Raw genomic sequence first — 115,343 nt, forward strand, 5'->3', positions numbered from 1 at the left:
GAATCTTCCATTTCGACCGAAGCTTTGTTTTCTTCGTCCTCACGGACGTTGCGATATTTGACCGAATTCTGTGATTCCGTGAACAGCGTTTCGCGGGTCACGATGTCATCGACCGTGACGTTTTGGGCCTTTGCCTCCTGCTCTGCCATCTTCAGCGATTCCTGCGACAGAAGCATTTTCATCTGGGTCGTGTCTTTCTTTTTGATCGCGCGTGTGTAAGCCTGCAGAGTTTCGAGCGGCGTGAGTTTTTTCGGCGGCGCGGCGCATCCGGCAGCGAGCGAAACGGCAATGAACAAGATAATAAAACGCATTGTTTGAATATAGATTTCTTAAATCGTTATACTGAAAAAACTGAATTATAACTCAAAAGGGCAGGGAGCGAAAAAACGAATGGAACGCAGGAAACTCGAGACGCAAGAAATCGCCAAAAGACTCGGTAAGGTCGCCGGATGGACGTCGGAGGACGATTTTTTGAAAAAGCGTTTTGAGTTCGGGAATTTCGCCGAAAGTCTCGCGTTCGTGAACGCCGTCGGCGAGATCGCCGAGCGTCACGACCATCATCCAGACATCACGTTTGGCTGGGGCTATGCCGAGATCAGCCTGACGACTCACGATCGCGGCGGCATCACGAATTTCGACTTCGCCGTCGCGACGGAGATCGAACAGATCTGAGATTTCGATCATTGTTGAGCCCGAATTACGCAATAGCGTGCCTTTACCCCGCAGCTGGCGCTGCGGTCTTGTCTCCTATCGCTAATTTTCCGACGCAATGAAATCAATGTCCCGAACATCATCGACAACTTCCCTCACCACCGTCTGTTGCACAAACGTGAAGCGCTTTGACATAACGGTGATCACATAGGTCGCGCCGACCGGAATTTCGGAAATTCCGTAATAGCCAAAAGATCCGGAAACAGCCGTTCGCGTTGTGCCGTTCGGAAACGTCACCGTTACCCGCGCGTTGCGGATGCCGCGGCCATCGGCGGTCAGGACACGTCCGCCAACGACTGCCAATGAGGCTGTCGGCGCGAAGTCTTCCGGCGTCCAGAATCCGGAATACAGATAAAACGTTCCGCCGCTCGAACGAACGCCGGCGATCGTTTGTCCGCCGGTTCCCGTCTGGTCGAGGGCCGACTGCGACATCGCGTTTCCGCCGCCGGCGACGACCTGTTTCTCGACCGAAAACTGTCCGCCGCTCGCGACGATCTCGCTCGTCTGCCCGCGAGTGATCGCAACGAATACAAGAAAGAGGATCAGCGCCAGCAAAAGAACCGATACGAGCGGTTCAATTTTCCTTTTCATTCTCAACTCCTTTTTGCCCGCAAACCGGGGTCGAATTGTTCTGCGAACAGACCAAAGCCTTGAGCAGTTCAATCTGCTCACTTAGTTTTCGAATCGTATCGTCGAGCCGTTCGATCTGCAGCTGTTGCTCTTTGACCGCGTTTACCAGGACCGTCGTCACTTGCGCATATTTGACGCCTTCGATCTCGCCTCGTTGGTTGTAAACATTGAGAAGCGGTTCGACCTCGTTGACCTCTTCGGCGACGAAGCCAATATCCTGCGCGCCGCCTTGTTTCCAGTTGAACGTCACCGGTCGAAGCCGTTTGACCATCTCGATGCCGCCCTTGAAGTCCTGGATATTGTCCTTGTATCGCCGGCTCGACGAACATTGTCCGAGAAATCGTTCGGGAAAGTTCGGATTCGGGGCTTGCAGGCAAACGGCCTCGCTGCCGCTGACCAGCGCTCGCAGGCCGACGTATTGTCCCGTCAGATTGCCGCTGAAATCGCCGGCGGCGGCGTTCACGTCACCGCTGGCGAAGACCGTTCCAACGTTCAACCCGCCGCTGACCGATGCGCCGCCGGTGACGGTCAATGAGCTCGATTTCAATATCCCGGCGTTGACCGTGCTCGGGGTCGTGATGCTGCCGAACGACCAAAGTCCGATACCGGGAATCTTCACTTTCGCGTTCGAACTGCCGAGAACGATCGCGTTCGATTCGTCCGCGACTGCATCGGCACCGATCGCCGTCGCGTTCGAAATTCCGTTGTTGATCGACGTGTTGTAGCCGAACGCGGAGTTGTTGTTTCCGTTACCGCCGTTGATCGAAAAACCGGCGAGAGTGTTGTTGTTTCCGAGGCCGCTCGTCGAACTTCCGAGAAACGTATTGTTCGATCCGGCCTGATTTCCAGCTCCGGTCTCGTACCCGATGTAAACGTTGTAATTGCCCGAAAAGGCGTCCTTTCCGGAGCGAAGCCCGAAATACGAATTGAACGTCCCGGTCGTGTTCTTCTCGCCGGAAAACGCGCCGACGAACGAGTTTCCGCCGCCGGTGTTGACCTTGCCGGCACTGAAGCCGAACATCGCGTTGTTGGCCGCGATTTGATTTCCCTGACCCGCCGAAACCCCGAAATATGAATTGTTCGCGCCCGACGTATTCGAAAACCCGGATGCTCCGCCGAAAAATGCGTTCGAGCCGCCGTCCAGATTGCTCGCGCCGGAGTTTATGCCGAAAAAGGAGTTCGAATTTCCGATCGTGTTCGACGAACCGGCGTACGAACCGAAGAACGAGTTCGACGAGCCGGTTGTGTTGACCTTTCCCGTCTGCGTCCCGAAGAAGGCGTTGAATCCGCCGGTGTTGACCGGACCCGAATTGAACCCCGCAAATATGTTCTCATTTCCGGAGGCGCTCAAGATCCGGCCGCCGTTCAGGTTGAACTGCGCTGCGGCGTCGAAGATGTTAGATCTTCCGGTACCGCTGATGTTGAAGTTCGAACTCGCCTGCTGATTCTGAGAGTTTTGAATGTAGTTCGGACTGTTCGGCAGCGGATTCCGGTCGTCGGACATCCGCGGGTCCGTCGTGATGACGTACTGCGCCGCCGGAATTCCGCCGAGGTTCGCGGCGTCGATGGCGATATTCGCCTGATTCGCGTTCAGCGACCGGACGGCATAAGGCGTCGAAGTCACGGATTGCCTCGGTGTCAGAAGCGTGTACGGCTGACCGCTCCCGTTGAGCCGCACGCCGATCTCGAGAAACCTCGCCGCACCGCTGAACGAGTTTGCGCCGAAATCGAGATTAACGGCGAAGATGCCATTCGTCACGGTCGCCGTCAGATTCGTGATCGTCTGTCCGATCTGACTTCCGCCGGAAATTCCGTCATACAGCTTGAATTCGAATTGATAGGTCCCGTTGGCGGCGATCCCGCCATCCTGGAGTTTTCCCTGATAAACGAATCCGGACGTCTGGGCCTGCGACCGGATTGAAAAAACGAAAAAAATTGCTATGCTGACCAAAAATACTGCTCTCATAAACTTCTCCTTGCCGGACATTGATCGTCGGCGAAAACAAGATTAATTGCTTGGTTGGCGGGATTCACCACATATTCAGGTAGGCATTTCGCCGACGTCTCAAACGAGTGCGAAATCAACCGTTTTTATGGTATGTTCGGAACATAACGTTTTTTAGATTCCGGGCCGCAGCGGCTGGAGTACGAGTTCAAAGCCTGAACGTTCGTTTCAGGCCCGAACAAATTCGGATGTCCAAGAACCCAGGAGGAAAGAGATGCAAAGATTTTTGAGAGTTTCGATGATATGTCTGATGGTGGTATTCGTCAGCGCGCTTGCCGCGAACGCCGCGACCTTCGTCGTCAACACGACGAATGATACGGTCGACGCGACGCCTGGCGACGGAACCTGCGCCGACGGTTCGGCGCAATGCTCACTGCGCGCCGCGATCGGCGAAGCCAACGCGCTCGCGGGCGATGATACGATCACGATTCCGGCGGGAACTTACACGCAGTCCCTGGTCGCGGCGAACGAGGATCTTAATGCCGGCGGCGATTGGGACATCACGAGCAACATCACGATCAACGGCGCGGGCGCGGCGACGACGATCCTGCAGGCCGCGGCGACGCCCGGAACGGCAACCGAGCGCGTGATGGAAATTACCTCAACCACTGCGGTAGTCACGATCGCCGGCGTTACCTTGAGGCACGGCAACAAGACCGGCGCGGCGGCGGCGACGACCCGAGGCGGCGGAATCCGGAGCCAGGGCACGCTGACGATCAACGACAGCATCGTGACGCTGAACAATTCTTCGGGTGGCGGCGGAATCCGCAACGAGCGGACGATCACGCTCAACAACGTCACCGTTTCGAACAACGCCTGCAACAACGGCGGCGCGACGTGTTTCGGCGGCGGTATGTACAACAACCTGGCGGCGTTGACAACGGTCACGATCAACAACAGCACGTTCTCGGGCAATTCGTCGGTCTCGCCCGGCACTAACGGATTCGGCTTCGCCGCTGGCCTCGGAATCGAAGGCACACTCGGGTTTAATATCGTAATTTCCGGAAGTGCGTTTACCGGGAACATCGGAACCGGCACCGGCACCGGCGGAAGCAACGGCAACGGGATTCGGATCCTTCCGACCGCCGCCGGGACCGCGAACATCACGAATTCGGTTTTCAGCAACAACTCGGGCACCGGCGGTGCTTCGATCCAGGGCGTCGGAATTACGGCCTTCACTTCCGGAGCCGGCACGCTGACCGGAACGTGGGACAGAGTGTCAATCACCGGCAACACGGGAACAACTGCGCCGGGCCTGGTCATCAACCCGACCGGCGGCGCTGCGAATCTGACGATCACCAACAGCACGATCTCCGGAAACGTCGGATCGGCATCAGTCGGCGGCGTTCTCGCATCCAATGCGGGCGCCACATCGGGCGCGGCCTCGGTCATCAACTTTGTCAACAGCACGATCAGCGGCAACTCGACAGCGGGCGCCGGCGGCGGTGTTTTCCTCGAACAACCGGCGGCAACCGGATCGATGACGATGAACTTCAACTTCTGCACGATCGCAAACAACGGAGCGAATACTGACAATACCGGTACGGACTCAGGCGGCGGCATTTTCCGTTCGACGGCCGGAGCTTTGAATTTGAAGAACACGATCGTCGGCGACAACTTCGTCGGAACCGGCGGCCTCGGACCCGACATTTTCGGCGCGATCAATTCGCAGGATTACAATCACATTGAAAACACCGCGGGAGCGACGATCGGCGGCACGACGACGAACAACACTACCGGCGACGCGATTCTCGGGGCTTTGGCGAACAACGGCGGTTCAACGCAGACGCATCTTCCGGGGGCCGGCAGCGCTGCATTGAACGCGATCCCGAACGCGACGAACGATTGCGGCACGGTCGTTACGACGGACCAACGCGGAGTTACCCGTCCGGATTCAGGCGCGTGCGAAAAAGGCTCGGTCGAAGTGTCGAGCGTGATCGTCAAGTCGCGTGCCGATTTCGACGGCGACGGCAGGACCGACGTTTCCGTATTCCGCCCGAGCGAAGGAAACTGGTATCTGAACCGATCGACCGCGGGACTCGTGGTCAGTCAGTTCGGATTGTCCACGGACACGCTTGTTCCGGGCGACTACGACGGCGATCAGAAGGCCGACCTCGCCATCTTCCGACCCGACGCCAACCCGGCTAATCCGGATTTCTACGTCCTGAACAGCAACGGCAACATTCTGACCGGCGCGTCTTGGGGCATTCCGGGCGATACACCGATTTCAGGAGACTACGATGGCGACGGAAAGAACGACCGTGCGGTTTTCCGTTCGTCGAACGCCGTCTGGTACGTGATTTTGAGCGGCGGCGGATCGATCGTCGAACCGTTCGGATTGACGACCGATATCCCGCTCGCAATCGATAACGACGGCGACGGAAAGACCAATCTGGCCGTTTACCGTCCGGGCACCAACACCTGGTACATCGCCAGGCCGACCGGTGTTCCGGCTCAGAACTTCGATGCGTCGCCATACGGACTCGCCGGCGATCTGCTTGTTCCCGCCGACTATGACGGCGATAACAAGGACGACATTGCGGTCTTCCGTCCGAGCGCAGGAACCTGGTTTATCCGTCGATCGACAAACGGCAATACGGATATTGTTACGTTTGGAACAAGCGGCGATGTTCCGGTTCCGGGCGATTACGACGGTGACGGCAAGGACGACGTCGCTGTTTATCGAAACGGCCAATGGTGGCTGAACCGTTCGACCTCGGGTCTGGCGATCACCAACTTCGGCAATGCGACCGATACGCCGATCCCGAAACGCTACATTCCGTAGTCGGATTGCCCTGATCCCAAACGATCAGGCAGTTTTGTTGAGTCCGCGATCGAGATTCGGCCGCGGACTCTTTTTTCGGTTCACTTTACCAGGTGATTTTTGAGTGCCTTCGCGACCGCTTCAGATTTTGAATGGACCTGAAGCTTTTCATAGATGCTCTTGAGGTGAAACGAGACGGTGTTGACCGAAACGCCGAGTTCCAGCGCCGCCGTCTTGTAACTGTGGCCTTCGACGAGGAGTTTCAGCAAGCGCGTCTCGTGCGGGGTCAGGTTGTAATCGACTTTCTCCGGCGGCCGGTAATCCTTGAAGATCGTGATGACCTTGCGCGCGACTTCGGGAGACATCGGCGAGCCGCCCGCAACTGCTTCGCGAAGCGATTCGAGGATCTTCGCCGGCGGCGTTTTCTTGAGCAGATAACCGACCGCTCCAGCGCATAACGCCTCGAAAATGCGGTCGTTGTCTTCATAGACCGAAAGCATCAGGATCGTGATTGCGGGAAACTGTTCTTTCAGGATCCGAACTCCCTCGATGCCGTCCATTCCGGGCAAACCGATATCCGACAACACTATCTCGGGCGTTCGGTGCCGGATCGACGGGATCGCTTCTTCCATCGAGCCGTATTTCCCGACACATTCAAAACCGTCCGTGAATCCGATGAGCGTTGCCAACCCTTCGCGGATCTCGCGGCGGTCTTCGATGATCGCGACGGTGATCGGATTTTGAATTGCGCTTTCCATTCTCGACCTCTATGTTGCATCAATCCCTTCGAATTGCAACTACCTGTTCAAGTAGTCAGGATGTTCTCCAACGCGCAACAATTATCTCGTCTCTTTCCGCTATCCCTCAACGAAACGTCGAAGTCCTCCAAACATAACATTGGCCCTGATCGGGACGCGGACCGTGACAACGGTTCCTTTGCCGATCTCCGATTCGACCTCAAAACTGCCTCCGAGGCTCTCCGCGCGGCGGCGCAGATTGTTCAGACCATTGCCCCCGAGACCCTCCTGCGGCGAATGGTTCTCCTCGCTCCGCATTTGAAAGCCGCGGCCATTGTCCGAAATCCGAATCGTCAAGCGGTCATCCTCGACGGCGATCATCAAATCGGCTTCTGTCGCCTGCGCGTGTTTTGCGAGATTGTTGACGCACTCCTTGAACATCAAATAGATCTCGCGCCGAACGTCGGCACCGAGCGCGAAATCGCCCGTCGGCGGCAAATGAAACCGATATGCAATGTCTTTTGCTTCCAATATGTCGCTTGCAAAGCGACGCATTCGATTCACGAGATCGTGCAAACTGTCCTTGTTCGGATCGATCGCCCAAACGATATCGCTCATCGAATCGATCATCTCTCGCGACGACTCGGCGATCATATTGAGCGGTTCATTCGCATCTTTGTCGCCGACCTTCTGCCTGACAACCTCAGACAAGATCGCGATCTGCGAAAGCGACGAACCGATGTCGTCGTGAAGATCGGTCGCGATCCGCGTTCGGACGCGTTCGAGTTCGATTAGCCGTCTCAAACGATTGCGATACGCCGCATACACGACGCCCCCGACGATCAACGCTGTCAGCAACAAAAACCACCAACGCTGCCAGACCGGCCGCGCAATCGAGAAGGTGATCGTCGCAGGTGCTTCGCTGACCACTCCATCGGACGAAATCGCGCGAACCTGGAAATCATAGCTGCCCGCAGTGAGGTTGAGATTCACGTTTCGTTGGGCCAGCGGCTCACTCCAATCGGAATTTCCGAACCGATGTTGATACTTGAGCGATTCGCCGGCTGCGAACGCGAGTGAGAAGAAATCAATCTGAAGTTGACGTTGGTCGGTATCGAGATAGAGATCTTTGATGACGGTTTCGCCGAGTTCCGAGAGGTGCCGCACGGTTTCGCCGTTGACCCGAAGACCGGCGATGAAAATCGGAGGCGGCGGCGATGCTTTCGCGTCCCGTGGGTTCAAACGCGCGATCGTGAACTTCTGGGCGAACCAGACACTGCCGTTCGTGTCGCGGGCACAACGATTTATATTCCCGCCAGGCAGTCCGTCCGCCTGAGTGAAGAGCCTGATCCGACCTGATTCCGGATCGAAGCGGTTGATCCCGCGTGCGGTGCCGACATAGACCCGGCCCGAATCGTCTTCGGTGATGCAGTTCGCCTGATTGCTTGAAAGGCCTTCACTGACCGAGATCCTCGTAAAAACCGGCGTTTCGTCTGCCGGGTTGTCGATCCGAACGATGCCGCTGTTGCTGATCGCGACCCACAAGCGGCCGCGCGAATCCCTGTAAACCGCGTTGACCAACCCCGGCGGAAAACGCTCCGGCGAATTGAAAAATTCGAACGTGCCGTTCCGGTAACGCGCCACGCCGCCGGTGTAGAATCCCAGCCAGATGTTCCCTGCCGAATCTTCGCCAAAAGCCGTCGGGGCGCTGTGGTCCGGAGTATTTTCGGCAGCCGAGAACTGCCGGACAGTATCCGTCTTGCGATCCCAACGCATCACGCCGGCGCGTGAGATGTTCGAGAACCAAAGGTCGCCGCGCGAGTCTTCGAAGAGCCGAAAGATGTCATCGGCGGAGAGGCCGTCAACTTTCCGATAGACTCGTTTAGGCGAGGCCGCGGCAAGTTTCGGGATTTCCGTTTCGGCCGGATATCGAAACAGTCCGGTCGATGTCGGGATCCACCATTCACCGTCGATCTGCGATCGGACGTCCAGTTGATTCCAGCCCCAACTCCTCACCCAACGGCCCGCCGGTCCGATCTCGACGAAGCCTTCGCCGTCAAATCGGAGCAGGTCATCGCTGCTCGAAGTGACAAACACCTCGGCACCGGAACTGAAGATCGACGTCACGCTCCCATACGGCGGTTTTTCGGGAATGTCGAAAAGAACGAAACTGTTGCGGGTCAGTTTGAATGCGCCGCGGGTGCCCGTTCCGATCCATATGTTCCCGCCGGCATCTTCTCCGAGCGAGACGACGTCGGTCGAAAACAGAACACGGAACTGTTTCGCGCCCGGCTTCGAATCAGGGACAAATTCGCACAACCCGTTTCGGATCCCGACAAGGACTCTGCCATCGGTGGTCTCAAGGATCGAATGAATCCACGTATTGTCCGTCAACCCGTCCGCCGTCGTAAACCGTCTGGTCAAAACCGGCCTGCCGGCCTGATACTCGAAGACGCTCAAACCCTCGCTCCGGTCTCCGCCGGTGACCCAAATCCGCCCGGCACGGTCCTCGTGGACAACTCTCGCCGAGGTGTCGAGAATTCGCCTTCCATTTTCCAGGCGCTCGTCGAAGGTCCAGACGCCGGTGCTGGTCGCGACCCAGAACGTGCCGCGCGTGTCTTGAAACGTCGAAAGAACCTCGATCCGTTTGCCGCGCCATTCTTCGATCCCGATCGCCTCGAGACCGTTTTGAACGGAGAATCGAAAGATCCCGCTGACGGTGGAGACAAAGATGCCTTTGTCGGGCGACTGATAAAGGTCCAACGCGGAAAACGGATTGCTGTCGAAAGGCGGTTCGGACGATCGAAAAGTCCGAAACATAGGTTGCGCAACGGTTTGCGAGTCGGACGGGCGAAACATCGGACCGGTTCCGGTTGGATCAAAAACCGCGACTCCGTCGGCGGTCGCGGCCACGTATTTTCCGCCATCGATCTCGAGAAGATCGTTCACCTCACGATGCGGCAATCCATCCGCCTGTGTGTAATTTCTGAATTCGATTCCATCGAATCGCGACAGGCCCTCGCCGGTGCAAAACCACAGAAAACCGCGCGAATCGCGGACGATCCGGTTCACGAAGTCGTGTCCGAGCCCATCGGCGGTCGTAAAGTTCTTGAACGGAAGCGTTTGCGATGTCGATAACGGCGCGGCGAGAAAGATGCAGGCAAAGACCGCGGCCACTGACAAAAAGAGTTTTTGAAGCGTGAACAGCATCGGGCTAGTGCAGCTATTCTGCACGTCAAACGAAGAGTTTTCAATCCGGCCACGCCCGCTTTAGTCCGGTAAATTTTCGCCGAGAATCCGCGCCACGTTCCCGCCCATTATCAAGGCGATCTCATCATCGCTGAAGTTTTCAACGAGAAGCGCTTCGGTGATCATCGAGATTCCCGTGACGTCGAACGGAACCCGGACGGCACCGTCAAAATCCGAGCCGAGCGCAACGTGGTGCGCGCCGACGACGTTCACCGCGTGCCGGATCGCTTTGGCGATCGACCCCGCGTCTTCGCCGCAAACGGCGGTGTCCCAGAATCCGATCCCGATAATTCCGCCCGTTTTCGCGATCGCGCGGAGTTGATCGTCCGACAGATTTCGCTGATTGTTGCAAGTTCCGCGAACGCCGGTATGCGAAACGACCACCGGACGCGTTGCGATCGCAAGAACTTCGTCGATGGTTTTGGAGGAAGCGTGCGCAAGATCGACGATCATCTCCTTCGACTCCATACGCTTGATCATTTCGCGGCCCGCATCGGTCAGACCGCCCTTTTCGAGTCCGTGCGCCGATCCGCCCATTTCGGTGTCGAAGAAATGCGACGGCGACATCATCCGAAAGCCGGCGTCGAAGAGAACATCGACGTTTTCGACGCGTCCGTCGAGCGCCTGCGCGCCTTCGATCCCGAGCCAGCCGCCGACGATCCGTTCGGTCTTGCGTCGTTCGAGAAAAGCGCTCAGATCCGTTTTCGTTTTGATGACGACCAATTTGCCGCCGGAATCGTTCGCATACTGGTGAAGCCTCGCGGCCTGCCAAAGCGCGCGTTTCGTCAGACTCGAAAGATTCTCAAGCGGTTGCCGCTGCGCAAGCGCGAGCCAGAAGATATTGTCGGACTTGTCCGCATTCGATTCGATGTTCATCGCGCGCGGTGTTTTGGTGACGACAGTAAACGCCTGCAACGCGACGTTACCCTCGATCAGACGCGGCAGATCGATGTGATTGGACGTTTGACGCTGGTTGAGATCGTAGTTCCAGAGCAGCGAATCGGCGTGAAGATCGGCGACCAGAAGCTTTTCGTGCAGCATACCGGCGCGTTCCGAAACCGTGTACGGGGGCGGTTTGACGACCTTGTTCGAGGTCCGCGCGATGTATCCGGGCGCAAACCCGAAAAAGCCCGCGAGCAAAACGAAGGCCGCGGCGATCGAGACGATCGAAACTCGAAAGATCCACTTCATATCTTAAGAAGCAACCTCACAAAACCCGATAGACCGACAATCTTCCGCCGTTGCCGCAACAAGATCGGTCCGACCATATCAAAAAATGCTTCCCGCAAAGGCGTCGGCCGTTTTCGAAACCGATCAGTGGTTCTGTTTTCCGGCGATCGGAACGTCGGTCGATATTCCGAACTGCCTGACACTCGGCACGCCCGTCGAGCTGTTGAGAACATACCAGTTTCCTTCATTCGGACGATAAACGGCGAGATCCGTCTTGCCGTCGCCGTCATAATCACCGCGTGAAGGAATGTCGGACGCAATCCCAAACTGCGTGATCACGATTCCGTTCAGACTACGGAGCGCATACCAGGTTCCGTTAGCCGGGCGCCAGACGGCGATGTCGGCCAGCGTGTCACCGTCATAGTCACCGACGACGGGAATGTCGCCCGTGCTGCCGAACGAATATGACAAAACGCCTGCATCGGTCGTCTTGAGAACGTAGAAGTCGGCATCAGCCGGCGAATCCGAAGGACGATGGACCGCGAAATCAGCTTTCGAGTCGCCGTCGAAATCGCTCGGAACGGGCGTATCGCCCGCAAGTCCAAAGGTCTGGATCGTGAAACCGAAATCCGACGTCCGGTGAACGTACCAAACGCCGTCGCGATAGACGGCGAGGTCCATTTTGCCGTCGCCGTCGTAGTCACCGGCAACCGGCCGATCATTCGCGATCCCAAACTGTTCGATCCGCGCGACGGAGTTCGAACTGTTCAAGACGTACCAGATGCCGCCGCGATAAACCGCGATGTCGCTCTTGCTGTCGCCATCGTAATCGCCCGGCGTGACGGTGTCAGACGCGATGCCGAACTGATTGACCCGAACACCGTTATTCGAACTTGTCGTTTGAAACCAACTCCCGGTCGATGGCCGAAAGACCGCCGGATCGGATCTTCCGTCGCCGTCGAAATCGGACTCGGCGCGGCGAATCGGCGCACGCAGATTGTACTGAAAGATCCCGCGGCCGTGGGTCGCGATCTTGAGAACTCGGTATGCGTTCTGAAGCTCCATTCCAAACACCGCGACTCGCGGCAGTCCATTGCTGAACGGTATCCACGTTGCGCCGCCATCCGAGGTGGAGAAGACGCCGATGTCCGTTCCGGCGTAGAGTGTGTTCGGATTCGAAGGATCGATGACGATCGTGTTTGTCGGAACATCCGGAATCCCATTTCCAGCCGCGCTCCACGTCGGCGCGCCGCTCAAAAGATTCGTCGTTTTCCAGACATGCTGGCCGGCGGCCAAACCAAAGCCGTTGAGGGCGACGTAAGCAACGTTGGCATTGGTCGGGTCGATCGCGATGCGCCCGATGTAACGGGCCGGGATCGACCCGCTGATCGCATTCATTGTCGTGGCGCCGGCGGTTGTCGAAAGATAGACTGCGCCATTCGTCAATCCAACGAGTCTGATACTGTCGTCCTGAGGGGCGATGGCGATCGCGCTGATGCGAGCCGGGAGCGTGCCGCTGACGCTCGTCATCGTCGTGCCTTTATCGGTCGAGCGATAGAGGTTCGTCGTTCCAAAATAGAGCGTGTTCGGCGTTCCGGGTCCGCCGACCATCGGCGCATAAAACAGTACCGCATCGGCGCAGTTGATTCCGTTTGCAGTGCCGCCGCATCCAAGAAACCCGCTCCAATTCGGATCGCCGTTCGCGGTCGTTCCGCTAACCGTCGTTGTCGCGCGTGAAAACCCGATCTGACTGTTGGTTTGATTGTAATAGGTATGATACGCGGTTACTTCGTTGGGTGACGTGGAAGTTTGATCGATCACCGCGAATCCGCCGTCGCCGCCGTCCGAACGAACCCAGGTGATGCCGTTTGGAGCGAGAAACTGGGTCCCGTTATCCTGCGTGCCGCCGAGCGTGTAATTCCGGTCGGACGGATGGAGGGCAATTCCCTGAAACTGTGTCGCGCTGAACGTCGAGTTGTTGAGAGTTATCCAACTCGTTCCGCCATTGACCGATTTCCAGATTCCGCCGTCGCTGCCGAAATAGATCGTGTTCGGATCTGAAGGCGCGATCGAGATCGCTTGAGTGTCGACGTGCAAACCGCTGGAACTATTCGTAAATGACGCGCCGCCATTGGTCGACCGGCCGAAAACAAGCGCCGGCGAACCGCCGAGATAGACATTGTCGGCGTTGTTCGGATCGACCGCCACGGCGACGTCATAAAAACACTGCGGATTGCAAAAACTGTTGGCGACCGCGGTGGTCCAGTTCGAACCACCGTCGATCGATTTGTAAAGCGTGCCGTTGGCGACCCCGGTCGCGGCGTAAACCGTGACCGTCGATCCGGTTTTCTGGATCGCGAGTTCCGCGCGCCCGGTGCTGGTCGTCGTCCCGGTCGCTTGTGTGCGGATGAATGTCGGCGCGGCATCGAGCGCGTTCGTTGAAAGATAAACGCCGCCGTCACCGAGCGCTTCCGAATCAACGAGCGTCACGATCAATCGCGCCGGATTGCCGGGTTCGATGACCGCGTCAAGAATTCGACGACTTCCGCCGTTGAGCGCGGAAACCGTAAGCTTTTCGAATTGCGGTGTCGCGCCGAGCGCGTTCGAGGTCCGGAAAAGGCCAGCCGGAGGAAGCGTGGCGCCAGTCGTCGATCCGCCGATGCCGGCTATGCCGGTGACCGAAGTCACGAAGAGTTGGTTCGGGTTTGTTGGATTAACGATTATCTTGCCAATTGAGCGACCCGTGAAAACATCGCCGCCGGCGCTGCCCGCGTTGAAAGGTCCGGAGACGGTCGGCGTTGTATCGGCGTTTGTGATGCGGTAGATTCCGACTCCGAAAAAGCTGTCCGAGGAAAACTGCGGCTCGCCGGTTCCGACGAAGATCGTTGACGGGTCGGACGGCGCGATAGCGATCGATCCGATTGCGAGGCTCTGAGCGCCGTCGAGAATCGGCGTCCAGACAGTGCCGCCGTTGAGCGACCGATAGACCCCGCCCTGAGCGGTTCCGACGTACACTATACTCGGATTTGACGGATGGACCGCAATGGCCGAAACTCGACCGCTGTAAGAAGTCGACGCGTTGACCGGAATCGGTGACGGACCAAGTGGCAGCCAAAAGTTACCGAGCGGTTCATTCAGTTCTTGTCGCCGACGCTCGACCGCCTGTTCGCTGCGCGCCATTTCAATGATCGCCTGTTTGCGCGAGTCCGGCTTTGCGGTGTCGAGACCTCGGAGGAGCCCAATATGCTCTTCACGAAGACGGATGTATTCACCTTTGTCGATGGTCACGCCGGTCGGAAGATCCTGATCTTCCTCGCCACCATTTTCCAAAAACTCTTTTTGTGCGGGATTTTCCGCAAGAGCGGTCAAACCGATCGCCGCCGCGCCGCAGCACAAGATCAAAAACACCAAAACGCCAGTTAACGCCTTCATTGGTCACTCCTATATTTTCTAAATTGAAAACTCGAGGGAAGTTCGACAAAAAAACTGTCTCACTTTAGCACAAATGCGGTGAAACCGAGACCGGAAATTCAATCGCTTTCCAACGATACCAGCCGTCCCGAGCGGTCGGACTCACGGGCGGCGTCGAGGATCTGCTGAACGCGCAGGCCGTCCTCGAATGTCGCGGCTCCTTCGACCGTCGTGGCACCGGATCGTACCGCGTCGAGGATCTTCGGCGCGAAGGCGACGAACGCATTCGGGAAGCCGGAATCGAATAAGCCGGGAACAGACTCGCCGATCGTGACGTCGATCTTCGTCCAGCCGGTATCGCCCGAACGGGTCAACAAGACCTCGCCGAGAAACAGAACCCTGATCGAACCGTCGGTTCCGACGAACTCGATCGAGTGTTCATAATCGGGATACTCGATCATCGAAAGAGACATCGTACCGGTCGTGTCGTCGGTCAGCTCGCTGTCGGCAAAACGAAAGTTCAGGAGCGCCTCGTCGTCGGTGGTAACTTCACGCAGCCGGCCGTTTGAATCGGTTCGGCGCTTGACGTGAGTCTGGAGTTGACACGAAACACTCGCAATTCCTGTGTCAAGAAACCATAGCAGCGAATCGATGGCGTGCGAGCCGATCGCGCCGAGCGTGCCGCCGCCGGCATCTTTGTCGGACCACCAGTTCCACGGCACATTGACGTCGCCGCGCATCGCGTTGCGGAACGAATACTTGACGTGGCGAATTTTGCCGATTGCGCCTTCCCGGAGCATTTCCCTCGCCTTCCGACGCCCGGTCTGAAACCGCAGTTCGTGGTCGATGAGCGCGAGAACATTCGCGTCTCTTGCGGCGCGGCACATCGCCTCGGCTTCGGCGACGTTCATCGCCATCGGCTTTTCGCAAAGTATGTGCTTCCCGCGGGCGGCGGCATAGAGCGCTTGTTCGCAATGGAGATTGGGCGGAGTCGTGATGCAGACGAGATCGACGTCAGGATGATCGATCGTTTCGCGCCAGTCGTCGGTGAAATGCGGCACGCCGAACTGCCCGGCCGTCGCTTCGGCACTTTCCAAACGCGCGCTCGCAAGCGAAACGATCTCGCAACCTCCGGCCATCAGAAATGCCGGGATCTGTACCTTTTTTGCGAAACCGACGCCGAGAAAGCCTAGTTTCGGAACGGTGATTTTGGATTCTGGGTTTGTCATCTCGACACGCCGTTTCCCGTTTCGATCTTATTCTGCATTGTAGCCGAATTCTGCGTATCGCTTCCTTGTTTTGTGAATTCAATGCCGGCGGCAAACAAAGAAACGCGAGAATCAACTCGATCCTCGCGCCTCAAACAAAATCCGCAATCCCAAATCCAAAACCCGAAATCGCCTACCCTTTGTCGATTCCCAACTCCAGGCTTCGCCGCTTGCGCTTGTTTCCGAACTTCAGAAAGTCGTTGTATGATTCGCGGTCGCCGTCGCTCATTTTCGTGATCTCGGCGCCGACCAGATAACGTGCGGTCGAAACATGCTCGCCGACCTGCTCGTAGCGGCGTCCGATGATCTGCATCCGAACTTTTCCGCCCGGAAGATCGAGTTCGGCGTTGAGCGTTCGCCCTTCGCCGACGAGGTAATTCTCGTGGATTCGAATCGATGCCACGATGAACGCGATTCCGGATCGGCTGAGATCACTGGTCTCACCCGTAATCACCAGATTCTCAATCGGCATCAATCGGCCCGTGTTTCTGTCGGGTTCGAACCAGATCTTGACCGGCACCGCAATTCCTTTCCGCGTCGAAACCACACTACCCGCGATAGACTTGTTTAGTTTTGCAACCCACTTTCGAATCATCTTGTTTTAATTGTGTAACTTAGGGGATACAACGTCGGTTGAACAACTTATAAACCTTTTTACACAGAATTTCAACAAGTATTTCTTTTAATTCACACGAATTTTACTTTTTAAGTGATTGACCCTGAACGTCTTTCGACGATATCTTCGGATTCTTCCCTTCGAATTCGAGGAGGTACGAGAGCTTTCCGGTTTTTCCGTAAACGGCCGGAACGGCGGTCGCATAGTATTTTTTCTTGTCGCCTGACAGGATGAGCACGAAATTGTAGCCCGTCGATTCTGACGTTCGAACGTCGTCAGGCAGCAATCCGGCACCTATCAACTGGTCGAGATCGCCGAACAGGCCGCCATTCTGAAGAGCATAAACGGTCTGTGATTTGAAGATCCTTTCGATCATCGCCCTGGCCTCGGATTCGTGGGTTTTGATCTTGAGATTGAAGAAATATCGATTTCCTTCCTTTTTGATCGCCGTCTCGGCCGTTTCGTCGACGGTCAGGATGACCCAGACGTTTCCTTCCTTTCGCAAGCGAATTTCCTGAAGCTTTATCTCGCGCGTCTCATTATCGGGCAACTTCGCAGTGACGGTCGCGTAATCCCCGGAAATGATCTCGCCGTTGATCTCGACCTCGGCCGGGACGCCGACCGCGATCTGTTCGAAATCGACCTTAAGCTCGTCGAGTTCGGCTTCGGTCAGCCCCTCGATCGCCGGGCGGAGATTCGTCAGAAACAGCGCGTCGCGAAACTTCTTCTCGCGCAGGTGTGCATAGAACACGCGGACGGTATCGGCCGGACCGTTCGGGGTGATCTCGATCGTCGCACGCTTTGAGTAATTCGCCGCCGGGTCAGTTTTAGTTTCGGTTTTCATCTCTGCCGAATTCGCCGCCGGCCTGGTCACGGTTTCGGTCCGCGCAACGGCACCGCAGCCGCCCAAGCCGCACACCGCAAGAACAACTAAGAAGACATACTTAGAGAAATTCGCTCGCAACATAAAAACACTCCGGGATTGAAAGAAATGAACTTGAAGTTTGTTTCGGGGAATTGATCGGGGGCGAGAAAATCGCCGCGCCAGAAGATTATAACGCGGCGTGTAAAAAAATGTAAAACAAAAATTGGAAATTTTTGTTGATTGAAACTTGAAGATATGGCCTTTGATCTTGGAACTTTGATCTTTGAGTTTTGATTTGTCACACAAACTACTCAAACTCGAAGATCAAAGTTCCAAGATCAAAGACCCGCTTTCATTTGACCCGTTTCAAATTCAGCGTTTCCGTTTTTCCGCTTTCGAGTTTCACGGTTTGCGCTTTCTTCAGTTCGGCTTCGAGCCAACTGTCCCAGGCTTCGCGTTTTTTCCGAAGATCGTCCTCGGTGACGAAGATCAGCGCGTATTCGCCCGGCGCCAGTTTGACCTCGTATTCGCCGGTGTCACCGGTGCGCGCGTTGCGTTGAAACGTCGAATTGCGACGTTTGGCGTCGGTCGGCACAAGCATCATTTGCGCGCCCGAAACGGGCTCCTTATCATCGCCGGTCACCGTTCCCTTCAGCGTCGCAAGCCCTTTGCCAAGCACGATCTTGACGTTGGCCAGTTTCTCGCCCTCCTTGATCTCGTAGACGCCTGCGAGCAGATCGGTCGAGCCCGCCGTCATACTTTTGACGTAGTAATCGCCATCGCCGAGTACGATGCTGAATTTCGTCTTTCCCTCGGATACGTTCTCGAGATTGAAATCGTGGTTCAGTTTCCCGGGTTTCGAAGGATCCCGTTCGGCGTAGTTCCAAACCCCGCCGCTGGTGTTCAGTTCGGCGACCTCATTTTCAGCCCTGATCGTCACGCCGTCTGGCATCTCGTTGAAAAGATTCTCGACGGCGACCGTTCCCGAAACCGAAGCCCCGAAACCGAGTTCGACATTGATCTCAGCCAGATCCTTGTCCTCGACGGTGATCTCCTGGATCTTCTTGGCGAATTTCGGCGGCTCCGGCACCTTCGGCTTCGGCCCGGTCCCGTCCGAATCATCCGAATAATCCGGGACGGCACGCGCCGGTGAAACGATGACCTTGTAAACTCCCTTCGGCAGTTCTTTGAACAGCCACGCGCCATTATCGTCGGTCGGCACGGCCTGCATACGCCGGGCGATCTCCGTAAACACCGAGAACGTTTTGTCCTCCGCCACGCGTTGAAGCATTATCTCGGCCTTGACGGGCGTCTTGTCTTTGCGCGATGTAACCCGGCCGCTGATCTTGTAGAGATATCGGCCAGGGATCGTGACATTGATCTCGGTCAGTTCCTGGCCGTACTCGACGTTGATCAACTGCGCCGACGCCGGGTCGAAAACGTCCGGGTGGTAGATCGTCAAGAACGAACCGCCGCCGCCGAGCAGTAGAGTCTCGAACGACTGCGAGTTTTTTGCGCCGCTGTGATTGACGTTTTCGGTCGCTTTTACGATGTATTCGCCCGGCGGGAGTCCGGAGAAACGGAAAACGCCGCGGTCGTCCGTCTGGAACGATCCGCTTCCGCCGCCAAACATTCCGACGACCGCCGAAAAATTCGGTATCACGCCGACAAATCTGTCTTCGACCTTGCGGAGGATCTCAACCTTGACGCCGATCGCCGCGTCGCCGTCGTCGTACATCACGCGACCGGCGATCGCTCCGCCGCGTCGCGCCGCGATCTGCACGTCGATGTCGTTGACGCCGTTGACGACGATCCTCTGGAAGTCCTTGAACGCCTCCTCGACCGTCGCGCCGTCCATATCGCGGCCGCGGTCGAGTTTCGAAAAATCGAGGAACGCCAGCGGCGAAACGACGCCCGGGGCGTTGACCATCGCGTAATACGTTCCGGCCGGCACACCCTTGATCTCAAAAACGCCTTCGTTGTCCGTCAGCCCGCTTCCCTCGCCCGGCCCTCCGCGCATATTCGCCGACATCAGCATAATCGACGCGCGCCGCACGGGCCGACTCGTCTCGGCGTAGAAAACCCGGCCGCGAACGGTCGACGTCGGCGTTGGGTCAGGCGTCGCACGCGTCACCCGAACCGATTTGATCTCAGGGTCCTGCGCGAAGCACTGAATTACGGAAGACAAGAATGCAAAAAGTAAAAGAACGCGGAGGGACTTGGTCATAATGCAGTAATACTCCCACTGAAAAACGAGTTGCCCTGTGATATTAGCACAGAACAACTCGTGAAAAGCACAGTTTTGTCGACACGCCCTAGGCGTCCTTCTTCCTGCCCGCGAGGACTATCTCGCGACCGACGAAATAGAGGATCACGGTCAGGATCAGGAACGGGATCATACCGAGAAGATCGGCATTTTCGCCCGCGAAGAACGGATTTCCGGTCTCGGCCCATTTCGCCCAGCTGTCCTTGATCCCTTTCAGCGATTTCAGGAATTCCGGCTTGTCGAGGCTGAACAACGCCACCATAATTCCGGCGATCGCCCCGCCGGCGATGTAGCCGGACGCAAGCAGAACCCCGTTCGATTTGTCGGTCTCGGCGTCGATCTGTTCCTTCGATAGATTCTCACGAGTGAACTTCTTACGAAGATAAAGGTCAACCGCCCAGCGGACCATTCCGCCGAAGAAGATCGGCGTCGAAGTCGAGATCGGCAAATAGAGCCCGACGGCGAACGCAAGGCTTGGAACGCCCGCGAGTTCCAGCATTATCGCGATCATCGCCCCGATCAGAACAAGTCCCCACGGCAGTTGCTGGTTGAGAATTCCCTTGATGATGTAGCTCATCAGCGTCGCCTTCGGGGCGTCATAACGCGTCAGTTCCTTCCCGTCTTCATCGATCTTGATCTGGCCGTTGATGCCCGGATCGACGAGATACGTCGGCTTGCCCTGCATATCGATCAGGTATTTCCCGATCGGTCCGGCCGCCGGATCTGTATTTTGCCAGACGCGGTAAGCACTCTGATCCTGGTCTTTGTACTTGCCGTTGACGATCTTCTCTGACTTGAAAGTTCCGCCTTCGCGGAAGAGCTGTTCTTCCTTGACGCGAAACTCGGTCGCGAATTCCTTTTCGGCAACCTTGTGATAATAAGTTTCGGCGTTGTTAAGCGTCACCAACAGCCAGCCGAGCACGAGCGCCGAGGCCAGCGCGCCGAAAAGGATCGCGATCTGCTGGTTGCGCGGCGTGCCGCCGACCCAGAATCCGGTTTTGAGGTCCTGCGACGTGGTGCCGCCGTTCGACGCGGCGATACAGACGATGCCGCCGACGCTGAGCGCCGTCACGAAATACGGATCGGCAGCGGTCCAGCCGAGCATCAGAAAGACGAGACAGGTGATCAGCAATGTCGCAACCGTCATTCCCGAGATCGGGTTCGATGACGAGCCGATCTCGCCCGTCAGCCGCGACGAAACCGTGACGAACAAAAAGCCGAGCACGAGGATCAGGATCGCGCCGACGATCGACACCTTCCAGTCCGTGAAAATGCTCAGCCCGAGTTGCGGCAGCAGCAGAATTCCGGCGATCAGCCCGATGATCCCGACGATCACCCACTTCATCGAAATGTCCTGGTCGGTTCGCGGGAGCTTCGATCCGTCGGCCGATTTCGAGCCGCCCGTCAGATCCGCGAGGCCGGATTTCAAACCGCTCCAGATCGTCGGCAAACTTCGCGCGAGCGAAATGATCCCGGCCGCCGCGACCGCTCCGGCGCCGATATAAAGAATGTAAGAACCGCGAATTTCACCGGCCGACATCTGACCGATCGTCTTGCTGAGTTCGGGAGCGATCGGCGCCGCCGCCGTTTCGCCGAAGAATTTGATGAGCGGGATCAGTACGAGATATGAGAGAACGCCGCCGCCGAGCATGATCCCCGAAACGTACGGGCCGATGATGTAACCGACACCGAGAAGCGCCGGGTTGTTCTCGAGCGCGACCGAACCGCCCTTGATCGTGCTGTCGCTCAGCTTCTTGCTCGGCTCGGGATTCCAAAGGCTGAAAACCTGCATCAGCACGTTGTAAACGAAACCCATCGCGAAGCCGACGCCGATGATCTTTCCGCCTTGCAGCGCGCTGCTGTCGTCAGCGCTCGTGTCGCCTTCGTGCGAAGCCTCGCGCGATTCCTTCGACGCTCCGGCTTTGAGCACCTCGGCGCAGGCCGTGCCTTCCGGATACTTCAAATAGCCGTGCTGCTCTTTGATCAGAGCGCGGCGCAAAGGGATCATCAGCAGAATGCCGAGAAGCCCTCCGAAGACCGCGACGAGCGTCGACTGCATCAGATTGAGGTCGAACCCGAGGATCATGATCGCCGGCATCGTGACGCCGACGCCGAACGCGATCGACTCGCCCGCCGATCCGGCCGTCTGCATAATGTTGCCTTCGAGGATCGTTGCGTCGCGCATTCCAAGCTTCGACAATATCCGGAACAGTGTGATCGCGATGACCGCCACCGGGATCGATGCCGAAACCGTCAGTCCCGTTTTCAAAACGAGATAAAGCGACGAAGCGCCGAAAAGAATGCCGAGCATCGTGCCGACGAGCAGCGGCAGGACCGACAGCTCGCGCAACGAGGTCTTGTCGGGAATATAAGAACGAAAATTCTCAAGAAAAGGGTTTTTCATCGAACGAAAGCCTCCGGATTTTGTCTTCGGGGAAAGATTGAAATGAACTGCCTTAATGTAGCTTTGAATCGAAGAATACGCAAGGTATTGAAACGATATGTCCGACGGTTGTCTGGAATCATCCGCGGTAACGGAAGGCCCTGCTGCGGCTTGCCGCCCGGATGTGCGGAAAGGCACAGGAGACTGTCTCAAAAGTCCCTAGTGTCGCCGAAGGTGACGGACACCATAGCGTAGCGAGAATCGCTAAGTGAGGATCGGAATTCGACTTCCGTCTCCGAATGAGACGAACATAAATCGATGATTGTTGGTCACTTACAGCGACCAAGACGGGAATGCAACGTCACGTATGTTCTTTGTCTCCTTCGGAGACTCAATTCGGTGAATTTTGAGACAGCCTCCACAGCCTTGCCGCACATCCGGGCGGTAAACCGTATCTCTGATAAACCAAGAAAGCAACGTGAATGCCGTTGCCATTTCTCGATCCCAGCCTCCATCAATTATCCTTAGAACATAATGAACGACCTCAAGGCTTTCTTCGAAGAATGCGCGCGCCTCGTCGATGCTGAACTTGAGCGATTGATCCCGACATCGCCGGAACGGCTTTACGAAGCGGTCCGCTGGAGCGTCTTCGCCGGCGGCAAGCGCTTTCGCCCTGCACTTCTGGTCGCCGTCGGCCGGGCCTTCGGCGCGCCCGATGAGAAGCTTGTGAGATCCGCCGCGGCGATCGAGATGATCCATACCTATTCGCTGATCCACGACGATCTGCCGGCGATGGACGACGACGATCTCCGCCGCGGCCGCGCGACGTGCCACGTCAAATTCGACGAGGCGACCGCGATCCTCGCCGGCGACGTCCTGCAGTCGCTCGCGTTCGGCGCGATCGCGAGCGACGAATCGCTCGACCATTCGACGCGCGTCCGGCTCATCAGCGAACTCGCCACGGCGGCGGCGAAAATGGTCGACGGCCAGCAGCTCGATCTTGACAGTGAAGGCCGGTCGATCACGATCGAGGAACTTGAACGCATCCACCTCAACAAGACCGGCGCGATGATCAGATTTTCGGCCCGCGCCGGAGCGCTGATCGGCGGCGCGACGGAATCGGAACTTGAAGCGGTCACCTCATACGCGTCCAAGATCGGCCTGCTTTTCCAGATCACCGACGATCTTCTTGACGTCACGCAAACGACAGAAATGCTCGGCAAAACCGCCGGCAAGGACGTCACCTCCGAAAAGGCTACTTATCCAGCGCTGCTCGGGCTCGATCAAGCCGGAGACCTTGCGAAGCAGGTTCGCAATGCGGCCGTCGCGGATTTGATGAAACTCGACCGATCAACCAAAATCCTGAGCGACATTGCTGACTTCATTCTTGAACGAAGATCCTGACACGTATGCCCCGTCGAACACTAAAAAAAGTTGTCGAAATGACCGTGGAAGCGAAACGCGAGTACGAAGGCGTCAAAGAAGCGGTGGTTCACGATTCTATCGCGAGCCTGGAAACCAAGACGAACCCATTCGTTTTTGCCGTGTTCGCAATCTTGACAATCGGGGTTTGGCGGGCCGCACTGAACGAGCGTTTTGACCTTGGGATACTTTTCGACAAGGCCGGTTTGGCCGGTTTTTTCTATCCCGCCGTCGTCGTGCTGGCAATCTCGTATTTCACGATCTATCTCGGCTCAAAGCTGATTATCAAACCCGTCGCTCACGTCGAGGAAACCGACATGTTTACTCCGATCCGGACGTACCCCAAAGAATATCTGCGCAGACTGATCGCGATTGGCTTGAGCGTTATTCACACGGGAATCGTTTTCACTGTCGTTATAAGTCGTCAATAAGTCTTCATTGTGCCGAGATCGTCGCTTCCAGTTCCTCGATCCGCGATTGGAAGATGGGTGATTTGACCTTCGAGCCGCGGATCGTCTCGAGCGCTCGTTTGTAGAGCGCGAGCGCTTTGGCGCGTTCAGCGGCAGTCGCGGTTACGGCCGAACCTTCCCGGGCTCCGCCAAGTACATCGTCCTGTCGACGCAGACAATCCGAAACGCGTTGGCTGAACCCGCCGTCACCCGGTGATGCGGCCAGAAACGGCGACAGACGATCCGCACAGTCTTCCCAGATCATTGCCGATCTTCGGCGATCGCCGCGATCCGAAAAAAAGCCAGCGGGAATTTCGAGCATTTCCGGCGCGAATGCCATCGCTTCCGGGTCTTTTCGATTTGCGTTCAGATACGTGAGATATAGCTTTAATCCGGATTCGAGCTCGGTCAATCCTTCGGCGCGTCTTCCGAGTTTGTCGAGGGCGTGTATCTTTGATCCTGAATTTGAGAGATATGCACGGCGTTTTGCCGACGAACTCGGCGGCAGTTCGGTCAAGGCAAGCCCGAAATTCGTCAAAACGCAAAGTTGTTTTTGATAAGAGCATTCAGATCCGCGAATTTCGCTTCGTCAGACCCGTAGAATTGGTTATTCGCCTTCAGATCGGTGTAGATCTTGAGGCTCTCTTCGAGCAATTCGCGGGCTTCGCGTGATTTAACGAGATTCCGTTCTTTCGCGCCGATCAGAGCGAGCGTTTCGCCTTTTCCCTTCAATGAGACCGCAAGTTCGCGGCGCAAATCCAGATTTGTCGAATCGCTGAGGCATAATTCGCGATTGATCTTCAGCGCCATATTCAGTTGAGAGAGGGCTTCAGCCAAATCATTGTTTGCGCGAAATGCGGCGGCAATTTTGTTCCGGCTAATGGCAATATAACGCTTGGCCAGCGTCATTGTCGGGTCGTTTTTGAAAGCGGCTTCGCGCATTTCGAGCGAACGGTTCAACAATTTCAACGCACCGGCGACATCGCCTGCCTTGACGCGCAGATCGCCCGCCGTATCCAGACTGACGGTGAGATCGCCGTAGAACTGGATATTTGTCGGGTCGGCGGCAAAAAGCTGTTCGGAAACGGCAAGCCCGCTGTTTGACAACACGTTGGCAAGTTCAGTCTCTCCGAGTTCGAGATAAGCATTCGCAGATAGATCATCGAAAAGCCCGATCATTCTCTTCAAATCGGTGTTGTTCGGCTCAACGCTAATCACGTTTTCAACCAAAGTCCGACCATTTGCATATTGTTCGAGTGCTTTCCGATACTCTCCGTTAGCATGCAAGGCTTTCCCGATTGCGTAATAGCCCAAGAAAATATTGCGCTGGCGTCTGTTGTTTGCCGGTTCCAAAGCCTGGAACTGCTCCGCCATCGCGAGCGTATCCTGATAATACTTGATTGCCGCATTCAGTTCGCCGGTCTTGGCCTTTATGGATCCGACGCGTTCGTAGCTGATCATCAATCCATTCAGCACCTTTGGATCCGCAGGATATTCCTTTCGCACTTCTTCACGCAATCGCAGTCCCGTTTGATAATTCTCGGTTGCAGCTGGCGTGTCGTAACTTGCGACTCCAAACATATCGCCGAGCATATCGTAGTATTTCGCCAGATTGAGACGAAAATCCGGATTGGTCGGTTCGTGCCTGACGAGTACTTCCCCGATCGTGATGGATTTGCGAAAACTCCCAATAGCGCCCGCGACATCACCAATATTCGGAAACGACGGGTGACCTTGGATCATTCCGAGGTTGTAATACGATTCGGCCAGTTCGCTTTGCAGCGAGTCGTCATCCCCCGATTCAAGCGCGAGATTATCGAGAAACGGCAATGCACGGTCAATTACCAGTTTGCGAGCGGGGGTAGATCCCGGCAAATTCTCGATCGCATCGTGAAACTCAAACAAGAACGAATTCGTCAGTTTCCGCACATCATTGAAACGCCGCTCGGATTTGGCGCGTTCGCGGCGGGCGACGACCGCCTGCCAGGTGGCCACCGAAATTCCGCCGATCAGTGAAAACAAAACAAGGGCCGCGGCAACGACGCCGGCCCGATGGCGTTTGACATACTTTCCAAAACGGTAATTCAGAGTTTGCGGACGCGCCAGGACCGGCAAGCCTTGCAGAAATCTCAAGACATCGTCCGAAAATTGTTGCACCGAACCGTATCTCTCGGCCGGTTCTTTCCGCAGCGCTTTCAGGATAATGTTGTCCAGATCGCCCTTTAGTATTTTGGGATTTATGATTGCGGATTGCGGATTTGTTTTCGATTCGTCGTGAGCCGTCTTTTGATCGCCTGAGACCGTTACCTTCGAATCCGAAGTCCGAAATCCCAAATCCGAAATCCACGCCGACGGGCGGACGGGTTCGGTTTCACAGACGCTTTTGACGATCTCGTCGAACGATCTTCCTTTTGTTTCATAGGGGCGGTGCTCGGCGAGAAGCTCATAGAGGATCACGCCTAAGCTGTAAACGTCGGTCGCCGTCGTCACGGTTTTCCCTAAAATCTGTTCGGGAGACGCATATTCGGGCGTGAATACTTTCGCCCGGGTCGCCGTGTTTGTGTTCTCGAAACCATCGTCCGACAAAACCTTGGCAATCCCGAAATCGAGCAGTTTTGCGTTGCCGTCACTGGTGACGATGACATTCGTCGGCTTCAGATCGCGGTGAATGACGAGATTCTGATGTGCGTTTTCGACGGCTGAACAAATTTGCCTGAAAACTCCAAGTCGTTCTTCGAGAGATAGTTGTCGCTCACGGCAGTATTGATTGAGCGGGAGTCCTTCAACATATTCCATCACGAAAAACGGCAAGCCTTCGGTAGAAATTCCGCCGTCAATTAATTGCGCGATATTCGGATGTCGTAAGGTTGAGAGAATCCGGCGTTCGGTCGCAAATCGTTTCAGGATCGCTTCGGAATCCATTCCGCGTTTGATGATCTTTAGTGCGACCTTCTGCTTGAAATCGGAATTGACGCGCTCGGCCAGATAGACCGCGCCCATTCCGCCGGAGCCGATTTTTTCAAGGATCAAATAATTCTCGATCCGTTTGTTGATGAACGTCTCTTTCGATTCATCTTCCGCAATGCCTTGCGAGATCAAGAGAGGCCTGTCAATAAAACCTTCGGCTTTCTCGTGGGCGGCAAGCAGTTTTTCGACCTTGCTCCGAACTTCTTCGTCCGCTTCACGCGAAAGAAAGTCAGCACGTCCAGCTTCGGGCAAATCAAGCGCGGCCGAAAGTACGTTCTTCATTATTTGCCATTTCGCGGAATCCATATTGTCTCCTCTAGAAACTACGCGTGAAACAATGGGGGAATGGCTCAATCAAAGTTCGAAGCAACGGCTTGGGTCGGTGGCGCCTCACGTCGTTTCTTCGGACCATTCAATCGGCGTTGATTCTCTCATAGAGCCAGGCGCGCGCGATCACCCATTCGCGTTTTACGGTCGCCGGCGAAATCCGCAAGACTTGCGCGGTTTCTTCGATCGTCATACCCGCAAAATAGCGAAGTTCGACAAGCCGGCATTGTTGGGCGTCGAGTTTTTCAAGTTCATTCAAGGCGTCGTCGAGAGCGAGGAGATCCTGGTTCATTTCGACCGAAAGCGTCGGTGCGTCTTCAAGCGAGACCTTTTCAAAACCGTGTTTTAAGGACTTTCTCTGCCGCGCGGCATCAATCAAGATTCTCCGCATCGCTTGGGCGGCAATAGCAAAGAACTGACCGCGATTTTCCCAATCGACCGCACGTTGGTTGGTGAGTTTGAAATACACCTCGTGGACGAGTTCCGTCGTTTGAATTGAAACGGCATTTTCACGATGCAAAAAGCTCGCGGCCAGATGGCGCAGTTCGTTGTAAACGATCGGCAGCAATCTATCCAGAGCATCGCGATTTTCATCAACCGCTCCGTTGCTGAGCTCGCTTAACAAACGGGTAACTTCATTTGCCATAAGATCGCTGCGCAATTTTACCATAATCCCGCTTAGACGCCGCGTCCGATTGCCACGCGCCCCGAACGGCTCGCGACAATACTCCGGTCCGGCGAGACGTATGGGCGGTCGATGATCGGAGAGAATCTCCAGGGACGTTCTTCGGTACGCCGAAAGCGACCGACGGAGATTTGCGTGATAAAACGCCGATTGAGCCAGATCGAACGGCGATCTCGCGTAGTTATGTGAACGAGAATCGCAATTTCGGCAAAAGAGATTCGTTGTCAATCGATGGTGATTTGTCGAGGTCAGGTTGTCTTCAGGGTTCGAGCGCCAAAACTCGCGTTGTAACGAGTGATTTTGCCGGCCGGATCAAAGCTCCATCAATCCGTTCCGAAGAGTGTGCCGGCCGGCGGTCGTCCTGCGGACTTGAACCAGATGCCGATTGATGGGCACGGATTTTCAAGAAATATATAAAAAAGGAGAGAAAGATGAAAAAACTGACGATGATGATGATGATGTTGGTTTGCATCGGGGGACAATTCGCCGCGGCGCAAGACAAAACGGACGCGAAGGGCGAACGGGAGTCAATACTAAGAGAATTGACGGACGTCAAGAAGGAGCAGAACAACCCGATCAATTCCCTGCTTTCGGTCGCTGATGTGGGCGATCCCGATTCGTTCGGAAGGAACGTAAAATTCCTGGGAACGGCGGCGACCGGCGTGGTCTATGTTTATCGCAGCTGCGATCCGGTGATCTTGCTGGCGGAAGTGGACGTCACGCTCGGCGCGGACGACCGCTGCCTGGCGCACACGGTCGGCGGGCCGACCTCGGCTGGAACCTTCAACGACATCGGCAGAATCACGATTCCCGGACGCTCGGTCGACAATGTGATCTTCTTCGTTCTCAACAACACGATCAGCAACGACTTCAACAACGATTTTGCCAACGGGCTTCCGGCATTCTTCCGCTTCACGCCGCGTTTGACGATCGAGAGCACAGCTTTGAACGATCCGTTGGCACTCGACCCGACAACCGGATTGCCATTGAACGGCTCGCTGACGATTTCGGCTTTCGGCACGAAGGTCTTCAACAGAACCATTCCCGCCAACGATTTTGAATTTGACTACAATCAGTCCAGTTCAGCTTCGACACGCGGCTTTGCGCGCAGTTATTTCGCCGATCTTGGCTTGCCGCAAACGGTCATTAACAAGCTCTACAACCGACCGATGACGATCAGGCTCGGAATCAGCGTTTCGGCGCGAGGGGTGTCTTTCGGGCAGTATCTGTATGCGGCGCGATTTATGGGCAATTAGACTGCCGGTTTTTTCAACCGCGGCAAAGATCCGACGCATCGCCTACGCTGCGATCCGGAAAAACTGGCCGCGGTTTTCCCAATCCACCTTTTCGCTGATCCGTCAGTTTGAAATAGACCTCGTGCTCGAGTTCCGTAGTTTTTGGCGACAAATCGCTTCACGATTGAGAAAACTGCCGGCCAGTCGCCGCAACGGCAGCAACCGATCAAGGGCCTCGCACTCGCTGTTGCCGCTTCTTGGCTCCTCAAGCAATTCCGTTACTTCGCTCGCCATATCGTTCGACTTGAGGGATTTTACCACGGTCGTCGTGTCGAAATGCGCAAAGCTCCGATACAAGCAAACAAAGTCGTTGGGTCGAAACGGAATGTTCGAAGTCACCTCAGTTGAGCCGATCCTCCGAAAAATTCCGCGTAGTGATTTGAAAGAGAAAAATTTGGGACATCCAGGGAGTAGATTCAGATGAAAGCAAAACAACCGGTTACAGCCGCACTGTTCACGGAAATTCGCAGTGATCTCGGGCGATCTTTATTCGGAAATGCAATCCGTTTGATCCTATCGATCATCGTTGTCGGCGCGTTTTCCGTTCTCGCGCTCGGACAATCCGCGGTCGACGGGTTCCACGCTGACGTTAACGGGTTGGTCTATCGCGTTGAAGCCTCATTTAACGGTATCTACCTCGCCGGGCAACAGTTCACGACGGTAAACGGCGTTGCCAAGTCGCACCTTGCACGGCTCAATTACGACGGAAGTTTGGATACGACGTATAACCCGAATCCAAACAGCGCGCTTCAGGCTTTGGCCGTTAGCGGCAACAAACTCGTTGTGATCGGCAGTTTCACGCAGATCGGCGGTGGCCCGTCGGCGGGAATCGCACGACTGAATTTTAACGGAACCAACGACGGAGCATTCACCGCCGCGATCTCGGGTGCCGCCGCGGTCGCCGTTCAATCGGATGGGAAGGTACTGGTCGGCGGACATTTTACGACCATCGGCGGAACGCCACGGAGCAAGTTGGCCCGCTTCAACGCCGACGGAACTCTGGATGCGACCTTCACGCCCAATGTCGACGATGCCGTTTTCGGAATTTCTCTTCAGCCGGACGGAAAGATACTGATCTGCGGACAATTCTTCAACGTCAACGGGCAGACCAGATGGCGTTTTGCCCGGCTCAACGCCGACGGTTCGCTCGACAATTCGTTCATCGTTAACGCGGGCTTTCCCGGTTCGAACGGTTCGACCTATTCTTCCGCCGTGCAGGCGGACGGAAAGATCGTGATCGCCGGTTCCTTTTCAAGATTCGGCGAAGGCTCGACCGCCCGAAACAACTTCGCGCGCCTGAACGCGGACGGGACGCCTGACCCATCATTTACGCCGAACTTCAGCGGTCCCGTTTATAGCCTGCACATCCAAGCGGATGACACGATTCTCGCGGGCGGACAATTCGTAACGTTAAACGGCGCCGCGCGCAACAATATCGCGAGGCTAAACCGGAACGGAACGGTCGACTCGTCTTTCGTGGGTTCCGCGGATAATTACGTCACCGACGTTCTGACATTCGCGGACGGTCGCGTTATCACGTGCGGAGCGTTCACCGCGATCAACGGGTTTCCGTCTATAAACCGGATCGCGCGTTTGTATCCGGACGGCCGTCTCGACGGTGATACGAATCTCAGCATCGTCGGAGGGCCGCCGGTCGAGATAGTTGCACTTCCGGGCGGCCAGACGCTGATTGCAGGCGGTTTCACGAGTGTCGGCGGTGCCGCGCGGCAGGGAATGGCAAGACTTGGCTGGACAGGGGCAAACGATTCGACGTTTGCAAATCCGCAGCTTACGGGCTGGGCCTACGCGCTGGCGGTTCAGCCCGACGGCAAATATCTCGTCGGCGGAGATTTTGCTTCGGCAGGCGGAACCGGACAGTCGCGAATCGCGCGTTTCAATTCAAACGGAGTCATCGACGGAACGTTCGCCCCGACCTTCACCTATGGCGCGTCCACGCCGTTCGTAAACTCGATCTCGATTCAGCTCGACGGCAAGATCCTCGTCGCCGGACAGTTCACCGCGGTCAACGGCATAACGTCAAACAGAATCGTCCGACTGACTCAGCTTGGGCAGGTCGACATAACATTTGCGGCGAACGTCGATTATTTGATCGACGTGATCGCGGTTCAGCAAGACGGTAAGATCCTGATCGGCGGAGCGTTTGAGAACGTCGGCGGACAGCCGCGAACCGGACTTGCGCGCCTCAACGCGAACGGCACGCTCGACACGACATTCAATCCGGTCCTGAACGGCATCGTCCACGAGGTCAGCGATATCAAGATCGACCGAGCCGGAAAGATCCTCGTCGGTGGAAGTTTCGCGGGCGTCAACGGCAACGGACGCGCGAACCTCGTTCGACTCAACAGCGACGGCACGCTTGACCCGACATTCACGGCCGCCGTGATCGACGGCACCGTTTTGTCGATCCAATTCGACACGAACGACAATATTTTCATCGCCGGACGATTCGGAAACGTCGACGGATTGCCGCGCGCCTACATCGCAATGCTGAATACCAGCGGCTCTGTAAATTCGCTTTTTCAGAACACCGCCGCAAACGAAAATATCCAGTCGATGAACATCCGCGACGACGGAAAGATTTTGGTCGGCGGGTATTTCACTTTGATTGGAGGACAGAGCCGGAACCAATTTGCCGCACTATCGCGCAGTAACGGTCCGCCGATCTATTTTCTGACGGCGAATTCTTCGACAATTCAGTGGTATCGCGACGGTATCGCGCCTGAGGTCAATCGCGTTATTTTCGAACGTTCGACCGATGGCGTCAACTATACTTTTCTCGGCAACGGCATCAGTTCTCCGGCACCGTACTACACCTGGAACCTGGCAATGCCGCCGGGAACCCCGTCGGGATACATTCGGGCGCGCGGTTATGCAAACGATTTTTCGGACCGTCGATCGTTGTACGAAATGGAAGTCTATTACGCGGTTCCGCAAACACGCCGTTCTCCGTTCGATTTTGACGGCGACGGCAAGACCGACATCTCGATCTTCCGGCCGTCGCTCGGGCAGTGGTGGTTGAACCGTTCGAATCTCGGAACGATCGTCCATACTTTCGGAAACTCGGCCGACAAGCTCACGCCGGGGGATTTCACCGGAGACGGCGTCGCGGACGTCGCCATATTCCGGCCGTCGACGGGCGAGTGGTTCGTTCTCCGGAGCGAGAACGCGACCTTCTATTCGTTCCCGTTCGGATCGTCGACCGACATTCCTGTTCCCGCCGATTACGACGGCGACAGCAGAGCGGACGCCGCCGTCTTCCGGCCTTCAAACTCGACCTGGTATATCCAAAAATCTGCCGGCGGAACAACGATCGAGACGTTCGGCGTCGGCGGCGACGTTCCGGTTCCCGCGGATTACGACGGCGACGGACAGACGGACATCGCGATCTATCGCCCGAGCCTCGGGCAATGGTGGCTGAAGCGCTCGACCGCCGGTATTATCGCGCAGACGTTCGGAGTTTCGACCGACAAGACGGTTCAGGGCGACTACACCGGCGATGGCAAGGCGGACGTCGCGGTCTTCCGCCCGACGACCGGCGAATGGTTGATTCTGAGGTCCGAGAACTCCACTTTCTATTCGTTCCCGTTCGGCGCGAACGGCGACGCGCCCGCGCCGGGCGATTATGACGGCGACGGCAGGTTCGACGCCGCCGTTTTTAGATCTTCGTCGGCGACCTGGTACATTCAGCAATCGACTGCCGGAACGCTTATCCAGTCATTCGGTTCGGCCACTGATGTTCCGATCCCGAACGCGTATGTGAGGTAAAACGATGAAAGAGGCGGTAGACAATCTTTGTATCTATGATCCCGAATTCGAGAGCTATGCGCAGCGATTTGCTGACGATCTGGGCGGGTTGAAGGCACAGTCATCCGGGATTTTCTAACACGGACGATCTGCGCCCAAACCACCTCGTTGTCGCAATTTGCCGTCGCCGAAGACCTTGCGCCGACAGTGGCAAATGTTTCGATCTAGGGCCGTGTTATGACGGCGAACCGCAGCGGTATTCGCAATGCCATTGTCGTGCTGACCGATCAATCCGGCGCGATCCGGACGGCGCGGACGGGTTCTTTCGGCTATTACCGATTCGACGACATCGAGGCCGGACAAACCGTGATCGTAAACGTCCGATCGAAACTCTATCAATTTGCGCCGCAGGTTGTTTGGGTCAACGACAGCATCGCGGATCTGGATCTTTTACCGCTGGAGAGAAATGTATCTAGATAGATTTGAGCCAACGGCCCTGAAATTTTTTCGCGTAATTTATGGGTCGATAGAAACAATAGAGTTCAAAAGGAGAAAATTGAAATGCAAAAGGTAACTATGTTCGCACTCTTGGTGGTGATCGCTACTTAGATCGCGACTGCTCAAAACATGCCTGAGGCAAAGCAGGCGAGGGAAGAGATCCAAAAGGAAATGGCCGCCATCAGGGCGGTGCAGAAAGAGCCTGTCAATGCTTTGCTGTCCGTATCTGACGTTGGCGAGCCTGATTCGTTCGGCAAGAACGTAAAATTCCTCGGAACGGCGAGAACGGGCGTGGTCTACGTATATTTGAGTTGTGACCCGGCTGTCTTATTAGCCGATGTCGGTGTGACGCTCGGTCCGGATGATCGGTGCTTTGTTCACACGGTAGGAACACCGACATCGAGCGGTACATTCAACGATCTCGGAAGGATCACTATTCCGGGCAGATCGGCGGACAACACGATCTATTTTGTCGTCAACCGCACGATCGATAATGAGTTTCAGAACACGTTCGCAAATGAGATACCCACCTTCTTTCGGTTTTCACCCAGGCTGACGATCGAAAGCACAGCCCTGAACGACCCTGCAGCCGTAGATACTAATGGAAATCCGCTTAACGGTGTCCTGACCATTTCAGCATTCGGCACTAGGATATTTAACAACTCGCTTCATCCGGGAGCCTACGAAACATCTTATGACCAGAGTAGTGCGGCCGCCTCGACCGGATTTGCCCGCACCTATTTTGCGGCTTTAGGGCTTCCGCCGCAGGTCATCGACCAGCTATATAGAAGGCCGATGACGATCAAACTCGGGATGAGCGTGTCCGTTCGTGGCGTTTATTTTGGACAGTATCTGTACTCGATGCGGTTTATGGGTAACTAGTCTTGTGACTGTTGACGGCAGTTTCGCCTCCGACGGATCCGGTTCGCGATCTGTCGGAGGTTTTCTCGTTCTAGAAAAAAGATGAGCCAATACATACGAGAGTTTCGCGTAGTCAATCAGAGACCAAATTCGAATTCCCAAGGAGTAAAATCAGTGCTTACCAAAAAGTCCGTAGCTGCAATCTTTACCATACTTTTAACCTCTCTGAACATAGTTTCGTCGCTATATGGACAGTCGGCAAATGACGGCTTTGATCCGAATGCAAATGCCCAGGTCCAGAAGGTCTTTGTTCGCTTGAACGGAAGGATCTTGATTGGCGGCGGATTTTCGACTATCGGGGGTGCCCCGGCAAACCGGCTGGCCCAACTGAATAGGGACGGTTCGCGGGACACGTTCTTTAACGCCGACGTAAACGGTAACGTCAATGCGATCGTGGAGATTCCCGGTGGCAAGATTCTCATCGGCGGTGCATTTTCAGCCGTCGGCGGCGTGCAGCATGACAACATCGCCCGTATCAATATAGACGGCTCGCCCGACGCCCTTTTTACGGCCCCGAATGGGGCGGTGCGAACCATCGTTTTGCAACCGGATGGGAAGTTCATCATGGCCGGGCTATTCACATCGGTTGGCAGTGTTCCGCGTAACCGTATCTCGCGGCACAACTCAGACGGGACGGTCGACACGACCTTCGACCCTAACGTCAATGACGTCGTCGAATCGATGGTCCTCCAGCCGGACGGAAAGATCGTGATCGCCGGGTTCTTCACAACTGTCGGCGGAGTGGGCCGTAACCGGATCGCCCGGCTTAATGCCAACGGTTCGCTGGATACCACCTTTGCCGCAAACGTAAACTTCACGGTGCGCGCCGTCGCCTTGCAGGCGGACGGCAAAGTGCTTGTAGGTGGACAATTCGGCACCGTCAATGGCGTCCCCAGAAACCGAATTGCCCGTCTCAATGCGGATGGCACGCTTGATACGTCATTCAACCCGGACGTCAACAACATCGTGTGGGGACTTGCAACGCAGTCGGACGGCAAGATCTTGGTTGGCGGTTCGTTCTCGACGGTTGGCGGTGCTGCACGCGGTTATCTCGCACGTCTGAATATCGACGGTACTCTAGACACAGGCTATAACCCCGCTCCGAACACTGAGGTGTATTCGGTAATCGCCCAAGAGGACGGGAAGACAGTTTTCGGCGGCTTCTTTCTCTCAGTCGCCGGAGTTGCAAGGAACCGTATCGCCCGGGTTTATGAGGACGGCACACTCGAAACTAACTTCAATCCCGACACCGGCATCACCGGAAGCGTTTCGTCGATGATCTCGCTGCCTGACGGAAAGATCTATATCAGCGGCTTTTTTACTACTGTCGGCGGTGTCGCCCGCGGACGGCTTGCACGACTTAATCCCAACGGAAGCCTCGATACCACCTTTCCCGATCCCGGAGCCAACAACCTGGTGCTGGCGACCGCCCTCCAGGCTGACGGCAAGATCGTAGTCGGTGGGTTCTTCGATTCGATCGTGCTGACCGGAATTGGAAAACTAGCCCGACTGAACCCAAACGGAACACGCGACACCACATTCAATCCCATGGTAAATGGGGACGTTTATGCGATCTCGGTGCAAGATGACGGCAAGATCATAATTGGCGGTTCTCTCAATCAGATCAATGGAATGAACGTCGGCAATATTGCCCGCCTGAACGCAAATGGCACGCTCGACACGTCTTTCAATTTTGCCGTAAACGGAACGATCGATCAAATAGTCACCCAGCGAGACGGAAATATACTGATTGCTGGAACTTTTACAACGGTCAACGGGATAAACCGCCCGATGCTAGCCCGTTTGAATCTGGCCGGCTCGTCGCTGGACACCTCCTTTAACCCAACATTTTCGCATACCCTGCCTGCGACTCCGGCCGTTCGTAAGATCCTGCTTTTGCAAAGTGGAAAGGTCCTGGTCGGAGGCAATTTTGACAACGTCAGCGGCACCCCCAGGCAAAACATCGTCCTCCTCAACAGCAATGGTTCAGTCGATCTTCCGTTCGCGGTAACCGCCAATTTTCAGGCAACGGCCTTTGCCCAGGAAGCAGGCGGACGGATAATTATCGGCGGTCAATTTACGCTATTTAATGGAAACTCATGGCAGGGCCTCGTGAGGGTCGGGGAAAACGGCGAGCAGGATTTTACCTTTAATCCGGGCGTAAACAACATACCGACGGTGATCCTCGTGCAGAAAGACGGAAAGATTTTATTAGGCGGGGCGTTTACGACTGCCGGAGGCGTTCCCAGAAACGGTATGGCCAAAATCGCCACGGGCAATTTGGCGGCTTATGACATCACCGCCTCGAGCAGCGAGATCGTTTGGTCCGGTTTCTATAGTGCTCCTAAAGTGAACCGTTTGATCCTCGAAGGCTCGAGCGACGGAGTGAATTACGCTCCTCTGGGTGAAGCGACTCCGGATCCAGGGGGAATGGTCTGGCGATTAAGCGGAGCATCGTTCTCCGGCGGTTATATACGAGCACGAGGGCTTCATCCCGATGCTTCGAATCGGCAATCGTCAATCGAATTTGTCAAATACATACCGCAAACACGCCGTTCTCCGTTCGATTTCGACGGCGACGGCAAGACCGACATCTCGATCTTCCGGCCGTCGCTAGGGCAGTGGTGGCTGAACCGCTCGAACCTCGGGACGATCGTCCACACTTTCGGAAACTCGGCCGACAAGCTCACGCCGGGGGATTTCACCGGAGACGGCGTCGCGGACGTCGCCGTATTCCGGCCGTCGACAGGCGAGTGGTTCGTTCTCCGGAGCGAGAACGCGACCTTCTATTCGTTCCCGTTCGGATCGTCGACCGACATTCCTGTTCCCGCCGATTACGACGGCGACAGCAGAGCGGACGCCGCCGTCTTCCGGCCTTCAAACTCGACCTGGTATATCCAAAAATCTGCCGGCGGAACAACGATCGAGACGTTCGGCGTCGGCGGCGACGTTCCGGTTCCCGCGGATTACGACGGCGACGGACAGACGGACATCGCGATCTATCGTCCGAGCCTCGGGCAATGGTGGCTGAAGCGCTCGACCGCCGGTACTATCGCGCTGACGTTCGGAGTTTCGACCGACAAGACGGTTCAAGGCGACTACACCGGCGACGGCAAGGCGGACGTCGCGGTCTTCCGCCCGGCGACCGGCGAATGGTTGATTCTGAGGTCCGAGAACTCCACTTTCTATTCGTTCCCGTTCGGCGCGAACGGCGACGCGCCCGCGCCGGGCGATTATGACGGCGACGGCAGGTTCGACGCCGCCGTTTTTAGATCTTCGTCGGCGACCTGGTACATTCAGCAATCGACTGCCGGAACGCTTATCCAGTCATTCGGTTCGGCCACTGATGTTCCGATCCCGAACGCGTATGTGAGGTAAAACGATGAAAGAGGCGGTAGACAATCTTTGTATCTATGATCCCGAATTCGAGAGCTATGCGCAGCGATTTGCGGATGATCTCGGCGGAAGTTCGGCGATTTGCAAGGTCGGAACCATTGCCGAACTGCAAGCCGTTTTCGAAAATTACGTTTTGGTGAAATTTCTCGATATCGTCATTCACGGTAAGTCCGCCGGCGTCCTGGAGTTGGCGGACCATACGGTCGTAATGGGCAGTTATCTGGGCAAACTCGCGATGAACAAGCCGTTTCTGCAAAGAAATGCGCGCGTCCTATTCAGCAGTTGCGCGATCGGTGCGGGCGAAAGCGGAGGCAGGTTCCTGGATGAGCTCGGAAAAACAATGCTCATCGGCAAGGGCGGAATAATCGGCGCATCCACGGTGGACAACGCGGTTGTCTTGCCGAAATCAAGAAGTTTCGCGCAGGCTTTTCTGAAACCGTTCACCGATGGACGTTTGATCGTCCGAAAATACAACGAGGCCGGTGAAAAAGTAGACGGGGTAAGCACCGACCGTCGCGGAAACATGGCCCGTAATTGATTGTTTGAGGCATTCGCGAAGTTTCAAAAACATGGGGAAAGGAGCGAATTCGGTGCCATCGACACTCAGACGCACCTTACGTTCCTCCCCTTCCGCATCCATCGGGCCCCTAAACTTTATTTTTTTGTAAACTTTCGTTTGATTTGCTACAATTTCACCGAAGTCGTTTGAAAGTTAGAGTTTCAAATGACATTCTTGAAAAGCGATGAAAGTGTTACTTGCAGAAGAATACGGTTTTTGTTTCGGGGTCGAGCGTGCGGTCGAAATGGTCGAGGAATCGCTTGCACAGGGCGATACGGTTCGTTCGCTCGGTCCGCTGATCCACAACGAGCAGGAAATGGGCCGGCTCGGGCAGTTTGGCGTGACAACGATCAGCGAACCGGTTCAGATCAAGCGCGGCGAAACAGCGGTCATTCGTGCCCACGGCGTGACACCCGACGTCCAGCGCGAATTAGAAGAAAAGGCCTCAAAGGTCGTCGATGCCACTTGTCCGTTCGTGACGCGGGTTCAAAAACTCGCCGCGCGGGCGGCTGCGGAGAACAGGCACGTGATCATCGTCGGGAACCCTGACCACCCGGAGATGGTCGGCGTCAAGGGTTACGCACCGGACCACGCGTTTGTCATCAACGGAGTTGCCGAGGTCGCATCGCTTCCGCGCCTGCGAAGTCCTTTGGTCGTCTCGCAAACGACAATCAAGGCGCAAAACTTTTTCGACACGGCCGAAGCGGTCAAATCAAAGACGGACGATGAAGTACAGATCGTCAACACGATCTGTTCGGCGACGCGTGATCGACAGGACGCGGCGCGCGCGCTGGCCGGAATGGTCGATGCGTTCTACATCATCGGCGGACGCCATTCTTCGAACAGCCGCAAACTTCTTGCCGTTTGCAAGGAGCAATGCGAGAAGAGTTTTCTGGTCGAAACCGAGGACGAGATCAACCCCGAAGATTTGAACGGGATCGAGACGGTCGGCGTAACGGCCGGCGCATCGACGCCCAACTGGCTGATCGAAAAGGTCGTCAACCATCTGAAGTCGATCGGCGAAAAGAGCGAAAAGGAATTGCCGCTGAGTTAGGCGATGCGGCAGATTGGAAGGCAGGCTTTGATCGGCAACGGTCGGCCTGCTTTTTCGTTCGGGTCGTGTTACTTTTGTGTAATGGCGAACTTGAATCAACTTGTCAGAAGCAATGACGTTGACTGGAAACCGCTTCGTGAAGAAGGCGTGTCGGGGGTTTACGTGAAGGTTCTGATGTTTGACGAAACCGCCGGTCGCGCGCCGACCATCCTCCTTAAGTTCGATCCGGGCGCGACGTATCCGCTCCATAATCATCCAGCCGGCGAGGAGATCTTCGTACTCGAAGGCGACATCAAACTCGGAAAGGACGAGCTTACGACCGGAGACTATATCTTCACCGCGCCGGGGAATTTGCATCGCGTGAGCACAAGAGATGGTTGCGTCGTGTTTCTGCGGGCACCGGAGGAAGTGGTGAAGATCGAGGCCCGCAAATGAAAGAACCGCGCGAATCTTCGAAGACTCGCGCGGTTCCTATCGTATCGAATTCAATTACTCAACCGGCTCAACCCATTTCTTCATCGATACGGCCTGGTTCAGAAGCACGCCGAATTCGGTTCCGGCTTTCACCTGCGCTTCTTCGCCTTTGGTAAATTTCTCACCGAGATATCCCGCGCCCGCTCCGATCAGTCCGCCGATCAGTGCGCCCTTGCCGCCGCCGATCGCGGCTCCGAGAACCGCACCGCCGCCGGCGCCGCCGCCGATGAAGATGATCTTGCGGTTCTTCATCTTGTCGCCGGATGCGGTGCTTTCATTGTCGCTTTTCGCATCTTTAGTACTCAATTCGGTGAGCGATCCGTTGATCGCGCGCGTCGATCCGTCAGGCAATCTGACTGAAACGAAACTGACCGCGATCTGGCCCGGATTGCCGCCTTTTTTCGCCGGCGTGACCGTATCGACCCTGCCATTGACGATCGTGCCGACCGGCATCACGACGACGCCGGCGTTCGAATACACCGGTTCGGTCAGTGTCGTTCGAAATGTATCGCCGACCTTTGCTGTTTTGGAACTCAGCAGATCGTTGATTCGGACGCGGAAGACCGTTCCGTTATCGACGGTGTAAAGCTTGACGGCCGGCTTGGCAACCGGTTTCACGACCGTGGCTTTCTTGCGGATCGTCGGCTTCTTTCTTTTCGTCTGCGCCAACGCCGTTCCGGTTCCAAGGAACATCAACAACGCCAAAATTCCCGTTAAAAACTTGAAGTTCATAATTTTCATCTTTTTTCCTCGCTCATTTGAAACTAACGTCCAACAACCGTTCGCGTCAGCCTCGAGTAAGACGTGCGTCGGGGTCGAATCGTTGTACTGACTTTTAGCCTTGACGGGGACAAACTATTCCTTAAACCTATCACTAACCGCTCGAAAAACGAAGTCCGTCGCAGTCCGCGAAAACCGAGTCGGCCGAGTTTTGAACGAACCCATTCGAAAAACCCTGAATATTTTTGCGAATTCCCTGAAATCGTGTTTTATTAGACGTATATTCAAGGCAATTGAACAGTCAGCTTTCTCTTGGTTTTGGTTAACCCTTGGTGAAATATCCAAGGGTTAAGTTACTTAAGAGAATGAGTTAAACAAGTTTTTGCAAAGGAACGCGTCTTTGATTATGCCCCTGTACGGCCAAACAATCCTGCTCTTCGCGCTCAATTTCTTTGATGCGGTTTTGACGATCTACTGGGTCCGGAACGGCTTCGCGACGGAGGGAAATCATCTGATGGCGACGCTTCTCGATATCGGGGACCTTCCTTTTCTCGCGGTAAAGGTCGCGATCGGTGCGGTCACGGCAATTGTCCTTTGGCGTTTCCGAAACCTCCGTCTGGCGAAATACGGACTCGCACTCGCGCTGCTGATCTACGTTGGATTGATGGGGATTCACTTCTTTACTGGACTCTCGGCCTTCGGCCTGGTATCGGAGAACTTCTTTCATCGCATCGCCGACTGGGGAAGCGTTCTGATGGCATTCATTATTTAGGTCGCAAAAATCATCTTTCAGTTTCGCCGCCCGTTGTTCTATATTGAAACAGCGGGCTCGTTTTTTTCGTAATTCAACGCGCAACGGATGATTCCCGCACCGGCATCAAAGACGTTGAATTTTCGATAGGAAGTACGCCATTATGAATAAGACAAAAGCGGTTTACCAATTGACCGGACGGCAGATCCTGATGCTCGCGTTCGCGTCGGCGCTGATCGCAGTCGGAACCGCGGCCTGTTTCAGCAATTTCAGCGGTCTTTTCGATATGAGGAACTCGACGAACGTCGCGCTTGCGGAAAACGCGCCGACGCCGGTCGGGATCTCGAACCCTGAATCGGTCAGCGACGAACAGAACAGCATCGAGGTTTACAAGTCGATCTCGCCCGGCGTAGCGTATATTACGACAAGCGCTCAATTCAGCTATTACGGCGAAGAGCAGGAAACCGAACGCGGCAACGGTTCGGGTTCGGTAATTGATGCGCAAGGCCATATCCTGACCAACTTTCACGTGATCGAAGGAGCGTCGAAATTGACGGTGAGTTTCGGCGGCGAGAAGACCTACCCGGCGAAGGTCGTCGGCGGCGATCCGGACACGGATCTTGCGGTCATCAAGATCGAACCGGGTGCCGACAAAATAACCGTCGTCCAACTTGGCGACTCGGACGCGCTTCAAGTCGGTCAGAAGGTGCTTGCGATCGGCAATCCGTTCGGGCTCGACCGGACCTTGACGACGGGCGTGATCTCCGGGCTTCAGCGTCCGATCCGCGCGCGTAACGGGCGCCCGATCGAGGGCGCGATCCAGACCGACGCTTCGATCAATCCCGGAAACTCCGGCGGCCCTTTGCTCGACAAATACGGGCGGATGATCGGCATCAATTCGCAGATCCTTTCGCGTTCGGGCGGCTCGGTCGGAGTCGGATTCGCGATCCCGGTAAGCATCGCCAAACGCGTTGTTCCGCAACTGATACAGTTCGGCGAAGTTCGCCGTCCGAAACTCGGCGCAACGCTTTTCGGCATCGAGCAACTCCGGGATCAGGGGATCTCGACGCCGGTTGAGAGCGGACTGCTGATCCGAAGCGTGGTTGTCGGCGGTTCCGCCGAGCGGTCCGGCCTTCGCGGCTTCACTCGCGACGCGCAGGGCGAGATGGTCTTCGGCGACATCATCACCGCGGTCGACGGCGAGAAGGTGACCGATATGGACGGATTATACAAAGTGCTCGATAAAAAGAAGATCGGCGACACGGTTCAGGTCGAGGTCTTCCGCAACAATAAGAGCATGACGATTCCCGTCAAACTTCTGGCGCTGCCGGCCTCGGTTCAGGGGCGTCCGCGCGAGGATTAACGTCGGACGAAGTTGAGATTCGTGGACAGTGAAAATGTCATTTCACTGTCCACCGTTCTGATGACCGAGCTCAAGAATTTTTACAACCGGGGTTTTGGCTGGATCTGCCGGGAATGCGAATCGGCGAAGTCCGGCGAATCGTCCGCTCGATCGCGGTTGATGCGGGAAGGCGAGGCGGAAAACAAGATTCCCGTGCTCGCAAGTTCGTTGATGGCCCGGTGGACCAATGCCGAACGAACGGTTCTCGAGTGTCCGAGATGCGGCGTCCTCGAAAAGGTCGAACAACGATGAAACGATATGTGACGCCGAATGTAGATCGGGTCGAGAATTTCGGCGCGAAACTGACTTTGATTTGAAAATGTAAATGGCCAATCGAATGAAGGCGAACTTTTTTGACGGTTTTCGACATCTATTACTTGCTTCTTAGCGAACGAGGTACCAATGAAATTTAAGTTTTTTGCAGTTTTGACTATTTGTTCCTTGATCTTGAGCGCCGTCGGAACGGTGGCGGCGAAACCGAAAAAGAAACTCCCGCCGAAGACGAATGACCTTCTGATGATGCTGCCGGCATCGGATATGGCGATGACGCTCGACGCGAAACGGCTCTTCGATGAAGGCCTGCCGCAGATGTTGTCGTCGAATCAGCCGATGCTTGCCCAGATCTTCGCGAAACTTGACGAGGTCCGTGACAAGACCGGCATCGACGCTCGCCAGTTTGATCAGATCGCGGTCGGGATTTCCGCAAAAAAGACCGGCGAAAAGACGTACGCGTTCGAACCGCTGATCCTGGCGCGAGGAAAGTTTAACCCGACTTCGCTCATCTCGATCGCGAAGCTCGCCGCCGGCGAGGCTTTTCGCGAAGAGAAGATAGGCGAACGCACGGTCTATGTGTTTTCGGCCGAGAAAATGGTTAAGGAAGCGAAGTCGAAAACCGGAAATTCAATACTTTCGGGCATTCTTGACACGATGCTTGACGGACTCAGCCGCGAACTCGCGCTGACCGCCATCGACGGCGAGACGCTCGCCGTCGGATCGCTCGGGCAGATGCGCTCGATGCTCGAGGAGAAAACCAGGCTCGGCCCGGAACTCAGCTATCTCGTTTCGCGCAAAGCCGGTTCCATCGTCAGTTTCGGCGGAGTTGTTCCGGACGGTCTGTCGCAACTTATCGATCTGGACAACGACGCGCTCGGCAAAAACCTCAATTCGATTCGGAAGATCGCGGCGGCGATGGATGTTGCCGGCGGAATGACGTCCGTCTGGGTTTCGGCGAAGACCCTTGATGCCGAACAGGCGAAGGAACTTAAATTGACGCTCGACGATCTCCAGCAAGTCGGCAAGATCCTGCTCGGAAATTCGAAAGGTGCGGACAAACGGGTTTACACTCGAATGGTCGAAAACGCGAAGATCGTTCAAACCGGTACCGAAGTCTCGCTCGACATCAAAGTTCCGCAGGCCGATTTGGACATACTCGTCGGACAATTGAAGTAAGGTTTTCGAATTTAACCGTTTTTTGAAGGTGAAGAGGCTCCGCGCGGAACTTCTTCACCTTTTCACTTTTGCGGCAATTGCCGTTAAGATGACCTTGATGAAATCGACAAAATTGATTGCCATTGCCTTCGTGCTGGTTTCGGCCGCCGCAGCTTTTGCCCAGAACGACCGTCCGGTGATCGTCGTCGGGAAACCGACTCCGAAGCCGACCGTTCAAGTGATCACGACGCCGACCCCTGCGGTGACGCCAAAGCCGATGCCGTCGGTTGTTCCGACGCCCGCGCCGGCATCGATCGCGTCGCTTGGAGAACTTCAGTCCAAGATCCGGCTCAGCGCCTCGCGTTACGAGACGCGGCGCGGACAGATCGGGATCAAGATCGTTTCGCTCGACACCGGAAAGGTGATCTACGAAGAGAACGCCGAAAAGTATTTTATGCCGGCTTCGAATATGAAGAACTTCACGATCGCGACCGCGATCGAGCGGCTGACGCCAAATTTCAGGTTCGTGACGAGCGTTTTTTCCAATTCCAGACCCGACGCCGCCGGGGCGATCAAGGGTGATCTGACGATCTACGGCCGCGGAGATATGTCGTTTTCGACGTCGTTCTTTGAGAAGGACTACTTCAAGGCGATCGACGATTTGGCCGATGCGATCGTTCGCGCAGGCGTCAAGCGAATCGAAGGAAACCTCGTCGGCGACGAAAGTTACTTTTCAGGATTCGCGATTCCCGGCGGCTGGGAGTGGGATGATCTCCAATGGTATTACGGAGCGGAAGTTTCGGCGCTGCCGTTCAACGACAACGCGGTCGATCTTTCGATCAGAGGCGCTTCGGTCGGCGCACCGTGCATCGTCAACATTCTGCCGCTCAATCCGGTGATGCGAATCATCAATACCTGCACGACGACGGCCGCGAAGTCGGGCCGCGACCCATCGGTCAAAAAAGGGCTCGACGACAATACTGTCGAAATCGGCGGCACGATGCCGGCCGGGGATGAGTATTCGAACAAGATCACCGTCTCGCGGCCGGCCGAGCTGTTTATCGCACTGCTCAAGGAAAGGCTTGAGAAGAAAGGCATCGTCATCACCGGGCAACGAAAATTGATCACCCGAAGGGACAAAATTCAGTCGGCCGTCACGTCGAGCGTTCCGCCGATAGAGATCGCGCGTCAGGAGGGACCGCCGTTTTCGGTAGTCGCGGCAAAGACGATGAAACCGAGTCAGAATCTCTATACGGAGACGATCCTCTGGACGCTCGGCGAACAGGGTCGTGCTTTTCCCGTTCCGCAAGACGCGAAATCGAATCCGTTTCTGGATTCGAAATCGACGAGTTCGGAACGCGGGATCTTTGTCGTTCGGAATTTCCTGAATGAGATCGGTGTCGCGCCCGACGGGATCATCCAGTGGGACGGAAGCGGGCTTTCACGGCACAATCTAGTGACGCCCGCGGCGGTCGTCACGCTCTACACGTATATGGCGAAACAAAGCCGTTATTCAACGACCTGGATGGATTCTCTGACGATCGGCGGGGTCGACGGCACGCTCCGCAATCGCTTCAAGGGAACGAAAACACAGGGCAATGTCCGCGGCAAAACGGGCACCATCGATCAGGTATCGGCGCTCTCCGGTTACGTCACGACCTCGTCCGGTGAAAAGGCGGTATTCTCGATCATCGTCAACGGCGTCAACGACGGCCGCCTGCGGGTAAGCGTCATCGACGAGATCGTCGGTCACATTGCGAATTACTCTGGTTTGATGAACTAGCTTCGGATGTAAGCTTTGAATCCTGGTCTTTGGACTTGGGCGCTGTTTTCACGTTGTGCCGTGAAATTGCCAAACCGAATCCGCGGGGTCCTCGCAAAGTGTGCCGCAAGAGCTTCGAGAGACGAACTTTCTTCTTGCGTATTCAAATGGAAATGGGCATACTATCAACTGTTTTTGCTCTCAGAGTATCTCGGTTGATGCGTCCGTCCTTGTTAGACATAGCGACAGTTTAGGTTCGGTTGGAGAGTTTGGTAAGTAGTTCTTGAAGCGGTCTAGTAGTTTTGACGAGCCGGGCGAGTCGCATTGCAACGAATTCGATTTCCTTCAATTGCCTGTCTTAGCGCTTCATTCAGTAAGAAAATCAGAGGATAAATGAGTACAAAACTTTACGTAGGAAACTTGTCGTTTCGCGTGTCGGACGATGATTTGTTCGAGCATTTTTCGCAGGCCGGATCGGTTGAGTCGGCAAACGTAGTCCAGGATCGTGAAACCGGCCGTTCGCGCGGATTCGGATTCGTCGAAATGGCTTCGGAAGATGACGCCAACAATGCGATCGCGCAGTTTAACGGACAGGAATATGATGGCCGCAATATGGTTGTCAATGAAGCTCGTCCGCGTGAAAACGGCGGCGGCGGCAATCGCGGCGGCGGCGGCGGACGCGGCGGCTACGGCGGCGGCGGCAATCGCGGCGGCGGTGGCGGCGGACGTGGCGGCTACGGCGGCGGCGGTGGCGGCGGACGCTGGTAAGCTTCGCACGTAGCGAATCAAGAAAGGCAGAAGTCTTGGATTGGACTTCTGCCTTTTTTTGTTTTTTGGGCGTGATTCGTGCCAAGCGTTCCGGTTGGACCGCTCTCACAATCCTTACCTTCAACCTGAATTGCGCAACAGGAAATACTCTCCGGCGAAACACACCAAATACGCGAAATTGATTTTTCCGGCAAGTTCGGTCGGCAGCTAGAGTGGTAGATGATGGGTGAGCTCCGGCTCTGCCGGCGTCCGCATCACTTGCGCTGCCAGACCGGCCGAGCCTTCAAAGAACTCCCGCGTTAAAAGCGGGTACGCGAGGGCACCCACGGCGATGTAGGTCACGACGTGAGCGACCGTTACCCGCCCCGCAAAACGGACAAACCTTTTCATTCGTTGACCCTCCTGCATTCAATGATCGGCCCGACGCCAACGTTCAACGGGCAGCGGCGAACGTAATTCATTCAGAACCCGCGCGGTCCGCAGCTCCGTGTGCGACGGTTCGTTCGTCCCTAATGCCTCGGATTATTTGTCGTGGATTACGCCGTCACGGCGCTCGGCGATATGCCACAAAACACCGGCCGGATCAACAACGAATGCAATCCGAAGTCCCCACGGCTGCATGGCTGGAGGCTTGGGAGATGGCACGCCGAACCGATTGGGAAGATCGAGTGACTCGATATGCAACCACCACGCATCCAGATCGTCGACCATCAGTTGCATCATGAAATTGCCGGCCCAGTCCTTATGGAAATGCCGTTGAAGTATGAAGCCTCCGCTTCCTGCCCTGAAGATGGAGACCTCACTATCGAGGGTCATCTCAAACCCCAGCGCTTCGTAGAATCGTTTGGATAAGTCAAAGTCCTTTGTCGGGACAAATGGACGAGCGAGTTCTGTTCCGGTAATCATGCGTTAATCCACCCGTTTTCGAATTTCGACGACGCGCAAGCAAAGGGCCAAAAGATACCTCGATAAGAAAGTCGCTGTTTCAAGCTCGCCTTGTCGTTATCTTTGGGCGGCGGTTTAATAATATTTGTCGGCTTCTCGCCTTTATTCTTGAACTCTTGCAAATCTTCTTCGGCTTCCGATAACAATTTTGTTCTGCTGCAACAACCAATAGACGCTCTGAGATTTTCCTTATCGTAATGGCGAACATAAGCATAAACTAAATAACTCTCGCCAAGCTTGAAGTCAGAATTCTTAGAGCCGATGTTGAGAATAGTTACAAATTCGGGCAAATCAGTTTTCCAAGCTGTTTTAACAACAAGTTTTACTTTGAACTGATAGTAGTCAGTATTTGTAGTAGCGTCCGTATTTTTGCTTTCCTCATTCTTTCTTATCTCGGCTACACTACCAACAAACACAGCTTTCGACCCCTTAAATTCATCATAAACAGAAAGGTAATCGTCAATGCAACTTCCGCACTGAGAATAAGCGGTGCTGTATCCAAAGATGATTATGCTGATAAACAAGACGACTAAAATGCTACGTCCCATATTGTATGTATGCCCGAAAAATACGAGAACGGCCGAACGGCTGAGATAACGTGGGCAAAAACCGAATCAAAGCCGGTCAAAGTTCAATGGACAACGTGATACGAAAGTCACTGTTTCGCCCTCGCATCCATTGAATTGTTGGCGCGTGTTTCATCTTTAGGGAACATAAGGTTCAACGGATTCAACAGAAATCTCCCCACAATAAAACCTTGCGCTTACGCCAAAAATGCCTTCAAACGAAACCTCATACTTCGGTTTTTCAGTTTCACCTTCGACAACCTCCGTTATTTCTAACGATTGTAAAACATTCTCATAATTAAAATCTACAATTTCCAAATCGCTGACTTTTGAAAAAGCGAAACTCAACAAGAGCGTGATTCTCCAAAAACCGGCGTTTTCTCTCGTGAGACTCTTCGATCGCCTCGAAAACGTGAATCAATGCTATTAGCGTCGGACCGAAAGAACGAGTTTCGCGAATAAGATCGATTCGATGAACTTCCGAATCGTGAAAAGACGGGAACTTTCCAAACACGTTGGTCAACAAATGGCTGTCTTGTATTTTGCTCAAGTCAATCATTGCAGTGCCGACGAAAATCAAGTGACATCCAACGCCCAAGCTCAGCTTCGGTGTTGCCGTCGCGGCGCGAAGGCAACACCGTCCGCTGGAGCGCTTTGTTGGCCTTCAAAGCCCAATAACCTCCGAAACGCGCTTTCGCAACGGCGGGAGAAGTTCATTCGCAAACCAAGGATACATACGCAGCGAAATGTTATTGCGCGGAGAACCAGTCGGCAGTTTGAACACCTTTGAGTTCCGGGCGTTCTCCTTGCAACAGCCAAAGCCGACAATGATGCTCGCGAGTTTGGGACGCGTTTTGTTTCCCCCAACGAAGATGCCGAACTACCTATTGGCGATGCTGATATCTGCGGCGAGAACCGTCTTGCCGCAGATCAATTTGATGGGATAGTATCGAAAACACTCAATCTTGGCAATCAATTTCTTCGGCACTTCAAGATAGCAGGACAAAAGCGAAACGGCTCGATCAGGTGCGGAACCTTCGCCTCAGTTGCAACACTACAAACACGTTACCCGAAACGGGCTTTCCGTCAAACGTCCGCTCGGTTAGCCGGCGCCAGTTGGGTTGATTCCCTCAGATATTTTCCGTTGCCAGGGCGAACGACTTCGGATAGAATCGACGCTTGAAGAGGGCGGGGAACATTGCCTCTCGCAAAGCATCCGTCGGGAGAACACCCGGAATTCCGGCTGTTCTCCCGTCCGTTCCAGATCATAAGTAGTTAGGCGTCACAGGACGAACCGGTCGTAGCACACATGCAACTTCAAGACAAGCTGTTCGAACTGCTTCCCGACGGCGACTTCGGCGTACTCAGGCATGGGTACATGCCGTATATGCGCGACTATGCAGTGATTGTCCAGCTCGCCGGCGAAGGCTCTGCTTCCGGCGTACATCGCTGTATCTTCACTCACTGCGTACTTGCATTGGTCGAAACGCGTATCCACGACAGCGTCTGGGTGGTATCGTGGGAAGATGAACTCATCGACTACAAAACTTGGCAGGAGTCCGGTTATCCAGAAGGCTTTGTCTGGGGAACGAACTGGTCGCTCGCATATCCCGGGCTCAAGTGCTTTCCCGATTCTACCGATGCCCTGACGTGGTCAAAACGCCTCGGGAGGCAAATGCACGAGATAACCATAGAAACTCAGGCTTTCCTCCTTCGCCTTGTCTGCCACGACGTACGCATGGAGCGAGTCTCTGATGATTGCTCTCCTTTGGACGAGGTTCTTATCCCCGTTGCGTCGCGGTGACGCTTAACAAAGGGTTAACTAATGGCTTATCCCACCTGGCCTGGCTGCTTGCCGAAACCATTACCGTTATTGCGACCGAGAAACGACGAGCTATCCACGACTACATTGCGGGTTCAGTAGTGGTCCGCGTCGAGATCCGAGGCCCAGCAATCGAACAGCCCGGCGGTTTTAGGCGTAAGAATTAGCGGATCTAAGTCCAAGATGCTCAACAAATGGCAAGAAGTCTTTATCAGAAAACAGGAGCGGGAAGTTATTCTCGATGCAGAACGAGGCGATAATCACATCAGCAGTTTTTCTTATAGTTATTCCTTTTTTGCGCAACGCCCGGTAATTCTCTGCGCATACATAAGCGGCACGCTCACCGAGCAAGCTGTATATTGTCAGTGCGCTTAATAACTCCTTGGCCGTATTGTAGTCTTTATCGTTTCTGAAGCCTTGCAGTATCTCAAGCGCAATGAGGTCTCCTATCGAAACAACTTCTGCGCCAAGAGCCGCTTCAAGAATCAAAACTTCTCTGGTTTCCTTGCCGTTGAAGAAATCGATCCAGACGCTTGTATCAACAAATATCACTTGCCCTGCCTCATTCTATCCAGGTTGCCTTCCCATTGAAGTCGGCCACGGAAAGCCTTGATGCCCTCTTGTTTTTTTAACTTGATCAGAGTCTTAAGTCCCAGCTCAACAGCTTCGCGCTTTGTTTCGAGTCCGGTAGCCTTTAGGGCATCGCTCATTAATTTGTCGTCTATTACAATATTCGTTCGCATAGTGTACCTCACAGTCGCCATACACACTATAGTGTATTGCCATACACACAACAAGTCGTTGCAGGCAATCGGCCGGGTGCGTGAATTACTTCGTTGGATTCCTTCACCCCAACACCGGCTTCCACGTCCGGGTACATCAGAGTCGTCGACCAGCGAGACGACGACCGCGTCCGCGGCGAGCTACCGCAAAGCTTTCAAGAGTTCTTCGTGGATTCCGCCGAAACCCCCGTTCGACATAATTGCGACGACATCGCCTACGCGGAGGTCCGGTGCCAGATGCGCGACGATGGCGTCGGCGTCGGGCAATGTCATCGCCGGTTTTCCGGAGGCATCGATCTCGGCGACGAGCCGGTTGACGTCGAGCACGTCGCCGTAATTCTTCGCGTCCTCGGGATTGAACACTCCGGCGATGATCACCCGGTCGGCGTGTGAAAACGCTTTCTTGTACTGTTCCTCAAACACTGACAGACGCGACGATCGGGATCGTGGTTCGAAGATCGCGATCAGACGGTTGCTGGAATAGCGCTGGCGCAGCGCCTTGAGCGTTTCGTCGACGGCCGTCGGATGATGGGCGAAATCGTCGATGACCGTCACGCCGCGTTCGATTCCACGAACTTCCATCCGGCGTTTCACCGATTTGAACGTATCGAACGCCTCTTGGATCTTCGCCTGTGAAATGCCCCAGGCATCCGCCGCGATGATCACCGCGAGGCAATTGCGGACATTGAATTCGCCGATCATACTCGTCGTGAACTCCGCCCAATGCGTACCCTCGCGGTAGACACTGAATTTCGTTCCGTCGTTTGTAAATTCGATGTCGCCGGCGCGCCATTTCGCATCCTCCGAAAGTCCGAAAGTCTCAACCGTCGTGAAAAGCTTGCCCTTCATTTGACCGAGCACTTCACGGACAACCGGCGAATCGACGCCCGCGATCAGCCGCCCGTTGCCCGGAACGAGATTCATCAGACGCGAGAACTGCCATTTGATCGCGTCGATATCCTTGTAAATGTCGGCGTGGTCGAATTCGATATTGTTGACGATCGCGATCTCCGGGAGATACGACATAAATTTCGGCTTCTTGTCGAAAAACGCCGTGTCGTATTCGTCGCCCTCGATGACAAAGTAATCGCCTTCGGTAACGCGGAAACTCTGACCGAAATTTTGCACGACGCCGCCGACGAGGAACGTCGGATCGAGTCCGCCGACTTCGCAGACCCAGGTCGCAATGCTCGTCGTCGTCGTTTTGCCGTGGGTGCCGGCGACGACCAGCGAGCGCCGGCCGCGGATGAACTCTTCGCGGACCGTTTCGGCCTGCGAGCGATACAGCATCTTGCGGTTGAGAACTTCTTCAAGCTCCGGATTGCCGCGCATAATCGTATTGCCGATGATCGTGACATCCCGCGGAGTTTCGGCATTTTCAGCCTTGTAACCCTGCATTATCTCGATTCCGAGTTCCGCAAGCTGCGTCGACATCGGCGGATAGACGTTCTGGTCCGAGCCCGTCACCTTGTGGCCGCGCGATTGCAACATTCCCGCGAGTGACGCCATCGCGGTCCCGCAAATTCCGATCAAGTGATAATGCATCTTTCGATTTTGGATTTCTGATTTTGGATTTTGGATTCGCGAAAACGGTTCGGGGAAACCGGAGCAGCGAATTCAACGCACTAATTTATCATTTTGAAACAATCGTGAAAAATGCGCGGATGGATAATTTTCCGAATGCGGCGCGTTGTGATTTCGCGCGACTTCGGTGACTCGAAAAGTTCACCGGTTTGCCTGACCGTGATCTCGCAATCCCCGATCAGGCCGCGGGAAAGCCGCAAGACGCCGCTCGCGGCCAGAAAAAAAGCAGCCGGGCGCATACCGCCTGGCCGCTTTTCGGGCCCGTTCAACCGGGCTAACCAATTTGAACGAACTCGGGACTACTTGTCGTCTTTCTTCTCGTCCGAGTCGGCGTCCTTGTCGGCGTCGGTCTTGGATGCCGAAGTGTCCGGCGTCGATGCCGGCGCGCCCTTGACGGTTACGGTTCCGGACTTCGTTTCTATCTCTTTTCCGGTTTCGTCGAGCAGAGTGGCGTCAACTTTATAAGTTCCGCCCGCCGGAACGTTGAAAGACAAATATGGAGCCGCGCTGCCGTCGAATTCAATTTCCTTCGAAAGCGCCTCTTCACCTTTTTTCTTGCCGGCAACGTCTTCGTACGAAATCTTGAACTTCATTTTGTGTTTGCCCATCGCGCCCGACACCTCGGTGACGGCAAAGATCTTGTCGCTCATTTCAAACGATGTCGTTGAGGGCGATGCTTTGTCGTTCTTCCCAAAATCGAGTTTTGCAATTTTCGCAGTCGTAAAGCTGCATCCGGCCGCAAGCGCCACAAAAACGCATACGACGACTAAAATAATTGTTTGGTTTTTCATTGTTTTCTCCATCTCCTCTCTAAGTTGTTTTCTCCATCTCCTCTCTAAAACGAGTTTTTGTCTACTTTCGGGTCAATTCATTTGCCAAATTTTCCGCATCGTACAATTTTCTCAGCGCCTCAAGAATACCGGCGCTGTGAACGCCGACGGCGCGCGAACCTTCGTCCTCTTCGATGTACCAGTAACGATTCGAGAGTTTCTGAACGTTGCTGTCGAAATTGATCCCGACAAATTCGGCCTTGCGGTTGATGATCGGCGAACCTGACATTCCACCGATCGTGTCGGCCGAATAGACGAAATTGAACGGCACCGAAAGATCGAGTTTCGAACGCCCGTCGCGCCAACGCGCCGGCAGATCGAACGGCACCTTTTCGGCGAAACTCGCCGCGCGATCATAAAGTCCGTAGTAAGTCGTCTTGAACGGCACCAGCGTCGTGTCTTCATCATAGCCTTTGACACGTCCGTAAGTGATGCGGATGTTAAAGTTAGCGTCCGGCGGAATTGTCCGGCCGTAAACTGCGAAACGGGCCTTGGCGATCATCTCGCCGTTGCGCGCCTCGACATTCTGTATCTTTTCTTCATTCCAGGCGCGAAGCTGGCGGATGACCGGTTCGACGCGGCGCGCGAGCGTAACCATTGGATCGGTCGAGGCATCGACCGCCGCCTTTCCGCCTTCGAGCAATGCCTTGCGGAACGCCGGATCCTTTAGCTTCGTTTCGTTTACGGCACGTTTGACGACTTCCGAAACCTCCGCCTCGCCGATCGCGGCCTTGATGAACGCATCGTTCGGGCCAAGCGTCTTCAAGGCTTCGTTGAGCCACGCAGTCAACGAGGCTTCTTCGAGTTCCGGATAGATCGGGGCGGTCGATAGAAGGTTGAAGCGAAAACCCTCGAGGCGTGCGTCGCGAAACTCGTCGTAGCGCTTATCGCTCGGTTTGCCGATCTCGTCGCTGTAACGAACGATCTGCGATGCAATCGTGCCAAGCCGCGACGGCGCGAGATTTGAAAAAGCAAGCCGATTGGCCATCGCCGGCAACGCGGCATATGCCAACTGGATCTGCGTCCAGGCTGGCGAGTACATACGCATCAGTTCGGGCTTTTTCGCGAGTCCGGCCTTGAGATCCTTTTCTTCTTTTTCTTTCTTGGCAAACATCCGCGGATTCGTCAGGCCTTCTTGCTGACCCGTCAAACGCTTCAGCGAATTGTTGAAGGAACGGAGTCCGCCCGTCGCCTGGCGTTTCTGTTCCTCGCCGCGCTTGGCGTAATCTTCGAGAATTCCGCGGCGCAGTTCCCAGATCTTCTTCTGGAGCGGATTGCCGACATCGCGTTGATACTTCAGCTGTGCGACCGTCAGAAGACGCGCCGTCGAACCGGGATTGCCGGCGGCGATGACGAAGTCGAGATCGTTCGGGCCGGTTTCAGACCATTTGAAATAGTTCGGCGTTTTCGCCGGTTTGCCGTTCTCGTAAACGCGCAGAAATGTGACATCGAGGTTGTAGCGCGGAAACGTGAAGTTGTCGTAATCGCCGCCGAAGAACGCGATCTGTTCTTCAGGCGCGAAAACGAGCCGGACATCGGTGTATTTCTTGAATCGGTAAAGCCAATACTCGCCGCCGCTGTAGAGCGAAATGACATCGCTGCGCAGACCGGTTTTTTCGGTCGATTCCTTTTCGATCGCGGCGGTCGCGGTCTTGCGCTGATCGGAAGCTTCCTTGTCGGTCGCGCCTTTCTTGACCGCGCCCTGGACGCGTTCGGTAACGTTCTCCATCGAGACGAGAACGTTGGCTTCCATATCCGGAGTTTTAAGTTCCTCAGCCTGCGTCCTGGCGTAGAAGCCGTTTTTGACGAGATCGCGTTCTTTCGTCGAGAGTTTCGTGATCTGACCGCTCGCGACGTGCTGATTCGTGATCAGCAAACCGTCGGGCGAAACAAAACTCGCCGAACCGCCGTCATTGAGCCGGACGCAAGCGAGCCGGACCATCTCGAGCCATTCGGCCGAAGGCTCGAAGTTGTAACGCTCTTTCCACTGTTTGAGCGGCGGATTGTCGAAGGTCCACATTCCCTCGTCCGCGCGGGTCAGCGGAACGTTGATCAGAAAACTGAAGAGCAGCAAAAGAATCGAAAACTTCTTCATATGTTTAATTTGTTGAAACTGATTTTTAGTGAAAATTTCACCTCTTAATGTAACATTTACCGCGGAGCGTGAAAAATGCGTAGAAACTTAATTGCCGCCTGTTTTCTGATTCTTTTTACCGCCGGAAATGGAGCCGCGCAGCTTTCCAAACCCGCGCAATGGACAGTCGAGGTTTTTGTCGATTACGGCTTTATCGAACCGAACATCACGTATGCGAGGCCCGACGGCGTCGAATTGAAACTGGACGTTTATCGTCCAAAGGTGAAATCGCCGCGGAAGTTGCCGACGCTCGTTTGGATTCACGGCGGCGGCTGGCGCGGCGGATCAAAAGAAAGTTACTCGCTGCGCGTCTTGCCCTGGCTCGAATTGGGTTGGAACGTCGTCAATGTCGAGTATCGGCTGACGGGAGTCGCGCGCGCGCCGGCGGCGGTCGAAGATTGCCGTTGCGCCCTCCGCTGGGTATTTGAGAACGCCGAAAAGTTTTCTTTCGACACCGAAAAGGTCGTCGTCAGCGGACAATCGGCCGGCGGACATTTGGCTTTGATGACGGGGATGGCGACCGGTGAACGGTCGTTCGACAAAAACTGTCCGGGCCAACCGGTCAAAGTCGCGGCGATCGTTAATTGGTTCGGGATCGCGGATGTCGGCGATCTGCTTCAGGGAAAGAACAAAACTGAATTCGCCTCTAACTGGATCGGTGCCGATCGTTTCGCCGACTCGGAGCTGATCTCTCGCGTATCGCCGCTGTCGTATGTCCGCGCCGGTCTGCCGCCGATCATTTCGATACACGGCGACAAAGACCCGCTCGTCCCGTACGATCACGCCGTTCGACTGCGCAAACTGCTCGACGAATCGCGCGTTCCGAATCAGCTTTTCACCGTCAAAGGCGGTGATCACGGAGACTTTTCGAAAAAGGACAGTTTGAAGGCTTACGAGGCGATACGGAAGTTCTTGCGTAAGCACGGAATCAGTTGATCCCTGATTGCCCGTTCCCGGACCTCCGTCGCGCACTTTTTTTTCGGAATAGTTGATAGCGGATAGCTTGAAGTTAATGGTCGGGGCGGCGATGAAGTATTGTCGCGCACTTACATCGGATATCAGGCCCGTTTTTCGGAATAGATGATAGCGGATAGCTTGAAGTTAATAGTCGGGGCGGCGATCACTTCCGCAACGAAAGCAGTCGCTCCGGATAATCGGTCATAATCCCGTCGACCCCGAGATCGATAAGGCGTTTCATTTCGCCGGGATCGTTGATCGTCCAAACGTGAATCTGCAGATTGAGTTTATGAGCTTTTTCAATGTAATCGGCGGTGACGAAATCAAAGCTCCGAAGTCTCACGGGTGTTTGAATGGCGTTCATCGCCGGGCTGTACGATTCGCCGAGACCCGTTTTTTGATAAACGAGAAACTTCGTGACCTCTGAAAAACTGCCGGACGTCGCAACTTCGGGACACGCGGCCCGGAAGTTATCGAGATTCGTCCGGCTCGTCGACGCGACGATCACACGTTCCGCCAGACCTCGTTCGCGAACGATCGCGCAGAGTTTCGTCGAAATAGTTTCCGACTCGGGTTTCATTTCGATGTTGAATCGATTGTCCGGCAGTGCGGCAAAAACCTCTTTCAGCGTTGGAATTCTGACACCTTTGCCGCGCATCGGAAAGGTCGTACCGCCATCAGTCGAGAAATCGAATGCGGCGTCCAGTTTTTGCGATTGTTCGAGAGTCATCGCGCGGATCTCGCCGTCGCCGTCGGTGGTTCGATTCACTTTGCGGTCGTGGAGGACGACGAGCTCGCCATCGGCCGTTTCGTGAACGTCGAGTTCGAGGATATCAACACCGAGTTTTGCCGATTCCTCAAATGCGTAAAGCGTGTTTTCGGGAAACTGGCCGCCTCCGCCGCGATGCGCGATGACCAATGGACGGTTCGGTTGAGTTCTGAAGAATTCCTTGCCGCTCGCCGGAACGCCGGCTTGAAACGACACATAGCCATAGAGCCCGCCGAGCCCTAAAGCCGAGAAGCCGAGGAAATAACCAAAGACTCTGAAAACCAAGCCGATCATCCTACTCGAGATACGTCGTCAGACGCGAGAAAGTTGGCGTTAATTTATGACCCCAAAACGGTCCGCAGTTTTTCCATCGCGCCTTCGAGGATCGAATCCTCGCGGGCGATGCAGATGCGCGCGAAAGAATCCCAAGTATCCGAATCGGCGAACGCGCTTCCCGGAACCATTCCGACGCCCGCCTTTTCCATCAGCATTTCGTTGAACTTCAACGCGTCGGAGAACTGTTCCGGAATCCGTGCCCAGAGATAGAAGGAAGAGCCGGAGTCGTAGATATTGAAGCCAAGGTCGGTCAGCGCGCCCGAAACGAATTTGCGCTTCTCCTCGAATTTGTCGCGGAGTTTGCCGTAATAATCCGCGTCCGCCATCAGAACTTTCGCGAGCGCGGCCTGCAACGGCGTTGCCGGACAAACGTAAACGACGTTCGCGGCATTGTTGACCGGCTGGATCAAGCTGCCCGCGCCGTAACAATAGCCGAGACGCCATCCCGAAATGTTCCAGGACTTTGAAAACGAATTGACGGTGATCGTTCGTTCCCACATTCCGGGCAGCGTCGCGATCGGCAAATGCGGATTCTCGCCGGCGACGTAATGCTCGTAAACCTCGTCCGAAATGACGAGCAGATCGAGTTCCTGCGCGACCGACGCGATCGACTCGAGTTCGATCTGCGACATCACTTTGCCCGTCGGATTCGCCGGCGAGCAGACGATGATCGCCTTCAGCGGAAAATCCGCTCGATCCTTGAGCTGTTTGCAGCGTGCGAACAGCGCGCCTTTTTCGAATCGCAGTTGGGGGTCAAGCTCGAACGTTTCGGTCTTGCCGCCAAATTCTTCGAGGATGCGGCGATGATAAGGATAATAGGGTTCGAAAACGAGCGCCGACTTTCCGCGAAGATAACTCATCGCGATGCCGATCAGCGCGCCGGTGCCGCCGTTGGTGATCATAACTTCCAACGGCTTCGCATCGACGTCGACCGTGATTCCGTTGTACTGCGCGATCTTCGCGGCGACCGCCTTTCGAAGCGAGGCGTCGCCTTCGCTGGCGCCGTAATGATTGCGGCTGGCGGCGATGATCTCCGCCGCCTCGCGCGCGAGTTGCGGATCGATCGGCAGTTCCGACTGGCCCTGAACAAGGTTGCCGCTTGGCGGCACAAGCCGCGTGATGGCACGGATATCCGGTTTGATCTTCTTCGTCTTGGCTTCACTCATATTTTCAAACATACCAGTTTTGCTGGGAAATTTCTAAAGCAATCATCCACGAAGGGCTCTGAGTCAACACGCAGAATCCCAATGATCCGGTTTTTCGCCCGGCTCTGATCCGGGAGCCATTCGCACGATCCGTGGTCGATGTTAGAATCAGCGTATGAACTCCGCAAGGAAGACGATGGCGCCAACCGTGCCGGCCAGCTGGATCGGCGGTCACTTTCTGCAGTTCCGTCGAAGGCCGACCGAGTTCCTGACCGAACTTGCAAACCTCGGCGATGTGACGACGTTTCGGATGGGCGGACAACGGGCGTTCTTTCTGAATCATCCGGACCTCGTCCGCGAGCTCCTGGTCGTGCACGCGTCGAAGTTCGTCAAAGGCCGCGCGCTGCAACGTGCGAAGCGTCTCCTCGGCGAGGGGCTTTTGACAGCCGAGAAGGACTTTCATCTTCGTCAGCGTCGAATGATCCAGCCGGCCTTTCATCGCCAGCGAATCGCTGAATACGCACGTTCGATGATCGAATACGGCGAGAAGATGGCGAGTTCGTGGAACGATGGCGAAACGCGCGATGTCGATCATGAAATGATGCGTCTGACGCTTCAGATCGTCGCCAAAACACTCTTCAACGCTGATATCGAAGACGATGCCGACGAAATCGGACGGGCGATGACGGATCTCATCAACCTGTTCAATTACTTGCTCTTACCGTTCTCGGAATTGCTCGAAAAGATCCCGCTCCCGCAGACGCGCCGATTCCGAAACGCAAAGGACACGCTCGACAAGATCATTTACGGGATCATCGATGAACGGCGAACGTCGGGTGCGGACAAAGGCGATCTGCTGTCGATGCTGCTGCTCGCGCAGGACGAGGACGACGGCGGGCGGATGACCGACGAGCAGGTTCGCGACGAAGCGCTGACGCTTTTCCTCGCGGGCCACGAAACGACCGCGAACGCACTGACCTTCACCTGGTATTTGCTGTCGCAAAACCCTGCCGCGGAAGCGAAGCTGCACGACGAACTGGACCGCGTACTTGGCGATCGAACGCCGTCGATTGACGATTATCCGAACCTGAAATACACCGAATCGGTGCTTGCCGAAGCGATGCGGCTTTACCCTCCGGCCTGGGCGCTCGGACGGCTCGCGACGGAAGACCACGAATTCGGCGGATTTCACGTTCCGAAGGATTCGTTGATCTTGCTGTCGATGTACGTCGCCCACCGTGATCCGCGATTTTGGGATGATCCGGAGAGTTTTCGACCCGAGCGTTGGGAAAAGCTATCGATCAAGGAAGCCTCGAACAAGTTCATCTACTTCCCGTTTGGCGGCGGTACGCGCCGTTGCATCGGTGAGCAATTCGCCTGGACCGAAGGCGTTTTGCTGATTGCTTCGATCGCCCGCAAATGGCGGCTTCGTCTGGATCCGGCGCAGAAGATCGCGCTCAATCCCCTGATGACGCTGCGCCCGAAATTCGGGATGAAAATGCGCATCGAACGGCGCTGATTTCCCGTTTGAAGTTTGAAGTTCAGGCGGCGTGTCGCCGATCAAGCAATAACTTCCCAGTCAAACTTCCGAAAGTCACTGACCATTGCGAAGTCTTTCGCGTTGATTGTAAAAAGCTTGAATCCAACTCGGGCGACGCTCGTTGCGAGGAGCGTGTCATTAGTCAGACGGAGTTTTCCAACTTTTTCAAACCCGTATTTGACGCCGGCCCGATTCAGAATCCGGCCGGTCGCCGACCAATCCGATTGGCTTGGCGTGAGAATTCTTCCAACCTTTTGGAATTGATTTTCCAACTTAATCAGCGCATTCAAAGCTTTTCGATCCGATGCGCCAACAAAAAGCTCTTCCAATACGACCGAGCTGAGATAAATCGGTGAGCCGTCAGACCGCATCTGAGTCAGGAGATCTTCTTCTCCGAGGCGTAGCGCGCGAATGTAAACCGAAGTGTCGAACACAAAGGGCTTTGCCACTATACGTCCTCCAAATTACCGAAAACGTCATCTATCAAGATTCCGGTTCTAAAAAATCGCTCGGTCGCTTCGAATGCCATTTCGTTTTTCTTGGCCTCGGAGATAATCGATTCAAGGGCTGCTTCGATGGTTTCGGTTTCGGTTTTTGCCCCGAGTATTTCTTTCGCCAAGGTCAATTTCGATTGATCGAGAATGATGTGTTTTCTTTTCTTTTCTATCGTCAAGGTCATAACTTCTCCACGATGCACATAATACACGTGATTATGTGCATCGTCAATTATTTCGGTTTTGCGTCATTTGTCATTTGCCGTAAACTGTTTGACATCAATCAACAGGAGTTCAAATGATCAGTCGTTTCGTGGTTTCGCTTCGTCTCTTTGCGGTCGTCCTCGTGCTCGCCTACACCGTCGCCGCCCAAACCGTCCCGGCGCCGAAGGACGTCATCGGGTTTACGCCCGGCGAGGATCGCAAACTCGCTTCTTGGGACAGGATAATCGAGTATTTCAAGCGGCTCGACGCCGCGAGCGATCGCGTGCGGTTTGAGGAGATCGGAAAAACGACGATGGGCGCGCCGTTCGTTTATGCGACGATCACCGATCCGAAGAACTTCGCGAACCTTGAAAAGATAAAGGAAATCAATGCCAAACTCGCGGATCCGCGGACATTCAAATCGAATGACAAGGCCGCCGCGGATCTGATCAAGCAAGGCAAGACGATCGTTCTGATCACGTGCGGGGTCCATTCAACGGAAGTCGGATCGACGCTTTCGTCGATGCTAATCGCCGAACGCCTGGCGCGCGCGGAAGATGCGGAAACGCGGAAGATTCTCGAAAACACCGTGATTCTGCTCGTCCCGAGTTTGAATCCGGACGGCGTCGATATCGTCAAGAAATGGTACGACAAAACGCTCGGAACCGCGTTCGAAGGGACCGATCCGCCGGAGCTTTATCACAAATACACCGGCCACGACAACAACCGCGATTGGTATGCGTTCACGCAGGTCGAAACGCAGCTGACGGTCGACAAACTTCACAACGTCTGGCATCCGCAGATCGTCCACGACATTCATCAGCAAGGCTCGCGCGGCGCGCGGATGTTTCTGCCGCCATATCTGAAACCGGTCGAACCTAACGTTCCTCCGCAGATTATCGAAGGCTTCACCGAACTCGGCAATTTCATCGCCAACGATCTCCGCAAAAAGGGTTTTGAAGGCATCACCACCGATTCGACATACGACGCCTGGACGCCGGCGCGCGCCTATTCGCACTATCACGGCGGTGTGCGGATTCTCTCCGAGACGGCCTCGGCGCGGATCGCGACGCCGATCGACGTCAAGTTCGACGATCTGCGGGGCGATCAGGGCTTCGATGCGAAAAAGGAATCGGCGAACTTTTCCCCGGTCTGGAAAGGCGGCAAATGGGGACTTCCCGATATCACGAAATATATGACGACGGGCGCGCATTCGCTGCTCCGCCACGCGTCGGACAATCGCGCGAAATGGCTGACAAGATTCTACTCCATCGGAAAGGGAGCGGTCAGGCCACGCAAGGATGGCGAGGTTTTTGCATATGTCTTCGATCATAAGGCAAGTCGATTTGAGGGTTTTCTCGAAAGCGCGCTTGAACGCGCCGAAGTTGAGGTGACATCCGTCGGAGAATTCACGCTTGACGGAAAGACCTACCTCAGCGGCACTCGGGTCATACTTATGAATCAGCCGTACTCGGCCTTCGTTACGGCGATGATCGAACCGCAAAAGTACCCGGATCTGTTGGATGCAAATGGCGCCCCAATTCCACCATACGATGTAACTGCGCACAACTTGGCGCTTTTGACCGATTCGAAGCTGATCCGTGTGAACCGTCCGATCAAATTCCCGGAGCTTAGGAACGGCTTCGGCACCGGTAACGGCGACGGATTCGGCTGTAGTTATGTTGACTACCGCCAGACCTACAAATCGAGTCAGCCCGTAATGGACGAAGGTTGGACGCGCTGGGTGATTGAAAACAATCTGTCCTATCATCCGATGTGTTCGGAGTTCGTGTCGACGAACGACGCAAAGATCCGCGCCGGCAATTTCAAACGCGTGAAATCGATAGTCTTCCCCGATCAAAACCCGAACCAGATCCTGAACGGCTACGCCAAAGGCGCAATGCCGGACGAACTGACCGGCGGGATCGGCAAGGAAGGCGTGGCGAATCTGCGCAAATTCGTCGAAGCCGGAGGAACGCTCGTCTTTCTCAACCGCGCATCGGATTTTGCGATCGAGCAGTTCGGACTTCCGGTGCGTGACGTAACCGAAGGACTTTCCCGAAAAGATTTCTTCATTCCGGGATCGATCCTCCGGACGAAGATCGACAGGCGCCATCCGATCGCGAACGGAATGCCCGCCGAATCGATCGCCTGGTTCGAGAATTCGCCGGCGTTCGAGATAAGCGAATCGGACGACACGAACGTCGAGATAATCGCCCGCTATCCGGAAAAGAAAGAGGACATCCTGCTTTCCGGTTGGGCGCTCGGCGCCGAAAAGATCGCCGGCAAAGCGGCGCTCGTTTCGATCAACATCGGCAAAGGCAAGATCGTCCTCTTCGGCTTCCGCCCGCAGTATCGCGGACAATCGCTGGCGACGTTCCCGCTGTTCTTCAACGCGATCGGACAATAGGTTTGGCGTTCCGCCTTCAGGCGGGATGGCAAAATCCGGGAATCGTTATAAGATAGCCGAACGGAGGAAAACAAATGGGTTTGATCACGATATTTCTTGCAATCGGCGGTTTGGGATTCTTGTTTCTTCTGCTGTCGCTCGTCATCGGTGATCTCTTCGACGCGATCGGCTTTGATTTCGACACCAATCTCGACGGCGCGCACGACTTCGGATTGCTCGACAGCCGCGTGATCAGCATCTTTCTGACCGCATTCGGCGGCTTCGGCGCGATCGGCGTTTCGCTGGGTTTCGCCGCCGTCGGCGCGACGTTCTTCGCTCTCATCGGCGGAGTCGTTTTCGGCGGACTTGTCTTTTATCTTGGGCGGCTCCTTTACCGTCAGCAGTCAACGAGTTCCGTCACCGAGGAAGACCTGATCGGAAGAACCGCGCAGGTCGTGGTCGGCGTCGAAGAAGGCCACATCGGCCAGATCGCTTGCCGGGTCGGCGAGGAACGCGTCGAAAAACTCGCCCGGTCCGCCGACGGCTCAGCGATCAGTGCGGGAACGATAGTCCGCATCGACTCGATCTCCGGCGACGCCGTTATCGTCACTCCCGAACGTGATCGGAACGCCTCGCTCTTCGCGGACAATCAGCCGGCCGATTAACGCCGGCATTTACAAATTAGGACCAAAGAGGTAAACCAATGCTTGAATCACCGATTGTTTTGATCGTCATCGTCGTCGCCGGCATCTTCATCGCGCTGCTCATCGTTCTGATGCTGCTCAGCAAGAACTACATCAAGGTCTCGCCGAATCAGGCGGCCGTCATTTCCGGACGAACGCGGCGTCTGAGCGACGGTACGACGGTTGGTTACCGGCAGGTTCGCGGCGGCGCCACGCTCGTTGTCCCGTTCCTCGAAAAGGTCGAATTTCTTGATCTCAACGTGATCACGGTTCCGCTGACGACAACGCGCGCGTACACCGGACAGGGTGTGCCGGTGTCGGTCAAGGCCGTTGCCAACGTCAAGATCAAGGGCGACGACACGTCGCTCCGGGCCGCCGCCGAGCGATTTCTCGGAATGCCGCAAGAGGAATTCCACAAACTGGTTTTTCAAACGCTTGAAGGCCACCTGCGTGCGATCCTTGGAACACTGACCGTCGAAGAGATCAATAACGACCGGCAGTCGTTCGCGCAAAAGCTGACCAGCGAGGCCGCGGTCGATCTCGAAAAAATGGGCATCGGGCTCGACGCGCTGACTATTCAGGAGATCTCCGACGAAGAGGGTTATCTCGACGCGCTCGGCAAACGCCGCACGGCCGAGGTCAAACGCGACGCCGAGATCGGCCAGGCCGAGGCCAACCGCGATTCGAAGATCAAAGCTTCGCTCGCGCTGCAAGAAGGCGAAAAGGTAAGACTCGAAACCGAAGCGCAGATCGCCCAGTCAAATCGCGAGACGGAGATCCAGAAGGCCCAGGTGCAGGCCGAGATCCAGAAAGAGCGCGCGAAGGCAAATCAGGCGGGACCGCTCGCCGACGCCAAGGCCCAGCAAGAAGTCGTCGCCGAAGAAGTTCGTATCGACCGAATCCGGACTCAGGAGCAGATCGCGGTTCAGGAGCAAGAGGTCCTGCGCAAAGAGAAAGAACTCGAAGCGACCGTTGTTAAACAAGCCGAAGCCGACCGTCGCGCTTCGGTTCTTCGAGCCCAGGGTTTGCAGGAATCCGCGATTCTTGAGGCAGAAGGCAAGAAACAGGCGCAGATCGCCCAGGCCGAAGCCGAAGCTCAGAAACTTCAGAAGGAAGGCGCCGGGCGCGCCGCGGCGATCGAGGCCGAAGGCCGAGCGGAGGCTGAGAAGATTCGCGCGTTGGGCCTGGCCGAGGCCGAAAAACTGCAGGCTCAGGGTCTTGCCGAAGCAAAGTCGATCGAGGCGCAGGGCTTGGCAGAGGCTGTCGCGATCAAGGAGAAGGCCGCCGCGTGGCGAGAATTCAATGATGCTGCAAGGCTTCAGACAATTCTTGAGCGCCTGCCGGCAATTATCGAAGCCAGCGCTCCGGTATTCCAGGCAGTCGCCGAACCGCTCGGCAAGATCGACAAGATCGTGATGATTGACCAAGGCAATGGCGAAAACAGCGGTATCAATCGTTTCGCGCAAACGGCACCGTCTGTGATTTTCGGCCTGCTTCAGCAATTGCAGGCGATGGGCCTCAGCATTCCCGAGGTGATGGAACAACTCGGTATCAACAACGATGAAAAGATCGTAAAGCAGACCGATTCCCAGTCGAAACCGGCCAAAGACGATAAATCGGGCGACGCTTAGAAACGGCAAAGAACCCGCTGAGAATTGATCGGACCCACAACATCGGGTCCCACTCACCCGTATGACGCCACGGAGTTCGCTTTCTGTGTGCCTAGCCGCCGTGGTAGATTGATTGTTCGCCTGAAATGAAGGAAAGCATTCAGAAAACGACGTTTCCGAACGGATTGACGATTCTTACCGATCGAATGCCGGACGTGCGCTCCGTCACGGTCGGATTTTTCTACAAGATCGGCGCCCGGCACGAACCTGCCGAACTGAGCGGAATATCGCATTTTATCGAACATGCGGTGTTCAAGGGCACCAATAAACGCAGCGCCCTGGAAATTGCAGTCGAAAGCGATCGGCTCGGAGGCAGTTTCGACGCTTTCACGATGCACGAAGAGACGGGATTCGCGATGAAGGTGGTCGACCGCGAACTCCCGACCGCGTTCGAATTGCTTGCGGATCTTCTGACCGATCCGAGGTTTGACGAAAGAGAACTCAAACGCGAGCAGCGCGTCATCATCGAAGAGATCAAGATGACCGAAGACTCACCCGAAGAGTATCTGCACGAGATCTTCAACGAGAAACTGTTTCCCCAACACCCGCTTGGACGCTCGATCGCCGGAACGCCGCGAACCGTCCGGTCATTCAACAGCGAAGTCACGCGCCGTTATCACAAAGAACATTTCGGTCCGGAGAACCTAGTTATCGCAGCCGCGGGAAACGTCGAGCACCGGCAGATCCGCGACCTCGCCGGGAAGTCCTTCGGTCAACAAACGGGGGAAATCGGAAATCCCAAATCCGAAATACCAAATCCGACGGCCCCGATCGTTATCAAAAAAGAAAAGGGACTCGAACAGGCGCACCTGATCATTTCGACGCCCTACGTTTCGGCGCGCAGCGAGCATCGTTATGCGGCCGACATTCTGGCGAACGCTCTCGGCGGCGGAACTTCATCGCGATTGTGGCAAAAGATCCGCGAAGAAAAAGGACTCGCGTATTCGGTCGGCGCGAGCGCGGCGATGTATCAGGACTGCGGAGTTTTCACGATCTTCGCAGGGGTTTCGCCGCGCCAAACGGAGAAGGTTCTCGACATCGCACTTTCGGAACTGAGATCGGTTGTCCGCGACGGAATCACAGCCGCCGAACTCGAACTGATGAAGGCCCAAACGGTCGCCTCGATACTTCTCGGCCTCGAAGATTCAGCGAATCGCGCGGCGACGCTCGCGCGGCTCGAAATGGTCCACGGCCGCCAGATCTCAATTGAAGAAACGCTGCAAAAGATCGAAGCAGTCACCCGCGAGGAGGTTCAGGCACTCGCGGCTGAATTCTTTCAAACTGAGAAGATCGGCTTCGGCGCTTTGGGAAATGTCAACGGATTGAAGATCAACCGCCAACGCCTCGCCATCTGAAACCTGCCCCACCTAAAAAACGTATCTCGCGAAAGGGGGCGAAATGAATATCAAAAGACTCTTTCTTTATGTTCTGATAGCGTCCGTCGCATTGAGCGCCGTGATCGGGATCGGAGTTATGTTGTTCGGCAACTTCGGAGACTTCGAATCAAGGGTTCTGATGACAACGACGGCGATCACCGTGACGAGCATTTTGGGGCTCGCTTGCGGCGCGTATCTCGAAACCGGACGCGGAAAATATATTCCGATCACGGGAATCGTGTTTTCAGTCGTTTCCGCAGTGATGTGGATCATTATGATCTGGGCCGGTGAAACCGAAGGGAAGTTGTTCGCCAAAGTGATGATGTCGGCGACTCTGATCGCCACGTCGTGTTCGCATCTGTCGCTGCTGTCGCTGGCGCGGCTCGACCGCCGGTTCATCTGGGCGACCTATGCCGTCCACGGCGCGATCTGGATCGTCTTGTCGATGCTCCTGATCATCATTTGGGCCGAGTATGACCCGAGCGACAACTGGATCGCGCGGACGCTCGGGGCGCTTGCGATCGTCATCGGCGCATTGACGATCATCACGCCGGTTTTTCACAAGTTGAGCAACCAGACCGATATCGGACAGATCGATGCCGAAATAGAAAGGCTAAAAGCGCGGATTGCGGAGCTTGAGGCTCAAAAAGCGAGGTCAAACTCACAGCTCGAAGCTGAAAGCTCACAGCTCGAATAATTAAGATCAACTATCCGAATACTCGATCGGGTCCGTGACGCCGGCTTGCGCGAAACCGCGCAGACGCAACGCGCACGAGTCGCAGGTACCGCAAGCCTTGTCTTCGTTTCGATAACACGACCACGAAAGCTCAAGCGGTGCGCCGAGTTCGATTCCCTTCTTGACGATCTCCCCTTTTGAAAGATCGATGATCGGCGTTCGGATCGCAATCGTTGTTCCCGGCTTCGTTCCGGTTTCGATGGTCTTTTCAAACGCGTCGAAAAACTCGCGGCGGCAATCCGGATAACCGCTTGAATCTTCGGCGACCGCGCCGATATAGATCGCGCCGGCTCCGATCACTTCCGCCCAACTCGTCGCGATCGCAAGGATATTCGCGTTCCGAAAAGGAACGTAACTCATCGGGATCTCTTTGCTGCCAAGATCCGCTTCGGCAACCTCGATCGAACGATCCGTTAATGACGATCCGCCGATTTGCGCGAGATACTCGATCGAAACCTCGAGCCGTTGTTCGACACCGTAAAAATTGGCGATGTCGTTGAAGGCTTTCCGCTCGCGATTTTCGGTGCGTTGGCCGTAACTTACGTGAAGAAACGCGATCTCACTATGTTCCAACCAGGCGATCGCGGCCGTAACGCAAGAGTCCATTCCGCCGGAAACCAGAACTATCGCGAGCGGAGGAGTTTTCGGGGACGTCTTTTTCATCTCTTCTGTGCCCTTTCTTCGGAATAGCTGATAGTTGATGGTTCATAGTGGATAGTTCGAAGTCGATTATCAACTATCATCCATCAACTTTCAGCTATTCCGAAAAGAAACGGGAACTCGACGTTCAGACTCCGTGAACATCGGCGCCCCAAATATACTTGTGCAGCTGAAGATTCAACCGAACTCCAACGCGGCTTCGGGCGATCGTTTCGGCGATCGCCTTCAAATCCTCAACGCCGAACACCGGCGAGATCAGAATCTCCTTGGCGCGGCTCTCAAGATGGTACTTCTGGACAACTTCAAACGCGAATTCGAGATCGCTCAGGTTCGCGACGACAAATTTCACCTCATCTTTTGACGGATCGAGCCGTTCGAGATTCGGCCAATGATTGCGTTCGGACTCGCCTGATGCCGGACATTTCACGTCGAGAATGATTTTTGCTCGCGGATCGACTTTCTGTGTAGAAACAAATCCGCCGGTTTCGATCAGGACCTCGTAACCGCGATCGCAGAGTTCGCTTATAAAGGGGAAAACGTTCTTCTGCGCGAGAGGTTCGCCGCCGGTGACCTCGACGAGTTTGCAACCGAATTCCTCGAGTCTTTCGAAGATCGTGGCAAACGACAAGCGTTCGCCTCCGGTAAACGTGTATTCGCTGTCGCACCAGACGCAGCGCATCGGGCAACCGGTCAAACGCACGAAAGAACACGACCGTCCGGCGTGCGATGATTCGCCCTGGATCGACAGAAACATCTCGGTAACGCGCAGGTCCATTATTTGAATGATCGGACGATCCTGGTCACGACCGCGTTATAGGTCTTTCGCTTCGATTCGTCGTACTCGATCATAAACGTGATAAACGCTCCTTCGGAATTCTCCATCGTCTTCTGGTAATAGATTCGACCGTTCTCCTTGCCCGAGATCACAAAGAACGAACCTTTCAGGACTTTATACGAAACGCTCGCTCCCTTTTCTCTGAGAATCGCGTTGTACTCATTCGAAAGCGTTTCGTTGAGCAGTAAATTGCTCCCGTAAACGCGCATCTCGGCGCCGGTGCCAAGAAAGATCTGACCGTCGCCGTTTTCCGCCTCGCCTTGAGGCGTGAGCAGATCCGACGGATACGAGATCGTATAACCGAACCGCGCATTGTTGTAGTTCCGGTACTTCGTTTGACCGTAACCGAGCGTCGAAACGGTCAGGATCACGAGAATTATCAGAAGTTTCTTCATAAGACAAAACCCTCCGGGTTATTGGCCCAATTCGATGATTTCGCCATTTGGATTAGAAGTCAAACGGAACGACGCGAGGCCTGTCGAAACAGACCTCGCGTCGTTTCTTGCATCCGATGACCGTCAGCGATACTGCGGCGAAATGTACGTCACCGCGTCAAGTTCGGCGATCGCCGCGATCTTTTCGACCCCGATGCGGCCGACGACCGCGCTGATCGAGGACACCTCGGTGAGTACTTCGAATCCCGCCGCTTTCAAGGCGCTGATCGTTTCGGGCTTCAGGTCCGTGAGTCGGACGACGATTTCCGCCTTGCCGTCGACAACGAATCTTGACTCGTCGGGTGACGCCGGAGATTTCGACTTCAATCGTTCGATGATCGCCGCAACCGGACCGGAATACTTCGCGGCGATCTTCCGCGCGTGGATTTGCGCCGGCGTCGGTTTGACGGCGAACCCGCCAAGTTCGGGGACGCCTTTGCGGTCGGCGGGCGTAAACCGGTAATTCACTTTGCCGGCAACCTCGACGGGCTCGCTTCCCTGCTTGATCTTGAACTTGGTTTTTCGGGCTGCGGTTTCGGCGGCCGGACGAAGCACCGAATTTCCGCTCGTCGCCGTCGCCGACGTGACTGCGCCGGTTGCATCGATCGTGACTTCGACCGTGACCAACGCATCGGTGCCGTCCCAAACGACCGACTTGGCGAGCGCCGCCTTCGGCAGTTTGGTGGCCTTGCCTTTCGTTGCCGTTCTGTTGTTTTCGGTTCGGAAGTTCGTGACTTCTTCTCCGTCAATCACAAAGACGTTCTCGCTTCCGCTGGAGCCGTCGATCTGCATCCCGCGTCCGCGGCCGCCTCCGGAACCGTTGAGTTCGTCCGGCCGGATCACGGTTTTCAGCCCCGTTTCGCTCATATCGATCAAAACCGCCGAATCTGAACTGACGTCGACGGTCGCGGTCGAGTAAGACATCGTCTGCAATTGCGAATAGCTCCGACCGTTGACCGGCAGCTCCTGAATCGCCTTCCGGTCCACTCCTTCGGGCAGTTCGACCGGGACCTCGATGCGCCGCGGCGCCTGATTTCCGTCGGTCACGATCCGTTCCTCGACGGCGACGAATGATGTGAACTTCGTCATCAGTCCGTAATCGAGCGCTAGGTCGGTGATCGCCTTCGTGATCTCAGGTTTTGAGTTCGTGTAATCCTGTCGGGTCAGTTCGTCGATGCGCGTCCGAGCCCAAAGCGTCGCGAGAACGTCGTGACGCGGTTCGTTCTCGGGAAATGTCACCGGGATCTCGCGAACCGTTTCCTGTCCCATAAATCTCCCGCGGATCTTGACCACGCCGCTCGCCGGATTCTTGAAGCGGCCCTTGACGACGATCGGTTTCGCGCTGAAGAGATCGTTGATCCGCGCCGGATAAACATCAGCAACCTCAAGTCCGCTGAACTCAAGCGAGATATCGGTTAACAAGGGACTTCGAACACGCTCGTGAAAACGCTTCGCGGCCGCCGAACCGTCGCTGTTGGGAAGGACGTACTCGACCTCGCCGCGTCCCTCTTCGGCCATTTTGTCGAGCAATTCGCGATTGACCGAACTGCCGATGCCGAAACTGAAAACGCGCGCGTTTTTGTGCTTTTGGACCTCGGCGATGATCTCGCCCTCGTTGCCGACGTAGCCGTCGGTCATAAAGCAAACGATGCGCAGATGATCCTGCTCGTCGCTCGGGTCGAGCGCGGCGCGTATCGCCTTCATCATCTCCGTTCCCCCGGCGCCTTCGCGGGACGCGAGAAACGCCTGTGCTTTCGACATATTTTCCGGCGTTGCCGGAACCGGTTCCGGAAACAGAATGGCGGTGTCGCCGGCGAAAGTAATGAGATTGAACGTGTCGCGCGGATTCAATCCGTCGAGCGCGAGCATCATCGATTCTTTTGCCTTTTCGATCGGAAAACCTCCCATCGAGCCGGAAGTGTCGAGCACGAACACGATCTCTTTCGGCGTCACGTCCTCGATCCGCGGATTGTCGGGCGGCTGCAGGATCAACGTGAAATATCCGCCTTTCGGACCGCGGTGCGTGAGTATCGCGTCCTCGATGCGCTTCCCGGAAACGTCGTACCGCAAGACGAAATCCTTGTTCGGGATCACATCCGAATCCTTGATCTTCACGTTGTAACTGCTTGCCGTGACCATCGCGGCTTCGATCTGATGCGTTCGCGATTCGACGCTTTCGATCGGCACGCCGGCATCGATGTTGACCTCGACCGAAATATCGTGGCCCGCGCGAACCTCCGCGTATTGCGGCGTGATCCTGGCAGCTTCAGCGTTCGGGACCGACGCCGGCGTATATCGCGGTCCGACGGTCATCGGAAAGACGAACTCGTATTGGCCCGCTTCGTATTTCAGCGTTTCGACATAGCTGATCTCGATCGTGATCTTCTCTCCGGGCAGGATATTCGCAACCGACTGCGTGAAGATATTGGTCCGTTCCTGATCGAGCAGGCTGGCGATCTGACCGGTCGATTTCGCGGCTTCGTAAACCTCGCGCGCCTGTTCGCGCCGCATAATTCGGCCGCGCACGACGCGTTCGCCGATGCGCATCGTCATCTCATCGACCGCGGCGTCATTCGGGAGCGGAAAAACATAAACCGCTTCGATCTTGTCGGTGAAGTTGTTTTCGAATTCCTGTGTGACGCGGACACGGGAGAGAAATCCGGTTATTTCCGCCTTGACGTCCGTATGCTTCAAAGGACAGACGCCGATCGGCTTGCTGTCCGGCCCAATTGCGTTGAGCGTTCCTTCGGTTATCTTTTGAGCGTTCGCGGCGAGCGCCAGAAAGAGGCACAAAAAAGCCGGAAAGATAAATTTTTTCATTAGTTTACCTCGATACTAAGTTTGAAATTTTCTTCCCGCGAGAATTACATTTACTAGGTAGTTTGAACGTTCAGTTCGGTTGCTTCTTGCGCGGAATTTTTTTGCCGGATGGAAACCCGGATCGGATTCGATTGAACTTCGTCTTTGCAGATCTGGCGATCCTCGCTTGAATTTAAAAAGACTCCCGCGAGTTTTCTCAGGCGAAGACCGCCAAGATCGCGGCGTTCAGGACTTGGTCGCCGACGACGCGGGCGCCGCGGTGATACGACTTTCGGAGTTTTTTGCGTTAGAATCGGTAGATCAAGGAGATTTCAATGCGTAAACAACTAAAGGATTTTATCGAACAGATCGGCAAGGACGCGGTCGCGATCATTCCCGCGGCGCACGAGCAAACACGCAGTTACGACACCGAATTCAAGTTTCATCAGGATCCGGATTTCAACTATCTGACCGGCTTTCCCGAGCCGGACGCGATCGCGGTCATCGCACCGGCGAACAAGAAGGCGCCGTTCACGTTATTCGTGCGGCCGCGCGATCCGTTGATGGAGACCTGGTACGGCAGACGCCAAGGCGTCGAAGGCGCGAAAAAGAATTACGGTGCCGACAAGGCTTTTCCGATCGAGAAATTCGAATCCGAACTGCCGAAACTTCTCAACGGAAACGAGAAGCTCTATTACCGCTTCGGACTCGACGGAAAACTCGACCAGACGATCCTTCAATACCTTTCGGGCCAGCGATTCAGACGTTTGAAGACGGCATATCCGCCGCACACTATAGTCGATCCGACGCTGATCATCGGCGAAATGCGGCTGCACAAGACGTCCGAGGAAGTCGCCTTGATGCAGAAGGCCGCCGACATCGCGGCCGAGGCGCATATTGTCGCGATGCGGGCCTGCAAACCCGGAATGAACGAGGCGCAGATCGAAGCGATCATCGAATATCACTTTCGTATGTCGGGCGCGACGGGATCATCTTACAACTCGATCGTCGGCGGCGGCGCGAACGCGACGATCCTGCATTATGTCGAGAACAATGCGCCGCTCAAGGACGGCGAACTGCTCTTGGTCGATGCCGGTTGCGCTTATGAGGGTTACGCGTCGGACATCACCCGAACGTTTCCCGTGAACGGCCGCTTCACCAAGGCTCAACGAGAGGTTTATGACGTCGTGCTCGATGTCCAGTTGGAATGCCTCGCGGCGACAAAGACCGGAATCACGGTCAAGGGCCGGCAGGATCTTTCGATCGAGCTGCTGACGGAAGGAATGAAGAAGCTCGGACTGCTCAAAGGAAAGACCAAGGATCTGATCAAGAAGAAGGAATTCCTGAAATACTATATGCACGGCGTCGGGCATTACCTCGGACTCGACGTGCACGATGCGGGACGGTATTTTATGGAACAGAAAGCAAAGAACTCGCGGCCGTTCGCGCCGGGAATGGTACTCACGGTAGAACCCGGATTGTACATTCCGGCCGACGACAAGGATGCGCCGTCGAAGTATCGCGGCATCGGCGTCCGGATCGAAGACGATGTTCTGGTGACGGAAGACGGCAATCTCAATCTGACCGCCGGCGTTCCGAAGGACGCCGACGCGATCGAAGAAATAATGAACAGCGGGAGATGATTCCTGGATCGAACAAGAAAAGGCACGTGAAAGCGTGCCTTTTCGTTTGATTCGTTGAACCCGGATTACGCATCAGCGCGGTTTGCCCGCAGATCTTCGCGAATCCGCGCCAATAAGAATCGGGTCCAAAACCCTGTAGCTCAAACCCGTTTCTTGATTTTTGTCCCACCAGGCCGGCCGAATCGTTGAAACGAGTTTTCGTTTGGCTTCGGATCAACTTCGTATTCGCGGACAAAACTCCCAATTGCGTAAAATGGGTTGAACTTAGTTGCCCAAGAACCTCGCCGTATAAACATACTGGCCGTACGGCACGCCGCGCACCGAAAGCCGCATTCCGAGACGAATCGTCATCGGATTGCGATAGAGACTGTTGATCACCGAATTAGGAAATCCGAGGGCGCGGAAATACTCGCGCGAAAAGCCGAGCGTATTGGCGCGCGAATAGCTCTCGACATAAGAGTTAAAAGCGCCCGGTGCAAGCAGTCCGGAAGAAAATTTCGTCCCGTTTCCGGTTGTCGTGAAGCTTCCGTTCAACGGCAAACCCGTATTCGGATCAACTGCCGCCGGGTCGTTCAACGCGACGCTCTCGATCGTCACCCGCGGCGCATAACTCATCGTACCGAAGAGATTCGCGGCCGTATCATTTGTCGAATCCCAGTTGATCGAGTGATTGTTGATCATATAGATAATGTCCGAGGCCGTGCGGGCGGGAAACGTTATCCGCGCCATATCGGTGAAAACGGCAGTAGCGGTGACATTCGGATTCGGAACCGCGAGACAGCGATCATCCGGACCTAAAACCACGCCGAGATCCGTCAGGAGAATCGCCGGATCACAACTTGAGTAGATAATCGCGTAACCGGACGATGCAATTCCGAGAAATTTCGCATTCTTGCCGAACGAATCCGGCTCGCCGACCTCAGCGGCGGTCAAGGAGTTCGTTGCCGGGTTCGACGGCCGCTCAAGCGAAGTTTCCTTGATTCGTTCACGCCGGCTTTTTGTTACTTCCTCACTGTCATCACTTGGCTTCTGAGCTATGGACACGTGCGCTCCAAAAATGATCAACATCAACAAGATCGTCAGTTTCTTCATATTTCTCCTTTTTCTGGTAAAACCAAGAGGCCAAATGGCGGCCGTGTAGATATTCGTACGCGCAAGAAACGGATTCTTGCTGCAGGTTTCGTCGTTTTGCGGGTCGATTATGACAGTGATTCTGAAGAAAAGATACCTACGCCGCGCTCGGAGCGTCGGGCAACGCTCCGGTGCAGGCCGATTTCGACGGCGACGGCCGGACCGCCCCCGCGGTCCATCACGCGTACGGCGCGCGTGGCCAATAACGTCAACCAGCCGCGTCAGCGACGATTGGATCAGCCGTCGCTGACGCGACGAGTCACGAATCAACGAAATCCCGTGGGTTGAAACCCACCGCTGAATTCAGGCCATCGCTACGCGATTCGAATCTCGTCGGCGAACTTCTTCCTCAACCTTTTAAAACGTTCCAACTCCTTGGATTCATCGACCCAGGAAGATGCTGCGGTTGATCGCGGCCGGGTTGCCGATGACGACGAAACGGAAATTGTTCATATACTTTTGCGCGACACGGCGGATGTCGGTGTCCTTGACTTCGCGGATCTTGTCGAGAAATTCATACGTTTGCCGCCAGCCGCCTCCGTTCAATTCATACCGCGCCAGCGAACCGCCCTGCGCCGCGTTCGTTTCTTCGCCAATGTAATAAGTCGTCAGGAAATACCCCGTAACACCCGAGATCTCCTGATTTGCGACGAGCCGGGTCTTCAGGTTATTGATCTCCTGAAGCATCACACTCACCGCCTGATTCGCGTCGACCGCCGTGACGTATATGTTGGCGGTATTCACGCTCGCATTTCCGATCTCGGCATTCGGCGCATATGACAACTGCCGTTTGACTCGAACTTCCTGATAGATCCGCGACTGGAGCAAACTGATCGCGACGCGCATCGCGTAGTAATCAGGACTTCCCGGCGGCGGAGCGTTAAAAACGCCCCTGACGTAGTTCGTCGGAAGGTCACGCTGAACGATCTCAAGCGACGGTTTTGAAAAGTCGAGCGCCGGATAAAGCGTTTCCTTATAATTTCCGCGGGGCAGCTTTCCAAACGTCGCCTCAACCCGTTGCTTGATCATTTCCGGGTCGAGATCGCCGACGAAAACGAGCATCAACTGCGACGTTTGCATCACTTTTTTGTGATGGTCGCGAAGATTCTGAACAGTCAAAGCCGCGATAGTCTCAAGCGTGCCCGAAGGGTCGTTGGCGTACGGATGACCGGCATAGACGACTCTTTCTTCGAGGACCTCAAGGAAGTTGTCCGGATTGGTTTCCGCTTCACGCAGTCCTGTCAGCGTCTGCTCGCGCACTCGCTCGACATCCGCCGCCGCGAAAACCGGATTAATCGAAACGTCGGCGAAGATTTCCCAGATACGGTCGAAATTCTGGCGCGTCGCGGCAAGCGAAATGACGCTGAAGTCCTTCGCCGGCGACCCGCCAATGCTGGATCCGGTGCGCGCCAGTTCACGCCGGACAACATCACGCGGAAACTTCTTTCCGGCTTCGACCGCCGCGCTGATCATAAGTCCTTCGACGCCGGCGGTCTTGCTGTCGATGTTTCGGACGCCGCCGCGGATGAACAGACCCGCCGTCACCGTCTGCGCGCTCGGACGGCGCTTCACCAGAACTTTCAGTCCGTTGACTTCAAATTCCGTGACCTGTGACGCCTGATCCACGGTTCGCGGAACGCCGCCCGCAGCCTGCGCGAAAACAGTTGAACCGGCCGCCGTGATCGAAAGGACGATCAAGAGAATGAGTCTGCCGATCGATTTCATTTCGAATGATTTCATAACTTTTATCGATTCCGTGAAAAGAACTTCCCCACACGCGATTTAATCGAGGAAAACAATCACCGCTAATCAACGAAAAGGCCTTTCCTTTTTCCCTTTTCCCCTTTCCCTTTGCCTTTTCCCTTTTCCCTTTCCCTTTTCCCTTTTCCCTTTTCCCTTTGCCTTTTCCCTTTGCCTTTTCTTTGCCTTTTCCCTTTTCCCTTTGCCTTTTCCCTTTTCCCTTTTCCCTTTGCCTTTTCCCTTTTCCCCTACTTTCCAATAAGGTCCGCTTCGGTCAGATTCGCTTCGGCGCGGGCCCGCGGCGACACCAACGCGACGCCGATGTGGTTCTTGCCTTGAATGTATGTTTTGACGTAACGGTTGATCTCCTGACGCGTCACTGCGCGAAGTTTCTTGTGGTATCCGCGAAAATACTCGATTCCCGTCGACGACCACCAAAAGCCAAGCGTATGCGCATACTCGCTCAGCTTTTCGCGGTCAAACAAGTCGCGGGATTCGAGGATCGTCTTGGCACTTTCGAGTTCCTCATCGGTGAAATAAGTTGGCTTGTCAAATTGCGCGATCTCGGTGTACAGCGCCCGAACGGCAGCCTTCGCGCGGTCCGGAGAAGTCACGAGAACAACCTGGATCGGCCCGACGTTGCGCTGCGTGTAATAGTTGATGCTTGCGCTCGCCGCCAATCCGGAATCGGCCAGAGCACGCTGAAAACGTGAATCGGGCTGCGCCAGAATATAGGAAAAAACGTCCGCGGAATACGTTGCCGCGTCGTCCTTGCCGATCGACGGTCCGTGCCAGCCGATCTGGATAAAGACATTCTCCTGGCCGTTGCTTTCGACGTTTTTTTCGACGATCGTCCCCTCGCTCTTCGGGAGCGGCGGGTGTTCAACCATCGGAAACTCCTTGAACGGGTCGACTTCGCGGCGTTCCCATCCGCCGAAGTATTTTTCGGCGAGCGCGAAGACCGCTTCCGCATCCACGTCACCGGTGACGACCAACGCCGAATTGTTCGGCACGTAGTAGCGGTTTTGGATCAGACGCATCTTCTCGGTCGTCGCGGCCAGCACCGAAGCGCGCGTACCAAGCGGATTCTTTCGGCTCGGATACTTGAAATAGAGCTTGTCGTTGATCGCCCGGTCAAGATAGAAGAACGGATTCGACTCGTTTCGGTCGATCTCGCCGACGACGACCCGGATCTCATCGTCGAGATCTTGCTCGTCGAAGGTCGGGAACCGGATCGCGTGGCTCATATACTGCATTCCGATCGCCAAATGCGGACTCGTCGTGTTGAGGAAGTAATTCACCACCTCTTCCCGCGTGGACGCATTCGAGGTAATTCCGATGTCGTCGATCTCGTAAAGATAGCTTGTATCGCCGACACGCGGTTTGATCTTCAGCGTTTGTTCGCATCCGGCGCGGAAGTAATAGTCGTTGTTGCGTTCCGAGCGCGCGCGTTCGCAATTCAAGATCAGGATCGCCGAATTCGGCTTGAAGAACATATGCTCGTAAAGGTGCGACAACCCGTTGAGATCGGGCGTTTCGGTGAACGAACCATTACGGACGGCGATCTCGACCGTCACCAGCGGAACGCTGTTGTCGGGCAAAACGATGACCTCCAGACCGTTCGGCAAAGTTCTGTTGACGAACGGAATTTCGATTGCCGCCGTCTGCACCGGCTTGGTTTGCTGCGCCGTGGTCGCCGGTTTCGGCTTTACTTGCGCCGGTTTCTTTCGTTGTGCAAAACTGAAAGACGCCGCGACGGAAAGGATCAGAAATAGCGAAACGATTGATTTTTTCACGTGAAAGCCCCCAAATGCTGGAAGTCAGATGAAGAACGCCTGACATAAGTTGTGTCTATGATGACATTCGAAAAGACTTCTACGCAAAAGGCGGCGACAGAGTTTTCAGTTGAACGAACTTAGAGGAAGGAACGCAAGATATGGAACGCGACAATTTGATGCACGGCGCCCGAACGGCGATGAATCACAGTACGGAGATCCGCGAGTGGACCGAGAATTACCTCAAATCGAAAGCCCGTGACGAAAACCCGTCGATGACCGACGAGGAATTTGAAAAATACTGGAAGTACCACAAACCCGAAATTATGCACGCCGGAGCCGCTGAGGCGGTTCAAGCGTATAAGGCGAGGTAGTGAGTTTGGGAACTTCGTTTTGCCGCTGAATGTTGGAGGATGTGTCAAAAATCCGTCGTGAAACGATGGCTTTCAGTGCAATCCGCGTAATCGGATGGCTAAACGGCGATTGCTGGGTTTGTGGCTCGAAAATTCATCGCAAGCCAACCGCTACCGCAGTTGGTACTGACTGACGCGTCGGCGGTGCCGTGCCGACTCACTTGGTTTCCAGATTAAAGAAAGCGACGGCGGTGTCGTGATCCGAGAATCGTTCGACGCGGTTCGGGTCGTTTCGGTAGATCTCCGGATAATCGGCGTTGAAATGCGCGAAGCCGAAACCGGCGACGCTTTTGCGAAAGGCCTCGTTGACGATGAAATGATCGATGACCTGCGCGTTTCCGTCGAACACATACGAGTATCTGACCTCTTTGTTGATCAGGTCGACGAGGTTGACAAGGTCAGGATCGATGACGTCATCGGCCGGATTTATCATTTCTTCCTTTGAAGCCGGCGACCCCTTGATCGTTCCGATGACATCCATTATTCCGTCATTGAACTGATAGAAGTTGAAATCTCCGACCAGCGCGATGCGTTCAGCCGAATTCGCCTTCTGTCGTTCGCCGACGTACCGCGCGAGAAACTCGGCCTGGAGCTTCTTCTTCATCTGAACGAACGGCGCATCTTTTTCGTCGGTATAGCCGCGGAACGACTTGAGGTGGTTGACGATCACCGTAAACTCGTACGGCGCCGATGCGGTCTTGATCGCGGCGCGCAGCAAAAACGGCGGACGGTCGTTCAGAAAAACATCTTCCTTCGAAACTGGATTCTTGAACTTGTCTTCCTTGCCGAACTGTTTCGTTTCAAGCACATCGACACGCGAACGCTTCACCAAAAAACCGGAATCGATTCCGCCGATATCATTACCTTCGACAAGATACGCCTCGTACTGCGGATTCGGTTTGCCGGCCGCTTCGCTGTCTTTGTTGACCGCCTCGGCCAGTTTCTTGAGGACCGGAAGGCTCTCGGCTTCGACGACCGCGACGACGTCCGGATTGTTCAGGTAAAGCCTGATTGCGATGGAGATCTTCTTGATGCGACGGGCGAAGCCTTCGGTGTTGATGATAGGTTCCTTTGTCTCAGGATCGTCCGTGTCGTCAAAAAAACGCTCGATGTTCATCGCCGCGATCGAAAACTGTTTGTCGGTCGGCGTCGGAAACGCCTTCGCGCGCGTCAGTCCCGAGATCTCTGGCTTGTTGTCCGGGTCGACCAAAATCGAGTAGGCACGGTAGGCGTAGTTGACGACCCCGGTCAGGTTCTTGATGTTCGCGAACGTCGTGACGTCGATAGGTTGCGCTCCGAGTTGACCCGAACTCTCTATTCGCAAACGATCAGGATTGTGATCGAAAAGCGTCATTTTCGGGAAATCCTTGCGCATTTTGTCCTTTTCTTTGTCGGACAACATCAAGAAGTCATAGATGCTGTATCCGATTTCACGATAAGGACGGCGATACTCAAGCCCGTTGGCCACGGCGTAGAACACACCGTCGGAAACCGACGTTCCGCTCATTTCGTCGACCCTTCCGTTGGTCGGAGCGACGACCATCAACTCGGGAACCGTGACGCGCATCCCTTCAAATTTTTCGAGCTGGTCAATTGAATTCGGCTTGAAATCGTCCTTGGTCAGCGTGATCGCTTTCGGAAGCGGATTGCCTTTCGATTCAACGGCAACGAAATCGCGCCCCTTCATCATCGAGACCTGTGTGATCTTAAGGCTGTTCGGATCAGCCGACGGCGCCCATTCGTCGACCTTTCCCGTGATCGAAACGAGGTTACCGACGGTCGCCTCGCCTTCGGGTTCGGTCTTGGTGAAAACGAATATACCTTCGGACGTGTTCGGGTTTCCGTCCACTTTGGAGTCGGGAGTCTGGAGAAAGAAGCCGCTCTTGGTGCGCGCCGTAACGATCCCATTGACGCGGACAACCTCGCCGACGTAGGCCGAGAAATTCTTGTCACCCTGAATGTCGCTTATCAACCGGTTCTTCTGAGCCGATACCTGAAGACCAAAAGCGACAAAACACAAAACCAACCCGAAAACGACTTTTTTCATAACGGTAACGAAACGAAACTAGGTTCGTCCGGCTTCCTTTTGATGCCGAAACAAACCGTTCCGCCGACAGGAAATTTTGATTAAGAAAATCAACGCAAAACGCGCGCCCGGACCGGAAGTCGCGAGCGCCGCTAACTAGAACTGTTTGATCAACTTGCCGCTTGGAAGCCCGATCACAAAGCTGCTCCGGTTGCCGCGGTCGTCGCTGACCTCAACGGTCACCTGCGCGCCGGGCGCCGAGATCTGCAGCAAGAACGCACCGTCGCCAAGAGCGAACACCGACTTGCCCTGCGAACGCACCGTTGCTCCGGGTTGCGTCTTTCCGCTGACGCGATAGATCGTTCCGCCGAGCGATTCAACATTCCAGTCACGGACACCGATCGCCTTGCTGTTCTCACGTTTGATCACCGTGAACTTCCAATATGCGCTCCAGTTGCTCGACTGTCCCGAACTTGAACTCGCTTTAACGCGCCAGTAGTACGTTCCGGGCAGCAATCCGCCTACCGCGAGGCTCGGACTGGTCAACCCCTGCTTATCTACGATGATCGCGTCCGGTGATGCAAATTGCGGCAGTTTCGAGATCTGGATCGAATAAGAAAGCGCGAGATTGACGTCCGGACTCTGCCATCTCATCATCACGTCGGCGATCCCGCTGAGCGAACCGACAAGTTGTTCGTCCGAAGATGGCGAGTTATGTATCGGCGGTCCGAGAAGCTTTTCCTTGGTCGCGATCTTACCTTCGTTCAGGGCCGCGAATTCGTTTTCCCTAACGACCGTTTTCTCGCCGCCGACCGTCGTTTCAATACTGCCGCGGCTGATTCGGATCTCGCCGGAATTATTGTCTTTGTTGATATCAAAACTGGCATCCGTATCGGCGCCGATCTTGTTTTCCGACTCGCGCACCTCGACCACGTTTTCGGTGTTTGCCGGCTGTTCGTCGGTGCGAACGTTGATCTGCCCGTCATCGAGCGTGACGCGTACATTCGGTCCGCCGAATAGCGAGTTGCTGTCGCGGATCACAACCGTCGAGTTCGCCCGGATCGAAAGAACGGAGCCGTCGATCATTTGGATCTTCGCGCGGCCGTCGGCCTGAGTCTGGATCGTATCACCGGCGGAAACGAAAGTCTGGCGCGTGACGAGAATAGTCTCGCGTGTCGCGGCACGGATTATGCGGACGTCGCCTTCGAATGATATGACGATGGCTGCATCCTTTGGCGCTTGAGGAGCGTCTGGCTTGTTGACGAAATCGCTCTTCAAAAACCGCCAACCGCCGTAGCCAATCAATCCGAGAACCAAGAATATCGCGACGATAGCGATGATCGTGCTTTGCCGAATCTTCCACCACTCGACGTAGAACTTGCGATATTGTGGTTCATTCGGATCGTTCGGCACTAGGTGGTCTCCGAGGCTTCATCCTCATCTTTCGGGAAAATCAGGGACAAAACGATTGACATAGCAATCGCCAAGATCACGACGCCCAACGAAATGTTGATGACCGTTTGCTCGAACTCGTGAAGTTGATATCGGCGCACGAAATCGGCAAACGTCGAAGTGCTCTGTCCGAGTATCATTATCAGCCCTTCGGCGAAAAGTGGCAAGAGCATTTTCACTCCGATGAAGCTCAGTACGAAAGCCAGTCCGAACTTCAAATAGTGAAACTTCTCCGCCATTCCGAGCAAAAGGAAGAAAAACGTTCGGAGCCCGAGGATCGCGAAGATGTTTGAGGTGTAAACGATAAACCGGTCGGTCGTAATTCCGAAGATCGCGGGAATCGAATCGACCGCGAAAACCAGGTCGACGACGTTGATGACGATCAGCACCAGGAGCAGGAGCGTTCCGATACGTCGGCCGGATTCGTCACGAACGAGAAAGTTGTCACCGTCGTATTGTTTTGAGATCCGAACGAAGCGCGTCGTGAGTCTGACGACGAAGTTCTCGTCCGGGTGGAACTCCTCGCCCTCGCGAAGCATATTGATCCCCGTATAGACCAGAAATGCTCCGAACAGATAGAGGATCCAATGGAACTTCTCGACCAGTTCCGCGCCGGCAAAGATCATTACCATCCTCAGGACCAACGCCATAAAGATGCCCCAGAAAAGAACGCGATGCTGAAACTTTTTCGGTACCTGAAAGTAATTGAAGATCAGGAGGAAAACGAACAGGTTGTCGACCGATAGAGAAAGTTCGATCAGATAACCGGTCAGAAACTCCTTCGCCTTGAAAAATGCCGCCTCGGAACCGAAATTGGCGTTGACGAACCAATAGATGAAGACGTTGAAAAGCAGAGCAAGCGATACCCAGACGACACTCCACGACAAAGTCTCCTTTTTGGACGGGACATGGGAATTGCGGTTAACGATCCCGATATCGATGAAGAGCGCGACCAACACGACCGCGAAGAACGAAATCCAAACCCACAAAGGAAACTCGACAGGACTCATAGTGGAATAAGATACATTAGTCGAATCTCCAAAGTCCAAAGATCCGCGCGGGATACGTTGCGCCCCAGTTCCCATTGGACTTTGCGGCCGTATCTGCTAAAATCGCGGTTTGTCTCTACTGACGAATTGGTTCCAATCTTTTAGGTTTAAGGGTAAATCAGGATGTTAAAGTTTTTCAGTCGCTTAGAAAAGACCCGAAATTTCGTACTTTTGCTCATCGGTGTCGTTATGATCCTGGGTTTGGTTGTCGGAATCGGCAGTTCAAATCTTTTTTCGCCGAACACGACGTCTGACGGACTGTCGACCAGCACCGAAGCGGTCGCCAAAGTCGGCAGCGAGAAGGTCACGGTCGGCGAGATCGCGCGGATAAAGCAGGGCCGAATGTCGTCGCTTCCGACGAAAATGATGGTCAACTCGCTTGTCCAGCAGCGCATCATCCGGGTCGAAGCGATGAGACTCGGGTTTCGCGCTTCCGATGGCGAAGTCGCGAATTTGATCCGCGAGCAAAACAAGTCGCCGGACGGCACACCGCTCGACATCAAACGCTACGAACAGTGGGCGGTCCAGAACTTCGGCAGCGTCGCGGAATACGAACAGACGGTTCGCGACCAGATCAGCGGCGAAAAACTCGAAGCCTTTCTGACATCGGGCGTTGTCGTGTCCGAAGAGGAGGTCCTGAAGGATTTCCAACGCAAGAACACCAAATTCGACGTTTCGTACGTTTCCGTTAATTCCGCTGAACTGGCGCAGACGATCAAACCGACCGATGCCGAGCTTTCCGAGTATTTCGAGAAAAACAAAGCCAATTACTATATTTCGTCGGCTCAGAAGAAGATTCGCTACGTCTTTTTGAATACCGCGAAGGTCGGTGAAAAATCGAAGATCTCGGACGACGATCTGAAGGCCGAATACGAAAAGATCCCGGCCGATAAGAAGAAGAAGGGCGTCGAAGGGCAGCAGATCGTGCTTCGAATCGCGAAACCTGACTTTGAAACGAAAGTGATGGAAAAAGCGACCGAGGTCGTCGACCGTGCGAAAAAGGACGGCAAGATCACCGAAGAAGCATTTACCGAACTCGTCAACGGTTATTCGGAAGACGCCGCCAGCAAGGCGCGCGGCGGAAAGCTCGCCGGACTCGTTCGCGAGAATCCGAACAAGCCGACAGATCCTTACCAGCGTCTTTTGACAATGCAAGAGGGCGATGTCACGGAACCGATCAAGGAAGGCAGCAGCATTTATATCCTGCGTCGCGGCAAGGACGTTCCGAAAACGTTCGAAGACGCCAAACCGGAACTCGAGATCAGCTTGCGCAACCGACGCGGTTATACGGCCGCGGCCGAATTGGCGCAACGTGTTTTCGACGATCTGAAACAGTCGAAAGATGCCGCCGCGACGGCCAAGAAGTTTGCCGCCGAAGCGAATATGGGCGCCGGCGAAATGGTGCGCGAAACGCCGTTCGTCAAACCCGGCGACAACGTTGAGAACATCGGCATCTCGCCGCAGTTTGAAGAAGGCATCAAGAATCTTGAAAACGCGAACGACGTCGGTGAGAAGATTCCGATCCAGAACGGTTTCGCGATTCCCTTGCTGGTCGAAAAGAAGGAACCACGCGACGCGACGCTTGATGAAGTGCGCGATCAGATCGCGGAGTCTGTGAAACTCGACAAGGCCCGTGCACAGGTCGAAGAGATCGCCAAACAGATCGCTTCAGGCGCCGCGAACGCGGGGGCTTTGAGCGGCGCGGCGCAGTCGAAGGGACTTAAGACGCTCGATCAGAAGAGTTTCATTCTCGGTTCGCCGCTCGGAACCGGTCCGTCGGCATCGACCAACGAAGCGCTCGAGGACGCCGTTTTCGGACTGAAGATCGGAGAGGTCACCAAAACACCGTTGCTCGTCGGCGACAGTTGGTACATCGTCGGAGTGAACAAGCGCGAGGACGCAAATATGGACGATTTCGCCAAACAGCGCGATTCCCTCGTTCAGACGATGGCTCAGCAAAAACGCTCGCAGTTGTTCTCCGATTATCTCGCGGCGGTGCGCCAGAAGATGGAAACGAACGGCGAGATCAAGATCTACAACGACGCGATCGAACGGCTCGACGCGGCGATGCCGCCGTCAAGTCCGCAGATGCCGGGTGGATTCCAGTTCCCGCAGCAGTAGTTTGATTTGGGAATTGGGATTTAGGATTGGAGCGCAACCGTCCCGGTTGCAATGAGCGCTTCGCGCGAACCAACCTTGACCTGTCTTTCAAACCGTCCGAATTGGGATTTCTGATTTGGGATTTCGAAGTGATTCGAAATCCCTTTTTTGTATCCGAACCAAGAACCCCCGAATCCAGAATCTGGAATTTCAAGGGTTCCAGACTGGGAATCCCGAATCGCGTGGCAATCGCGTCGAGTCGGTACCATCAGCGGTAGCGGATGGTTGGTTGCGGCACTCCCGGACCGAAGTATTGATACCAACCTATCTTCAGCCATCCGCCACCAGATGGTACCGACTCGTCCCGGCCCCGAATACAAGGAACCCGTGGGTTTTTCAAAGCTCCAGAATCTAGAATCAAGACTGTTCTAACCGTTCTTAATTCAAGAATCAAAACTCAAGATTCAAGACCAATCAGATTCCAATCGCTGCAAATGCGAGTCTTATAGACCGGGATATCTGGCGCCTCGTAGTTTCGGGCACACTTGGTTCTGCAATCCAACGATTAGGACGCAATTGATCTAGAATAAATCCCGATTCCCGAATCCAAAATCCAAAACATCCAAAATCTAAAATCTCCCAATGATCTTCCACCAGAGAACTCCGATGGTCGACCAGATCGCGATGTTGACGACGGAAACGACGAGTCCGATGATCCACCAAGTGCGTTGTTTGACGTAGCCGAGACCAAAATAGATCGGTGCCGGAGTCGTGCCGAAATGGGTCAGTCCGGCGTTGAGGTTTGAAAAATACGCGAGCAACAAAACGGTCAATCCGGCCGGCGCGCCGGCAATGATCGTGACGGCCAGAAACGGCGCGAACATCGCGAGAACATGGGCCGTGATCGACGCGAAGAAGTAGTGTGAATAGAAATACACGAACGCCAGTATCGCGAGCGCCGCGACCCAACTGAATCCCGCGGTCATCACACCCATCTTTTCGGCGAAGATCTTCGTCAAACCGGTTTCGCCGAGCACGGTCGCCATATTAACAAGTCCGCCGTACCAAATGAAGACCGACCACGCGTTAGTCTCGCCCATTAAGTCCTTCCATTCAATGATCTTCGCGAAGAGCAGCACGCAAATCCCGAGCAAGGCGACGATGCCGGTGTCGAGTTTGTGAAACGAATCTTTCGTGATCCAGAGCAGCACGACGCCGACCAACACCGAGAGCATTATGATCTCGCCGCGCGTCACAGGCCCCATTTTGGTGAGTTCCTCCTGCGCGAACTTCGACGCTTCCGGCGTCTCCTTGATCTCGGGCGGCGTCATTCGGTAGATCAGAAAAGGTACGACGGCGAGCGACACCAGCGCCGGAACGATCGCCGCGAAGAGCCAGCCGGTGTAGGTCAATTCGACGCCCGACGTCTCTTTCGCCAGTTTGGCGATGATCAGGTTCGACGCCTGTCCGGTAATGAAAGTCGCACAGATGATGACGTCGCACTGATATAGCAGCGTCATCAGAAATGTTCCGAGTTTTCCCGCAGTGCCGTCGCCGGGACGGGAATCGTAGGTTTCGCAGACGCTTTGCGCGATCGGCAGGATGACGCCGCCGTTGCGCGCGCCGTTCGACGGAACCATCGAGGCAAGGATGAAGTCGGTCGAAACGAGCGCGTAGCCGAGACCGATCGTCTTGCGGCCCATCGCGCGGACGAAGAGCAGCGAAATGCGGCGTCCGAGTCCGGTCTTTATCATCCCGACCGAAAGGAAGAACGCCGCGAGGACGAGCCACACAACCGGTTCGGCATAACCCTTGAGCGCCTCTTTCGGTTCGAGCACGCCGAAAACGACGGTCGCGATAACGCCGACGAGGACCATCGCGCTGCCGGTCAAAGGCTGGACTATCGAACCGACGATCGTCGCGATGAAGATCGCGAGCAACGTCCAGGATTTCGGCGCGACTCCCTCGGGCGCCGGTAACAACGCGATCCCGAAACCGCATGCGAGAACGATCAGCCACTTTTTCATTTTGAATTTCTGATCAGGGATTTCGGATGACGCTTAAAGGTCGCTGAAAGTCCCCGTATGTAATGATGCAAAAAAGAACGCAAAAGGCCCGTGGACCTCCTGCGTTCTTTTTTCAATCAGTCGTCGACCGTCTATTTCGTGTGATAGTCGGCCCAATGTGTCAGGAACCAGTAGAACATACCGATCCAGAACAACAGATTGACCGTCGACGCGATCAATCCGACCGTCCTCACCTTCGCACTCCGGGCGCCGGTGTTGTCCTTCTTGCCGTACATAAGCATCGCAACAAGAATGCCGGTCACGCCCCACGCGAACGAACGAACGGCGGTATCGAGCCACGTCGTATTCGGAAGGAAAAACTCGACCTGCCAGATCGTCAAGAGGATCGCACCGATAATCGCGAGTATCGCCGCGATCGGCGGCTTGTAATCGCTCTCAACCGTCGATCCGCCTTGCTCGACATCGGCCAGTTTGCTGTGTTTGTAACTGTAGGCAAAATAGACGACGAGGCCGATCGACATCCATACGATAAGCCGCAGCCACGTATCAAGCGGAAGGTTGTTCATCAGGAAGGCCGAGACCCAAACCGTGAACATAGGCACGATCGGAGACAGTGGAACCTTGAACGGCCTATGCAGATTCGGACTGGACGCACGCAGGATGATGATACCGGTACCGACGATGACGAACGCGAAAAGTGTTCCGATGCTGACCAGTTCACCCAGCAGATGGATCGGAACAAAACCGGCCAGGACCGCCACGATAACGCCAGTGATCGCGGTCGTGATATGCGGTGTCCGGAATTTCGGATGGATCTTCGCCGCCCAGCTGGGAAGCAATCCGTCCTTTGACATCGAATAGAAGACGCGCGGTTGTCCCATTACCATCACGACCATTGTCGAGCTCAGACCGAGCACGGCGCCGATCTTGATGATCGTCGGAAAGGCGATAAGAATGTTGCCCATCGTTGTTCCGGCGGCCTGATCTTTCGCGGCATCGATCGCCGTGGCGATCGGGGCAGCGGCATTCGTCAGAAGCCGGTAGTCGACGAGGCCGACCATAATTCCGGAGACAAGAATATAGAGCACGGTACAGATCGCCAAACTTCCAAGAATTCCGATCGGCATATCCCTTTGCGGATTCTTGGCTTCCTGGGCCGCCGTCGAAACGGCGTCGAAACCGATGTAGGCAAAGAAGATCACGGCAGCGCCGGTGATGACCCCGCTCGGTCCGAACGGCATAAACTGCGCGCATCCGGGGCTTCCCGGTTGGCAGCCGATGCCGAGGTTGTCCATATTGACGAAGCCGATGCCGGCGATGATGAACAACACCACGACCAAAACCTTGATAAGCACGATGGCCGAATTGAAGCTCGCGGATTCCTTGATCCCGCGGATCAGCAACAGCGTCACCGCGATCGCGATCAAAAAGGCCGGAAGATTGAAAACGCCGGTTCCGGCGACCGTTCCGTCGGCCAGTTTTATCTCGACCCCGGGCGGCGCGCTCAACGAAAGCGGGAACGGAATTCCGAGCGTATCCCTGAACAAACTGACAACGTAGCCAGACCATCCGACGGCAACCGTCGCGGCGCCGAAAGCGTATTCGAGAATCAGATCCCAGCCAATGATCCAGGCGATGAACTCGCCGAGCGTGCCGTAACCGTAGGCGTACGCCGATCCCGAGATCGGAACGCTGGCCGCGAACTCCGAATAGCATAGCGCGGCGAACGCACTCGCGATACCGGCCACGATCATCGAAATGACAACTGCGGGGCCGGCGTGTTTACCAGCGGCCTGACCGGTCAGAACGAAAATACCCGTTCCGATGATCGCGCCGATCCCGAGCATAGTCAGATCCAGCGCGCTCAGCGTTTTCTTTAGGGTATGTTCGCCGGTCTCAGCAGCCTCGGCGATGATTTTGTCAATTGATTTTGTCGCAAAAAGTGACATTAAGAACAACCTCCTGGGTTAATGAATAATCGCTCGGTCGCCCCGCACATCAACATCGTACGTGTGCGACCGGTTACCCCCTTGCTTTTCTGATAACTTGAAGGTACCTGTTCAGTTCTTCCCGCACCTTCGGGAACAGGAAGAAGAGTCCGATCATATTCGGAAAGACCATTGCGAAAATCATCGCATCCGAAAAATCGATGACCGATTGCAGCGACGCCGCCGAACCGACCACAACAAAGATCAGAAAAAGTACCTTATATGTAATGTCCGAAGCCGCCGAACGGCCGAACAGGTATTTCCACGCCTGAAGTCCGTAATAGGACCACGAGATCATCGTCGAGAACGCGAACAGGATGATCGCGATCGTCAGGATAAATCTGAATCCCGGAATCACGCCATCGTAAGCCCTCGAGGTCAGGTCAACTCCGCTTACCGGCGCGCCGCCGATCAAAACCTGCCCGCCCTGCCCGCCATAGACGAATGTTCCGTCCAGATTGAACAGAACGATGACCATTGCCGTCATCGTGCAGATCACGACGGTATCAATGAACGGTTCGAGCAACGAGACCAATCCCTCGCTCGCGGGATACTTCGTCTTCACCGCCGAATGGGCGATGGCGGCCGAACCGGCTCCCGCTTCGTTCGAGAAAGCCGCGCGCCGGAATCCCTGAATGATCACGCCCATCAATCCGCCAACGGCGGCGGTTGGCGCGAACGCGCCTTGGATGATCGCCGTGATCGCCGCCGGTATGTTCGCGAAATTCACCCCGATGATGATCAGCGACGCGGCGATGTAGATCACTGCCATCGCCGGCACGAGTTTCTCGGTGACGTTCGCGATGCGCTTGATCCCGCCGATAATGACGATGCCGACGAGAAACGCCAGGATCAGTCCGATGATCGTCTTGGCAGCTCCGCCTTCAAATCCGACCAGATTCGTGATCTGAACCGTCGTCTGATTCGCCTGAAAAGCGTTTCCGCCGCCGAACGATCCGCCGATGCACATTATCGCGAAGAATACTGCAAAGACCTTGCCGGCCGATTTCAGTCCAATGTCGGCAAAACCTTTGGAAAGATAGTACATCGGCCCGCCGTGCACCATCCCGTTCTCGTCGATGTCACGGTATTTGACACCGAGCGTGCATTCGACGAATTTCGACGACATCCCGAGAATCCCGCAAACGATCATCCAGAACGTCGCGCCCGGCCCGCCGATCGCGACCGCGACCGCGACGCCGGCGATGTTCCCGAGCCCGACGGTTCCCGAAACGGCCGTCGCGAGCGCCTGAAAATGGCTCACTTCGCCGTGATGGCTTTCGTCGCGGATCGTATCGACGATGTTGCCGTCGACGATATTGACCTCGGCCGTCGAATCGGCGTCGCCGTGATCGACGCCGTCATACTTTCCGCGCACGACGTTGATCGCAGTCCAGTAATGGCGGACGTTCACGAATCCGAAGGCGATCGTGAAAAACGCCGCGCCGAAGATCAGCAACGCGAGCACGAACGGCACGCCTTCGTAGATCGGATAAAAGACGATCGAGCCCCACGCGTCGGCGATCGGTTTGAAAGCCTCGTCGATGCGTTGATCGATCCCCTTTTCCTGCGCCGCGGCAATGCCCGCGAAAGCAATCGAAAAAATTGTCAAAAGAACCAATGAAAAAACCCTGTTTGCCATACTTCCCCTTGTTCGTTTTATTTTCGGCCCGCCCCGCGAGCCTTCGTCGAATCTTCGACTATGTCGAGTCGTTCTTTGCCGATAGGCTTCGCCAGATGAAATAGACCGGCACGCCCGTCAGGACGATGACCAACCCCGGAAGCGAAGTCTGCGGCTTGTAGAACAACAATACCAAACAGATCACGGACGCCGCGAGGACGTAAATGATCGGGATCAAAGGATATCCGAACGCCTTGTACGGGCGATCGGCGTCCGGCCGCTTGAAGCGCAGCACGAAGAGTCCGATGATCGTCAGCACATAAAAGATCAGGACCGCGAACACGACGTAGTCGAGCAGCGTGCCGTAAAGATTGCCGTAACTCGTCACGCCCTTGTCGTTGACCGTGATCGTCCGCGGCAGAACCAGCAAGCAGGTCCAGATGCACTGCAGTACCAACGCCATCGCCGGGACGTGCTTCGCGTTCAGTTTGCCGGTCGACTTGAAGAACAGGTTGTCCTTGGCCATCGCGTAATAGACGCGCGCGCCGGCGAGGATCAGACCGTTGTTGCAGCCGAATGTCGAAATGATGATCGCGACCGCCATAATCGTCGCGCCAATCCCGCCGAACATCACGTTAAGCGCCGCCGTGCCGACTCGATCGTCGGGCGCGGTTTGGATCTGCTGCAGAGAAAGCGTCGCCAGATAAGCGAAATTCGCAAGAATGTAGAGCCCGATCACGAGCGCGGTCCCCATCGCCAGCGACAACGGAATGTTCCTTTGCGGGTCTTTGACCTCGCCGGCGGTGAACGTGATGTTGTTCCAGGCGTCCGACGAAAAGAGCGACCCGACCTGCGCGACGCAGAGGACGACGATGATTCCGAAAATGCCGCTGTTCATCGAGACTTCCGGAAGAAACGCGAAATCCGGTTTGATGACCGCGGCGTTCACGGGCGTGAAAAGATTCGCCCAATTGGCCGAAAACGTACCGCTCGCACCGCCGATGATGATCCCGAGCAGGATCAACGCGATCAGCGACAGCGTCTTGGCCGAGGTAAAAACGTTTTGGATCCACTTTCCGAGCGCAAGTCCCTGCATATTGATGATCGTCAGAACGATGATCATCACTACGCCGACGAGTTGCTGCGTCGAAAGCGAAACGGCGTAGCCCGACGAAATATGAACGGGCGGTATGATGTAGCTTTCGGGGGATATCGAAGGAAACAGGACCCCGAGAAACCGCGCGAAACCGACCGCAACGGCGGCGATCGTTCCTGTTTGAATCACGAGAAAGAGCGTCCAGCCGTAAAGGAATCCCCAAAGCGGCGAGTAGCTCTCGCGAAGATAAACGTACTGTCCGCCGGCTTTCGGCATCATCGCCGCGAGTTCGCCATAACTTAAAGCCGCAAAGATCGTCAGCAATCCCGTGATGATCCACGTCAGCAGAAGCCCGCCCGCGGAACCCGTTTGTCGCGCGATGTCAGCCGAAACGATAAAAATACCGGAGCCGATCATCGAACCGGCGACGATCGTGGTTGAATCGAGGAGTCCGAGCCCGCGAATGAATCCTTCGCTTGGTCGTTCCAATTCGGTAGCCTCAGTAGCCATATTTTCGAATTAAATGGCGAACAACTTTGTCATACAGAACGGACAAAGCATCCCTAAAACTAAAATCTGCAATCCTTTGACGTTGGCGAGATAAACGTTTGAGCTATTATACTTGTATTACATAAACTGTCGAGCGTTTTCTGGTTTTTTTTGCGGGGAGCCGGAAATTGGCAATCCGATCAAACCCTAAGCGAAAATTACAATACCGTTGATACTATGGAGACGAATAAACACAACGATATGCCGCGCGAGGATTTTCGTCGGTTCGGATATGAGATCATCGACTTCATCGCTGACTATTTCGAAAAACTCGAGTCGTTTCCGGTACTCTCACAGAACGAACCGGGAGAGTTGCGCGACGCGCTTCCGAAATCGGCTCCCGAAACCGGCGAAGACTTCGGCGATGTTCTTGCGGATGTCGAAAGACTTATTCTCCCTGCGGTCACGCATTGGAATCATCCGAATTTTCACGGATTGTTTTCTACCTCGACGAGTTCCGTCGGCGTGTTCGGCGAAATGCTCTCGGCGGCGTTCGATATGAAGGCGATGCTCTGGCGCACCTCGCCGGCCTCGACCGAACTCGAACCGGTCGTTCTCGACTGGCTGCGCCAAATGATGGGGTTGCCGGATGAATTCAGTGGGATCATCTACGATACGGCTTCGATCTCGACGCTTCACGCGCTGGCGATGGCGCGCGAACGTTTGAATCTCGGGATCCGCGAAAAAGGAATGAGCGGACGGACCGACCTGCCGTTGCTGCGGGTATATTGCTCGACGCAGACACATTCCTCGATCGACAAGGCCGTCATACTGCTCGGGCTCGGGACGCGTTCGATCGTGAAGATTTCGACCAACGAGCGCTTTGAAATGGACGTCGAGAAACTGCGCGAAGCGATCTCCGACGACATCGCCGCCGGACATTTGCCGATGTGCGTTATTCCGACCGTCGGGACGACGTCGAGTTCGAGCGTCGACAACGTCGATCGCATTGCCGACATCTGCGAGCGCAACGGCATTTTTCTTCACGTCGATACCGCCTACGCCGGTTCGGCGGCCGTCGTGCCGGAATTTCAATCTTATTTCAACGGCTGGGAGCGGGCGGATTCGATCGTCACCAACCCGCATAAATGGCTTTTCACGCCATTCGACTTGTCGGTCTTGTACGTCAAGGACCTCGACCTGCTGAAACGGACATTTTCGCTCGTCGCCGAATACCTCAAGGTGACCGAAACGGTTACCAATCAAATGGATTACGGGATCCAGCTTGGGCGTCGTTTCCGATCGCTGAAACTCTGGTTCGTGATGCGCTATTTCGGCCAGCAGGGATTGATCGAACGGATCCGCGAACATTGCCGGCTGGCGCGCCTTTTCGCGGGTTGGGTCGATGACAGCCCGAACTTCGAAATGATCGCGCCGGTTCCGTTCGCGCTCGTCTGCTTCCGCGCGTGCCCGGCGGGAGTTTCCGATCTCAACGCGCTGAACGAACGCATAATGAACGAGATCAACGCTTCGGGCGACGCCTATCTTTCGCATACTATCCTCGATGGCAAATTCACTCTGCGGCTGTCTGTCGGCAGCATCCGCGTCGAGGAGAGGCATCTTCGAAAGGTTTGGGACCTGCTGAATGCGAAGATCTAAGCGTTCAGGTTTTCCGCGTTGCGGACTCGGCGGTCTTTGCGCGAGGCATTCATAAAGCGAATCGTCAACAATTTGTAACCGGTCCGGATCGAGATCAATATGCAATTCGTAAAAGAATCGATAATCGCCGCGTCACCTGAGAAAGTGTTCGCGTTTCACGAGCGGCCGGACGCATTCGAGTTGCTCGTTCCGCCGTGGGAGAACGCCAGGATCATAGAAAAGGCGGATATCTCGAAGATCGGCTCGCGCGCGATCATCGAGACAAAGCTCTTCGGAGTCGTTCCCGTCCGCTGGGTCGCCGAGCACACGGCATACGACCCGCCGCGGATGTTCGAGGACGTTCAGATCTCCGGTCCGTTTGCGAGTTGGCGGCACAAGCATATCGTCCTGCCGCACGCCGACGGCGCCGTCCTGCGCGATGAGATCGAGTTTGAACCGCCGATGTGGATCTTTGGCCGCCTCGCCGCACCTTACGCGATCATTCCGAAACTCGAAAAGATGTTTGCTTTCCGGCACGAAGTTACACGGCGGGCGATTTTGGATTTGTGATTTCGGATTGACTTCTTCAAGCGTGCGGAGCACACAAACTCTGGATAACGCGTTCCGTTTCGCCCATCGATTTCTCCGGCTGTCTCCGTAATTTGGGATGCGAAGCTTGGAATCTGGAATCTGGTATTTCCAAAGGCGTTTGCTTATCGGCTCCAAGTTACGAGAAAATAAGGCCGGAAATTAGGAATCGAGAAACGGGTGATCCGACAATCCCAAATCCGAATTCCAAAATCCGAAATTATGCTGACCCATATCGTTTGCTGGAAATATAAACCCGAGACCGATGCCGAACAACGCGCCGATCACATCGCGAGATTGCGAGCACTTCCGTCGTTCATTCCGAACATCGTTAGCTTTGAAGTCGGCTCGGACATCCTGCATCTCGAGCGCTCGTTCGATACGGGGCTGGTCGCGGTTTATCCTGATCGCGAGGCGCTCGATGCATACACCGATCACCCCGAACATCTGAAGGTCGCGGCGCTTGGCAAGGAGATCGCCGAACGCGTCGTCTCGGTCGATTTTGTGACCTAAAAGAATGAAACGCTGGAAGAAGATCCTGTTGATATTGCTCGCGATCGTCGTCGTCGCGCAGATTCCGTTCATCTTCCGCCGCTTTCAGATCGCGAATCGCTCGGCGCTGATCGATTCACAAAATTCGCAGCGGATTGCCCGTCAAGACCCTGATTTCGTCGAATTCAAAGGCATCATCCACGCGCATACGAGCCTCGGCGGACATTCGACGGGTTCGTTTGACGAACTGATCGAAGCGGCAAGCGCGAACAAACTCGACTTCGTCGTGATGACGGAACACACTTCGGCGGATTACGACACCTCGGCGCTGTCGCTTAACGGAATCTACAAGAACGTGCTCTTTATCGGCGGACACGAAGCCGACACGATCAGCGGCGACCGTTTCCTGATGATCAACGGCGGCCCGGAAATGTTCGCCGACGCGCGACTTGAAACGCCGGCGTTTCTTGAAAAGTACCATTCCCAAGGCAAGGCGGCGCTGGTCACGTATCCCGAAAAATTCAAATCGTGGGACTCAAACTTCGACGGCATCGAGGTTTTCAGTCTTCACACGAACGCCAAACAGAACACGCGGATCCTGACGATCCTCGATATGCTCTGGTCGTTTCCGTCGTATCCAGGACTGACGCTCGCCGAAAATTTCAAGCGGCCGGACGACAATCTCCGAAAATTCGACGAGATCGCGGCAAAACGAAAGATCTCGCTTTTTGCCGGCACGGACGCCCATTCGAACATCGGATTTCATTTCCTCGGCGACGATGCGGGCAACAAACTGATAAATTTCAAGATCGACCGCTATCAAAACACATTCGGCATCGTCCGCGCACATATTTTGGTCGAGCGCGGCAAGGAGCTTACGAAAGAGAGCGTCATCGACGCGTTCAAGTCCGGACGATTGTTCGTCGGCTTCGATATCGCCGGCGACACTTCCGGATTTTCGTTCACGGCGGAATCGGGCGGAAAGATGTTTCGGATGGGAAGCGAAGTTCCGTTCGCGGGCGGAATGATTTTGAAGTCGGCGTCTCCGCTGGCAGCGCGTTTCGTTGTCCTGCGCAACGGAGTTAAGGTTTATCAGACGCCGCCCCAGACGGAAATGGCCTTTGACGTCAAAGAATCAGGCGTGTACCGCGTTGAAGTTTTTCGGGACGACCTCGGTTCGTCGTTCGAAACAATGCCGTGGATAATGTCGAATCCGATCTATGTTCGCTGAAAGATTTCGCTTCGGCAAACTAATTAAAACGGCAAAACATCCTAAACACACTAATTTGTTTATCTGACGGTTACGGTTAAATTGATGACGAATCTAAAAAAATCTGCTTTTCGGCTTTTCGGGTCCGGTTTTGTGCTTTTTCTTTTTGTTGCGGTCGGCTTTTCCCAACAGGTCCAGCGCGCTGAATTCGACGTTACCGGTTACAAGATGGACGTCCAGCTTTCGCCGAACGAAAACAAGCTTGCGGCGACCGTCGACGTCAGTTTCGTTCCCAAAGCCGACACGCGCAATGTCGCCTTCGAACTCAACGGATCGCTGACGATCGAGAGCATCACGAAGATTCAGTCGCAGTCGGTTGTTTCTACGACGACTGCCACCCCGCAACCGAAAACCAAGACGACGCCGAAACCGGCCGTTCCGACGAATCAGCTGACGTTCGTGCAGGACCGCGTCGGCGTTTCCGAACTCGGACCGAGCGTCAAGATCGATCTTGGTGAAACCGCGGTTGCCGGTTCGACCGTCACTTTGAGGTTCAAGTATTACGGAGTGCTCGTAACGGCCGAAGGCGGACCGCTTCTGACCAAGCGGCTGGCTTATGTCGGGAGCGAGAACGGTTACTTGATGTACGCCGCACGCTGGTTTCCGTTTCACAACTATGCCGCCGATTTTGCAACGAGCGACATTACGATCTCGATCCCGACGGGCTACTCGATCGCCGGCTACAGCGATCAGCCGTCGGCCGCGGTCGGCGGAAAGCAGCGTTTCGTTCAGTCGCGCCCGGGCTTGATCGGCAATTTCGCATATGACCGTTACGCGAGCAAGACGCTGCGCTTCGGCGAGTTCGAGTTTCAGTTCTTTACAAAGGCCGCAAACGATCAACTCGTCTCGCAGTACGGCGAAACGCTCGGCCGCGCGTTTGATTTCTATACCAAGAAATACGGACTTCCCGAAAGCGGACGCAAGTTCGTCATCGCGCAGATCGACGACGACAGTCTCGAGTTCTATTCCGCTCCCGGAGTGCTTTTCGTCGCGCAACGTTTGTTCGATCAATCCCGCGAAGTAACCGCCGAAAGGATGCAGCGCGAAGCCGCGTATCAATGGTGGGGACTTTCGGCCGGTTTGAAGTCGTTTGACGACGCCTGGCTCTCGCAGGGACTCGCCGAATACAGCGCGTTCTCTCTGCGCGAAAGTCAGTTGACCGGTCCGGCGCTTGAATCTCTGCGCCGTGAACTTCTCGAAAAGGCTCTGACATTCGAACCGACGGCATCTCTTCTGCGCGCGCCGTCGAGTCTCGACGATCAATCTACGGCGTATCAATACATTATGTTCGCCAAGGGCGCATTCGCTTACAAGCTTTTGCGCGACACGATCGGTGATCAAAAGTTCGATCAGCTGCTTCGCGCATACCTCGAGCGCTACCGCGGGAAGAACGCCTCGATCGATGATTTCGAGAAACTGACCAGCGAGATCGCCGGCCAGAATATGCGCTACTTTTTCGCCCGCTGGGTCGAGAGCACGGGAGTTCCGGAATTCAAGGCCGACTATCTGATCATCCGCACGCGCGCCGGAAAATTCGTCACGCGCGGAACGGTCCGGCAGAACTACGACAATCTCCGTTTGCCGCTCGAGATCCAGCTCCGTTCCGAAGGCGGCGAGGGACTGAAGACGGTGACCGTCAATATCGAAGAGGCGAGCGCTGATTTCAACATCGAATCCGACGGCAAACCTCTCGAATTGATCATTGATCCGAACTACAAGCTGTTGCGGATCTCGGACGAACTCCGCATTTCGTCCATCGCGCGCCGCGGCATCGAACAGTTCAAGGAAGGCAACTACGTCGAGGCGCAACAGCAGTTCGAACAGGCGCTGAAACTCGACCGTTCGAACGCCTGGATCTATTATCACCTCGGACTGCTCTTCCTCGAGCAGCGCAATTACGATCTCGCGATCGACAACTTCAAAGCCGTCGAGGCGCTCGGCGTTCAAGGCGACGCCCGTCCGGCCTGGCTTCACGTCTGGGCATTGATCAAAAAGGGAAATGCCTACGACGCGAAAGGCGACCGAACGCGGGCAATGGATGCATACAACAAGGGAGCCGCGCTCGGCGACAATTACGACAACGCGCAAGAAGTCATAAAGCGGTATCAGGATAGTCCCTACGACCCGCGCGACAAGACGAGTACGACGGCAGTCAAATAATCGAACGGGAAAGGCGGGCAGCGACGCCTGCCTTTTTCATTTTTGGAAAGGAGTTGAATATGAAGCGATCTTTCGTGGCCTTTACGGCAATCCTCTTCTTTTTTGCGACCGCCTCGGCGACGACCTGGTCACCGGAAGAGTTCACGTGTCCGATCGACAAAGAAAAGAACACGTTTATGGTCGTTACGAGTTACGGTTCGTACATCTATTGGTGGCCTTCAAAATACCAGTGGATCTTCTGGCCGCGTACCGATAGCCCAACGTTTTATCTTTGCAAGAGATGCCATCTCGCGACCTATATGTGGGATTTCGACAAGATCCCGAATGACAAGATTCCGGCGCTCAAGGAGATTCTTGCCGGGGTGAAGATGTCAAAACCATTCAAGGATTACCAGGAGATTTCGACGGTCGAGCGTCTGGCGATCATGGAAAAGGTTTATAGCGTTCTCGATACCGATGACGAATGGTGGAGCGTATTCTACCGGACACAGGGCTACCATTATGAAAGCGCCGGTGATGCCGAAAAAGCGGCGGCGGCGCGGCGCAAGTCGCTGGCGCTGACCGAAAAGCAGATGCAGGACGCGAAAAGCAAGGTACCGAAAAAACTACTGTATTACATTTCAGGCGCGATGAAGCATTTTCTCAACGACGACAAAGGAGCGCTCGCCGATCTCCAAAAGGGCCTCGAAACGCCGTATGCGTCGCCCAACGAGTCCGCTGAGGATCAGAAGAACGCAGAAGCCGGCCTAAACGAGCGGATCAAGGATTACATCGGCCGAATCTCACGTAAAGATATGCCGCGCGACGGCGAAAAATAATCCTTGGTCGCGTCTCGATTCACCAAAACGTGATCGGCGAACGATTCGCTCGCCGATCACCTGAACGCCTACGCATACGCGCCCCGTCAAAACCGGAACTTCGCTCGAAACTGTCCGACGCGCGGGCCGCCGGTCGTGTTCGTGATGATTCCGAAATCGACCGTATCCTGAAGGTCACTGTTCGGATTCGCAAAGTTCACCGTGTTGAAGACGTTGAACAGATCGAACCCGACCTCGATGCTGAACCGTTCGCTGATCTTGGTATTCTTTGCAAAACTCAGATCGAAACGCTTCTGCATAGATCCCCGGAAGGTGTTGCGTCCGAGATTTCCGAAGCCGCCGAGCGGCGATGTGAAGCACGACGAATTGATGACATTCAGATTGCTCGTGCTTGCCCCGCTGACTGCGTCGGCGGATGAACATGTCGTATTCGGACGACCGAAGCCAGGTCGATACAGTCCGCCCGAACCGCGCGCCAGATTTGTCAATTGCGATACGTTGGCAATTTCCGGCTCACTCGCAAAAACCGTGTACGGCGTACCCGACTGCGCCTGGAAGAATCCCGAAACTGACCACCCTTTGACGAACGCGTTTTGCATTCCGCCGGTCGGAATTTCCCAGACGAAATTCGTGCTGAACCGATGCGTCCGATCAAAGTCGGAGACGGCCCGGTTGTTGCTCAAGTTTCGTGAATCTCCCTGAGTGATGAATCCCGTGTTGGGAACATCGGGCTTTCCGCTGCCGGCCGTGCTTCCCGGATCGGACGACATAATGTCGATCGACTTCGAGAAGGTGTAAGCGACGTTGAACTGCAATCCTTTCGAAAATCGCTTCGTCAGACTGAACTGTCCGCCGTGATAGTCGGAATATCCTTTTGATTGCAGTAGCAGTGCCTCGGGAACGTTGAATCCGAGGACCGGTACACGAGCCTCGAAACCAATCACGGTTCCGTTCGCGGCCGATAGATTGAGATCGACCTGTCCGGTCACGGTGTTCAAAAATCCGAACGCCCGTCCAAGACCGCGCTCACGAGCCGTCGCTCCGGAATTCAAGGCACCGTTTGGCGCACCGGCTGCTACATATGCTTGGTTGAAACGCTCGAAAATGTGATCGGGCGTGTTCGGATCGTTCAAGTCGAAACCTTGATTCAGCGCGTTTGCGAGCAGTAGGTTTCGGCCGGCCGTTCCAATGTACCGAGCTTCGAAAAGGAGGTCTTTCATCAGTTCATACTGCACACCGATGTTCCACTGGTGAACAAAAGGAGTTTGAACGTCGCGGTCGATCGCACGAAACTCAAACGTCTCGGCGATATTCCCGAAAACACCTGCCGCAAACGGGACGCCGCGCGAATCAGCCGTGATCGGCGTGTTGTCGCGAATCTGGTACGCGCCGGTTGCACCCGATGAGCGAACGATGCGGAACGGCAGCCACTGGTTCAGCGGGATCGTCGTCGGCGTGTTCGAGAAGGCCGTCGCGATCGGCACATTGCCGGATGGAACGGTGATCTCGACCTCACGAAGGAACGGGTAGTTTGAAAACACGGTGTTGATGAACGCCGCGCTCGGTCGATCGTAGAAGAGCCCGTAACCGCCGCGGACCACCAACTTGTCGGTGATCGAATATGCAAAGCCGACGCGCGGTGCAAAATTGTTGTAATCTTCGCCGTTCAACGTGTGTTTGTTGCCGACGACGTTGGTCGCGTTGATAGCTCCGTCGACGACCGGATTGCCGACCAAATTCACGTTGCTCGGAACGATGAAGCCGCGGGTCGGGTTGTCGCAAAGCGCGGTCGTTCCGCCGGTTTTCGCAAAACACGGTTGAAATGACTCCAGATCGAAATTTCCGATGCGGCCATTCTTTTCAGTTGGACGCATAAACAGTTCATACCGTAGTCCCCAGTTTACGCTGAGTTTGCGATTGATCTTCCAGTTGTCGGTCAAATAGAAGCCCCAGTCCATAAAACGGAAGCTCTTGTCGGTCACGCCATACTGCGTGTCTGCCTCGGTCGCATTACCGGTCACCAGTTGTGTAAAGCTGTCGAACTTTTCGAACTCGGTTGCTTGTTCTTCGGGCAGGTTAGTATCGAATTGATGCCGTTTGAAATCGCCTCCAAATTTGATGTTGTGGTTCCCAAAAATCCAATTGACGTTGTTGCCAAAACTCAAAGTCACTTGCTTGCGCTTGTTGAACGAATCGTTCGGACCTCCAAATGAGAAATTCGCGAGGTTATTGCGCCCGATGTAATGCCCGAGGCGCAACGTCGCGGCGCTGTTGTCAAATGTCGTTGCCGGATTGAAGACGCCAATGCTTTCATTCGTGATCGCCAGAAAGTCGTCGTCCAGACGCCGCGTGTTGTTGAGCGAAAAATACCCGAAACGAAATTCGTTTATCCAGTTTGGCGAAATGATATGGGTGTCCGTTATCGCCAGCGTCCGGTTGCGATCGTTGCGGCGCAGGGTAAACGGAGATGCGAGCGAATTGGGGTCGGGGAATGAATCGAGACCCGGAAAATCGGCCCAAAACAGAGTCCCGCTGAGCGTGTTGGACTTTGAAAGCTGCCCGTCAAGTCGCATCGTGTACTGGTTCTGTTTGAACTTGGACGGTTCGACGCTGATAACCTCAACAAGCGGATTGTTGCGTTGAAGCGTCCGGCTCGTGACGGTCGGAAAACCGCCGAATTGATAGCTGCCTGAACCCGTCTGGTCCACGATTCCAAGATTTCGGAAGGTCGTGCCCTGTAGGCTCGGCAGAACAAACCCTCCGGTAACCGGATTTTGAAGATTGAAGATTCGCCAGGCGACGTCCGAGACGTCCGTCGCGGTCAGACAGTTTGTTCCGACGGTGCAGCTGTTGAATTGATTGAATGCTGCCGCGATCGCCGCCTTCGATCGATCGGTACCGAGCACGCTTAGTGCCAGCGGCAGGATGGTGCGCGTTCGCGCCGTCGGAACGAGTCCGGTGTTTGCGTTCGTATACTGATAACCACCAAAGAAGAAGACCTTGTCTTTCAGAATCGGCCCGCCGACTGTAAGACCGGCTTCGGTTCGATCGGCTCGCGGCTTTTCGTTGCCGCTTTCCTTAAGAAAGAACTCATTTGAGTTAAACGCCTTGTTTTGAAGGTAGTAATATGCGGACCCGTTAAAACGATTTCCGCCGGACTTGGTGACGAGCTGGAAATTGCCTCCGCCGCTGCGTCCGGTCGAAGCATCGTAGAGCGAAGTCTGCAACTTCACCTCTTGAAGAGTCTCCGGTGCGGGCGAGATATTGTCTGAAAGCGAACCTTCGTTGCTCGTGATGTTCGTCGCGTCGATCCCGTTGAAGAAAAGACTGGTCGATGTCGTCCGGGTTCCGTTGACCGATGGCGATATGTTTCCGTTTCCATTGACTCCGACCGGCGAGAGTTCCGACGAAACTCCGGCTTCCGACGAAAGCAGTCCGGTAAAGGAACGCGTCGACGTCGGCAACTTGGTGACCTCTTCTCCGGTGATCTGCCGGGTGATTGTCGGCGATTCCGTCTGGACCAATTGTTGGTCGCTCGTCACGGTAACAACAGCGTCGGCCGCGCCTATCTCGAGCGTTGCCTCGACCGTGCGCTCGACCGACGTTTCAACTGCGACATTCTCGGTGACGCCGCGTTTGAAACCATCCTTTTCAAACGTGATCGAATAAACTCCGACCGGCAGAAGGTTGATGGTCCATCTCCCCTCGCCGTTGGTCACCGCGGTGCGCGACTGATTCGTCGCTTTATTCTTGGCGACGATCGTTGCGCCTTGAACGACCGCTCCGTTCGGGTCCTTCACCGTCCCTGTCAGACTTCCTGTCGCCTGCGCGAGGGCGTTTTGAGTTAGCGTTAAAACAAAGACCATCGAAAACAGTCTTAATACTTGGCTGAATCGCATATTTCTCCTTGGTTACAAATGTTCAAAAACAAGACTGCAATCGGAATTCGAACCTCCGATTGCGATCTCTTGTCGTGTCAATAACTGCTGAATTTCCTTGATTGCAAGATAAAGGATATGGGCGAGAGGTTAAATACGGCTTAAGCTTGAGTTACGATTCGGTTAATTGTTGGTTACGGAGATATTACACAATTCGGCAAAGTCCGAAGGCTCGTCGATATCCAGGTTGGCCGAAGGTACGAGAATTCTTGAAGTTCGATTCAGGTTTCCGGAGATCACACGCTTCGCCCCTTCGGACGGGTCGAGTCCGAGGAGTTCTTCGAAGAATTCAGCCGAAAAGACCGCCGGGACGCCGACGGTTCCCGCGTATTCGGCGGCGGCGATCCCTGAATCAGCGGCGCTCGCGAAAAGCCGATCGATGACCGACGCGTCGATCAAGGGCTGATCGGCGAGAATGATGGCGACCGATTCGACATCCGGAACTTGTTGAATCAAGATCTCAAGTCCGCTCTTGATGGACGAACCGATCCCGTCGGCCCAGCTTTCGTTGACCACGATCAAGACAGGCAAATCGTCGATATGGGGTTTGATGCGTTCGGCGTATGCCCCGAGAACGACGCAAACGAAATCGGCCGTTGAATCCAGTGCCGTCTCAACGGCGCGCCGAACGAGCGATCTGCCCTCAAATTCGAGCAGTTGTTTTGGAAAATAATCAAACCGCCGCGCCTCGCCGGCAGCAAGAATCAGGACCGATCTTGGATTTTGGATTTCGGATTTTGGATTCACTGCTGCGTTTGATGCCCTTCCAAAGGCTGGCTGATCTTTGGTCGGCAATCTTTCGCCTTCGGGAATCTTGAATATCTTGAATCTCTCGGGGAATCAATCGCAAATCCCCAAATCGCAAATCGCAAATCCCAAATCCCCAGATCGCAAATCGCAAATCGCAAATCGCAAATCGCAAATTCCTAATGGATTCCCGCATTGCGGTCGCGAAGGAACCCGGCGCTGCGCTTTTTGAGGACGCTTTGGATCTCGGCGACAATCGCGAGTGCGATCTCTTCGGGCGACTCCGATCCGATATCGAGACCTATCGGACCGTAGAGATTCGCCGGCCAGGATTCGCCGATCTCAGCAAGCAGTTTTTCGGTACGTTTTTTCGGTCCGAGCGCGCCGATGTACGCGGCATTCGACGGCAATATGAATTTCTGGATCAGTTTGTCCTTTTCGTAGTTATGAGTCATCACGACAGCGACCGAATTCGCGTCGATCTTCAGATTGCCCGCAAAATTTTCGGGCGCGAGCAATTGAATCGAATCTGCATCCGGAAATCGCTCGCGAGTCGCAAAGGCGGGACGGTGATCGACGATCGAAACACGCCATCCGAGGGTTTTCGCGATCGTGCAAACGGGAATTGCATCCGTACCGCCGCCGAAAATGAGAATCGAAATAGGCGGGTCGATGATCTCGACAAATCGCTCGCCGATCAGTTGTGAGCGGTCGATCTGCACCGTGCCCGTTTCGTCGTAATCCCGGAGACCGATCGAATCGGGAGCGATCGATACCGAACTGACAAAACGCCTTCGCTCTTTGTTGGCGGCCGCGATCCGTTCAAAATAATCCCGGTCGAACGGCTCGAACAAGATCCGAATGACGCCGCGGCAGCCCATATTGAGCGAGAAAACCGAGTCCTCGTGCTTCGTCGTGTCGTAAACGAAGACCTGAGCCGCGCCCGAATCCACGACCCGTTTTGCGCGCTCGAGAACATCGGCTTCAAGACATCCGCCGGAAACGGTTCCGACGGCATCGCCGTTGGCGCGGATCAGCATCTTCGCGCCGGCGCCCCGATACGCCGAACCCTGCACGTTGATGACCGTTGCGACAACTGCGGTTTCATCGGCGTCGAGGCGCGGAATCGTCTTTAGGATTTCTTCGATTTCTTTCATTGGGAACAAAAAGGGCGAACCAAACAATTGAATATTGAAGGTTCTTGAGCCAGATCATACGCCAGTGACTTCGCGTTCTTTCGCGTCGTTTGGCGGTCGAATCCAACTTGCGATTGGAGAGGATGGTTTCGGCCAATCCAGGACATTATCGACAGCGAAATGACGCCAAAATCCGCCAACCCAACGAAAAATAATCATTAAAAGCAGACAGACGTTTCTGAATCTTAGTTCGCGTTTGATCGGGACGTCGCCTCTCTCAATTAGCAGCTTACAACAATTTATCCAACGTGATCGGAAGATCGCGAACGCGTTTGCCGGTCGCGTGAAAGATCGCGTTGGCGATCGCCGCCGGGATCCCGACGAGGCACAGTTCGCCCATTCCCTTCACGCCCAGGGGATTGACGATCTTGTCGTCTTCCTCGACGAACGCCGTCTCCACCTCGCGCACATCGGCGTTCACCGGAATGTGATATGTCGCCAAATTCGTCGTCATCATCCGGCCGAATCGGTGGTCGATCGCGGTTTCTTCCTGAAGCGCCATTCCGATCCCCCAAACAACGCCGCCCATTTCCTGCGAATGCGATGTCTTCGGGTTCATAATCCGGCCGACTGCCGTCGCTTCGACGACCCGCGTGACGTTTACGATTCCGAGTTCTTCATCGACCTTGACCTCAACGAACTGCGCGCCGTGAGCCTGCGTCGTATATTTCTGGCGCTCGGCGTCCGGCCGCGAGGTATGCGTCTCGACGAGTTCCGTCATCACGTTTGCCTTCATCACGTCGGCGATCGAAACCCGTTTGGAGGCGTCCGCCTTCAAGCTGATGAAACCGTCGGCCATCGACGCGTCGTCAACGTTCGCGCCCGCGAACGGCGAGTTTTCGGTCTTTGCCGCGAGATCGAACAGTTTCTTTTTGATCGCCATCGCCGCGCCGTACGCCGCCGTGCCGACAGACGCGGTCGTAAATGACCCGCCCTGAACCGGCGCCGGCGGGAGGTCGCTGTCGCCGAGTTCGAACTTCACTTTCTCGGCCGCGATCCCAAGATACTCTGCGGCGATCATCGTGATCACCGTGTAGGTGCCGGGACCGATGTCGGCCGACGCGCTGGCGACGTTGGCCGTTCCATCGTTGCGGAGCGTGATCCTAACCGTCGCCGGAATTTGAAACGCGCCCCAGATACCGGTCGCGACGCCCCAGCCGACGAGCCACTTGCCGTCGCGCATAGAACGCGGTTCGAGTTTGCGTTTGTCCCAGCCGAACTTCGCCGCGCCTTGCTTGAAAGCTTCGCGCAACGCTTTGCTGGAAAACGGTTTGCCGGTTTCCGGATCCTTTTCGGCGTAGTTGATCAAACGCAGTTCCATCGGATCGATCTTCAGTTCGAATGCCAATTCATCGATCGCCGATTCGAGCGCAAAAGCGCCCGATACCATTCCCGGCGCACGCATCCAGGTCGGCGTCGGAAGATCCGTTTTGGCGAGTTTGTAGGGTGTGTCGTAATTCGGGCATTCGTAGAGCGTGCGTCCGAATCCGTTCGGACTTTCGGCGAATGACTGATAAGTAGAAGTGTTTCCGATCGCTTCGTGAACGATCGAATTGAGTTTTCCGTTTTTTTCGGCGCCGATCGCGACCTTCTGCCAGGTGTACGGCCGATAGCCGTGGCCGGTGAACATCTGGCGGCGCGTGTAGTTGACCTTCAGCGGCCGTTTGATGTCACGCGCGACGGATGCCGTCAGGAACGTGTAGTAATGCGGATCGAGGGCCGCACCGAATGCGCCGCCGACGAAAGGCGAAATGACGCGGACGTTTTCGGGTTTGAGCCCGAAGCACTGCGCAAGATGGTTCTGGACGTCCTTCACTCCTTGGGTTTTGGTGAACATCGTCAATTTGTCGCCTTCCCAAAAGGCTATCCCGCCGTGCGGTTCCATCGGATTGTGATGCTCGATCGGGATCGTGTACTCGGCCTCGATCCTGACGGGCGAGTTCTTAAACGCGCCGGGCGCATCACCGCGCATTTTGGGACCACGCGACGTTTCCGCCGGCGCTTTTACGGTCTCGGTCTTCGATTCTTCCTCGGAGTATGTCGATCTGACAAGCCGGGCCGCAAACCGCGCTTGCTCGAACGATTCGGCGACGACGAACGCGATCGGTTGGTCGCTGAAAACGATTCGGTCCGACTGCATCGCGAAAAAGTCCGGATCTTTCGACTGCGACTTCGGAGCGTTAAGATGCGTGTAAACCTTGATCACGCCCGGTTGTTTCTCGGCCTCGGATACGTCGATCGATGTAATTCGCCCCTTCGCGATCCGGCTTTGCGCGATATAGCCGAACGCGATGTTCTTGACGTCGAATTCCGAGGCGTATTTAGCTTTGCCGGTCACTTTCGCAACGCCGTCGACGCGGCTCATTTCTTTTCCGATGTACTTCATACGATTTTAGATTTTCGATTTTCGATTTTCGATTTTGGATTGATCAGCGGCTCAATCCGTATCGAGTATCGTTCAGCACACTCAACTAATATCGTTCAGCGTCGGGCTCCCGCCCGACGAAACGATCCGAATTTCCGATTTTGGGCTACCGCCCAAAATCCCCGAAGTCTTCACTTCCCGGCCAATGCTTTTTCGAGTGCGCGAACGATCGATCGCTTTCCCAACTCGACCTTGTACTCGTTGTGTTCGAGCGGTTTCGCGTTCTTCATTTCAAGCTCCGCGGCCTGTTTGAAAACCTCGCGCGACGCGGTCTTGCCGGCGAGAAACTTCTCCGCTTCGAGCGCCCGCCACGGTTTGTTCGCAACGCCGCCGAGCGCGATCCGTGCAAGCTTGATCTTCTTGCCGGTGAGTTCGAGTCCGGCGGCGACCGAAACGAGCGCAAATGAATAACTCGCGCGATCGCGAACCTTCAGGTAATAGGAATTCGCCGCGAAATTGTTCTTCGGCAGATCGATCGAAGTGATCATCTCGCCGTGCGCGAGCGCTTTGTCATCGTGCGGCGCGTCGCCCGGCAGCCGATGAAGTTCGGTAAAAGGTATCGAACGCATTTTGCCTTCAGCGTTTTGAATGTTGACCTTAGCGTCGAGCGCCGCAAGCGCGACCGCCATATCCGAGGGGTTGACCGCGACGCAATTCTCCGACCAACCGAGAATTGCATAAGTTCGATTCAACCCACCGATGGCGCTGCAGCCCGAACCGGGCTCGCGGCGATTGCACGGCACGGCGATGTCATAGAAGTAAAGACATCGCACCTGCTGCAAAACGTTGCCGCCGTTTGTCGCCATATTTCGAATCTGCTCCGACGCGCCGGCGAGGATCGCCCGCGCCAGCATCGGATAGCTTTGACGGACGAGCGGATGATTCGCCGTTTCCGTGTTTTTGGCAAGCGCGCCGAGCGACAAACCTGTCGCCGTCGGTTTGATCTCGGACAGTTTCAAGGAATTGATGTCGACGAGTTCGTCGGGGCGCGAGATATCTTCCTTCATCAGATCGAGGATATTGGTTCCCCCGGAAAGATAACGCGCGTTCTTGTTTGACGACACCGACTTAACCGCGCCGGCGGCGTCACTCGCCTTGGTGTACTTAAACGGTCGCATCGGTCTTGTCCTCCTTCACGAATTCCCACGTCTGCGCGACCGCGGCGCCGGTATGAACCTCGCGGATCGCCTTGACGATGTTCGGATACGCGCCGCACCGGCATAAATTTCCCGACATTCGTTCGCGGATCTCATCGTCGGAGAGCGTCAACGGCCGGGCCTTTGCGCGGATTTCGTCCGAGACGAAACTGATCTGACCGCGCTTTGCCTCTTCGAGCATCGCGACCGCCGAACAGATCTGACCCGGCGTGCAATATCCACACTGAAAGCCGTCGTGTTTGATGAACGCAGCCTGAAGCGGATGAAGTTCGTCGCCGTTTGCGAGTCCTTCGATCGTTGTTACGGTCTTGCCTTCGCACGTCGCCGCGAGCGTCAGGCAAGAAAGCACTCGGCGGCCATCGACGATCACCGTGCACGCGCCGCACTGGCCGTGGTCGCAGCCTTTTTTCGATCCGGTCAATCCCAATTTCTCGCGCAGTGCATCGAGCAGTGTGACGCGCGAATCCAGGCTTAGGGACTTTTGCGCTCCATTGACGCTTAGCGTGACTTTCACGGCGTTTTCCTCCGCGACCGGTGCGAACAGCGCGTCTTCCGGAACGTTGAAATTCGCAAGAATCTCCTGTTCGGCAAGGATTTGCGCGGCAAGAACGCCGAACGTCGTCGCCGAGACCTTGCCGAGGAACTTTCGGCGCGATTCGCCCAAATCGGTCAACAGCGCCTGCTCGTCGTCAGACAGCTGCACCGCGCCGTTGCTTTCAACTTTATCGGTCATAGTTTCTTCGTCTCCGAAACGTCTCCGAAGCCATCAAAGACGCTTCGGATCAAATCCGTGTTTAGTTTTGTTACTCTACCAAAATCTCGTTTGTTTCGAAAGAAAATTACCGGCATTTTCGCTCCTAAAAACCGCGCCGTCGGCTGAAAAGAAGAATTCCGCGTGATATATTGAGCATTGACGGATATTACCTTTACGGAGTTTTCCAGATGAATCGCCTGAAATTGCTTTCCTGTTTTGCATTTGCCACATTCGCCGCTTTGTTTTTCGGTAATCAGATTCTGACCCTGACCGCGAGCGGTCAGGGTTCGCTCTCCGCTCCGACCGCTGTTTTGGCGTCGGACAATAACTATGCCGATAAGGTCGGCGTTTATTGGGACACGATCCGCGGTGCAACGCTCTATCGGATCTTTCGAAACACGACCAACAACTCGGCGACCGCGACCGACGTCGGTACGACCGCTGCGAATTTCTTTTTCGACCTGACGCCGACCGCCGGTCAACCGTATTTCTATTGGGTCAAGGCCGAAAACGGCGCGATCGTCAGTCCGTTCAGCAATTCCGATCAGGGAACGCGTGCCGTTGGCGGTTTTTCAGGCGGATTGTTTCCGCCGCTGGATCCACCTGCGATACCCGCGGAAAATCCGGTCACGGCGGCGAAGGCCTATCTCGGCAAAGCGCTGTTTTGGGACGAGCAGCTTTCCTCAACCAGGACCGTTTCCTGCGGGACCTGTCACCGCGCCGGAGCGGGCGGATCCGATCCGCGAACTATTTTTGGCGACAGCCGCTCGCGAAATCCCGGTTTCGACAATACGTTCAACACCGCCGACGATCCCTTCGGTTCGCCCGGGGTGCCGCAGAACAACGCGGACGGAAGTTACGTCTTGAACAACTTTTTCAAGTTCAACGAACAGGTCACCGGTCGCAAGTCGCCTTCGTATTTGAACGCCGGATACTCGCCGAACGGAATCTTCTGGGACGGTCGCGCGACGAGCCAGTTTCGGGATCCGCTAACGAATGCGGTCGTGATTCCAAGTGGCGGCGCACTCGAAAGCCAGGTCCTTGGACCGCCGCTTTCTTCGGCGGAGATGGCCCACGGCGGCCGTAATTGGACACAGGTCGCGGCGCGCGTCGCGGTTTCGAAACCGCTCGCTTTGGCAACGAATATCCCGACCGCGCTTCAAACCTGGATCAACGGCCGAAACTATCCGCAACTATTCGAAGAAGCTTTCGGTACGGCGGACGTGACGCCGGTGCGAATCGCGCTGGCGATCGGAACGCACGAACGCATTCTATTTTCGGACCAAACGCCGCTCGACAAGGACTCCGCGAATATCGAAACACTGACCAGCGAGGAGGAGTTGGGCAAGAGCCTTTTCGTTAACCTGCAATGCGCGATTTGCCACTCCGACGCGCTGATGTCCGACCAGCAGTTCCACAACATCGGCGTTCGACCGCCGGCCGAAGACCTCGGGCGCGGCGCGATCACCGGACTTCCCGACGATAACGGCCGTTTCCGGACTCCGACGCTTCGCAATATCGAACTCCGCGGCCCCTTTATGCATAACGGACGGTTCGCAACGCTTGAGGACGTCGTTGAATTCTACAATCGCGGCGGTGATTTTGACGCGCCCAACATCGACCACAATTTGATTCGTCCGCTCAATCTGACACCCGGACAGAAAGCGGCGCTCGTCTCGTTTCTGAAACGGCCGTTGACCGATTTACGGGTCAAGAACGAACTTCCGCCGTTTGACCGGCCGACACTTTACACCGAGACGAATCGGGTCCCGGTCGTTTCTGGCACCGGCCGCGCCGGTTCCGGTGCGATCACGCCGAAGGTGACGGCGATCGAACCGCCGCTTGTCGGAAATCCGAGTTTCACGGTCGGCGTCTCCGATTCGCTCGGCGGTGCGCAAGCCGTGCTTGTGATCGATTCTGCCGATCCGGGAGTCGGCTCATCGATTCCCGCCGCGGGATCCTTTGCGCGACAGACGATCAGTCTTCAGGGCTCTGGAAACGGCAATGGTTGGGGTTCGATAAGTCTCGCGATTCCGAATCAGCAGTCGCTTGTCGGCCAGACGTTTTACGGTCGTTGGTACGTCACCGACGCCGGCGCGGTGAACGGTTTTTCGGTCTCACAGGTTTTCAGTTTCACCGTCTTCGGAACAGCGGCGGTCACGCCGGCGACATTTGCAGATTTCGACGGCGACGGTAAGACCGATATTTCGATCTTTCGTCCATCGAACGGTCAGTGGTGGCTCGCGCGGACGACGCTCGGTGTCATCACGCATACATTCGGAAACTCGTCCGACAAACTCGCTCCGGCCGATTTCACGGGCGACGGCAAAACGGACGTCGCGATCTATCGTCCGTCATCCGGATCTTGGTTTGTCTTGAGGAGCGAGAACTTCTCGTTCTACTCGTTCCCGTTCGGCGCGTCGGGCGATATTCCGGCGCCGGGCGATTTCGATGCCGACGGCAAGGCCGACGCGGCGGTGTTCAGGCCTTCGAACGCGACGTGGTACGTGCAGCGTTCGTCGGATAACGGGACGACGATCCAGCAGTTCGGCGCCAACGGCGACGTTCCGCAGGTCGGCGATTACGACGGCGACGGCCGCGCCGATATGGCGATCTATCGTCCGAGCGTCGGCCAATGGTGGCTGAACCGTTCGACGGCGGGCGTCATCGCGGCGACGTTCGGGATTTCGTCCGACAAGCCGATGGCACGCGACTTCACCGGCGACGGCAAGACGGACCTTGCGTTCTGGCGGCCTTCGTCGGGCGAGTGGTTCGTGTTGAGATCGGAAGATTCGACGTATTACTCGGCGCCGTTCGGAATCTCGACCGACATTCCGGTGGCGGGCGACTATGACGGCGACGGCAAGGCCGACACGGCGGTGTTCCGTCCGTCGGCGGCGACTTGGTACGTCAACCGCTCGACTCAAGGATTGCTGATCCAGTCGTTCGGCGCGGCGACGGACATTCCGGTTCCGTCGGCATACTAAGAAATGAGAAGTGAGAACTGAGAAATGAGAAATGAGAAGTGAGAACTGAGAAATGAGAAATATGAGAAATGAGAAATGAGAAGTGAGAACCGAAAACTGAGAAGTGAGAAGTGAGAAGTGATAAGTGATAAGTGATAAGTGATAAGTGAAACTATCAGCTAATCACCATCAACTATCAGCTATTTGTCAGTTCTCAGTTCTCAGTTCTCAGTTCTCACTTCTCAGCTCTCACTTCTCAGATCTCACTTCTCAGTTCTCAGATCTCACTTCTCAGTCCCCACTTCTCAGTTCTCAGTTCTCAGTTCTCAGTTCCCACTTCTCAGTTCCCGCTTCTCACTTCTCAGTTCTCACTTCTCAGCTCTCAGTTCCCACTTCTCAGCTCTCAGTTCCCACTTCTCAGCTCTCACTTCTCAGTTTTCAGTTCTCCCTTCTCAGTTCTCACTTCTCAGTTCTCGCAGACGATCAGATTTACTGCTCCGAGCGCTTTTCTTCTCAGTTCGACGATTTTCAGGCCTGAGTTTTCGGCCAATTCGGATGTACGCTGATTGAAGCGATCTTCGATGAGCGCCATCGAAACGATGTTGAAGAGATCAAAAAGATACCCCAAAAGGCCGTTCGGACGAACGTGTTCCAACAGCACGATCCTTCCGCCTGGCCGGACCACTCGCCTAAGCTCGTTGAATCCGTCCGTGGGATTTGCGACCGAGCAAAAAACCAAAGTCGCAAATGCGGCATCAAATGAACCGGATGAAAACGGCAGACTTTCGACGTTCGCACGAATCAGGCTGATGCCGGCGGATCTGGATCGCGCTTTTCCGATCATCTCCGCGGAGATCTCGGATGCCACGGCACAAGCGGCCGGCGGATAGTACGCGAAGTTGGCTCCGGTCCCGGCGCCGATCTCCAGAATCCGGGAGTTCAGCGGCAGCAGCGACAAAGTCTCTTCGCGCCAACGCTTCAGAAAATTCCGTTCGAGCGGCGCCATCAGGCGGTCATAGCGTTCGGCGATCTTGTCGTAAACCATTCCAGCTTATTGTTAATCGTTGGTCGGCACATTTTCAATTAGCAATTAACCATTTACAATTAACAACCTGAGTTATGGCGAAAAAAGGTTCAGTTCTGATCTGTGACGACGAAGAGATCATGCGCGACGTGCTCGAGACGATCGTCTCGGGTGCGGGCTATAAGGTCGATCTCGCGCGCAACGGCGAAGAGGCGATCGAAGCCTATTCCGAGCGGCCGTACGATGTCGTTTTGATGGATGTCTCGATGCCCGGAATGGGTGGACTGACCGCGCTGCAGGAAATAATCAAGCTCGACGCCGATGCGTTCGTGCTGATGATCACTGCCTACGCGACTTTTGACACGGCGATCTCCGCCTGGGAAAAAGGCGCCGAAGGCTGTATCCGAAAGCCGTTTCAGAATGAACAGATCATTGCGATGGTGGCGAAAGGAATCAAGACGCGCCGGAAGGAAGAGGAGCGCGTCGTGCTTCGCCAGGCGATGACGCGTTCGGTTCGCCGCGAGGGGTTCATCGGCCGCTCGGAAGTAATGGAGAACGTTTTTCGGTTGGTTGACCGCGTCGCCCCGGCGCGTTCGACGGTCCTGATCACGGGCGAGTCGGGAACCGGAAAAGAACTTGTCGCCAAGGCGATCCACGAGGCGAGTCCGCGGGCCGAGCGACAGTTCGTCGTTGTGAACTGTTCGAACATTCCCTCGGAGTTGCTTGAATCCGAATTGTTCGGTCACACGAAAGGGGCGTTCACGGGTGCCGTCGCGGCCAAGAAAGGGCTCTTCGATGTCGCCGACGGAGGTTCGATCTTTCTCGACGAGATCGGCGACTTGCGGCCCGAAACTCAGGTTCGTCTGCTCCGCGTCATTCAGGAACGCGAATTCACGCCGCTCGGCGACACGACGCCGACGAAAGTTGACGTGCGCATCATCGCCGCGACGAACGTCGACCTCAAGGAGGCAGTCAAGAACGGGACCTTCCGCGAGGATCTTTATTATCGGCTTTCGGTCGTGCCGCTCGAACTTCCGCCGCTTCGCGACCGACGCGATGACATTCTCCCGCTGACCCAGTTTTTTATCCGCAAATACAACGACGAGAACGCACGTCAGGTGAGCGAGAATCTGGCGCCGGAGGTTTTGTCGCTGCTTGAGGCTTATTATTATCCCGGCAATGTGCGTGAACTCGAGAACATCATTGAAAGAG

At 55.3% G+C, this 115,343-nt stretch carries 87 protein-coding genes (2 of these 87 running past the window's edge); 37 read left to right on the plus strand and 50 right to left on the minus strand.

The window, feature by feature from the left end:
- Positions 1-311, minus strand: the 5' portion of a protein-coding gene (locus IPN69_24390; protein MBK8813849.1) for a hypothetical protein. Its footprint begins 148 nt before the window's first position; only the first 311 of its 459 coding nucleotides appear in the window; its start codon is at positions 309-311; its stop codon lies beyond the left edge, outside the window.
- Positions 312-390: 79 nt separating this feature from the next.
- Between IPN69_24390 and IPN69_24395 the strand changes: the two genes are divergently transcribed.
- On the plus strand, positions 391-672 hold the full coding sequence (locus IPN69_24395) for a 4a-hydroxytetrahydrobiopterin dehydratase (protein ID MBK8813850.1): 282 nt from the start codon (positions 391-393) through the stop codon (positions 670-672).
- A gap of 81 nt (positions 673-753) precedes the next feature.
- On the opposite strand, the gene IPN69_24400 is transcribed toward IPN69_24395, so the two are convergent.
- Both IPN69_24400 and IPN69_24405 read right to left on the minus strand, forming a co-directional pair.
- Complete coding sequence (locus IPN69_24400; GenBank protein MBK8813851.1) at positions 754-1,302, minus strand: carboxypeptidase regulatory-like domain-containing protein; 549 nt, start codon at positions 1,300-1,302, stop codon at positions 754-756.
- On the minus strand, positions 1,286-3,307 hold the full coding sequence (locus tag IPN69_24405; protein MBK8813852.1) for a tail fiber domain-containing protein: 2,022 nt from the start codon (positions 3,305-3,307) through the stop codon (positions 1,286-1,288). The genes IPN69_24400 and IPN69_24405 overlap by 17 nt, the downstream gene beginning before the upstream one ends.
- Positions 3,308-3,560: 253 nt before the next feature.
- Between IPN69_24405 and IPN69_24410 the strand changes: the two genes are divergently transcribed.
- Entirely contained in the window at positions 3,561-6,131 is a 2,571-nt protein-coding gene (locus IPN69_24410; protein ID MBK8813853.1) for a VCBS repeat-containing protein, read from the plus strand.
- Between the two features lie 80 nt (positions 6,132-6,211).
- On the opposite strand, the gene IPN69_24415 is transcribed toward IPN69_24410, so the two are convergent.
- The 9 genes from IPN69_24415 to IPN69_24455 form a co-directional block, all read right to left on the minus strand.
- Entirely contained in the window at positions 6,212-6,868 is a 657-nt protein-coding gene (locus tag IPN69_24415; protein ID MBK8813854.1) for a response regulator transcription factor, read from the minus strand.
- A 99-nt stretch (positions 6,869-6,967) separates the two neighbouring features.
- A complete protein-coding gene (locus IPN69_24420; GenBank protein MBK8813855.1) occupies positions 6,968-10,057 on the minus strand; it encodes a hypothetical protein in 3,090 nt (1,029 codons plus the stop codon).
- Between the two features lie 60 nt (positions 10,058-10,117).
- On the minus strand, positions 10,118-11,287 hold the full coding sequence (locus tag IPN69_24425; GenBank protein MBK8813856.1) for a dipeptidase: 1,170 nt from the start codon (positions 11,285-11,287) through the stop codon (positions 10,118-10,120).
- Between the two features lie 123 nt (positions 11,288-11,410).
- A complete protein-coding gene (locus IPN69_24430; GenBank protein MBK8813857.1) occupies positions 11,411-14,698 on the minus strand; it encodes a VCBS repeat-containing protein in 3,288 nt (1,095 codons plus the stop codon).
- A gap of 98 nt (positions 14,699-14,796) precedes the next feature.
- Positions 14,797-15,906, minus strand: a complete 1,110-nt coding sequence (locus tag IPN69_24435; GenBank protein ID MBK8813858.1) for a Gfo/Idh/MocA family oxidoreductase — start codon at positions 15,904-15,906, stop codon at positions 14,797-14,799.
- Positions 15,907-16,078: 172 nt separating this feature from the next.
- Positions 16,079-16,540, minus strand: coding sequence for a hypothetical protein (locus tag IPN69_24440; GenBank protein MBK8813859.1), 462 nt, complete (start codon positions 16,538-16,540; stop codon positions 16,079-16,081).
- A 103-nt stretch (positions 16,541-16,643) separates the two neighbouring features.
- Positions 16,644-17,405: a hypothetical protein gene (locus IPN69_24445; GenBank protein MBK8813860.1), complete on the minus strand. Its 762-nt coding sequence runs from the start codon at positions 17,403-17,405 to the stop codon at positions 16,644-16,646.
- Positions 17,406-17,778: 373 nt separating this feature from the next.
- Positions 17,779-19,653, minus strand: coding sequence for a carboxypeptidase regulatory-like domain-containing protein (locus IPN69_24450; protein MBK8813861.1), 1,875 nt, complete (start codon positions 19,651-19,653; stop codon positions 17,779-17,781).
- Between the two features lie 88 nt (positions 19,654-19,741).
- A complete protein-coding gene (locus tag IPN69_24455; protein MBK8813862.1) occupies positions 19,742-22,096 on the minus strand; it encodes an oligopeptide transporter, OPT family in 2,355 nt (784 codons plus the stop codon).
- A 513-nt stretch (positions 22,097-22,609) separates the two neighbouring features.
- On the opposite strand from IPN69_24455, the gene IPN69_24460 reads away from it, so the two are divergent.
- Both IPN69_24460 and IPN69_24465 read left to right on the plus strand, forming a co-directional pair.
- Positions 22,610-23,479 carry a polyprenyl synthetase family protein gene (locus tag IPN69_24460; GenBank protein ID MBK8813863.1) on the plus strand — a complete coding sequence of 290 codons (870 nt, stop codon included), beginning with the start codon at positions 22,610-22,612 and terminating at the stop codon, positions 23,477-23,479.
- A gap of 38 nt (positions 23,480-23,517) precedes the next feature.
- Complete coding sequence (locus tag IPN69_24465; GenBank protein ID MBK8813864.1) at positions 23,518-23,928, plus strand: hypothetical protein; 411 nt, start codon at positions 23,518-23,520, stop codon at positions 23,926-23,928.
- Between the two features lie 4 nt (positions 23,929-23,932).
- Here IPN69_24465 and IPN69_24470 read toward each other — a convergent pair whose 3' ends face one another.
- From IPN69_24470 to IPN69_24480, 3 genes are all read right to left on the minus strand, one after another.
- Positions 23,933-24,484 carry a hypothetical protein gene (locus tag IPN69_24470; protein ID MBK8813865.1) on the minus strand — a complete coding sequence of 184 codons (552 nt, stop codon included), beginning with the start codon at positions 24,482-24,484 and terminating at the stop codon, positions 23,933-23,935.
- Entirely contained in the window at positions 24,481-27,195 is a 2,715-nt protein-coding gene (locus IPN69_24475) for a serine/threonine protein kinase (GenBank protein ID MBK8813866.1), read from the minus strand. Before IPN69_24475 ends, IPN69_24470 begins: the two co-directional genes overlap by 4 nt.
- Before the next feature lie 130 nt (positions 27,196-27,325).
- Complete coding sequence (locus IPN69_24480) at positions 27,326-27,886, minus strand: sigma-70 family RNA polymerase sigma factor (protein MBK8813867.1); 561 nt, start codon at positions 27,884-27,886, stop codon at positions 27,326-27,328.
- A 470-nt stretch (positions 27,887-28,356) separates the two neighbouring features.
- Between IPN69_24480 and IPN69_24485 the strand changes: the two genes are divergently transcribed.
- From IPN69_24485 to IPN69_24520, 8 genes are all read left to right on the plus strand, one after another.
- Complete coding sequence (locus IPN69_24485; protein MBK8813868.1) at positions 28,357-29,181, plus strand: hypothetical protein; 825 nt, start codon at positions 28,357-28,359, stop codon at positions 29,179-29,181.
- Between the two features lie 459 nt (positions 29,182-29,640).
- A complete protein-coding gene (locus tag IPN69_24490; GenBank protein ID MBK8813869.1) occupies positions 29,641-33,006 on the plus strand; it encodes a VCBS repeat-containing protein in 3,366 nt (1,121 codons plus the stop codon).
- 216 nt (positions 33,007-33,222) lie between these two features.
- Positions 33,223-33,465 (plus strand): hypothetical protein, encoded by a 243-nt coding sequence (locus IPN69_24495; GenBank protein MBK8813870.1) that lies wholly within the window; start codon positions 33,223-33,225, stop codon positions 33,463-33,465.
- 147 nt (positions 33,466-33,612) lie between these two features.
- Positions 33,613-34,365, plus strand: coding sequence for a hypothetical protein (locus IPN69_24500; GenBank protein ID MBK8813871.1), 753 nt, complete (start codon positions 33,613-33,615; stop codon positions 34,363-34,365).
- Between the two features lie 153 nt (positions 34,366-34,518).
- Positions 34,519-37,782 (plus strand): VCBS repeat-containing protein, encoded by a 3,264-nt coding sequence (locus IPN69_24505; GenBank protein MBK8813872.1) that lies wholly within the window; start codon positions 34,519-34,521, stop codon positions 37,780-37,782.
- Positions 37,783-37,786: 4 nt separating this feature from the next.
- Positions 37,787-38,338 (plus strand): hypothetical protein, encoded by a 552-nt coding sequence (locus IPN69_24510; protein MBK8813873.1) that lies wholly within the window; start codon positions 37,787-37,789, stop codon positions 38,336-38,338.
- A gap of 205 nt (positions 38,339-38,543) precedes the next feature.
- On the plus strand, positions 38,544-39,413 hold the full coding sequence (gene ispH, locus IPN69_24515; GenBank protein ID MBK8813874.1) for a 4-hydroxy-3-methylbut-2-enyl diphosphate reductase: 870 nt from the start codon (positions 38,544-38,546) through the stop codon (positions 39,411-39,413).
- Between the two features lie 81 nt (positions 39,414-39,494).
- Positions 39,495-39,848: a cupin domain-containing protein gene (locus IPN69_24520; GenBank protein MBK8813875.1), complete on the plus strand. Its 354-nt coding sequence runs from the start codon at positions 39,495-39,497 to the stop codon at positions 39,846-39,848.
- A gap of 54 nt (positions 39,849-39,902) precedes the next feature.
- Here the strand turns inward: IPN69_24520 and IPN69_24525 are convergent, their stop codons facing one another.
- A complete protein-coding gene (locus tag IPN69_24525) occupies positions 39,903-40,628 on the minus strand; it encodes a hypothetical protein (GenBank protein MBK8813876.1) in 726 nt (241 codons plus the stop codon).
- A 385-nt stretch (positions 40,629-41,013) separates the two neighbouring features.
- Here IPN69_24525 and IPN69_24530 point away from each other — a divergent pair, with 385 nt between their 5' ends.
- The 6 genes from IPN69_24530 (at position 41,014) to IPN69_24555 (ending at position 46,718) form a co-directional block, all read left to right on the plus strand.
- The gene (locus tag IPN69_24530) at positions 41,014-41,379 is read left to right on the plus strand and encodes a hypothetical protein (GenBank protein ID MBK8813877.1); all 366 of its coding nucleotides are present in this window, start codon (positions 41,014-41,016) and stop codon (positions 41,377-41,379) included.
- Between the two features lie 142 nt (positions 41,380-41,521).
- Positions 41,522-42,721, plus strand: coding sequence for a trypsin-like peptidase domain-containing protein (locus IPN69_24535; protein MBK8813878.1), 1,200 nt, complete (start codon positions 41,522-41,524; stop codon positions 42,719-42,721).
- A gap of 60 nt (positions 42,722-42,781) precedes the next feature.
- Positions 42,782-43,012 carry a hypothetical protein gene (locus tag IPN69_24540; GenBank protein MBK8813879.1) on the plus strand — a complete coding sequence of 77 codons (231 nt, stop codon included), beginning with the start codon at positions 42,782-42,784 and terminating at the stop codon, positions 43,010-43,012.
- Positions 43,013-43,162: 150 nt separating this feature from the next.
- Positions 43,163-44,209, plus strand: a complete 1,047-nt coding sequence (locus tag IPN69_24545; protein MBK8813880.1) for a hypothetical protein — start codon at positions 43,163-43,165, stop codon at positions 44,207-44,209.
- A gap of 97 nt (positions 44,210-44,306) precedes the next feature.
- Complete coding sequence (gene dacB / locus IPN69_24550) at positions 44,307-45,971, plus strand: D-alanyl-D-alanine carboxypeptidase/D-alanyl-D-alanine-endopeptidase (protein ID MBK8813881.1); 1,665 nt, start codon at positions 44,307-44,309, stop codon at positions 45,969-45,971.
- 372 nt (positions 45,972-46,343) lie between these two features.
- Positions 46,344-46,718: an RNA-binding protein gene (locus IPN69_24555; protein ID MBK8813882.1), complete on the plus strand. Its 375-nt coding sequence runs from the start codon at positions 46,344-46,346 to the stop codon at positions 46,716-46,718.
- A 207-nt stretch (positions 46,719-46,925) separates the two neighbouring features.
- Here IPN69_24555 and IPN69_24560 read toward each other — a convergent pair whose 3' ends face one another.
- From IPN69_24560 to IPN69_24575, 4 genes are all read right to left on the minus strand, one after another.
- Positions 46,926-47,108 (minus strand): hypothetical protein, encoded by a 183-nt coding sequence (locus IPN69_24560; protein ID MBK8813883.1) that lies wholly within the window; start codon positions 47,106-47,108, stop codon positions 46,926-46,928.
- A 132-nt stretch (positions 47,109-47,240) separates the two neighbouring features.
- Complete coding sequence (locus IPN69_24565) at positions 47,241-47,624, minus strand: glyoxalase (GenBank protein MBK8813884.1); 384 nt, start codon at positions 47,622-47,624, stop codon at positions 47,241-47,243.
- Positions 47,621-48,211, minus strand: coding sequence for a hypothetical protein (locus IPN69_24570; protein MBK8813885.1), 591 nt, complete (start codon positions 48,209-48,211; stop codon positions 47,621-47,623). Before IPN69_24570 ends, IPN69_24565 begins: the two co-directional genes overlap by 4 nt.
- A 156-nt stretch (positions 48,212-48,367) precedes the next feature.
- Positions 48,368-48,577: a hypothetical protein gene (locus IPN69_24575; protein MBK8813886.1), complete on the minus strand. Its 210-nt coding sequence runs from the start codon at positions 48,575-48,577 to the stop codon at positions 48,368-48,370.
- Positions 48,578-49,538: 961 nt separating this feature from the next.
- On the opposite strand from IPN69_24575, the gene IPN69_24580 reads away from it, so the two are divergent.
- Entirely contained in the window at positions 49,539-50,033 is a 495-nt protein-coding gene (locus IPN69_24580) for a hypothetical protein (GenBank protein ID MBK8813887.1), read from the plus strand.
- A gap of 168 nt (positions 50,034-50,201) precedes the next feature.
- Here IPN69_24580 and IPN69_24585 read toward each other — a convergent pair whose 3' ends face one another.
- The 5 genes from IPN69_24585 to IPN69_24605 all read right to left on the minus strand — a co-directional run bounded on the left by IPN69_24585 (position 50,202) and on the right by IPN69_24605 (position 55,342).
- The gene (locus IPN69_24585; GenBank protein ID MBK8813888.1) at positions 50,202-50,603 is read right to left on the minus strand and encodes a PIN domain nuclease; all 402 of its coding nucleotides are present in this window, start codon (positions 50,601-50,603) and stop codon (positions 50,202-50,204) included.
- A complete protein-coding gene (locus tag IPN69_24590; GenBank protein ID MBK8813889.1) occupies positions 50,600-50,794 on the minus strand; it encodes a type II toxin-antitoxin system VapB family antitoxin in 195 nt (64 codons plus the stop codon). Before IPN69_24590 ends, IPN69_24585 begins: the two co-directional genes overlap by 4 nt.
- Positions 50,795-50,974: 180 nt before the next feature.
- Positions 50,975-52,378, minus strand: a complete 1,404-nt coding sequence (gene mpl / locus IPN69_24595; protein MBK8813890.1) for a UDP-N-acetylmuramate:L-alanyl-gamma-D-glutamyl-meso-diaminopimelate ligase — start codon at positions 52,376-52,378, stop codon at positions 50,975-50,977.
- 338 nt (positions 52,379-52,716) lie between these two features.
- A complete protein-coding gene (locus IPN69_24600) occupies positions 52,717-53,208 on the minus strand; it encodes a hypothetical protein (GenBank protein ID MBK8813891.1) in 492 nt (163 codons plus the stop codon).
- Between the two features lie 61 nt (positions 53,209-53,269).
- On the minus strand, positions 53,270-55,342 hold the full coding sequence (locus IPN69_24605) for a S46 family peptidase (protein ID MBK8813892.1): 2,073 nt from the start codon (positions 55,340-55,342) through the stop codon (positions 53,270-53,272).
- A gap of 75 nt (positions 55,343-55,417) precedes the next feature.
- Between IPN69_24605 and IPN69_24610 the strand changes: the two genes are divergently transcribed.
- Entirely contained in the window at positions 55,418-56,317 is a 900-nt protein-coding gene (locus IPN69_24610) for an alpha/beta hydrolase (GenBank protein ID MBK8813893.1), read from the plus strand.
- A gap of 184 nt (positions 56,318-56,501) precedes the next feature.
- Here IPN69_24610 and IPN69_24615 read toward each other — a convergent pair whose 3' ends face one another.
- Both IPN69_24615 and IPN69_24620 read right to left on the minus strand, forming a co-directional pair.
- Entirely contained in the window at positions 56,502-57,401 is a 900-nt protein-coding gene (locus tag IPN69_24615) for a glycerophosphodiester phosphodiesterase (protein ID MBK8813894.1), read from the minus strand.
- A 44-nt stretch (positions 57,402-57,445) separates the two neighbouring features.
- Positions 57,446-58,609: a pyridoxal phosphate-dependent aminotransferase gene (locus IPN69_24620; protein MBK8813895.1), complete on the minus strand. Its 1,164-nt coding sequence runs from the start codon at positions 58,607-58,609 to the stop codon at positions 57,446-57,448.
- A gap of 175 nt (positions 58,610-58,784) precedes the next feature.
- On the opposite strand from IPN69_24620, the gene IPN69_24625 reads away from it, so the two are divergent.
- Entirely contained in the window at positions 58,785-60,107 is a 1,323-nt protein-coding gene (locus tag IPN69_24625; protein MBK8813896.1) for a cytochrome P450, read from the plus strand.
- A gap of 41 nt (positions 60,108-60,148) precedes the next feature.
- Here the strand turns inward: IPN69_24625 and IPN69_24630 are convergent, their stop codons facing one another.
- Together IPN69_24630 and IPN69_24635 are read right to left on the minus strand one after the other, a co-directional pair.
- Positions 60,149-60,577 (minus strand): type II toxin-antitoxin system VapC family toxin, encoded by a 429-nt coding sequence (locus tag IPN69_24630; GenBank protein ID MBK8813897.1) that lies wholly within the window; start codon positions 60,575-60,577, stop codon positions 60,149-60,151.
- Entirely contained in the window at positions 60,577-60,825 is a 249-nt protein-coding gene (locus IPN69_24635) for a hypothetical protein (GenBank protein MBK8813898.1), read from the minus strand. Before IPN69_24635 ends, IPN69_24630 begins: the two co-directional genes overlap by 1 nt.
- 95 nt (positions 60,826-60,920) lie before the next feature.
- On the opposite strand from IPN69_24635, the gene IPN69_24640 reads away from it, so the two are divergent.
- From IPN69_24640 to IPN69_24660, 5 genes are all read left to right on the plus strand, one after another.
- A complete protein-coding gene (locus IPN69_24640) occupies positions 60,921-63,236 on the plus strand; it encodes a hypothetical protein (protein MBK8813899.1) in 2,316 nt (771 codons plus the stop codon).
- Between the two features lie 74 nt (positions 63,237-63,310).
- Positions 63,311-63,880: a hypothetical protein gene (locus tag IPN69_24645; GenBank protein MBK8813900.1), complete on the plus strand. Its 570-nt coding sequence runs from the start codon at positions 63,311-63,313 to the stop codon at positions 63,878-63,880.
- Between the two features lie 38 nt (positions 63,881-63,918).
- Complete coding sequence (locus IPN69_24650; protein ID MBK8813901.1) at positions 63,919-65,529, plus strand: flotillin family protein; 1,611 nt, start codon at positions 63,919-63,921, stop codon at positions 65,527-65,529.
- Positions 65,530-65,654: 125 nt separating this feature from the next.
- Complete coding sequence (locus IPN69_24655; GenBank protein MBK8813902.1) at positions 65,655-66,923, plus strand: insulinase family protein; 1,269 nt, start codon at positions 65,655-65,657, stop codon at positions 66,921-66,923.
- Between the two features lie 43 nt (positions 66,924-66,966).
- Complete coding sequence (locus tag IPN69_24660) at positions 66,967-67,641, plus strand: hypothetical protein (GenBank protein MBK8813903.1); 675 nt, start codon at positions 66,967-66,969, stop codon at positions 67,639-67,641.
- 6 nt (positions 67,642-67,647) lie between these two features.
- On the opposite strand, the gene queC is transcribed toward IPN69_24660, so the two are convergent.
- The 4 genes from queC to IPN69_24680 all read right to left on the minus strand — a co-directional run bounded on the left by queC (position 67,648) and on the right by IPN69_24680 (position 72,429).
- Positions 67,648-68,343 (minus strand): 7-cyano-7-deazaguanine synthase QueC, encoded by a 696-nt coding sequence (gene queC / locus IPN69_24665; protein ID MBK8813904.1) that lies wholly within the window; start codon positions 68,341-68,343, stop codon positions 67,648-67,650.
- A gap of 124 nt (positions 68,344-68,467) precedes the next feature.
- The gene (locus IPN69_24670) at positions 68,468-69,115 is read right to left on the minus strand and encodes a radical SAM protein (protein ID MBK8813905.1); all 648 of its coding nucleotides are present in this window, start codon (positions 69,113-69,115) and stop codon (positions 68,468-68,470) included.
- On the minus strand, positions 69,115-69,570 hold the full coding sequence (locus IPN69_24675) for a hypothetical protein (GenBank protein MBK8813906.1): 456 nt from the start codon (positions 69,568-69,570) through the stop codon (positions 69,115-69,117). The genes IPN69_24670 and IPN69_24675 overlap by 1 nt, the downstream gene beginning before the upstream one ends.
- A gap of 123 nt (positions 69,571-69,693) precedes the next feature.
- Positions 69,694-72,429, minus strand: coding sequence for a VWA domain-containing protein (locus IPN69_24680; protein ID MBK8813907.1), 2,736 nt, complete (start codon positions 72,427-72,429; stop codon positions 69,694-69,696).
- 314 nt (positions 72,430-72,743) lie between these two features.
- On the opposite strand from IPN69_24680, the gene IPN69_24685 reads away from it, so the two are divergent.
- Positions 72,744-74,051, plus strand: coding sequence for an aminopeptidase P N-terminal domain-containing protein (locus IPN69_24685; protein MBK8813908.1), 1,308 nt, complete (start codon positions 72,744-72,746; stop codon positions 74,049-74,051).
- 264 nt (positions 74,052-74,315) lie between these two features.
- Here IPN69_24685 and IPN69_24690 read toward each other — a convergent pair whose 3' ends face one another.
- From IPN69_24690 to IPN69_24700, 3 genes are all read right to left on the minus strand, one after another.
- A complete protein-coding gene (locus IPN69_24690; protein MBK8813909.1) occupies positions 74,316-75,143 on the minus strand; it encodes a hypothetical protein in 828 nt (275 codons plus the stop codon).
- A 420-nt stretch (positions 75,144-75,563) separates the two neighbouring features.
- Positions 75,564-76,922 (minus strand): insulinase family protein, encoded by a 1,359-nt coding sequence (locus tag IPN69_24695; protein MBK8813910.1) that lies wholly within the window; start codon positions 76,920-76,922, stop codon positions 75,564-75,566.
- Between the two features lie 248 nt (positions 76,923-77,170).
- Entirely contained in the window at positions 77,171-78,718 is a 1,548-nt protein-coding gene (locus IPN69_24700; protein ID MBK8813911.1) for an insulinase family protein, read from the minus strand.
- A 140-nt stretch (positions 78,719-78,858) separates the two neighbouring features.
- Between IPN69_24700 and IPN69_24705 the strand changes: the two genes are divergently transcribed.
- The gene (locus IPN69_24705) at positions 78,859-79,071 is read left to right on the plus strand and encodes a hypothetical protein (GenBank protein MBK8813912.1); all 213 of its coding nucleotides are present in this window, start codon (positions 78,859-78,861) and stop codon (positions 79,069-79,071) included.
- 196 nt (positions 79,072-79,267) lie between these two features.
- On the opposite strand, the gene IPN69_24710 is transcribed toward IPN69_24705, so the two are convergent.
- The 3 genes from IPN69_24710 to IPN69_24720 form a co-directional block, all read right to left on the minus strand.
- Positions 79,268-81,157: a hypothetical protein gene (locus IPN69_24710; GenBank protein MBK8813913.1), complete on the minus strand. Its 1,890-nt coding sequence runs from the start codon at positions 81,155-81,157 to the stop codon at positions 79,268-79,270.
- A 135-nt stretch (positions 81,158-81,292) separates the two neighbouring features.
- Positions 81,293-82,549 carry a FecR domain-containing protein gene (locus IPN69_24715; protein ID MBK8813914.1) on the minus strand — a complete coding sequence of 419 codons (1,257 nt, stop codon included), beginning with the start codon at positions 82,547-82,549 and terminating at the stop codon, positions 81,293-81,295.
- Positions 82,549-83,598 (minus strand): TerC family protein, encoded by a 1,050-nt coding sequence (locus IPN69_24720; protein MBK8813915.1) that lies wholly within the window; start codon positions 83,596-83,598, stop codon positions 82,549-82,551. The genes IPN69_24715 and IPN69_24720 overlap by 1 nt, the downstream gene beginning before the upstream one ends.
- 162 nt (positions 83,599-83,760) lie before the next feature.
- Between IPN69_24720 and IPN69_24725 the strand changes: the two genes are divergently transcribed.
- The gene (locus IPN69_24725) at positions 83,761-85,758 is read left to right on the plus strand and encodes a peptidyl-prolyl cis-trans isomerase (GenBank protein ID MBK8813916.1); all 1,998 of its coding nucleotides are present in this window, start codon (positions 83,761-83,763) and stop codon (positions 85,756-85,758) included.
- Between the two features lie 608 nt (positions 85,759-86,366).
- On the opposite strand, the gene IPN69_24730 is transcribed toward IPN69_24725, so the two are convergent.
- The 4 genes from IPN69_24730 to IPN69_24745 all read right to left on the minus strand — a co-directional run bounded on the left by IPN69_24730 (position 86,367) and on the right by IPN69_24745 (position 92,979).
- Positions 86,367-87,764 carry a DASS family sodium-coupled anion symporter gene (locus IPN69_24730; protein ID MBK8813917.1) on the minus strand — a complete coding sequence of 466 codons (1,398 nt, stop codon included), beginning with the start codon at positions 87,762-87,764 and terminating at the stop codon, positions 86,367-86,369.
- Positions 87,765-87,895: 131 nt separating this feature from the next.
- Positions 87,896-89,713: an amino acid permease gene (locus IPN69_24735; protein ID MBK8813918.1), complete on the minus strand. Its 1,818-nt coding sequence runs from the start codon at positions 89,711-89,713 to the stop codon at positions 87,896-87,898.
- 73 nt (positions 89,714-89,786) lie between these two features.
- The gene (locus tag IPN69_24740) at positions 89,787-91,394 is read right to left on the minus strand and encodes an alanine:cation symporter family protein (GenBank protein MBK8813919.1); all 1,608 of its coding nucleotides are present in this window, start codon (positions 91,392-91,394) and stop codon (positions 89,787-89,789) included.
- 58 nt (positions 91,395-91,452) lie between these two features.
- Positions 91,453-92,979, minus strand: coding sequence for an amino acid permease (locus IPN69_24745; protein MBK8813920.1), 1,527 nt, complete (start codon positions 92,977-92,979; stop codon positions 91,453-91,455).
- Between the two features lie 216 nt (positions 92,980-93,195).
- Here IPN69_24745 and IPN69_24750 point away from each other — a divergent pair, with 216 nt between their 5' ends.
- The 6 genes from IPN69_24750 to IPN69_24775 all read left to right on the plus strand — a co-directional run bounded on the left by IPN69_24750 (position 93,196) and on the right by IPN69_24775 (position 99,924).
- Positions 93,196-94,617 (plus strand): aminotransferase class I/II-fold pyridoxal phosphate-dependent enzyme, encoded by a 1,422-nt coding sequence (locus IPN69_24750; GenBank protein MBK8813921.1) that lies wholly within the window; start codon positions 93,196-93,198, stop codon positions 94,615-94,617.
- Between the two features lie 99 nt (positions 94,618-94,716).
- On the plus strand, positions 94,717-95,166 hold the full coding sequence (locus IPN69_24755; protein MBK8813922.1) for an SRPBCC family protein: 450 nt from the start codon (positions 94,717-94,719) through the stop codon (positions 95,164-95,166).
- Positions 95,167-95,406: 240 nt separating this feature from the next.
- Positions 95,407-95,697, plus strand: coding sequence for a Dabb family protein (locus tag IPN69_24760; protein MBK8813923.1), 291 nt, complete (start codon positions 95,407-95,409; stop codon positions 95,695-95,697).
- Positions 95,698-95,701: 4 nt separating this feature from the next.
- Positions 95,702-96,907 (plus strand): hypothetical protein, encoded by a 1,206-nt coding sequence (locus IPN69_24765; protein MBK8813924.1) that lies wholly within the window; start codon positions 95,702-95,704, stop codon positions 96,905-96,907.
- Between the two features lie 84 nt (positions 96,908-96,991).
- Positions 96,992-99,106, plus strand: a complete 2,115-nt coding sequence (locus IPN69_24770; protein MBK8813925.1) for a tetratricopeptide repeat protein — start codon at positions 96,992-96,994, stop codon at positions 99,104-99,106.
- Positions 99,107-99,165: 59 nt separating this feature from the next.
- Complete coding sequence (locus tag IPN69_24775) at positions 99,166-99,924, plus strand: hypothetical protein (protein MBK8813926.1); 759 nt, start codon at positions 99,166-99,168, stop codon at positions 99,922-99,924.
- Between the two features lie 86 nt (positions 99,925-100,010).
- Here the strand turns inward: IPN69_24775 and IPN69_24780 are convergent, their stop codons facing one another.
- The 6 genes from IPN69_24780 to IPN69_24805 form a co-directional block, all read right to left on the minus strand.
- On the minus strand, positions 100,011-103,823 hold the full coding sequence (locus tag IPN69_24780) for a TonB-dependent receptor (protein MBK8813927.1): 3,813 nt from the start codon (positions 103,821-103,823) through the stop codon (positions 100,011-100,013).
- A 162-nt stretch (positions 103,824-103,985) separates the two neighbouring features.
- A complete protein-coding gene (locus IPN69_24785) occupies positions 103,986-104,609 on the minus strand; it encodes a nucleotidyltransferase family protein (GenBank protein ID MBK8813928.1) in 624 nt (207 codons plus the stop codon).
- Positions 104,610-104,788: 179 nt separating this feature from the next.
- Positions 104,789-105,766 carry an XdhC family protein gene (locus tag IPN69_24790; GenBank protein ID MBK8813929.1) on the minus strand — a complete coding sequence of 326 codons (978 nt, stop codon included), beginning with the start codon at positions 105,764-105,766 and terminating at the stop codon, positions 104,789-104,791.
- Between the two features lie 268 nt (positions 105,767-106,034).
- Entirely contained in the window at positions 106,035-108,191 is a 2,157-nt protein-coding gene (locus IPN69_24795; protein MBK8813930.1) for a xanthine dehydrogenase family protein molybdopterin-binding subunit, read from the minus strand.
- A 170-nt stretch (positions 108,192-108,361) separates the two neighbouring features.
- Positions 108,362-109,348: a xanthine dehydrogenase family protein subunit M gene (locus IPN69_24800; protein MBK8813931.1), complete on the minus strand. Its 987-nt coding sequence runs from the start codon at positions 109,346-109,348 to the stop codon at positions 108,362-108,364.
- The gene (locus IPN69_24805) at positions 109,335-110,120 is read right to left on the minus strand and encodes a 2Fe-2S iron-sulfur cluster binding domain-containing protein (GenBank protein ID MBK8813932.1); all 786 of its coding nucleotides are present in this window, start codon (positions 110,118-110,120) and stop codon (positions 109,335-109,337) included. Before IPN69_24805 ends, IPN69_24800 begins: the two co-directional genes overlap by 14 nt.
- A 170-nt stretch (positions 110,121-110,290) precedes the next feature.
- Between IPN69_24805 and IPN69_24810 the strand changes: the two genes are divergently transcribed.
- Positions 110,291-113,128: a VCBS repeat-containing protein gene (locus tag IPN69_24810; protein ID MBK8813933.1), complete on the plus strand. Its 2,838-nt coding sequence runs from the start codon at positions 110,291-110,293 to the stop codon at positions 113,126-113,128.
- A 445-nt stretch (positions 113,129-113,573) separates the two neighbouring features.
- Here IPN69_24810 and IPN69_24815 read toward each other — a convergent pair whose 3' ends face one another.
- Positions 113,574-114,152 carry a methyltransferase domain-containing protein gene (locus tag IPN69_24815; GenBank protein MBK8813934.1) on the minus strand — a complete coding sequence of 193 codons (579 nt, stop codon included), beginning with the start codon at positions 114,150-114,152 and terminating at the stop codon, positions 113,574-113,576.
- A 74-nt stretch (positions 114,153-114,226) separates the two neighbouring features.
- Between IPN69_24815 and IPN69_24820 the strand changes: the two genes are divergently transcribed.
- On the plus strand, positions 114,227-115,343 hold the 5' portion of the coding sequence (locus tag IPN69_24820) for a sigma-54-dependent Fis family transcriptional regulator (protein ID MBK8813935.1). The gene runs 293 nt beyond the window's last position; 1,117 of the gene's 1,410 nt are visible here — the first part of the coding sequence; its start codon is at positions 114,227-114,229; the stop codon falls past the right edge of the window.

The organism is Acidobacteriota bacterium (assembly GCA_016715115.1).
Lineage (GTDB): Bacteria > Acidobacteriota > Blastocatellia > Pyrinomonadales > Pyrinomonadaceae > JAFDVJ01.

Excerpts from the sequence above, each read along its gene's own strand:
- IPN69_24395 (MBK8813850.1), top strand. The coding sequence starts at position 391 with ATGGAACGCAGGAAACTCGAGACGCAAGAAATCGCCAAAAGACTCGGT.
- IPN69_24400 (MBK8813851.1), bottom strand. The coding sequence starts at position 1,302 with ATGAAAAGGAAAATTGAACCGCTCGTATCGGTTCTTTTGCTGGCGCTG.
- IPN69_24405 (MBK8813852.1), bottom strand. The coding sequence starts at position 3,307 with ATGAGAGCAGTATTTTTGGTCAGCATAGCAATTTTTTTCGTTTTTTCA.
- IPN69_24410 (MBK8813853.1), top strand. The coding sequence starts at position 3,561 with ATGCAAAGATTTTTGAGAGTTTCGATGATATGTCTGATGGTGGTATTC.
- IPN69_24415 (MBK8813854.1), bottom strand. The coding sequence starts at position 6,868 with ATGGAAAGCGCAATTCAAAATCCGATCACCGTCGCGATCATCGAAGAC.
- IPN69_24420 (MBK8813855.1), bottom strand. The coding sequence starts at position 10,057 with ATGCTGTTCACGCTTCAAAAACTCTTTTTGTCAGTGGCCGCGGTCTTT.
- IPN69_24425 (MBK8813856.1), bottom strand. The coding sequence starts at position 11,287 with ATGAAGTGGATCTTTCGAGTTTCGATCGTCTCGATCGCCGCGGCCTTC.
- IPN69_24430 (MBK8813857.1), bottom strand. The coding sequence starts at position 14,698 with ATGAAGGCGTTAACTGGCGTTTTGGTGTTTTTGATCTTGTGCTGCGGC.
- IPN69_24435 (MBK8813858.1), bottom strand. The coding sequence starts at position 15,906 with ATGACAAACCCAGAATCCAAAATCACCGTTCCGAAACTAGGCTTTCTC.
- IPN69_24440 (MBK8813859.1), bottom strand. The coding sequence starts at position 16,540 with ATGATTCGAAAGTGGGTTGCAAAACTAAACAAGTCTATCGCGGGTAGT.
- IPN69_24445 (MBK8813860.1), bottom strand. The coding sequence starts at position 17,405 with ATGAAAACCGAAACTAAAACTGACCCGGCGGCGAATTACTCAAAGCGT.
- IPN69_24450 (MBK8813861.1), bottom strand. The coding sequence starts at position 19,653 with ATGACCAAGTCCCTCCGCGTTCTTTTACTTTTTGCATTCTTGTCTTCC.
- IPN69_24455 (MBK8813862.1), bottom strand. The coding sequence starts at position 22,096 with ATGAAAAACCCTTTTCTTGAGAATTTTCGTTCTTATATTCCCGACAAG.
- IPN69_24460 (MBK8813863.1), top strand. The coding sequence starts at position 22,610 with ATGAACGACCTCAAGGCTTTCTTCGAAGAATGCGCGCGCCTCGTCGAT.
- IPN69_24465 (MBK8813864.1), top strand. The coding sequence starts at position 23,518 with ATGACCGTGGAAGCGAAACGCGAGTACGAAGGCGTCAAAGAAGCGGTG.
- IPN69_24475 (MBK8813866.1), bottom strand. The coding sequence starts at position 27,195 with ATGAAGAACGTACTTTCGGCCGCGCTTGATTTGCCCGAAGCTGGACGT.
- IPN69_24480 (MBK8813867.1), bottom strand. The coding sequence starts at position 27,886 with ATGGCAAATGAAGTTACCCGTTTGTTAAGCGAGCTCAGCAACGGAGCG.
- IPN69_24485 (MBK8813868.1), top strand. The coding sequence starts at position 28,357 with ATGAAAAAACTGACGATGATGATGATGATGTTGGTTTGCATCGGGGGA.
- IPN69_24490 (MBK8813869.1), top strand. The coding sequence starts at position 29,641 with ATGAAAGCAAAACAACCGGTTACAGCCGCACTGTTCACGGAAATTCGC.
- IPN69_24495 (MBK8813870.1), top strand. The coding sequence starts at position 33,223 with ATGACGGCGAACCGCAGCGGTATTCGCAATGCCATTGTCGTGCTGACC.
- IPN69_24500 (MBK8813871.1), top strand. The coding sequence starts at position 33,613 with ATGCCTGAGGCAAAGCAGGCGAGGGAAGAGATCCAAAAGGAAATGGCC.
- IPN69_24510 (MBK8813873.1), top strand. The coding sequence starts at position 37,787 with ATGAAAGAGGCGGTAGACAATCTTTGTATCTATGATCCCGAATTCGAG.
- ispH (MBK8813874.1), top strand. The coding sequence starts at position 38,544 with ATGAAAGTGTTACTTGCAGAAGAATACGGTTTTTGTTTCGGGGTCGAG.
- IPN69_24520 (MBK8813875.1), top strand. The coding sequence starts at position 39,495 with ATGGCGAACTTGAATCAACTTGTCAGAAGCAATGACGTTGACTGGAAA.
- IPN69_24525 (MBK8813876.1), bottom strand. The coding sequence starts at position 40,628 with ATGAAAATTATGAACTTCAAGTTTTTAACGGGAATTTTGGCGTTGTTG.
- IPN69_24530 (MBK8813877.1), top strand. The coding sequence starts at position 41,014 with ATGCCCCTGTACGGCCAAACAATCCTGCTCTTCGCGCTCAATTTCTTT.
- IPN69_24535 (MBK8813878.1), top strand. The coding sequence starts at position 41,522 with ATGAATAAGACAAAAGCGGTTTACCAATTGACCGGACGGCAGATCCTG.
- IPN69_24540 (MBK8813879.1), top strand. The coding sequence starts at position 42,782 with ATGACCGAGCTCAAGAATTTTTACAACCGGGGTTTTGGCTGGATCTGC.
- IPN69_24545 (MBK8813880.1), top strand. The coding sequence starts at position 43,163 with ATGAAATTTAAGTTTTTTGCAGTTTTGACTATTTGTTCCTTGATCTTG.
- dacB (MBK8813881.1), top strand. The coding sequence starts at position 44,307 with ATGAAATCGACAAAATTGATTGCCATTGCCTTCGTGCTGGTTTCGGCC.
- IPN69_24555 (MBK8813882.1), top strand. The coding sequence starts at position 46,344 with ATGAGTACAAAACTTTACGTAGGAAACTTGTCGTTTCGCGTGTCGGAC.
- IPN69_24560 (MBK8813883.1), bottom strand. The coding sequence starts at position 47,108 with ATGAAAAGGTTTGTCCGTTTTGCGGGGCGGGTAACGGTCGCTCACGTC.
- IPN69_24565 (MBK8813884.1), bottom strand. The coding sequence starts at position 47,624 with ATGATTACCGGAACAGAACTCGCTCGTCCATTTGTCCCGACAAAGGAC.
- IPN69_24570 (MBK8813885.1), bottom strand. The coding sequence starts at position 48,211 with ATGGGACGTAGCATTTTAGTCGTCTTGTTTATCAGCATAATCATCTTT.
- IPN69_24580 (MBK8813887.1), top strand. The coding sequence starts at position 49,539 with ATGCAACTTCAAGACAAGCTGTTCGAACTGCTTCCCGACGGCGACTTC.
- IPN69_24590 (MBK8813889.1), bottom strand. The coding sequence starts at position 50,794 with ATGCGAACGAATATTGTAATAGACGACAAATTAATGAGCGATGCCCTA.
- mpl (MBK8813890.1), bottom strand. The coding sequence starts at position 52,378 with ATGCATTATCACTTGATCGGAATTTGCGGGACCGCGATGGCGTCACTC.
- IPN69_24600 (MBK8813891.1), bottom strand. The coding sequence starts at position 53,208 with ATGAAAAACCAAACAATTATTTTAGTCGTCGTATGCGTTTTTGTGGCG.
- IPN69_24605 (MBK8813892.1), bottom strand. The coding sequence starts at position 55,342 with ATGAAGAAGTTTTCGATTCTTTTGCTGCTCTTCAGTTTTCTGATCAAC.
- IPN69_24610 (MBK8813893.1), top strand. The coding sequence starts at position 55,418 with ATGCGTAGAAACTTAATTGCCGCCTGTTTTCTGATTCTTTTTACCGCC.
- IPN69_24615 (MBK8813894.1), bottom strand. The coding sequence starts at position 57,401 with ATGATCGGCTTGGTTTTCAGAGTCTTTGGTTATTTCCTCGGCTTCTCG.
- IPN69_24620 (MBK8813895.1), bottom strand. The coding sequence starts at position 58,609 with ATGAGTGAAGCCAAGACGAAGAAGATCAAACCGGATATCCGTGCCATC.
- IPN69_24625 (MBK8813896.1), top strand. The coding sequence starts at position 58,785 with ATGGCGCCAACCGTGCCGGCCAGCTGGATCGGCGGTCACTTTCTGCAG.
- IPN69_24640 (MBK8813899.1), top strand. The coding sequence starts at position 60,921 with ATGATCAGTCGTTTCGTGGTTTCGCTTCGTCTCTTTGCGGTCGTCCTC.
- IPN69_24645 (MBK8813900.1), top strand. The coding sequence starts at position 63,311 with ATGGGTTTGATCACGATATTTCTTGCAATCGGCGGTTTGGGATTCTTG.
- IPN69_24650 (MBK8813901.1), top strand. The coding sequence starts at position 63,919 with ATGCTTGAATCACCGATTGTTTTGATCGTCATCGTCGTCGCCGGCATC.
- IPN69_24655 (MBK8813902.1), top strand. The coding sequence starts at position 65,655 with ATGAAGGAAAGCATTCAGAAAACGACGTTTCCGAACGGATTGACGATT.
- IPN69_24660 (MBK8813903.1), top strand. The coding sequence starts at position 66,967 with ATGAATATCAAAAGACTCTTTCTTTATGTTCTGATAGCGTCCGTCGCA.
- queC (MBK8813904.1), bottom strand. The coding sequence starts at position 68,343 with ATGAAAAAGACGTCCCCGAAAACTCCTCCGCTCGCGATAGTTCTGGTT.
- IPN69_24670 (MBK8813905.1), bottom strand. The coding sequence starts at position 69,115 with ATGGACCTGCGCGTTACCGAGATGTTTCTGTCGATCCAGGGCGAATCA.
- IPN69_24675 (MBK8813906.1), bottom strand. The coding sequence starts at position 69,570 with ATGAAGAAACTTCTGATAATTCTCGTGATCCTGACCGTTTCGACGCTC.
- IPN69_24680 (MBK8813907.1), bottom strand. The coding sequence starts at position 72,429 with ATGAAAAAATTTATCTTTCCGGCTTTTTTGTGCCTCTTTCTGGCGCTC.
- IPN69_24685 (MBK8813908.1), top strand. The coding sequence starts at position 72,744 with ATGCGTAAACAACTAAAGGATTTTATCGAACAGATCGGCAAGGACGCG.
- IPN69_24690 (MBK8813909.1), bottom strand. The coding sequence starts at position 75,143 with ATGAAGAAACTGACGATCTTGTTGATGTTGATCATTTTTGGAGCGCAC.
- IPN69_24695 (MBK8813910.1), bottom strand. The coding sequence starts at position 76,922 with ATGAAATCATTCGAAATGAAATCGATCGGCAGACTCATTCTCTTGATC.
- IPN69_24705 (MBK8813912.1), top strand. The coding sequence starts at position 78,859 with ATGGAACGCGACAATTTGATGCACGGCGCCCGAACGGCGATGAATCAC.
- IPN69_24710 (MBK8813913.1), bottom strand. The coding sequence starts at position 81,157 with ATGAAAAAAGTCGTTTTCGGGTTGGTTTTGTGTTTTGTCGCTTTTGGT.
- IPN69_24720 (MBK8813915.1), bottom strand. The coding sequence starts at position 83,598 with ATGAGTCCTGTCGAGTTTCCTTTGTGGGTTTGGATTTCGTTCTTCGCG.
- IPN69_24725 (MBK8813916.1), top strand. The coding sequence starts at position 83,761 with ATGTTAAAGTTTTTCAGTCGCTTAGAAAAGACCCGAAATTTCGTACTT.
- IPN69_24730 (MBK8813917.1), bottom strand. The coding sequence starts at position 87,764 with ATGAAAAAGTGGCTGATCGTTCTCGCATGCGGTTTCGGGATCGCGTTG.
- IPN69_24735 (MBK8813918.1), bottom strand. The coding sequence starts at position 89,713 with ATGTCACTTTTTGCGACAAAATCAATTGACAAAATCATCGCCGAGGCT.
- IPN69_24740 (MBK8813919.1), bottom strand. The coding sequence starts at position 91,394 with ATGGCAAACAGGGTTTTTTCATTGGTTCTTTTGACAATTTTTTCGATT.
- IPN69_24745 (MBK8813920.1), bottom strand. The coding sequence starts at position 92,979 with ATGGCTACTGAGGCTACCGAATTGGAACGACCAAGCGAAGGATTCATT.
- IPN69_24750 (MBK8813921.1), top strand. The coding sequence starts at position 93,196 with ATGGAGACGAATAAACACAACGATATGCCGCGCGAGGATTTTCGTCGG.
- IPN69_24755 (MBK8813922.1), top strand. The coding sequence starts at position 94,717 with ATGCAATTCGTAAAAGAATCGATAATCGCCGCGTCACCTGAGAAAGTG.
- IPN69_24760 (MBK8813923.1), top strand. The coding sequence starts at position 95,407 with ATGCTGACCCATATCGTTTGCTGGAAATATAAACCCGAGACCGATGCC.
- IPN69_24765 (MBK8813924.1), top strand. The coding sequence starts at position 95,702 with ATGAAACGCTGGAAGAAGATCCTGTTGATATTGCTCGCGATCGTCGTC.
- IPN69_24770 (MBK8813925.1), top strand. The coding sequence starts at position 96,992 with ATGACGAATCTAAAAAAATCTGCTTTTCGGCTTTTCGGGTCCGGTTTT.
- IPN69_24775 (MBK8813926.1), top strand. The coding sequence starts at position 99,166 with ATGAAGCGATCTTTCGTGGCCTTTACGGCAATCCTCTTCTTTTTTGCG.
- IPN69_24780 (MBK8813927.1), bottom strand. The coding sequence starts at position 103,823 with ATGCGATTCAGCCAAGTATTAAGACTGTTTTCGATGGTCTTTGTTTTA.
- IPN69_24790 (MBK8813929.1), bottom strand. The coding sequence starts at position 105,766 with ATGAAAGAAATCGAAGAAATCCTAAAGACGATTCCGCGCCTCGACGCC.
- IPN69_24795 (MBK8813930.1), bottom strand. The coding sequence starts at position 108,191 with ATGAAGTACATCGGAAAAGAAATGAGCCGCGTCGACGGCGTTGCGAAA.
- IPN69_24800 (MBK8813931.1), bottom strand. The coding sequence starts at position 109,348 with ATGCGACCGTTTAAGTACACCAAGGCGAGTGACGCCGCCGGCGCGGTT.
- IPN69_24805 (MBK8813932.1), bottom strand. The coding sequence starts at position 110,120 with ATGACCGATAAAGTTGAAAGCAACGGCGCGGTGCAGCTGTCTGACGAC.
- IPN69_24815 (MBK8813934.1), bottom strand. The coding sequence starts at position 114,152 with ATGGTTTACGACAAGATCGCCGAACGCTATGACCGCCTGATGGCGCCG.